Origin of the sequence: Paenibacillus sp. FSL E2-0190 (assembly GCF_037992965.1) — a bacterium.
Classification (GTDB): domain Bacteria; phylum Bacillota; class Bacilli; order Paenibacillales; family Paenibacillaceae; genus Paenibacillus_AQ; species Paenibacillus_AQ odorifer.
The window spans coordinates 6112680-6228022 of sequence record NZ_CP150306.1 but is presented as its reverse complement, the minus strand read 5'-3'; the positions used below and the strand labels follow the sequence as shown (position 1 = coordinate 6228022).

97 protein-coding genes, 16 tRNA genes, 2 rRNA genes and 1 riboswitch (2 of these 116 cut by a window edge) are annotated in these 115343 nt (G+C 46.1%); of the genes, 95 read left to right on the top strand and 20 right to left on the bottom strand.

The features are described from left to right. A protein-coding gene (locus tag NST25_RS27325) for an S-layer homology domain-containing protein (protein ID WP_340392895.1) crosses the window boundary here: on the bottom strand, positions 1–1705 show its 5' portion. 1463 nt of this gene lie to the left of the window's left edge; the window shows 1705 of its 3168 coding nt (coding positions 1–1705); it begins with the start codon at positions 1703–1705; its stop codon lies beyond the left edge, outside the window. Between the two features lie 326 nt (positions 1706–2031). Between NST25_RS27325 and NST25_RS27320 the strand changes: the two genes are divergently transcribed. From NST25_RS27320 to NST25_RS27285, 8 genes are all read left to right on the top strand, one after another. Beyond that, positions 2032–2808 (top strand): ABC transporter ATP-binding protein, encoded by a 777-nt coding sequence (locus NST25_RS27320; RefSeq protein ID WP_036680296.1) that lies wholly within the window; start codon positions 2032–2034, stop codon positions 2806–2808. A gap of 106 nt (positions 2809–2914) precedes the next feature. Continuing rightward, the gene (locus tag NST25_RS27315; protein ID WP_076128755.1) at positions 2915–3718 is read left to right on the top strand and encodes an ABC transporter permease; all 804 of its coding nucleotides are present in this window, start codon (positions 2915–2917) and stop codon (positions 3716–3718) included. A gap of 35 nt (positions 3719–3753) precedes the next feature. Continuing rightward, positions 3754–4641, top strand: a complete 888-nt coding sequence (locus NST25_RS27310; RefSeq protein ID WP_076128753.1) for an ABC transporter permease — start codon at positions 3754–3756, stop codon at positions 4639–4641. A gap of 24 nt (positions 4642–4665) precedes the next feature. Beyond that, positions 4666–6273, top strand: coding sequence for an FAD-binding protein (locus tag NST25_RS27305; RefSeq protein ID WP_076128751.1), 1608 nt, complete (start codon positions 4666–4668; stop codon positions 6271–6273). Continuing rightward, positions 6270–6602 carry a ferredoxin family protein gene (locus NST25_RS27300; protein WP_036680289.1) on the top strand — a complete coding sequence of 111 codons (333 nt, stop codon included), beginning with the start codon at positions 6270–6272 and terminating at the stop codon, positions 6600–6602. Before NST25_RS27305 ends, NST25_RS27300 begins: the two co-directional genes overlap by 4 nt. A gap of 47 nt (positions 6603–6649) precedes the next feature. Next, the gene (locus tag NST25_RS27295; RefSeq protein ID WP_076282670.1) at positions 6650–7714 is read left to right on the top strand and encodes an ABC transporter substrate-binding protein; all 1065 of its coding nucleotides are present in this window, start codon (positions 6650–6652) and stop codon (positions 7712–7714) included. Between the two features lie 159 nt (positions 7715–7873). Beyond that, entirely contained in the window at positions 7874–9484 is a 1611-nt protein-coding gene (locus tag NST25_RS27290; protein WP_076185452.1) for an FAD-binding protein, read from the top strand. Beyond that, on the top strand, positions 9481–9822 hold the full coding sequence (locus NST25_RS27285; RefSeq protein ID WP_076128745.1) for a 4Fe-4S binding protein: 342 nt from the start codon (positions 9481–9483) through the stop codon (positions 9820–9822). Before NST25_RS27290 ends, NST25_RS27285 begins: the two co-directional genes overlap by 4 nt. Before the next feature lie 66 nt (positions 9823–9888). Here NST25_RS27285 and NST25_RS27280 read toward each other — a convergent pair whose 3' ends face one another. Further along, the gene (locus NST25_RS27280; protein WP_340392894.1) at positions 9889–10434 is read right to left on the bottom strand and encodes a glutathione peroxidase; all 546 of its coding nucleotides are present in this window, start codon (positions 10432–10434) and stop codon (positions 9889–9891) included. Positions 10435–11058: 624 nt separating this feature from the next. Here NST25_RS27280 and NST25_RS27275 point away from each other — a divergent pair. The 6 genes from NST25_RS27275 (at position 11059) to NST25_RS27250 (ending at position 17369) form a co-directional block, all read left to right on the top strand. After that, positions 11059–12135, top strand: coding sequence for a bifunctional 3-deoxy-7-phosphoheptulonate synthase/chorismate mutase (locus NST25_RS27275; protein WP_076277139.1), 1077 nt, complete (start codon positions 11059–11061; stop codon positions 12133–12135). 261 nt (positions 12136–12396) lie between these two features. Continuing rightward, the gene (locus NST25_RS27270; protein ID WP_254847764.1) at positions 12397–13773 is read left to right on the top strand and encodes a SulP family inorganic anion transporter; all 1377 of its coding nucleotides are present in this window, start codon (positions 12397–12399) and stop codon (positions 13771–13773) included. 188 nt (positions 13774–13961) lie between these two features. Further along, positions 13962–14444 (top strand): Rrf2 family transcriptional regulator, encoded by a 483-nt coding sequence (locus tag NST25_RS27265; RefSeq protein ID WP_076137019.1) that lies wholly within the window; start codon positions 13962–13964, stop codon positions 14442–14444. A gap of 21 nt (positions 14445–14465) precedes the next feature. Beyond that, positions 14466–15464: an LLM class flavin-dependent oxidoreductase gene (locus NST25_RS27260; protein WP_076128737.1), complete on the top strand. Its 999-nt coding sequence runs from the start codon at positions 14466–14468 to the stop codon at positions 15462–15464. 192 nt (positions 15465–15656) lie between these two features. Further along, entirely contained in the window at positions 15657–16430 is a 774-nt protein-coding gene (locus NST25_RS27255) for a hypothetical protein (RefSeq protein ID WP_312151744.1), read from the top strand. A gap of 105 nt (positions 16431–16535) precedes the next feature. Beyond that, the gene (locus tag NST25_RS27250) at positions 16536–17369 is read left to right on the top strand and encodes a prohibitin family protein (RefSeq protein ID WP_076128733.1); all 834 of its coding nucleotides are present in this window, start codon (positions 16536–16538) and stop codon (positions 17367–17369) included. 75 nt (positions 17370–17444) lie between these two features. On the opposite strand, the gene NST25_RS27245 is transcribed toward NST25_RS27250, so the two are convergent. Both NST25_RS27245 and NST25_RS27240 read right to left on the bottom strand, forming a co-directional pair. Further along, a complete protein-coding gene (locus NST25_RS27245; RefSeq protein WP_076277142.1) occupies positions 17445–18437 on the bottom strand; it encodes a ketoacyl-ACP synthase III in 993 nt (330 codons plus the stop codon). A 10-nt stretch (positions 18438–18447) separates the two neighbouring features. Then, the gene (locus NST25_RS27240; RefSeq protein WP_076099934.1) at positions 18448–18789 is read right to left on the bottom strand and encodes a hypothetical protein; all 342 of its coding nucleotides are present in this window, start codon (positions 18787–18789) and stop codon (positions 18448–18450) included. A 297-nt stretch (positions 18790–19086) separates the two neighbouring features. On the opposite strand from NST25_RS27240, the gene deoC reads away from it, so the two are divergent. From deoC to NST25_RS27205, 7 genes are all read left to right on the top strand, one after another. Beyond that, entirely contained in the window at positions 19087–19764 is a 678-nt protein-coding gene (gene deoC, locus NST25_RS27235; RefSeq protein WP_036680262.1) for a deoxyribose-phosphate aldolase, read from the top strand. 311 nt (positions 19765–20075) lie between these two features. Beyond that, the gene (locus tag NST25_RS27230; RefSeq protein ID WP_036680260.1) at positions 20076–21368 is read left to right on the top strand and encodes a homocysteine synthase; all 1293 of its coding nucleotides are present in this window, start codon (positions 20076–20078) and stop codon (positions 21366–21368) included. Between the two features lie 529 nt (positions 21369–21897). Further along, entirely contained in the window at positions 21898–22650 is a 753-nt protein-coding gene (locus tag NST25_RS27225) for a hypothetical protein (protein WP_339169835.1), read from the top strand. 1245 nt (positions 22651–23895) lie between these two features. Then, positions 23896–25035 (top strand): 3-dehydroquinate synthase, encoded by a 1140-nt coding sequence (aroB, locus tag NST25_RS27220; protein WP_340392892.1) that lies wholly within the window; start codon positions 23896–23898, stop codon positions 25033–25035. A gap of 324 nt (positions 25036–25359) precedes the next feature. Then, a complete protein-coding gene (locus NST25_RS27215) occupies positions 25360–27324 on the top strand; it encodes a heavy metal translocating P-type ATPase (protein ID WP_340392891.1) in 1965 nt (654 codons plus the stop codon). Between the two features lie 183 nt (positions 27325–27507). Next, a complete protein-coding gene (gene trxB, locus NST25_RS27210; protein ID WP_076128718.1) occupies positions 27508–28449 on the top strand; it encodes a thioredoxin-disulfide reductase in 942 nt (313 codons plus the stop codon). A 32-nt stretch (positions 28450–28481) separates the two neighbouring features. Further along, positions 28482–28715 carry a glutaredoxin family protein gene (locus tag NST25_RS27205; RefSeq protein WP_076128716.1) on the top strand — a complete coding sequence of 78 codons (234 nt, stop codon included), beginning with the start codon at positions 28482–28484 and terminating at the stop codon, positions 28713–28715. Positions 28716–28853: 138 nt separating this feature from the next. Here NST25_RS27205 and NST25_RS27200 read toward each other — a convergent pair whose 3' ends face one another. Together NST25_RS27200 and NST25_RS27195 are read right to left on the bottom strand one after the other, a co-directional pair. Then, positions 28854–29054, bottom strand: a complete 201-nt coding sequence (locus NST25_RS27200) for a hypothetical protein (protein ID WP_036680251.1) — start codon at positions 29052–29054, stop codon at positions 28854–28856. A 192-nt stretch (positions 29055–29246) separates the two neighbouring features. Beyond that, positions 29247–30407: an ROK family transcriptional regulator gene (locus tag NST25_RS27195; protein WP_076128714.1), complete on the bottom strand. Its 1161-nt coding sequence runs from the start codon at positions 30405–30407 to the stop codon at positions 29247–29249. Positions 30408–30675: 268 nt separating this feature from the next. Between NST25_RS27195 and xylA the strand changes: the two genes are divergently transcribed. The 4 genes from xylA to NST25_RS27175 all read left to right on the top strand — a co-directional run bounded on the left by xylA (position 30676) and on the right by NST25_RS27175 (position 37218). Then, positions 30676–31992, top strand: coding sequence for a xylose isomerase (gene xylA, locus NST25_RS27190; protein WP_076128712.1), 1317 nt, complete (start codon positions 30676–30678; stop codon positions 31990–31992). Between the two features lie 187 nt (positions 31993–32179). Beyond that, on the top strand, positions 32180–33676 hold the full coding sequence (gene xylB / locus NST25_RS27185) for a xylulokinase (RefSeq protein ID WP_340392889.1): 1497 nt from the start codon (positions 32180–32182) through the stop codon (positions 33674–33676). Positions 33677–33883: 207 nt separating this feature from the next. Then, positions 33884–35671: a sensor histidine kinase gene (locus NST25_RS27180; RefSeq protein ID WP_340392888.1), complete on the top strand. Its 1788-nt coding sequence runs from the start codon at positions 33884–33886 to the stop codon at positions 35669–35671. Next, a complete protein-coding gene (locus tag NST25_RS27175; protein ID WP_340392887.1) occupies positions 35668–37218 on the top strand; it encodes a response regulator transcription factor in 1551 nt (516 codons plus the stop codon). Before NST25_RS27180 ends, NST25_RS27175 begins: the two co-directional genes overlap by 4 nt. A gap of 78 nt (positions 37219–37296) precedes the next feature. Here NST25_RS27175 and NST25_RS27170 read toward each other — a convergent pair whose 3' ends face one another. Continuing rightward, positions 37297–37698, bottom strand: coding sequence for a hypothetical protein (locus NST25_RS27170; protein WP_340392885.1), 402 nt, complete (start codon positions 37696–37698; stop codon positions 37297–37299). 742 nt (positions 37699–38440) lie between these two features. Between NST25_RS27170 and NST25_RS27165 the strand changes: the two genes are divergently transcribed. The 5 genes from NST25_RS27165 to NST25_RS27145 all read left to right on the top strand — a co-directional run bounded on the left by NST25_RS27165 (position 38441) and on the right by NST25_RS27145 (position 46058). Further along, positions 38441–39421, top strand: a complete 981-nt coding sequence (locus NST25_RS27165; RefSeq protein WP_076100584.1) for an ABC transporter permease subunit — start codon at positions 38441–38443, stop codon at positions 39419–39421. A 65-nt stretch (positions 39422–39486) separates the two neighbouring features. After that, the gene (locus tag NST25_RS27160) at positions 39487–40392 is read left to right on the top strand and encodes a carbohydrate ABC transporter permease (protein ID WP_076128700.1); all 906 of its coding nucleotides are present in this window, start codon (positions 39487–39489) and stop codon (positions 40390–40392) included. Between the two features lie 141 nt (positions 40393–40533). Next, the gene (locus NST25_RS27155) at positions 40534–42291 is read left to right on the top strand and encodes an ABC transporter substrate-binding protein (protein WP_080742630.1); all 1758 of its coding nucleotides are present in this window, start codon (positions 40534–40536) and stop codon (positions 42289–42291) included. A 115-nt stretch (positions 42292–42406) separates the two neighbouring features. Continuing rightward, a complete protein-coding gene (locus NST25_RS27150) occupies positions 42407–44779 on the top strand; it encodes a glycoside hydrolase family 95 protein (RefSeq protein WP_340392884.1) in 2373 nt (790 codons plus the stop codon). A 139-nt stretch (positions 44780–44918) separates the two neighbouring features. Continuing rightward, on the top strand, positions 44919–46058 hold the full coding sequence (locus NST25_RS27145) for a transglutaminase domain-containing protein (protein WP_076185435.1): 1140 nt from the start codon (positions 44919–44921) through the stop codon (positions 46056–46058). 108 nt (positions 46059–46166) lie between these two features. Here the strand turns inward: NST25_RS27145 and NST25_RS27140 are convergent, their stop codons facing one another. Together NST25_RS27140 and NST25_RS27135 are read right to left on the bottom strand one after the other, a co-directional pair. Further along, positions 46167–47648, bottom strand: coding sequence for an amino acid permease (locus tag NST25_RS27140; protein WP_076179353.1), 1482 nt, complete (start codon positions 47646–47648; stop codon positions 46167–46169). Positions 47649–47847: 199 nt separating this feature from the next. Beyond that, positions 47848–48052: riboswitch (Lysine riboswitch) on the bottom strand. A 101-nt stretch (positions 48053–48153) separates the two neighbouring features. Further along, positions 48154–49290: a virulence factor gene (locus tag NST25_RS27135; RefSeq protein WP_076128692.1), complete on the bottom strand. Its 1137-nt coding sequence runs from the start codon at positions 49288–49290 to the stop codon at positions 48154–48156. Between the two features lie 223 nt (positions 49291–49513). Between NST25_RS27135 and NST25_RS27130 the strand changes: the two genes are divergently transcribed. Continuing rightward, positions 49514–50479 carry an MBL fold metallo-hydrolase gene (locus tag NST25_RS27130; RefSeq protein ID WP_076185434.1) on the top strand — a complete coding sequence of 322 codons (966 nt, stop codon included), beginning with the start codon at positions 49514–49516 and terminating at the stop codon, positions 50477–50479. A 155-nt stretch (positions 50480–50634) separates the two neighbouring features. Further along, positions 50635–52260 carry an ATP-binding cassette domain-containing protein gene (locus tag NST25_RS27125; protein WP_036680232.1) on the top strand — a complete coding sequence of 542 codons (1626 nt, stop codon included), beginning with the start codon at positions 50635–50637 and terminating at the stop codon, positions 52258–52260. A 328-nt stretch (positions 52261–52588) separates the two neighbouring features. On the opposite strand, the gene NST25_RS27120 is transcribed toward NST25_RS27125, so the two are convergent. Further along, the gene (locus tag NST25_RS27120) at positions 52589–52774 is read right to left on the bottom strand and encodes a hypothetical protein (RefSeq protein ID WP_036680230.1); all 186 of its coding nucleotides are present in this window, start codon (positions 52772–52774) and stop codon (positions 52589–52591) included. 134 nt (positions 52775–52908) lie between these two features. On the opposite strand from NST25_RS27120, the gene NST25_RS27115 reads away from it, so the two are divergent. Next, entirely contained in the window at positions 52909–53778 is an 870-nt protein-coding gene (locus NST25_RS27115) for a cation diffusion facilitator family transporter (RefSeq protein ID WP_076128688.1), read from the top strand. Positions 53779–53982: 204 nt separating this feature from the next. After that, positions 53983–55056: an SH3 domain-containing C40 family peptidase gene (locus NST25_RS27110; protein WP_340392882.1), complete on the top strand. Its 1074-nt coding sequence runs from the start codon at positions 53983–53985 to the stop codon at positions 55054–55056. A gap of 220 nt (positions 55057–55276) precedes the next feature. On the opposite strand, the gene NST25_RS27105 is transcribed toward NST25_RS27110, so the two are convergent. Together NST25_RS27105 and NST25_RS27100 are read right to left on the bottom strand one after the other, a co-directional pair. Beyond that, a complete protein-coding gene (locus tag NST25_RS27105) occupies positions 55277–55654 on the bottom strand; it encodes a hypothetical protein (RefSeq protein WP_076128684.1) in 378 nt (125 codons plus the stop codon). 219 nt (positions 55655–55873) lie between these two features. Further along, on the bottom strand, positions 55874–56041 hold the full coding sequence (locus tag NST25_RS27100; protein WP_036680225.1) for a DUF1328 domain-containing protein: 168 nt from the start codon (positions 56039–56041) through the stop codon (positions 55874–55876). Between the two features lie 189 nt (positions 56042–56230). Between NST25_RS27100 and NST25_RS27095 the strand changes: the two genes are divergently transcribed. From NST25_RS27095 to NST25_RS27055, 9 genes are all read left to right on the top strand, one after another. Next, the gene (locus tag NST25_RS27095) at positions 56231–56737 is read left to right on the top strand and encodes a DUF948 domain-containing protein (RefSeq protein WP_036680224.1); all 507 of its coding nucleotides are present in this window, start codon (positions 56231–56233) and stop codon (positions 56735–56737) included. 59 nt (positions 56738–56796) lie between these two features. Then, positions 56797–57321, top strand: a complete 525-nt coding sequence (locus NST25_RS27090; protein WP_248549630.1) for a hypothetical protein — start codon at positions 56797–56799, stop codon at positions 57319–57321. 237 nt (positions 57322–57558) lie between these two features. Next, complete coding sequence (locus NST25_RS27085; RefSeq protein WP_248549631.1) at positions 57559–58725, top strand: fused response regulator/phosphatase; 1167 nt, start codon at positions 57559–57561, stop codon at positions 58723–58725. A gap of 2 nt (positions 58726–58727) precedes the next feature. Then, positions 58728–62396, top strand: coding sequence for a response regulator (locus NST25_RS27080; RefSeq protein ID WP_248549643.1), 3669 nt, complete (start codon positions 58728–58730; stop codon positions 62394–62396). Positions 62397–62475: 79 nt separating this feature from the next. Continuing rightward, complete coding sequence (locus NST25_RS27075) at positions 62476–63342, top strand: protein-glutamate O-methyltransferase CheR (RefSeq protein ID WP_051491113.1); 867 nt, start codon at positions 62476–62478, stop codon at positions 63340–63342. Positions 63343–63363: 21 nt separating this feature from the next. Then, on the top strand, positions 63364–65034 hold the full coding sequence (locus NST25_RS27070) for a response regulator (RefSeq protein ID WP_076128677.1): 1671 nt from the start codon (positions 63364–63366) through the stop codon (positions 65032–65034). A gap of 96 nt (positions 65035–65130) precedes the next feature. Continuing rightward, positions 65131–65469 (top strand): STAS domain-containing protein, encoded by a 339-nt coding sequence (locus tag NST25_RS27065; RefSeq protein ID WP_076128675.1) that lies wholly within the window; start codon positions 65131–65133, stop codon positions 65467–65469. An 18-nt stretch (positions 65470–65487) separates the two neighbouring features. Continuing rightward, entirely contained in the window at positions 65488–65943 is a 456-nt protein-coding gene (gene rsbW / locus NST25_RS27060; RefSeq protein WP_036680217.1) for an anti-sigma B factor RsbW, read from the top strand. Continuing rightward, positions 65940–66710, top strand: coding sequence for a sigma-70 family RNA polymerase sigma factor (locus NST25_RS27055; protein WP_076128673.1), 771 nt, complete (start codon positions 65940–65942; stop codon positions 66708–66710). The genes rsbW and NST25_RS27055 overlap by 4 nt, the downstream gene beginning before the upstream one ends. A 189-nt stretch (positions 66711–66899) precedes the next feature. Here the strand turns inward: NST25_RS27055 and NST25_RS27050 are convergent, their stop codons facing one another. From NST25_RS27050 to NST25_RS27040, 3 genes are all read right to left on the bottom strand, one after another. Then, a complete protein-coding gene (locus NST25_RS27050; RefSeq protein WP_036680215.1) occupies positions 66900–67232 on the bottom strand; it encodes a DUF5665 domain-containing protein in 333 nt (110 codons plus the stop codon). 148 nt (positions 67233–67380) lie between these two features. Beyond that, a complete protein-coding gene (locus NST25_RS27045; protein WP_076128671.1) occupies positions 67381–67878 on the bottom strand; it encodes a YtxH domain-containing protein in 498 nt (165 codons plus the stop codon). 252 nt (positions 67879–68130) lie between these two features. Beyond that, on the bottom strand, positions 68131–69897 hold the full coding sequence (locus NST25_RS27040; RefSeq protein ID WP_305953968.1) for a glycoside hydrolase family 13 protein: 1767 nt from the start codon (positions 69895–69897) through the stop codon (positions 68131–68133). A 446-nt stretch (positions 69898–70343) separates the two neighbouring features. On the opposite strand from NST25_RS27040, the gene NST25_RS27035 reads away from it, so the two are divergent. The 4 genes from NST25_RS27035 (at position 70344) to NST25_RS27020 (ending at position 75165) form a co-directional block, all read left to right on the top strand. Continuing rightward, entirely contained in the window at positions 70344–71693 is a 1350-nt protein-coding gene (locus NST25_RS27035; protein WP_339188527.1) for a maltose ABC transporter substrate-binding protein, read from the top strand. Between the two features lie 18 nt (positions 71694–71711). Continuing rightward, complete coding sequence (locus tag NST25_RS27030) at positions 71712–73019, top strand: sugar ABC transporter permease (RefSeq protein WP_076128669.1); 1308 nt, start codon at positions 71712–71714, stop codon at positions 73017–73019. Continuing rightward, positions 73016–73852 (top strand): sugar ABC transporter permease, encoded by an 837-nt coding sequence (locus NST25_RS27025; protein WP_076128667.1) that lies wholly within the window; start codon positions 73016–73018, stop codon positions 73850–73852. The genes NST25_RS27030 and NST25_RS27025 overlap by 4 nt, the downstream gene beginning before the upstream one ends. A gap of 308 nt (positions 73853–74160) precedes the next feature. Continuing rightward, positions 74161–75165: an asparaginase gene (locus NST25_RS27020; RefSeq protein ID WP_076128665.1), complete on the top strand. Its 1005-nt coding sequence runs from the start codon at positions 74161–74163 to the stop codon at positions 75163–75165. 131 nt (positions 75166–75296) lie between these two features. Here the strand turns inward: NST25_RS27020 and NST25_RS27015 are convergent, their stop codons facing one another. After that, positions 75297–75521 carry a DUF1128 domain-containing protein gene (locus NST25_RS27015; RefSeq protein ID WP_036680203.1) on the bottom strand — a complete coding sequence of 75 codons (225 nt, stop codon included), beginning with the start codon at positions 75519–75521 and terminating at the stop codon, positions 75297–75299. 143 nt (positions 75522–75664) lie between these two features. Here NST25_RS27015 and yyaC point away from each other — a divergent pair, with 143 nt between their 5' ends. The 6 genes from yyaC (at position 75665) to NST25_RS26985 (ending at position 83575) form a co-directional block, all read left to right on the top strand. Beyond that, complete coding sequence (yyaC, locus tag NST25_RS27010) at positions 75665–76189, top strand: spore protease YyaC (protein ID WP_248549634.1); 525 nt, start codon at positions 75665–75667, stop codon at positions 76187–76189. A gap of 108 nt (positions 76190–76297) precedes the next feature. Next, positions 76298–77104: an alpha/beta hydrolase gene (locus NST25_RS27005; protein WP_076128663.1), complete on the top strand. Its 807-nt coding sequence runs from the start codon at positions 76298–76300 to the stop codon at positions 77102–77104. Positions 77105–77298: 194 nt separating this feature from the next. Then, positions 77299–77970 (top strand): DUF6483 family protein, encoded by a 672-nt coding sequence (locus tag NST25_RS27000; protein WP_248549635.1) that lies wholly within the window; start codon positions 77299–77301, stop codon positions 77968–77970. Beyond that, the gene (locus tag NST25_RS26995) at positions 77928–78788 is read left to right on the top strand and encodes a PhzF family phenazine biosynthesis protein (RefSeq protein WP_248549636.1); all 861 of its coding nucleotides are present in this window, start codon (positions 77928–77930) and stop codon (positions 78786–78788) included. The genes NST25_RS27000 and NST25_RS26995 overlap by 43 nt, the downstream gene beginning before the upstream one ends. An 88-nt stretch (positions 78789–78876) precedes the next feature. Beyond that, positions 78877–80067 (top strand): SAM-dependent methyltransferase, encoded by a 1191-nt coding sequence (locus tag NST25_RS26990; protein WP_076303094.1) that lies wholly within the window; start codon positions 78877–78879, stop codon positions 80065–80067. 859 nt (positions 80068–80926) lie between these two features. After that, positions 80927–83575, top strand: coding sequence for an O-antigen ligase family protein (locus NST25_RS26985; RefSeq protein ID WP_339188523.1), 2649 nt, complete (start codon positions 80927–80929; stop codon positions 83573–83575). Here the strand turns inward: NST25_RS26985 and NST25_RS26980 are convergent. Together NST25_RS26980 and NST25_RS26975 are read right to left on the bottom strand one after the other, a co-directional pair. Beyond that, a complete protein-coding gene (locus NST25_RS26980) occupies positions 83564–84220 on the bottom strand; it encodes an SdpI family protein (RefSeq protein ID WP_076185429.1) in 657 nt (218 codons plus the stop codon). The genes NST25_RS26985 and NST25_RS26980 overlap by 12 nt on opposite strands. Continuing rightward, positions 84220–84558, bottom strand: a complete 339-nt coding sequence (locus tag NST25_RS26975; protein WP_051491108.1) for an autorepressor SdpR family transcription factor — start codon at positions 84556–84558, stop codon at positions 84220–84222. Before NST25_RS26975 ends, NST25_RS26980 begins: the two co-directional genes overlap by 1 nt. Before the next feature lie 216 nt (positions 84559–84774). Between NST25_RS26975 and NST25_RS26970 the strand changes: the two genes are divergently transcribed. From NST25_RS26970 to NST25_RS26885, 18 genes are all read left to right on the top strand, one after another. After that, a complete protein-coding gene (locus tag NST25_RS26970) occupies positions 84775–85533 on the top strand; it encodes a glucose 1-dehydrogenase (RefSeq protein ID WP_339188520.1) in 759 nt (252 codons plus the stop codon). A 350-nt stretch (positions 85534–85883) separates the two neighbouring features. Next, on the top strand, positions 85884–86498 hold the full coding sequence (locus tag NST25_RS26965; RefSeq protein ID WP_036680184.1) for a DedA family protein: 615 nt from the start codon (positions 85884–85886) through the stop codon (positions 86496–86498). Further along, entirely contained in the window at positions 86495–87061 is a 567-nt protein-coding gene (locus tag NST25_RS26960) for a thioredoxin family protein (RefSeq protein WP_076128653.1), read from the top strand. The genes NST25_RS26965 and NST25_RS26960 overlap by 4 nt, the downstream gene beginning before the upstream one ends. Before the next feature lie 4 nt (positions 87062–87065). Then, positions 87066–87695 carry an MBL fold metallo-hydrolase gene (locus tag NST25_RS26955; RefSeq protein ID WP_076128651.1) on the top strand — a complete coding sequence of 210 codons (630 nt, stop codon included), beginning with the start codon at positions 87066–87068 and terminating at the stop codon, positions 87693–87695. A gap of 545 nt (positions 87696–88240) precedes the next feature. After that, positions 88241–88786 carry an RNA polymerase sigma factor SigY gene (sigY, locus tag NST25_RS26950; RefSeq protein ID WP_076179762.1) on the top strand — a complete coding sequence of 182 codons (546 nt, stop codon included), beginning with the start codon at positions 88241–88243 and terminating at the stop codon, positions 88784–88786. Then, positions 88773–89102 carry a YxlC family protein gene (locus NST25_RS26945; RefSeq protein WP_339188518.1) on the top strand — a complete coding sequence of 110 codons (330 nt, stop codon included), beginning with the start codon at positions 88773–88775 and terminating at the stop codon, positions 89100–89102. The genes sigY and NST25_RS26945 overlap by 14 nt, the downstream gene beginning before the upstream one ends. Beyond that, positions 89099–89314, top strand: coding sequence for a hypothetical protein (locus tag NST25_RS26940; protein WP_076128644.1), 216 nt, complete (start codon positions 89099–89101; stop codon positions 89312–89314). The genes NST25_RS26945 and NST25_RS26940 overlap by 4 nt, the downstream gene beginning before the upstream one ends. A 52-nt stretch (positions 89315–89366) precedes the next feature. Next, positions 89367–89558: a PLDc N-terminal domain-containing protein gene (locus NST25_RS26935; protein WP_036680175.1), complete on the top strand. Its 192-nt coding sequence runs from the start codon at positions 89367–89369 to the stop codon at positions 89556–89558. After that, positions 89558–90472, top strand: a complete 915-nt coding sequence (locus NST25_RS26930; RefSeq protein WP_076128642.1) for an ABC transporter ATP-binding protein — start codon at positions 89558–89560, stop codon at positions 90470–90472. The genes NST25_RS26935 and NST25_RS26930 overlap by 1 nt, the downstream gene beginning before the upstream one ends. After that, complete coding sequence (locus NST25_RS26925; protein ID WP_340392877.1) at positions 90469–91239, top strand: ABC transporter permease subunit; 771 nt, start codon at positions 90469–90471, stop codon at positions 91237–91239. Before NST25_RS26930 ends, NST25_RS26925 begins: the two co-directional genes overlap by 4 nt. A gap of 147 nt (positions 91240–91386) precedes the next feature. Then, positions 91387–91770 (top strand): hypothetical protein, encoded by a 384-nt coding sequence (locus NST25_RS26920; RefSeq protein WP_036680170.1) that lies wholly within the window; start codon positions 91387–91389, stop codon positions 91768–91770. A 250-nt stretch (positions 91771–92020) separates the two neighbouring features. Next, a complete protein-coding gene (gene gatC / locus NST25_RS26915; protein WP_036680166.1) occupies positions 92021–92308 on the top strand; it encodes an Asp-tRNA(Asn)/Glu-tRNA(Gln) amidotransferase subunit GatC in 288 nt (95 codons plus the stop codon). Between the two features lie 27 nt (positions 92309–92335). Then, a complete protein-coding gene (gene gatA / locus NST25_RS26910) occupies positions 92336–93793 on the top strand; it encodes an Asp-tRNA(Asn)/Glu-tRNA(Gln) amidotransferase subunit GatA (protein ID WP_076193675.1) in 1458 nt (485 codons plus the stop codon). A 23-nt stretch (positions 93794–93816) separates the two neighbouring features. Next, complete coding sequence (gene gatB, locus NST25_RS26905) at positions 93817–95250, top strand: Asp-tRNA(Asn)/Glu-tRNA(Gln) amidotransferase subunit GatB (protein WP_172628862.1); 1434 nt, start codon at positions 93817–93819, stop codon at positions 95248–95250. 122 nt (positions 95251–95372) lie between these two features. After that, positions 95373–95843 (top strand): GNAT family N-acetyltransferase, encoded by a 471-nt coding sequence (locus NST25_RS26900; RefSeq protein WP_076280551.1) that lies wholly within the window; start codon positions 95373–95375, stop codon positions 95841–95843. A 45-nt stretch (positions 95844–95888) separates the two neighbouring features. Beyond that, positions 95889–97790, top strand: coding sequence for a DUF4097 family beta strand repeat-containing protein (locus tag NST25_RS26895; RefSeq protein ID WP_254849011.1), 1902 nt, complete (start codon positions 95889–95891; stop codon positions 97788–97790). Between the two features lie 126 nt (positions 97791–97916). Beyond that, positions 97917–98348: a peroxide-responsive transcriptional repressor PerR gene (gene perR, locus NST25_RS26890; protein WP_036680160.1), complete on the top strand. Its 432-nt coding sequence runs from the start codon at positions 97917–97919 to the stop codon at positions 98346–98348. Between the two features lie 210 nt (positions 98349–98558). After that, entirely contained in the window at positions 98559–100280 is a 1722-nt protein-coding gene (locus tag NST25_RS26885) for a glycosyl hydrolase family 18 protein (RefSeq protein ID WP_339188514.1), read from the top strand. Between the two features lie 117 nt (positions 100281–100397). Here NST25_RS26885 and NST25_RS26880 read toward each other — a convergent pair whose 3' ends face one another. Further along, positions 100398–100763, bottom strand: coding sequence for a DUF2614 family zinc ribbon-containing protein (locus tag NST25_RS26880; protein WP_036680151.1), 366 nt, complete (start codon positions 100761–100763; stop codon positions 100398–100400). 127 nt (positions 100764–100890) lie between these two features. Between NST25_RS26880 and NST25_RS26875 the strand changes: the two genes are divergently transcribed. The 19 genes from NST25_RS26875 to NST25_RS26785 all read left to right on the top strand — a co-directional run bounded on the left by NST25_RS26875 (position 100891) and on the right by NST25_RS26785 (position 108523). Continuing rightward, the gene (locus NST25_RS26875; RefSeq protein ID WP_280753539.1) at positions 100891–101769 is read left to right on the top strand and encodes a nucleotidyltransferase-like protein; all 879 of its coding nucleotides are present in this window, start codon (positions 100891–100893) and stop codon (positions 101767–101769) included. A gap of 425 nt (positions 101770–102194) precedes the next feature. After that, a 16S ribosomal RNA gene (locus NST25_RS26870) occupies positions 102195–103752 on the top strand. A gap of 262 nt (positions 103753–104014) precedes the next feature. After that, a 23S ribosomal RNA gene (locus NST25_RS26865) occupies positions 104015–106940 on the top strand. The 16S and 23S rRNA genes sit together here with 16 tRNA genes alongside, the layout of an rRNA operon. A 60-nt stretch (positions 106941–107000) precedes the next feature. Further along, positions 107001–107076, top strand: a tRNA-Asn gene (locus NST25_RS26860). Positions 107077–107079: 3 nt separating this feature from the next. Then, positions 107080–107172: transfer RNA gene (locus NST25_RS26855), tRNA-Ser, on the top strand. Between the two features lie 18 nt (positions 107173–107190). Continuing rightward, positions 107191–107265, top strand: a tRNA-Glu gene (locus NST25_RS26850). 55 nt (positions 107266–107320) lie between these two features. Then, a tRNA-Val gene (locus tag NST25_RS26845) sits at positions 107321–107396 on the top strand. A 17-nt stretch (positions 107397–107413) separates the two neighbouring features. Further along, positions 107414–107490: transfer RNA gene (locus NST25_RS26840), tRNA-Met, on the top strand. A 25-nt stretch (positions 107491–107515) separates the two neighbouring features. After that, positions 107516–107593: transfer RNA gene (locus NST25_RS26835), tRNA-Asp, on the top strand. A 10-nt stretch (positions 107594–107603) separates the two neighbouring features. Then, positions 107604–107679, top strand: a tRNA-Phe gene (locus tag NST25_RS26830). Between the two features lie 28 nt (positions 107680–107707). After that, positions 107708–107783 (top strand) — tRNA-Thr (locus NST25_RS26825). 5 nt (positions 107784–107788) lie between these two features. Continuing rightward, positions 107789–107874, top strand: a tRNA-Tyr gene (locus NST25_RS26820). A gap of 6 nt (positions 107875–107880) precedes the next feature. After that, positions 107881–107954, top strand: a tRNA-Trp gene (locus NST25_RS26815). Between the two features lie 23 nt (positions 107955–107977). Beyond that, positions 107978–108053 (top strand) — tRNA-His (locus NST25_RS26810). Positions 108054–108096: 43 nt separating this feature from the next. Continuing rightward, positions 108097–108172: transfer RNA gene (locus NST25_RS26805), tRNA-His, on the top strand. 19 nt (positions 108173–108191) lie between these two features. Next, a tRNA-Gln gene (locus NST25_RS26800) sits at positions 108192–108266 on the top strand. A gap of 6 nt (positions 108267–108272) precedes the next feature. Next, a tRNA-Gly gene (locus NST25_RS26795) sits at positions 108273–108347 on the top strand. Between the two features lie 9 nt (positions 108348–108356). Then, positions 108357–108430, top strand: a tRNA-Cys gene (locus NST25_RS26790). A 14-nt stretch (positions 108431–108444) separates the two neighbouring features. After that, positions 108445–108523 (top strand) — tRNA-Leu (locus NST25_RS26785). A gap of 135 nt (positions 108524–108658) precedes the next feature. Here the strand turns inward: NST25_RS26785 and NST25_RS26780 are convergent. After that, positions 108659–109414 (bottom strand): AraC family transcriptional regulator, encoded by a 756-nt coding sequence (locus tag NST25_RS26780; RefSeq protein WP_076130295.1) that lies wholly within the window; start codon positions 109412–109414, stop codon positions 108659–108661. Between the two features lie 327 nt (positions 109415–109741). Between NST25_RS26780 and NST25_RS26775 the strand changes: the two genes are divergently transcribed. From NST25_RS26775 to NST25_RS26755, 5 genes are all read left to right on the top strand, one after another. Further along, complete coding sequence (locus NST25_RS26775; RefSeq protein WP_076308848.1) at positions 109742–110881, top strand: BMP family ABC transporter substrate-binding protein; 1140 nt, start codon at positions 109742–109744, stop codon at positions 110879–110881. Positions 110882–110998: 117 nt separating this feature from the next. Continuing rightward, positions 110999–112561: an ABC transporter ATP-binding protein gene (locus tag NST25_RS26770; RefSeq protein WP_076308849.1), complete on the top strand. Its 1563-nt coding sequence runs from the start codon at positions 110999–111001 to the stop codon at positions 112559–112561. After that, positions 112554–113600 (top strand): ABC transporter permease, encoded by a 1047-nt coding sequence (locus NST25_RS26765; protein WP_036685569.1) that lies wholly within the window; start codon positions 112554–112556, stop codon positions 113598–113600. Before NST25_RS26770 ends, NST25_RS26765 begins: the two co-directional genes overlap by 8 nt. Next, positions 113597–114535, top strand: coding sequence for an ABC transporter permease (locus NST25_RS26760; protein ID WP_036685567.1), 939 nt, complete (start codon positions 113597–113599; stop codon positions 114533–114535). The genes NST25_RS26765 and NST25_RS26760 overlap by 4 nt, the downstream gene beginning before the upstream one ends. Before the next feature lie 40 nt (positions 114536–114575). Then, positions 114576–115343 carry the 5' portion of a nucleoside hydrolase gene (locus NST25_RS26755; protein WP_076184827.1) on the top strand. The gene runs 189 nt beyond the window's last position, so the window shows 768 of its 957 coding nt (coding positions 1–768); its start codon is at positions 114576–114578; its stop codon lies off the right edge, out of view.

Sequence of the window (115343 nt, the reverse complement as noted above, 5' to 3'; positions counted from 1 at the left end):
GAGTAGGCTCAGGAGTCGTCACCGGAGTAGGGCTAGGAGTCGTCACCGGAGTAGGGCTAGGAGTCGCGACCGGAGTAGGACTAGGAGTCGTCACCGGAGTAGGACTAGGAGTCGCTACGGGAGTAGGCTCAGGAGTCGTCACCGGAGTAGGACTAGGAGTCGGCGCCGGAGTAGGACTAGGAGTCGCGACTGGAGTAGGCTCAGGAGTCGTCACCGGAGTAGGACTAGGAGTCGCGACCGGAGTAGGACTAGGAGTCGCCACTGGAGTAGGACTAGGAGTCGCTACGGGAGTAGGGCTAGGAGTCGTCACCGGAGTAGGGCTAGGAGTCGTCACCGGAGTAGGACTAGGAGTCGTCACCGGAGTAGGCTCAGGAGTCGCGACCGGAGTAGGACTAGGAGTCGCTACGGGAGTAGGCTCAGGAGTCGCCACTGGAGTAGGACTAGGAGTCGCTATCGGAGTAGGCTCAGGAGTCGGATCGCTCACGGCGTTAGCAGACGTGGACGAAGTATATGCAGGAGCAACGGCTCCAGATGCATTTTGAACCGTTTGGATATTATTTTGAATGGCTGTGTAATTTGTTATGAAATGTGAAGGCAGACTCATGCCAGGCAACTGCAGATTTTGAATAGACAAGGAGGGATCGATGGTGATCCTAGCGCCACCTTCAACTATTTTTAAGGTTTGCAGGGAACCGCTGCCATGAATAGTAACTGGAGTTATAGAATCCACAATGATCTGCCCAACTTGGCCCTGAAAAGTTATACTCGAAACGCCATTTTTAATCTTCAAATCACCGGTAACATTGCCTTTAATAACAACATCATTTCCAGAAATATTGAGCAAAGAACCGGAGGGTAAGCCGGAGGTATTTAGTTGAACCCCTTTTTGTACAATTTCAAGCTCTTGCAAACCATCTACATGACGATTCAAGGAATTGAACTTAAGGACAGCTCCTCTTAAAGCATCATGGTTGCTATCACCCATTAATTCTTTGAGTGTACCTTCAATGAGGTAAGGCGTGCCATTGATCGTTACGAAATCTCCATCTATATTGTCGATCGTTGCAGTTTGTTGTTCTTCTTTAAAAATATTCAGCAGAAAAGAAGCCATATCCTGCCGCTGAACAGTACCTTTGGGGCTGAACATATCTTCAGGAGAGTCTATAAGTTTAAGACGTAGTGCGACATCAGTATACTCTTTTGCCCAATTGCTGATTGTGGATTCGTCATTAACCTTGTTGGCTTGTCCGCCTTGTGCTCCAGTTCCGCGGATGGCACGTACAAATATAACTGCAAGCTCTTCTCTAGTTACAGGTCTGGATGGATTAAAATTACCTGTAAGATCACCCTCCATAAATCCTGCCTTTTTAACAGCCTCAATAGCGGAGACACTCCAACTGGAATCAGATACGTCTCTAAAGGAAGAAGCGGAATTCACTGAGGAATCTAGCTTTAAGGTCTTCGCTAAAATGGCTGCCAGCTCTTGGCGAGTCATAGTCGCAGTGGGTCTGAATTGTCCATTGGGATCGCCTTTAAGCAATCCTAGACGAGCAGCCTCGAGGATTGCGGCACTTTTCGTCTGTTGTATTTCGGTTAAATCGGAGAACGGTGGAGTGATTTCAGCTGCAGATGCATAGAGAGTACCACCGAACAAGGTGTTAAGGGCAACAAGTGTTGCTCCCCATTTTAATGATATGCTTTTCAAGCAAAAGCCCCTTCCTTAGAACCAATTTGTCATAAGCTTACTTCATTATATCGACGCAAAAGCAAAGTTTTTTAATACTTTCATCCTACTAAAAGTGATTAAATTCATTGCTTTTCTAACTTATGAACTAGAAATAACTCCACTTCTGTTCCATAAAAGGGCTTGTTTTTTGTTGACAGCTTATAAAATCGATGATATTTTAAATATTATAATTCCAATTGATTTACTTTGAATAATGATTGCCGACTGTTCCTACAGAGGTATTGCGAATGTAAAAACGCAATGCCTCTGTTTTTTTGTCCATACAGATTAAAGGAGGGGTCAAGGTGGGAGAAGCGTTGCTGTCTATTTCGAACCTAAATAAACGTTTTGAGTCTGCCGGTGGTCATGTTCAAGCACTCCATAATGTAGATCTCCATGTACAGGAGGGCGAATTTATTACAGTCATCGGCCCCAGCGGCTGTGGAAAAAGTACACTATTACGCATCGTAGCCGGTCTGGATAGCGGGTACACTGGCAGTGTCACCCTGGAAGGGGCGGAGATTGGGGGTCCTGGGATCGATAAGGGTTTTATTTTTCAGGAGCATCGCCTCTTTCCCTGGCTTACCGTTGAGAAGAATATTGCCTCTGATTTACCGCTAGGGAACAAGGAGGTTAGGCGGAAGGTCGATGAATTGATTGATCTGGTGAAGTTAAATGGATTTGAGAAATCTTATCCCCGCGAGTTGTCGGGAGGGATGGCCCAGCGGGTGGCAATAGCTCGTGCACTTCTGCGCAATCCGAAAATACTGCTGCTGGACGAACCGTTTGGTGCACTGGATGCATTCACTCGGGCTCATATGCAGACGGTATTGCTGGACATTTGGCGGGCTAACCAAACAACCATGATTTTTGTGACACATGATATTGATGAGGCTGTGTTCTTGGGGAATCGGGTAGTGATTCTAGAGCCGCGTCCCGGGAAAATACGTAAAATTGTACCGATAGATTTACCGTATCCACGGAAAAAAACAACGACATCCTTTCAAGAGCTGCGTTTGAAGGTGTTGAATTATTTTGAAAAGGTAGATGAGTTAGAGCTTACAGACGGAGCCGGAATATAAAATAGGTCGACCATACCCATGGAGACTTTCGAAGGCATTAACATTCGAGGGTCTCTTTCTGTTTATTTAAAGTGATTGTAAAGCTGAAAAAAGGTGGGTTCAAAGTATGACAAATCGGGCTGTAGTCATAAGAACTTCCGGAAGACCCGGAAAGGTGGCAACACTAGGACTTGGTCTTTTGCTGCCGGGCAGTGTGCTAATTCTGTGGCAGACGCTCGGGCATTATGGAATGATCTCGGAGATGCTGTTCCCTACGCCGTATACGATTGCGGAATCTTTTGTAACTTTAGCGGCTTCAGGCGATCTGTGGCCGAACTTTAGAATCAGCTTGGTCAGAGCCTTTTCTGGATTCCTGCTAGGTGGTGGACTGGGTCTGCTGTTAGGACTTCTCGTAGGCCTGTTCCGCAGATCGGAGAAGCTGTTAGATCCTTCCCTGCAAATGATCCGCATGATTCCCAGTCTGGCGGTAGTACCGCTGTTCATTTTATGGTTCGGGATCGGTGAGGAGTCGAAGGTGCTATTGATTGCTAAGGGAGCTTTTTTCCCACTTTATATCAATACGTTCATGGGAATTCGCGGCGTGGATAACAAGCTGTTCGAAGTTTCCCGGGTACTTGGCTTCAGCCGATTGAAGCAGATTGGCAGGTTAGTACTTCCAGCAGCGCTGCCGAACATTATTCTTGGAGTGCGTCTCTCTCTAGGGCTTTCTTGGCTGGGGTTAGTAGTGGCAGAGCTTATTGCATCTACCTCAGGCATTGGATACATGATGTCCGACGCGCGTCAATTCGCGGACACACCAGTGGTGTTCGTGGGAATTATTATTTTTGCCGTAGCTGGATTGTTGAGTGATTCCATTGTTCGTTACATTGAACGACGGTTGTTGAGATGGCAAGACAGTTATCGCGGATAACCTTGAACGCTCATTAAACAAAAGGGGGATGCACCATGAGCGATGGAGTAGAAGCTATTATCAAAAATACTAAAAGAGCCAGAGAAACGCTGGATAGCAGCGGCACAGCTCCTTTATCCAAGAAGACACCGAAGAAACCTGCAATACAAGTTGCATGGAAACCCCTGCTCTCTGATTGGGGAATGGGTGCAATTATCCCGGTGGTGACGTTAGTCCTTTGGCAGCTGGCAGGGAGTACGGGGCTGGTCTCCGCAACCTTTTTGCCGACTCCGCTTTCGATTGCAAGAGCTTTTACCGACTTGTTGGTTACTGGAGAGTTAACTCATCATCTGGGTGTCAGCATGGGTAGGGCGGGCATCGGATTTCTTATTGGAGGTGTGTTGGGTCTTCTATTCGGCGTACTGACTGGCTTGTTTCGCAGTGTAGAATATGTGCTCGATCCTAGCGTACAAGTGCTTAGGCTTGTTCCCCATTTAGCTATAGCGCCGCTCATTATTCTCTGGTTCGGGTTTGGAGAGATGTCAAAAGTTGTGATCATTATGACAGGCTCATTTTTTCCGCTCTATATTAATACGTTTATGGGCATCCGCAATGTGGACAATAAATTGTTCGAAGTAGCTCGTGTATTGGGATTCAGTCCATATCAGAAGCTGCGCAGGCTTATACTCCCGGCGGCGCTGCCTGGAATTTTGTTAGGGCTAAGGTTGTCGCTGGCTGTAGCTTGGATTGGTTTGGTTGTAGCAGAGCTTATTGGATCACAGTCAGGTATTGGGTTTCTTATCAATGAAGCGAAGCAGAACTCTAATACAGAGGTTGTATTCGTAGGCATTATTATTTTCGCAATTGTCGGTAAGCTGATCGATTCCTTGTTCCGGATTATTGAACGAAAGTTCCTGTTCTGGCGAGATAGTTACGAAGGCTAAACAAACTGAGGAGGTCTTAAACATATGAGTGGATCGGTGAAAAAAGGATCGGTGAATTTGGTGGCAGACGTGCTCGTTATCGGAGGAGGTCCGGCAGGAACGTGGGCAGCCCTTACTGCATCAGCGAAGGGAGCCAAAGTAATCCTTGCAGATAAAGGGTACTGCGGTTCAAGTGGGGCAACGGCACCGTCGGGAACGGGAGTCTGGTATGTGAAGCCGGATGAGAAGCTCCGGAAAGAGGCAAAAGCAAGTCGTTATGCGCTTGGCGGGCAGCTGGCTGAATCTCGCTGGATGGACCGGGTGCTGGATCAAACCTATGCCAATATGAACAAGCTGGGTGTTTCCGGTTATCCATTCCCTGTAGATGAGCAGGGCAATCAATTCCGAAGAAGTCTGCAAGGACCGGAATATATGAAATTAATGCGTAGGCTGGTGAAAAAGGCAGGCGTTAAAATTCTAGATCACAGCCCAGCCTTGGAACTCCTGGCAGATGAGCATGGCGTAGCTGGAGCGGCTGGAGTTCATACCCAGAGTGGAGAAACCTGGACTGTTCAGGCAGGAGCAGTCGTCATTGCTACCGGAGGCTGCGCCTTCCTAAGCAAGGCACTTGGCTGCAACGTGTTGACCGGAGATGGCTATCTCTTCGCTGCTGAGGCTGGGGCGAATCTGTCCGGCATGGAATTCTCCAATGCCTATGCGATCTGCCCTACGTTCTCTTCGGTGACCAAGACGGCGTATTACAGCTATGCCAGCTTTTATTATGAGGATGGAAGCGTTGTGGAGGGAGCCGGTTCCAAGAAGGGCCGTTCTGTAATTGCCCGGAATCTGTTGGCAGGTAATCAGGTGTACGCCAAGCTGGATGGGGCACCAGAGGATTTGAGACCGCTGCTGCGGGTGGCGCAGACGAACTTTTTCCTTCCTTTTGACCGCCAGGGAATTGATCCGTTCAAGGATGCGTTTCCGGTTACTTTGCGGCTCGAAGGCACGGTTCGGGGGACGGGTGGCATCCATATTACAGATGAAAGCTGCGGCACAGGTGTTCCCGGACTTTACGCGGCAGGAGATGCGGCTACCCGCGAGCTGATTTGCGGAGGTTTTACTGGCGGTGGCAGCCATAATGCGGCGTGGGCGATGTCTTCAGGTTCTTTTGCTGGTGAAGGAGCTGCTGTCTATGCACAGAGTCTGGGGTCGCACGCTGCGCAGCGTAGTCCAGTCGGCTTATCGTCATCACCACTGGTGCATCAGGAAGTGAAGCCGGGAGTGGCAGCCCAAACAGCAGAGTATGTGTCTGCTGTACAGGCTGAGGTGAAGCCGTATGACATCAATTTGTTCCGGACAGAACAAGGGCTGACGTCTGCACTAGATCGTCTGGATGGATTGTGGAAAGAGCAACGAAGCCGCGAAATTCAGCGTACGCCAGAAGGGGTCAAGGCACGGGAAGCCGAAGCCATGACCGCAACAGCCCGCTGGATGTACAATTCTGCACTTGCTCGTACAGAGACGAGAGGCATGCATAAGCGTGAGGATTTCAAAGCTACAGATCATGGCCAGCATCACCGCTTGATCAGTGGCGGATTAGATCAGGTATGGGTGAAGACGGAAGCCGTGGCTAAGGAGGGTGTTCTATCGTGATTGAGGTGATCAGCGCTGCCAGATGTGTAGAGTGCAACCAATGTGTATCTGTCTGCCCGACTAATGTTTTCGAACGGGTAGAGGATGGCATTCCTGTTATTGCCCGGCAGAGTGATTGCCAGACTTGCTTTATGTGTGAGCTGTATTGTCCTGTCGATGCTCTCTACGTTGCACCAGACTCTGAGAATATTATCGGTGTGACAGAAGCGGAACTTCAGGAGCAGGGACTACTTGGCGGTTATCGTGAAAAAGTAGGCTGGGGTAAGGGCAGGCAGCCTGTAGCAAGCCATGACTTTATGTATAAATTGGCGTCGAGGGCAGGGTTCTGAGCTGGATCAAGATTTAAATAAATAGCATAAACCTAGGGGGAGAAACAATGAAACAAGCGTACAGAGAGATTCAAGGGAAACGTTCTAGGAAGATTCGGTTTGCACTTTTAACTACAATTATGATGGCCATGCTGGTGCTTCAGGCTTGCGGAAATAATACGGGCGGCAATGGAGCATCTGCCTCCGGGGGATCAAATACGGAGAAGGCGGGAGAAGGGGCCACGAGCACGAGCAATGTTCCAGCGGTATTGAACTTTGGGTTTATCGGTTCCAACAAATTGAATGTGCCCGGCGGTGCAGAGGGTTGGGGCTTTTATAAAGGGATTATTCAAGAAGAGTTGAAGAAATACGGCATTACTGAAGTGAAGCTTACTGGCTTTCCAAACGGTCCGGATCAGACAGAATCCTTGATTAGTGGTCGGCTGGATATCGGCAGCCTTGGAGATACACCTGCTATTATTGCCTACGCTTCTGGAGCCAAGACCCGTCTGATTTCACAATCTTCCGCGAACACGATTGGTTATTTGATCGGCAAGAAGGATGGGCCCAAGACGGTGAAAGATCTGCAAGGTAAAACTATCGCGATTCAAAAAGGCTCCTTCATGCACCGTTATGTAGTTGGATTACTACAGGAAGAAGGCGTGACCGACTACAAACTCGTGCATATGCTCATTCCTGATGCTACTGCAGCTTTAGCCCGTGGAGATGTAGATGCTACAACAAATCTAGGTGTTCCTGCGCTGAAGCTGATTGACCAAGGTTACACTCACTTGGATGATGCTTCGAAGCACCCGAACCTGCTTGGTTCTAGCGCAACAGTTGTGTCTGAGGATTATCTGGCGAAATTCCCTGATTTTCCGAAGGTATGGAACGAAGCTAGAGAGAAAGCCTTGGCAGACTTGAAGCAGCATGAAGATGAGTATTATCAATTTCTGGCTGAAATCGGAGATACAACGCCTGAGCTGGCGAAGCAAGTGAATCCGATTAGTGATATCAAGGATACTGCGTTCACTGATGAAGGAACAAAGCTGCTGGACGGTACCAAAAACTTCCTCGTAGAAGAGAAGTTAGCGAAAAAAGACTTCAATATTAGCGATTGGCAGCTGAAATAAAGTTGCTTAAAAGCTGCTTTAATTGAACTTAAGATTCTTCTGTAAAGGTAATTGAGTGACTGCGGTGAATGTTTGGACTTTCGGCCGCCTCTCCGCCACTCCTCCCTTTAGTGATTTTTAAGTTCAACTAACTCAGCTAATGGTGTAGGAGGAAAAAATATGTCGCAGCTTAAGAAGGAAATGACAGTGGATGTCCTCGTGCTTGGCGGAGGTCCTGCTGGGGCGTGGTCGGCATGGAGTGCAGCCTCGCAAGGTGCAAAGGTAGTCCTGGCGGATAAGGGCTACTTGGGCACTAGTGGCGCAACTGCACCTGGAGGAACAACGTTGCTCGTTATCCCTCCCATTGCCGAGCTGCGGGAGCAGGCAGTGCAGGCCAGACTTAAGGCCGGCGGATATTTGTCGGAGAATGCTTGGATTCACCGGGTGTTGGATCAGGTCGAACAGAACCTGGCTCAAGTGGAGCAGTGGGGGTATCCCTTTCCGAAGGATGGAGAAGGAAACTCACTGCGCACTCACCTCCATGGACCAGAATATATGCGGATTATGCGAAAAGTTGTGCGCAAAGCAGGGGTCACAATCCTCGATCAGTCACCAGCGCTGGAACTTCTTCACGATGAACACGGTGTTGGTGGAGCGCGTGGGATCAACCGCCTGACAGGAGAGTCCTGGGAAGTGAAGGCAAATGCCGTTGTGATGGCTACCGGCGGCTGTGCTTTTCTCAGCAAAGGTCTTGGTTGCAACGTGCTGACAGGGGAAGGATTGTTGATGTCCGCAGAGGTGGGAGCTGATCTCTCGGGCATGGAATTCAGCCGCCAATATGCGCCAAGCTTTGCGGACGGAACCGTAACACGTGGCCGTATGCTGGCTTGGGCCACTCTCTATGACGCGGACGGTCATCCGTTGCATAGAGGGGATCGGACCTTTGGCAGCATTCCTGAGCTGATGCTGAAGGGTCCGGTTTACGCTTCGCTGGATCTGGCAGACACCGCGGAGAAACAGGATTTCCTGCGCAAAGCGCATCCGATTTTCTTTATGCCGCTGGAGCGGGCGGGAATTGATGCGTTTAAGCAGAAATTCCCGCTCACCCTGCGCTATGAGGGCACGATGCGCGGGACTGGGGGTCTGCGCTTGAGCGGTACGGATTGCCAGACGACCGTGCCCGGACTCTATGCGGCCGGTGATGCCGCATCTCGCGAGAAAGTGACCGGCGCCATCTCCGGCGGCGGGGCTTATAACGCTTCCTGGGCCATGTGCAGCGGAAGCTGGGCTGGACAGGGAGCCGCGCAGCATGCGCTGTCCTGCCGAGGACAGGCGAACAGCCGCAAGCTGACCGCAGCGGGACGCTACGGGCTGGCGGCTGGCGCCGATGCCTCGGAAACGCTGGAGGTGAAGCCGCTAATCGCGGCAATCCAGCGTGAAATCTTGCCGCTGCAGATCAATTATTTCCGCAGCGAGCCGGGCATTTCTTCAGCCTTGAAGCGGCTGAATGCCTTGATGCCCTATTTGAACGGGCAGGCTCCTGCCAGCGTTCAGGGCATCGTGCAATCACGTGAAGCCGCGGCTATGCTCGCGGTCGGCAGGTGGATGTACACCGCGGCACTCGCCCGGAAAGAGACCCGCGGACTGCAAAAGCTAGCGGAATATCCGGAGCTTGATCCGCGCCAGACTCACCGGCTGATCTTATCCGGTATTCAACATATAAGCGTCAGTACAGAGGCTGTGCCCCATGCTCATGAACTGAATGCGCTGAAGGAGGGGCAAGCGATATGATCGAATTAATCAGCTTGGAGCGTTGTGTTGGTTGTAAGCTGTGTACGAAAGTATGTCCGACGAACGTATTCGAAATGCAGGGGAAGATTCCGGTCATTGCCCGTCAGGAAGATTGCCAGACCTGTTTCATGTGTGAAGCTTATTGTCCTGTAGATGCTTTATACGTGGCACCACAGGCGGATCAGCTGATCGGTGTAAATGAGGAGGTGCTGATTCAGTCAGGTGTGTTGGGAAGCTGGCGTGCTGAAATCGGCTGGGGACCTGGTGCGAATGGTTCGATGGCGGAGAGGGACACGACTCCTTATTTTGAAGTGTTTACCGAGCAGTACCGAACATGATTAAGCAGATGCTTAAACCCAAAAAATCCGCCCGAAAGCTGGGCGGATATTTCATATATTAGAAACTTATAGCAGGGCTTCGATAGCTGGTTCAATATCCAGCGGGTCCACCGTAGATTCGAATCTAGTGACCACATTGCCTTCGCGATCAATCAGGAATTTAGTGAAGTTCCACTTGATTTCGTCATTGTTCAGAGCCTCTGGATCTTTGTCTTCAAGCATGCTTTGCAGCAGCTTTCCTGAAGAATGGTTGATGTCGAACCCTTCAAATCCAGCCTGTTCTGTTAGGTAGGTGAAAAGAGGGTGTTTAGCTTCGCCTTTTACGTCAACCTTTTCAAAGAGTGGGAAGGTTACCCCGTAATTGATTTGGCAAAATACATTAACCTCTTCATTGCTGCCGGGTTCTTGCTCTCCAAATTGATTGGAAGGAAAGCCGAGAATTTGGAGGCCGCGTTCCTCGTACCGATCATAAAGCTTTTGCAGATCTGAATATTGGTGGGTAAATCCGCACTTACTTGCTGTATTCACTATCAGTAGCACTTTACCTTTGTATTGCTCTAGCTCGATATCTTTTCCCCGAATACTGCGTGCTGAATATTGATAAATGCTCATGGCTGCTACATCCCTTCAGTTATCTATGCTTTTTGAAAAAGAACAGGAAATATTTATAATAATTAAATTGTAAACAATTCAATTATCGCTGTCAAACAATACAGCTTGAAGGAATTGGAACCGTAATTGCCAGGTTGGAATAGGATAGATAATGGGTATGGATCAGTCAAAAAAATTTATTGCGTTAAAGCTACTCTGCGTTCCATTATTATCTTGCATCGGGGACGTTTTTTGATTAAGATAGCAGAAACCAGCGCAAAAGCCGCGCTGACATAGATAAGGACTATGACGAAGAGAGTAAGCATTATAGCGGATCTTAACAGGGAAGGCGTGCCGGAGACTGAGAGCACCCTCATGAGACGATTAATGCCGAAGTTCACTTCCGAGTCGGCCCCTGAAGTAGTTTGTCACAGGTTGTGGCAGGTATGAGTAGGGAGGCCCGCGCCCCGCGTTACCGGGTGAAAGACAGAATTAATTCTTAGTCAGGGGAACATGAGATTCTATTCCTTTTGTGCTAGTATTCGGGTTAATTCTAAATAAGGGTGGTACCACGGCTCCTCGTCCCTTGCGACGGGGGGTCTTTTTGTGTTCCAAATTATAACAAAAAGAGGGAGTGGAAGGGTAATGAGTAACGTGGAATTGGATGTTCTTAGAGGTCGTCTGGATGAAATTAATGGGCAATTGCTGGAGCTGATCTCCGAGCGGGCTAAGATTGTTCAGGAGATTGGAGGAGTAAAAGAAAAACAAGGTGTCCCTAAATTTGATCCAGAACGGGAAAAACAGATGCTGGATAAGCTCGTAGCGAGCAACAATGGCCCTTTCACTAACGGGACGATCCGTAGCCTCTTCAAACAAATTTTCTCAGCTTCTCTGGACTTACAAACAGATGATCATAAAAAAACTTTACTGGTAGCCCGCAAGAGCCACAAAGAGGATACAGTGATTGTTCTGCCGGGAGATGTAACGGTTGGCGGTCCTTCTTCACTGATGGTAGCCGGACCTTGCTCTGTGGAAAGTGAACTGCAGACTCGCACCGTAGCTGCCGCCCTGCAAAAAGCCGGAGTACGTGTAATGCGTGGTGGTGCCTTCAAGCCTCGGACTTCACCTTATGATTTCCAAGGGCTGGGAATGGACGGTTTAAGAATATTACGAGAAGCAGCAAATGAATATGGACTGCTGACCATCAGCGAAATTGTAGATCCAAGACATATTGAAGAGTCACTTGATTATGTGGATATCATCCAGATCGGTGCACGTAATATGCATAATTTCGAGCTGCTAAAAGCGGTCGGAGAAGTCGACAAGCCGGTACTGCTGAAACGTGGATTGGCTGCCACACTCGATGAATTCATCCATGCAGCGGAATATATCATGTCTCGTGGAAACACACAGATCATGCTGATTGAACGTGGAATTCGTACCTATGAAAAAGCGACCCGCAACACGCTTGATATCTCAGCAGTGCCAATTCTCAAACAGGAATGTCATTTGCCAGTATTGGTTGATGTAACTCACTCGACAGGCCGCAAAGACATCCTTATTCCATGTGCGAAAGCCGCACTCGCAGCTGGAGCTGACGGTATTATGGTGGAAGTGCATCCTGATCCTGCAACGGCATTGTCTGATGCCGCTCAGCAGCTGAACATTGATGAATTCAACACCTTCTTTAATGAAGTGAAGGCTTCCGGATTGTACCGGTAATCTAGAAATATAGAATTTGCTTGATATTTTAAGGATTCGCTAGAAAATGAGGTGTATAAGCGCTTACAAGTCTAACTAATCTTTTTGTGAAGGTGAAGGTGGGTCGAGTACAATAAGCAACATTAGCGTTGCACCGGCCCCGGGTCTTTTCTGACAAAAGATCCACACATTTTAATAGTCACAGGAGGAAAATAGATTTTGAAGCAGCTTACCTTAAATAATGGGTGGTTTTCTAACACTCGAACCGATATTTTATCGGGGATGACCGTAGCCGTTGCGCTGATTCCTGAAGCGATCGCTTTTTCGATCCTGGCGGGAGTAAGTCCGATGGTTGGTTTATATGCCTCTTTTTGCATTGCGATTGTAACGGCACTTGCCGGAGGCAGACCCGGAATGATCTCGGCGGCTACGGGAGCTATGGCTCTGTTAGTCGGAAGTCTCGTACTGGAACACGGAATAGAGTATCTGTTCGCGGCAACTGTATTGGCTGGCGTGTTTCAGATATTGATGGGGATGCTAAAGCTGGGGCGGTTTATCACGTTTTTGCCACAGCCGGTCATGACGGGTTTTGTCAACGCGCTGGCGATATTGATTTTTATGGCACAGCTTACCCATTTTAAAGGACAAGGCTGGGTGATGTACGGACTGGTAGCTCTGACCTTGCTTATTATCTACACGGTTCCTCGGTTTACCAAAGCCGTACCTTCAGCACTTGTAGCGATTGTTATTGTTTCTGTTCTTAGCATCGCTCTTCATCTGGACGTAAGAACCGTAGGCGATATGGGGAATATTACAGCAACTTTGCCACTATTCCATCTCCCGCAAATCCCGTTCACGCTGGATACGCTGCTTATTATTTTGCCATATTCACTTTCGCTGGCCGTAGTTGGGCTATTGGAATCCCTGATGACTGCCACCTTAATAGATGATATTACGGGCACAGGTAGTGATAAGAACAGAGAGGCGAAGGGACAGGGGCTTGCGAATGTAGTCACTGGTTTTTTCGGAGGGATGGCAGGCTGTGCGATGATTGGCCAATCGATGGTTAACATGAAGTCAGGAGGACGCACGCGTCTGTCCACGTTTGTATCAGGGATCTTTTTATTATTCTTAATTATCGTACTTGGCGATGTGGTGAAGCAGATCCCGATGGGCGCGCTCGTCGGCGTAATGATAATGGTCTGTATCAGCACCTTTGAATGGGGCTCACTCAAAACTTTAACCCGTGTTCCGCTAAGCGATGCGCTGGTTATGATTGTGACGGTGGTCACTGTGGTGGTTACGGACAACCTTTCTATTGGGGTTTTGTTTGGAGTTCTGCTAAGTGCTTTAACGTTTGCTTGGAAAATAGCTTCGATCCGCCTAACTGTTCAGGAAGCAACCTCTTCCAAAACATATGCGGTATCCGGCCAGTTGTTCTTCGGCACGACCAGCCACTTCATTCATGAATTCGCCTACGATAGCGATCCGGATCATATTATTATCGATTTTTCACACTCCCATGTGTGGGACCAATCCGCTGTCCATGCCATAGCGAAGACGATGAGCAAATACGCCGAGCATGGTAAAAAAGTCACCATTACCGGACTTAATGACCAGAGCTCACAGCTGGTTCAGCGGGTGGGATTATCCATATGAAAAAAGATTGCGCTATATGCGCGATCTTTTTTTTATAGCAGATATTAACTGAAAGAAAGGCCAGCAAGGTTTTACTTTTGGTGCAAACTGATATAAAGTATAAAGTGGATAATGTTTATCCGCTTTATACGCGGATGGTATTATCTACAGTTTGAATCAAGCTATTTACGTAAATCGAGGTGCTGTACATGCATATGAAAACAGGGGTAGAACAGTCGGTATATGCACTGGTTCTACTCAACATGCTGCCGGATAAGGCGGTGTTGTCTGGGGAAGCGATTAGCCAGCAGCTCGGAGCATCGGCGACCTATTTTCAGAAACTGTTAAGAAAGCTGGTAACCGCAGACATCATCACGTCTGTTCCCGGCATTAAAGGCGGTTTTAAATTAAAGAAAAGCCCTGAAGATATTCGTGTATATGACGTTTACCTCGCGGTGGAAGGCCAGCAGTCGCTGTATTCATCGAATGGTATTCTGGTAGATATGTTGGATTTAGAAAAAGAAGACAGCTGCTGCCTGTTATCGAATCTGATGGAAGAAGCTGAATCCTCTTGGAAAGCCGTATTAAAGCGGGAGACTATTGCTTCGTTGTCGGAGGAAATGCGTGGTGAACGCTTTAAAGATAAGATTGCAGCCCTAGAGGAATGGGTCAGTAATAAAATGGTCATCTAACCAAAGAAGGGATGTATTCGCATGAGATTAAGCATATTGGATCAGGCACCCGTGACAAGCGGCAACACTGCGGAAGGTGCCCTGAATAAAGCAGAAGAACTCGCTATTTTAGCAGATGAGCTGGGATATAGCAGAATGTGGATGGCAGAGCACCATGGCGGAAATACATTTGCTAGCTCAGCTCCGGAAGTAACGGCTGCCCGTTTAGCCGCCAAGACCAACCGTATTCGAATCGGCACCGGCGGTGTAATGATGATGCATTATTCTCCGCTTAAGCTGGCTGAAGTATTTAAAACGTTAAGTGCTTTTTCCCCGGGGAGAATTGATTTTGGTGTGGGACGAGCTCCTGGTGGCGATACAAGCGCCATGTACGCTTTATCTGAAGGCCGTGAGTTAATGCTGCATAATATGTATGACAAGCTTGGCATTACCATGCAGCTGCTTAGTGATCAGATTCCGGAAGATGAGCTATATGCCAAAAATCTCGCTGCTCCAACGAAGGTGGCGCTCCCAGAAGTATGGTTGTTAGGCTCGAGCGGCAATAGCGCGCGAAAAGCTGCACAAATGGGAGTCGGATACTCCTTCGCACAATTTTTTAATGGTGCGATGAGTAATGAAATCTTGGACCATTACCGGAATAACTACCAGCCTTCTATCTTTATGGACAAACCAGAGATCAGTGTATCCTATATGGTGACCACAGCAGAAACGAAGGAAGAAGCTGAGTATGAAGCATTACCGCAGGATATTTTTCGGTTGATGATGAGTAAGGGCCGGATTACTCAGGTGCTGACACCAGAAGAAGCTCAGAACATTTCGCTATCGGAAATTGACCGGATGTCAATCAAGGAAGGGCGCAAGATTCATTTAGTTGGTGCGGTTAAAGACATCGCCGTACGTTTGCAAGAAGAACAAGCACAATATGGATTCCAAGAAGCAATGATATGCAGCATCCCACATTCGCAGGAGAAACGGCTAGAGGTTTACCGACTACTGGCGCGTGAACTGCTAGGCTCTTGATTCTGGATAGCTAACCTTAACCCGCATTTGATGCGGGTTTTTTGTATGCCAATTTAGCTTTTTGATCGGCGCATACCCTCAAAAGACAATAAATTAACCCTCCCGCCTCCTAAAAGTAACATTTGAATGCCTAACTTCATCTATGATTAATGAAAGATTTATTTTTAAAAAGAGGTTAGGAAGTGATCAAGGATGTTTCCTTTACATAAATCCGTTACGCTGACAGCCTTGCTTCTAATGAATCTACTGGCAGGTTGCCAACATCAGGTGGACCCATCCCCCGCTCAATCGGCTAACGACTACCACACCTCAAGACCGAAGCCAACAAACACCGCTTCTAACCTCATTAAGCTGGAGTGGAACCTGGTGGATACAATGCCCATAGTCTCTCAACTAAGTGCTCCACCCACAGGCGCTACTTTGATTACAGAGAAGAAGCTGGAGGATTTTGGAGGAGTCAAAGTGAGTGTGTATACGATGGCTAGTGACGAAGACTATGTGTATGCCAGAACTTCTACTTCCAAAGGACAATACAGTCTAGGGGCGATAGGAACTTATAATTATCGTCAACCGGAGGATATTAAGGTAGAAGTAGTGCGGCTGTTTAGCGAAAAGGTGTTGAAAATCACCGGGGGACTAGGAGCAAATAACTCGCTCAGTAACTATTATTTAATCGACGAGAGCGGTAACCCCTCGGGTTTGCTGCAAATTGATACCGGACATTCCAAAGAGCTGGATGTTGATCAGGATGGATCTTTTGAGGGTGTAGCCGCACATGGAAATCCGATGAGTGCCTATATTTACCGCTGGAATGTTGATCACGCTGAGATAACTTTCGTTAATGATGCTTTAAAGGCGGACTCCGTGGTGCTAACGGATGAAGGAATATATGAAGCTTCTAATATCGGGGACAAGCAGAGCAAGAAATTCCGGTTGACCGTAGAAGGACTGATCCCAGAGCGGTAACGCCATGACCACTGCTGTTGAAATATTTCCTGCGACCATTTACCCTAAACCTCCGTATAGACGGTTAAGCTTGAATGATTATCCATAATCTAGGAGGGGTATTGGATGAATATGCAAATGAATCCGAAATTGAAACAGCTGCGTCCGGGAAAAATAGTCACCGGTATTGCAGCGGTGCTTATTGTATTGTTGATCGGCGCGAACTCTTTTGTATCAGTGGAATATGGGCATGTAGGTTTATACAAAACCTTTGGTAAATTAAATGACAATACATTGTCACCCGGCATTCATTTTAAAATTCCATTTATTCAGACGGTGATTCAGGTCAATACACAGGTAACGAAGGCGGAGACCGATACTTCAGCCTCTTCAAAAGATCTTCAGCCCGTGTCCACACATGTGGCGGTGAACTATTCCGTAAATAAGGCTTCCGCCTTTAATCTGATGAACAATATCGGAGGTAATTTTGATAGTGTAATTATCAATCCGGCCATTCAAGAAATCGTTAAAGAAGTGACAGCCAAATATCCAGCAGAGGATTTGATTACGCGTCGTGATGTAGTGTCGAGTGAGATTAGTGAGCACTTAACCGCTAGGCTGGCAAAATATGACCTGATCGTCAACGATATTAACATCGTTAACTTTAAATTCTCGGAGGCGTTTAACCAGTCGATTGAAGCAAAGCAGGTCGCCCAGCAGCAGGCATTGAAGGCCGAAAATGATCTCCGGCGGATTGAAATTGAAGCGAAGCAAAAAATCGCCCAGGCGCAAGCAGAGGCTGAATCTTTAAGACTTAAGAAGCAAGAGGTTACACCTGAGCTGGTGCAGCTGAAGCAAATTGAGGTTCAGGAGAAAGCGCTGGAAAAATGGAACGGCGTGTTGCCATCTGTAACAGGGGGAGCCACACCTTTTGTGGATGTTCAATCTCTGACTAAATAATTCATTATTGGGTTTCTGATTTATTTCCTCTGATGAAAAAGCCCTACTTCTATAGAAGTAGGGCTTTTTATGCTATTAATATTGATAAAGCATCGTAGGAATTTGCCAGCCAGCGCCAACTGACCAAAAGAAGACATAATCGCCACGTTTGATTCGTCCGTCCTCGACTCCGCGTTGAAAGGCGATAAAAGGACTGCTTGTGGCTGTGTAGCCGAACTCGTCGCCTACATAAATGAACTTTTCTGCGGTTAGCCCAAGTCCGATTTGGATGAGCTCGATATTTTTCAGTGAGAATTGTGAAAGGCAGAATGCAGAGATATCATCCGTAGTCAGACCGTTGCGTGAGAGAAGCTCCTTCATATCCGCTATAGCCGCATCCACACACACTGTACCGTCAAAAGGGGTCCACCGTATCCGAATCTGCTCTGGGGTCATACCCTCTTGATAAATATTCGACAGGCCGCAGGCCGGGAACATAATATTTTCGGAGCCTTCAGAATCGGTGTAATAAAGGGAATCTATGAAGCCTGCATGCTCACTGCTGCGCTCTAGAATCACTGCTGCTGCGGCGTCCCCAAAGTTAGGGTAAGTAATTTCATCATCTGTATTGCAGTTTACTGAGCTGTAGTCGCTTCCTACAACGAGTGCGTACCTGATGCTGGGATTGGCTTGCATATAACGACTTGTCTGCTCCACGGCGGAGACCATTCCTGCGCAGTTAGCATTGGAATCCTGCGTAATGGTCCGGTGTTTACCTTGAAGCATACGGTGTAGGAGAAGTGCATTGGTAGGATAGGTGTACTCTGGCGTCTGTGAAGCGAACATGATCATGTCCATATCCTCACCTTGCAAATTCGCTTCGCTAAGCACTTTTTGGGCAGCCTTTAATCCCATCGTCAGAGCATTTTCACCCTGTTCTTTTACGATGTATCTCCGGTCGCGACCCATGACTTCTAGGAATCGTTTGATGTCCTTGCCCATACTCTGAAAATGCTTCAGATAATATTCGTTATCTACGATATGCTCTGGGTGGTAATAAGCAGCTTGGCGAATCGCTATATGTCCCAAGTGGCGCCTCCTATGCTTCAATAATTTCGTAATTTTCTAATTTCGTTGCCCGTGCCACTCGGCTTAACTGCATTTTTAGGACAGGGCTTTTGGCAATAATAAAGGTTACTTTTTTAAATCCGGATTGTTTGTACAGTATGTAGCATTGCTCAAGCATGGGAAGTGTGTCCTTTGAGGATACATTCAATGTCTTGCAATCTAGGATGATCTCATATTGTTTCGGGTCGAATGCACTTATGATTTGGTTGTACTCATTAATGAAACGTCCTGCATCTTCTGGCGACATAGTTCCTTCCACTTGTACATTCAGTTTTTGATCGGCAGCATTTGTGGCGAAATTGAAGTTTCCCATTTTTGATTAATCTCCTCCTAAGTTTTATCTAAGAAAAATTTTGATGAATAGGATAAAAAAACCTATTTATCTAAGACTATTATCGTATTTTTAATTGGGAAAGTTTAGGGGATTAAACCTTTATTTTTTTAAAAAGATAATTTAGGGAATGATAGACTACTTAAAATCCATAAAATCTGCACAAATTAAGGTTTGAGGTAGGCATGCCCACCCTGTTTGCTTTGCAAAGCACAGTTCTATTGGTATGATTACAGAGATGAAAAAAACTACTATCCAAATCATGGAGGAATAATAAAAATGAGCGAAATTACACTATCGGGGATCATTGATCATACACTGCTTAAAGCAGATGCACGGAAAGAAGACATTATTAAATTGGCGGAGGAAGCTAAAACTTATAAGTTTGCTTCTGTTTGCGTAAACCCTGCTTGGGTAGCTACTGCCCATGAAGTGCTGAAAGATACGCCTGAGGTTAAAGTATGTACAGTAATCGGCTTTCCGCTGGGGTCATCGACAACAGAGAGCAAAGCATTCGAGACTACCGATGCTATCGCTAAAGGTGCAGGCGAGGTGGATATGGTCATCAATATCGGAGCATTAAAAGATGGCAACGATGAGCTGGTTAAACGTGATATTGCAGCTGTTGTAGATGCAGCGCGCGGCAAAGCCCTGACAAAAGTCATCATTGAGGCTTGTCTGTTAACGGAAGAAGAAAAAGTTCGTGCCTGCAAGCTATCTGTTGAGGCCGGAGCAGATTACGTAAAAACATCCACTGGATTCTCTACAGGCGGGGCAACGAAAGAAGATATCGCGCTTATGCGTGCTACAGTTGGACCTAATATCGGTGTAAAAGCTTCCGGTGGTGTACGTAGTGCAGAAGATGCACATGTAATGGTACAAGCAGGTGCAAGCCGTATTGGAACTAGTGGTGGTGTAGCGATTGCTAAAGGCGAAACAAGCCAAAGCAATTACTAAGCCGAAGGGCTGAATCGGAAGCGGCGAGTGAGGAGGACAAGCTCATTCGCCGCTGTCCTGATTCAAACTATTAACCGATCAGTTTGATTAGCGATTGTGTTTTATACATAAGGTTGAGGTTTTTATTAATTTATATTGAAAGCGTTATCCAGTAGGTAGAGGACACTAGCAGAAGCATTTGACCAAAGTACAATAATTCACACCGGAATAATGAGATTTTTTTCTTTTCAAATGACGTGGTTTGTGAGAGAATGGGTACAATTCAAAATTGTTAATCATTTCTATACTTAATTATAGGGGAGGAAATACCTATGTCAGAAGATCGCAAGCTGTCGTTTGAAACTTTGGCTGTCCATGCAGGCCAGGAAATTGATCCAACTACTTTCTCACGTGCTGTACCGCTTTATCAGACCACTTCTTACGGGTTCCGTGATGCTGATCATGCAGCGGATCTGTTCGCGCTTAAAGAATTCGGTAATATTTATACTCGGCTGATGAACCCAACTACGGATGTATTTGAACAGCGTGTGGCAGCACTTGAGGGCGGGGCAGGTGCGCTTGCTACAGCTTCCGGGGCAGCGGCTATTTCCTTTTCCATTCTAAATATTGCGGGCGCTGGGGATGAAATTGTATCTGCAGCAAGCCTATATGGCGGGACTTATAATCTATTTTCGACAACACTGCCTAAGCTTGGTATTAAGGTACATTTCGTAGATTCGGATAATCCTGAGAACTTCCGTGCTGCGATTACAGATAAGACCAAAGCCTTGTATGCAGAAACAATCGGCAACCCACAGGGGAATGTTCTGGATATTGCGGCAGTTGCAGCGATCGCCCATGAACATGGGATTCCTCTCATCGTAGACAATACGTTCCCAAGTCCATATTTATTGCGTCCGATTGAGCATGGCGCGGACATTGTTGTCCATTCGGCAACCAAATTCATCGGTGGACATGGTACATCCATTGGCGGGATTATTGTTGACGGCGGTAAATTTGATTGGAAGGCAAGCGGTAAATTCCCAGGTCTTACGGAGCCAGATCCAAGCTATCATGGAGTGGTTTATACGGAAGCGGTGGGCCCGATTGCTTATATTATTAAAGCCCGCGTTCAATTGCTTCGCGATTTAGGGGCGGCGATTTCACCGTTCAACTCTTGGATGCTGCTGCAAGGTCTGGAGACTCTTCATTTGCGGATGGAACGTCATAGCCAGAATGCGCTGAAGGTAGCGCAATATTTGGAGGCACATTCAGATGTGGAATGGGTAAGTTATTCGGGACTTCCTACGCATCCATCTCATGAATTAGCGCAAAAGTATTTGCCTAAAGGCCAAGGTGCGATCCTTACTTTTGGTATTAAAGGTGGAAGTGCTGCGGGACGTAAGCTGATTGAGAATGTGAAGCTGTTCTCTCATTTAGCGAATGTTGGGGATTCCAAGTCATTGATCATCCACCCAGCGAGCACAACTCATGCACAGCTGTCGGATGAGGAGCAAATCACAGCCGGAGTAACGCCGGAATTGCTGCGTTTGTCGATCGGGACGGAGTCCATTGATGATATTATCTATGATCTGGAGCAAGCTATTGCTGCCAGTCAACAATAGAAGTTTATATTTCGAAAAGCATTACCGCTCTGCGGTAATGCTTTTTTTTGTTGCCTAAAAAAGTTGGAATATTCATCGGATTTGGCAACGCTTGCATATTTCAGGTGTGGCTCCCGTATTTATAAGTGAGGTAGGTAATGAAATGTCGGTCGCTTATGTTATATAGCTTGGCATACCGGCAGCAATCCAAAGATAAAGGGTGGGTGCGAGGATGAAGGGTGAACGTCAGCAGGATGGTTTGCGGAGTAGTGAAGAGCGCCCGTTCAAGTTCATGTATAAGGCTGGTGATCGGACTGTGGGAATGGAAATGAGCCAAGCTGGATCCGTAGCCTCCGCTGCCGCAGAATTTATCGCTGGAGTAGAGCAGAGGGATGTCATTGAGCCTTTGAAGCGGTCTTATTTTAAGCGGCCGGGGGAACCATCGACATTCCTAGTGCTGCGTGAAGGAAGAGAAGAACGTCTTGCTGGACGGGAAGGAACAAGGACTGTTCAAGCGGGACCTTGTTTGATACGGAGTGAGGAATGGCTGTTGGAACCAGAGCTGTTCTGTCTTTATGAGAACTGGTTATCTAGTGAGGATGAACTGCAAACATCGCGCTTTCTACAGCGAATCTCTTATCGTCTGCGCGCAGCTGTTGCCGAGCTGCTCGAATCGCCGGATGGCGAATGGGCGGCAGTCACCCTGCTGCATCCAGAGTCACTTGCGGTGGCGCAGCCCGCCAAGCTTGCCGCGCTTCAGGACGCGCAGCTCGAAGCGCTGTTCGCTGCGGTGGCGGAGAGCCAGCGGCAAGGCGGCGATTGCCGCCTTGACCTGCTGGTCGCCTACACCGCAAGCGCAGCCGAATTCGCTGCAAAGCGCGAATTCATCGAAGACGTGGCCGATCAGACACTCGGCCACGCTTATGCGGCGGCATGCCGCATCGGGGCGCTGATCGCGCCCGATGTGGAGCCTGCCGCCGCTGCGGAAATCGCGCGTATCGCCGATTTCCTAGTGCTGGACGGCGCGGCGGGCGAACACGCGCCGGAAGAGACCGCCGCGGAGGAATTCGCCCTGGCGGCAGGGAAGATCTTTGCCGCCGTGACGAGCGTGAAGCCGGCGGCGGTGGTGCTCGCCGCGGGGACACCGGCGGCGTCGGCTTTGGCCGATCTGTATCAGATCGGGCTCAGCGGGATCTTTTGCAGCGCCGGTCAGCGGACCGAAGCGCTGCTGAGAGCGGCCTGCCTGATCTGGATCGCCAGGCAGCGAGAAACGCTGGATACTGCCGCCGGGGGAAGGCAGTAAGCTTTTTCTGATGAACGATACGGTGCAGTTCATATAAGAATCGAAAAAAGACTTCAGAGCAGCGATTATCCGGTTATCGGGGAATCGTTGCTTTGTTTTTTTGGTCGTTAGCTGCCTGCTTCAACAGCGTACATATATCCCTTTACTCAATCACTATACTCAACCTCCGTGCTCAATACTGTGCTCAACCTCCGTGCTCAATACTGTACTCAACCTCCGTGCTCAATACTGTACTCAACCTCCGTGCTCAATACTGTACTCAACCACCGCACTTAAACTAATCGTGCACCTCTGCACTTAAACTAATCAACACTCAAAGTCTGCACTTAACCTCCGCCCCCTGATGCTTAAGGACCCAGATGACGCTATTTGCCTGATTTTAGCTTTTTAAGCATGGTTTCGGACACCAGAGACACTATTCGTTAGGAAGAGGTACATATTTGGTGCTTTTCAGGTCAATAGCTGCAATGGAGTCCGTTAGAATACCAAATGTGTTTAAAATCAGCGATTAGGGTCAGCTGAGTCCGATAATAGCAACATACGCGAGCAACTTGCATCATACGCTCATCAATCGTGTCGTACTCATACTTTGAACTCAACCTCCGTACTCAACCTCTGCACCAACCTCCGTACTCCCACCCTGTGCCCAACCTCCGTTCTTAAACTAATCTGGCACTCATGCTTTTGGATGCAACCTCCGCACTCCCACCCTGTGCCCAACCACCGCACTTAAACTAATCGTGCACCTCTGCACTTAAACTAATCAACACTCAAAGTCTGCACTTAACCTCCGCCCCCTGATGCTTAAGGACCCAGATGACGCTATTTGCCTGATTTTAGCTTTTTAAGCATGGTTTCGGACACCAGAGACACTATTCGTTAGGAAGAGGTACATATTTGGTGCTTTTCAGGTCAATAGCTGCAATGGAGTCCGTTAGAATACCAAATGTGTTTAAAATCAGCGATTAGGGTCAGCTGAGTCCGATAGTAGCTACATTCGCGAGCAACTTGCATCATACGTTCATCACTCGTGTCGTATTCATACTTTGCGCTCAATCTCCGTACTCAACCCCGCACTCAAACTAATCTGCACCGATCCTTTCTACTATCACCAGTAGCTACAGACAACATTAGTTTTAGGACATCCACATACGTTTCCAGCTTCTCCTTACATTTTACATAAACAGGATAATGACAGTGAAGGCTCGAATTTTATTAGCATCTTGCTGAATAGGGGTGCTGTAGATGTCTACAAATTTTAGAGTTGGCCTGCGAAAGGTCGTAGATCATTCTTACGATATTGAGATTGGGGAAGGTCTTTTTGGCGCTCTGATCGAGGATTTGAAACATGGAATTGTCGAGAATGTAAGCAAATTCGCGATTATTACAGATTCAAAAGTTGAAGCCCTGTATGGACAAGCCTTGCTGGAACAACTGCATCAGAATGATTTTCAAGCGGAGTTATTTTCTTTCCCTGCTGGAGAGAAGTCTAAAACCCGAGAAACGAAGGCACAGCTGGAGGACCGGCTATTAAGCCGTTCTTACGGACGAGATTGCTGTATCCTTGCCATAGGAGGTGGAGCGGTAACGGATTTGGCAGGTTTTTTGGCTGGAACATTTGGTCGGGGAGTGCCAAGTTTGAACTATGCAACTACCCTTTTAGCAGCAGCGGATGCTTCTATTGGTGGTAAAACGGGCGTGAATACACCGGTTGCAACCAATCTAATTGGTGTTTTTCATCAGCCTAAAAAGGTCTACATTGACCTAGCCACTTGGAGAACGCTTCCGGTACGTGAGCTTCGTAGTGGGTTGGCTGAAACAATCAAACATGCCTGCATCGCGGATGCTGATTTTTTTGAGTTTCTTGAACAGAATATGGAGCGAGTGGTTTCCTCAGAAGGCGATCTTGTATTAGATCGAGAGGTTTGCGAACGGATTGCTTTTCATAATTGTGAGATCAAGTATAGCGTGGTGGAAAAGGATGAACTGGAGAGCAACCTGCGCCAAATTCTAAATCTGGGGCATACTGCTGGCCGGGCGTTAGAGGCATTAAGTGGTTATGAATTATTACATGGTGAGGCTATTGCGATTGGACTCGCGGTTCAGGTGCAGCTGGCAGAGCAGTTGGGGTATGTAACGGCTGACCAAACTCAGCGTGTGATTGCTTTGTTGAAGAAGGCGGGACTTCCGACTGAAATACCAGCAACCATTACAAATAGAATGCTGATTGATAAGATGTATACGGATAAAAAGGTTCGCAAAGGGCGTATACGGTTTGTGTTCCAAGCTGGAATTGGAGCGATGAAGTCTTTTGAAGGTGGAGCTTATTCGACGCCAGTCGAAGAGCAAGTCCTATCCGAGCTTTTAAATAAAATACGCAGCTAAGATAGGAAAAAGTTATTCTAAATTTATGACGAATAGCCCAGAAGGTAGGGTTTACTTTTTCATTCAAGGTGGTATTATTAAAATATAAGTTGCACTAAGGAAATATAGTTGTACTGTTGCAACAATGATTATCATTCTCACTACTCATAGTTATCATTCATGCTGTCCCGGCTAAGCCGGGGCAGCATGTGTCATTTTAGGGGTCTTAAGAATGGCTCTCATTATCATTTAGACAAAACAAAACGTATGCTCCCGAAGCAAGTTTTGTTGCAAAGAGAAGTCAATGAAGTAATCCTACACAAAACTTTCAGGATGGTGATTATTATGCAAGCAACATCAAAACATTTACCCCAGCAAACCTCAATCTCCGGCAGCATGAAGAAACCAGGCGCTCCAAAACGCCGGTTCGATCTGAGAGCCATGCTCAGCAACTCCGAGATGCAGGCTGCGCTTGGCAGCGGAGTGCTTATGCTTTTTGCTTGGGTTATGGGCAGCTGGTCAGAAGTTTTCTCTATAGTACTTTATGTTATTTCGTATACCATTGGTGGCTGGAACAAAGCCAAAGAAGGCGTTGAGACGCTCGTCAAAGAACGTGATCTCGATGTGAACCTGCTGATGATTGCGGCTGCACTAGGCGCAGCTACCATTGGGTACTGGAATGAAGGTGCTATGCTCATCTTTATTTTTGCGCTTAGTGGAGCTTTAGAGAGCTATACGATGGAACGGAGTAAGAAGGATATTTCCTCACTTATGGCCTTGAAACCTGCCACAGCCATGCGGATTGAGAAAGGAAGCATGAACGAGGTAGCTATCGATCAGTTAGTAATTGGAGATCTGTTGCTTGTACGTCCAGGGGATCTTATTCCTGCAGATGGTAAGGTGTACAGAGGAGAATCGGCAGTAGATCAGGCTTCCATTACAGGAGAGTCAGTGCCTGTTGAAAAATGTGCCGGCAGCGAAGTATTCGCAGGTACGGTCAATGGAGAAGGTCCACTTTATATTGAAGTAACGAAATCAGCAGAGAACACACTTTTTTCCAAGATCATTAAGATGGTAGAAGAAGCAGAGACGGATGTTCCAAACTCACAGCGATTCATTAAAAGACTGGAAGCCATCTATGCACGGGTAGTCGTTGCCTCGACTGTGGCTCTTATTTTCCTTCCACCCTTTTTGCTGGACTGGAGCTGGAGCGCAACCTTTTATAAAGCGATGGTTTTTCTTGTAGTAGCCTCGCCTTGTGCGTTGGTCTCATCGATTATGCCTGCGATGCTGTCGGCCATTTCCAAAAGTGCGCGAAAAGGGATTTTATTTAAAGGAGGGGTCCACCTCGAAAATATGGCCCGGACCTCTGTTGTAGCTTTTGATAAGACAGGGACCCTTACAGAGGGAACTCCGCAGGTGACAGACTTTATTGCAGCTGAAGGCTACAACCGGGAAGAATTACTGGCGATTAGCGCATCCATTGAGCATATGTCACGCCATCCATTGGCGGAAGCCATTGTGCGTAAAGCTGAGGAAGAATATCTGGAGCTGCGGGGAGTGCAGGAAAGTAAAACCATCACTGGCTGGGGAATTGAAGGTCAAGTTGACGGGCATCTCTGGAAAATTGGAAAGTCCAATTTACTGGATGAGCTGATTTCATCTGCGATGAACTCTGAGCTTGCATTCTGGAGAACTAAACGGCAGCAGTTGGCGGAAGAGGGGAAGACTGTCTCCATTATTTTGGACGGTGAGCATATTGCAGGTATGATTGCATTGCAGGATACAGTTCGCCCACAAGCAGAAGCCGCAGTGCGGAAGCTGCAGGAGCTGGGGATTAAAGTGGCTATGCTTACGGGTGACCGGGAAGCTACAGCAAAAGTTATTGCGGCTTCAACCGGAGTAGATTTAGTATTTGCCGACCTTTTACCAGAGGATAAAGTAAAGCATATTAAGGCGCTTCGTGAAAAGCACGGTAATGTTGTGATGGTGGGTGACGGTGTGAATGATGCGCCTGCTCTGGCTACAGCGACTGTTGGCATGGGTATGGGCATGAAAGGCAGTGGTGCAGCGCTTGAGATCGCCGATGTAGTGCTTATGAATGATAATATTGAAGAGATCGCCTCGACCATTTCATTGGCACGGCGCTCACAGCGTATTGTGAAGCAAAATATGATTTTTGCTGTAACAGTAATCGCGGTTCTGATGATCAGTAACTTTGTGCAGGGCATCGCCCTTCCTTTTGGCGTGATCGGTCATGAAGGCAGTACGATATTGGTTATTCTTAATGGGCTGCGATTGTTGCGGTAAGAGGTCAGTGATGTTACTGTGTATTATTTATTGCCAAAAATTAAATTGTTCACAAATGATTTTTCCCTGAGGGAGTCTGGCTTATTGACATTTTTGCTTTCAGTTAGCATAATTAAGACTACATTATAATTATTTTAAATAAGAAGCGACGTCACTGCCGTCTAACTCAAGGAGGATATAGATATGTATAAATCAATAATTGTTGGAACCGGACCGGCGGGGTTGACTGCTGCTATCTACTTGGCTCGTGCCAATTTGAACCCACTAGTAATCGAAGGGCCTCAGCCTGGCGGACAATTGACCACCACTACAGAAGTGGAGAATTTCCCGGGATTTCCTGATGGAATTATGGGTCCAGACTTAATGGATAATATGCGTAAACAAGCTGAACGTTTTGGTGCGGAATTCCGTACGGGTTGGGTGAACAGTGTAGAACTTGGAGAGCGTCCTTTTAAGCTTAATGTTGAAGGATTGGGTGTTCTTACGACGGATACCCTGATCATTTCGACTGGCGCTACGGCAAAATACCTCGGTATCCCAGGCGAGCAGGATAATGTGGGACGCGGTGTGAGCACCTGTGCTACCTGTGATGGATTCTTCTTCCGTAATAAAGAGATCGTGGTTGTTGGCGGTGGAGATTCTGCGCTTGAGGAAGCGGGTTTCTTGACTCGTTTTGCCTCCAAAGTAACGCTGGTACACCGTCGTGAAGAGCTACGTGCTTCCAAGATCATGCAGGATCGCGTTCGCGATAATGTTAAAGTAGCTTGGAGCCTGAATCGTACTCCTCTGGAAGTAACTTCTGGAGACAAAGGCGTGAGTGGACTAAAAGTGCTGAACAATGAGACCGGACAAGAAGAAATCATTGAAGCAAGCGGAGTGTTTGTGGCGATTGGCCACCATCCTAACACTGCATTTTTGGGTGGACAAATCACAACTAATACTGAAGGTTATATCATGACTAACCCAGGTACTTCTGAAACTAATATCCCAGGCGTATTCGCTTGTGGTGATGTGCAGGATACCCGTTATAGACAAGCAATTACAGCAGCAGGCAGTGGATGTATGGCAGCTATGGATGCTGAGAAATACATTGAAAGTCTGGAACATAGCGCGGTTATTCTGTAACATAACTGTAATCTTCCATAGGAGGTCTAATGATGGAAAATGTAATTGTATATACATCAACAAATTGTCCACATTGCCGTCAGGTGAAGAGCTTTTTGAGTGAAAAAGGCGTAGCCTATGAAGAGCGTAATATTGAGCAGAATGATGATTACGCGCAGCAGGTTTGGGATATGGGAATGAGAGCTGTTCCTGTAACTGTAATTGGTGAGCACAAAATCGTGGGGATGAATAAAACTCAGTTCGACAAAGCATTGGCGACTGTTTAATTAAATATATTTCTGTGAGGAAATTGCAAAAGGTCGCTTCCATTTTGGAGGTGATCTTTTTGTGGTCTAAGTATACAAAAATAGCCTGACGCTAATATGCGCAGGCTATTTTTTATGATGTAAATCGCAAAGTTCAATTTAAGCTTGAGTGAAAGAGGTAATGATCTGAAATAGGACGTATACAGCAACACCGCTGCCGATCAGAATGAACCCTGATTTCTTTTTGGCTTGAAAAAAACGGAGCACACCGAGACTGATCAAAGGGGCAATAATGAGCAGAAAAAGCAACACAGTGATGAACATCTGTGCCGAGATATCAGACGTATCAACATAGGTCATGGACTCGCTCTCCATTTCAAAAAAGGGGTTGTAGTGATAAATGTCACACTAACTTATCCTTTATTATATAGGATTTAAGTTGCTTTTACTGCACTTTTGATCCACCTAAATGCGGCAATTTTACGTCAATTCTATCCGCTCTTGAATTTCACCCGTGAAACTGTCCCGCAAAACGTTGTCCATTAGACTACATTAAACGGTCACCCGAATATCGCCTAGAAAATGCATAACTGCAGAGAACCCCGCGCCTATCATCGTGCCTCGGCTGCCCAGCTTGGAGAAGGTAATCTCGAGCTGCTGCTTATGATAAGGAAGTGTACGCTCGGCTACAACCCGGCGAAGGGGCTCCCCTAACCAGGCTTCTGCTTCGGATAAGGCTCCACCGATGACAATCAGCTCTGGATTAAAGCTATTGATTAGATTCGTTACTCCGATGCCGAGATATTCACCTATAGATGAGAAGTGGTGCAAGGCGTCTTCTTGTCCAGCGGCTGCATAACGGACCAGTTCTTGTGTGGTATGAGCAGGGAGGGAGAACTCGGAATGGTCATAGGTTTTCTCCGAGGCATATAGCTCCCAACAGCCACGGCTCCCACAACTGCACGGCTTGCCTTGTGCTTCAATCGTCATATGTCCGGTCTCGCCGGCATATCCTCTTGCACCTTTGTACAGCTCTCCGCCAATAATAATACCGGATCCGATCCCTGAACCCGCACTGATATAGAGCAGATGTCTAACATCTTTTGCCGCCCCAAAGTTCAGTTCACCTTGTGCACCTGCGTTAGCTTCGTTATCAATAGTGACTGGAACCGCGAATTCCGCCTCCAAAATACCCCGCAGGTCGACCATTTCCCAGCCAAGGTTGGGAGCAAAAAGAACAACCCCGTTCTCATCCACCATCCCGGGGACACCTACTCCGATGCCGACGATACCGTATGGGGATTCAGGTGCTTTATCAATCAAGTCTGAAATTGTTTTTTTCATCCGTTCCAGTACATAAGGCAGAGCATGATTGTCCAGGGAGAAATCGCTTTCGAAAAGAATGCCACCACTTAAATCACATAAGACGGCTGTCAGTTGCTTCACCCGTAGCTCTATACCGATTACACTGCCGGCCATGCTGTTAAAATGCAGCATTAGCGGCTTACGTCCGCCACTGGATTGACCTGGTCCAACTTCAGTCACTAATTCTTGAGCGCATAGCTCAGCCACCAGATTGGATACGGTAGCTTTATTCAGTCCGGTCATCTCTGAAACCTTGGCGCGCGAGAGCGGAGAGTTCCTTCGAATAGTATGTAGTACGATCGATTTATTGATTTTTTTGACCAGCGCCTGATCTCCGGTAACCTTCACGAATCACACATCCTTTTTAGCATAGTTCCCTTTTGTTGTATGCCACTTAGTCTAGAGTGATGTGCTGGAAATTGCAATACATCGGCAGAAAAGAGGAAATCTATGTTTGTTGGATTTTTTGAATATTAAACGGATAGGCAAGGGAGACTTAAAGAGGCGGAAATTTTATAAAAAAACTTTGTTTAACCAATATACAAAGTCAAAAAGATGTGTTAAGATGATGCTGTAAACGCTTGCTAGCGTAGCACAATATGAGGAGGATTACACAATGGCTTATTTTGAGACAGTGAACAAAATCTCTTACGAGGGAAGCCGTTCCACCAACCCTTATGCATTTAAATTCTACAATCCTAAAGAAGTCGTAGCCGGCAAAACTATGGAGGAACATCTGAAATTTGCAATGGCTTATTGGCATACATTAACTGCTGGCGGTTCTGATCCGTTTGGCGCTGAAACTGCAATTCGCAGCTGGGACAAATTGAGTGGTCTTGATAAAGCTAAAGCTCGCGCTGAAGCAGCATTCGAATTTATGGACAAGATGGATCTGCCTTACTTCTGCTTCCATGATGTAGATATCGCACCAGAAGGCGCATCTTTGCGTGAGTTCTACAGCAACATCGACACTATTGTTGATATCCTTGAACAAGGCATGAAGACTTCCGGCAAGAAATTGCTGTGGAATACAGCTAATATGTTCACTAACCCGCGTTATATGCACGGTGCAGGTTCTACACCTAACGCTGATGTTTTCGCACATGCAGCAGCACAAGTGAAGAAAGGTCTGGAAGTTGGTAAACGTCTGGGCGCAAGCAACTATGTATTCTGGGGCGGCCGTGAAGGTTACGAAGAATTGCTGAATACAGATATGGGTCTTGAACAAGATAACATTGCACGTCTGTTCAGCATGGCCGTAGATTACGCTAAGGAAATTGGCTTTGATGGTCAATTCCTGATCGAACCTAAACCAAAAGAGCCTACTAAACATCAATATGATTTCGATGCAGCAACAACAATTTCGTTCTTGCAAAAATACAACCTCGACAAGCACTTCAAGCTGAACCTTGAAGCTAACCACGCTACGCTTGCAGGTCATACTTTTGAACATGAACTTCGTGTAGCTCGTATTAATGGCATGCTTGGATCACTTGACGCTAACCAAGGGGATACACTGCTTGGTTGGGATACTGATGAATTCCCAGTAAACATCTACGATGCAACACTTACTCTTTATGAAGTATTGAAGAATGACGGTCTTGGCAAAGGCGGAATTAACTTCGACGCTAAAGTACGTCGTCCTTCCTTCGAGCCACAAGATCTGTTCTTGGCACACATCGCTGGTATGGATACTTACGCAAAAGGCTTGAAAGTTGCTGCTAAATTGATCGAAGATCGCGTATTCGAAGATTTCATTGACAAACGCTACAGCAGCTTCACAGAAGGCGTTGGTGCAGACATCGTTTCCGGTAAAGCAACATTGGCTTCTTTGGCTGAATATGCTTTGAACAATGAGAACCCACGTCCTAACCAATCCGGACGTCAAGAATACCTGAGAGCTACCCTTAACCAATACATCTTGGCTGAGTAGTCCTTATAGGGAGCTTGAAGCTTAGGCTTTGAGTCGAGTTTGAACAAATGCAACGGGGGTTGCTGAAGAGAGCATTCTTCGGCAGCCCCCTTTTTGTAGTAAAAACTAAGCAAGATGCTTACGAAGTAAGTTTTGCTCGAAGTAATTCAATGAAGTCTATGCTAACAAAACTTTTAGGAGGTCAAAAATGAAATACGTTATAGGTGTTGATTTGGGGACTAGTTCAGTCAAGACTGTTCTAGTGGACCCGCAGGGGAAGGTGGCTTTTGAGCATTCCGAGTCCTACCCGCTAAGCAGACCCCAACCGAACTGGAGTGAGCAAAATCCTGAAGATTGGGTAAAGGGCACGCTGGTCAGCCTGCGCCGTCTGATTGAAGTATCAGGCATAGACCCTTCTCAAGTAGACGGTCTAAGTTTCTCCGGACAAATGCACGGATTGGTACTGGTAGATAAAGAAGGGCAAGTGCTGCGTCCAGCTATTCTTTGGAATGATACCCGTACTACTGCACAATGCCGTAAGATTGAGAAGACGCTTGGAACGAAGTTGATCGATATCGCCAGAAACAAAGCATTGGAAGGTTTTACACTGCCTAAGATTCTGTGGGTTCAAGAGAATGAACCAGAAGTATTATCACAGGCGCATCAGTTCCTGCTGCCAAAAGATTATGTTCGTTATCGGTTGACGGGTGATTATGCAATGGATTACTCCGATGCTGCCGGAACGTTGCTATTGGATGTAGGTTCTAAAGAATGGAGTGCAGAAATCGCAGAGGCTTTTGAACTTCCGCTTTCTCTTTGTCCTAGATTGGTAGAATCCTTTGAACAGACTGGAACTTTATTGCCGGACATTGCTGAAGCGTCAGGTCTTTTATCTTCAACGAAGGTATTTGCTGGTGGTGCAGATAATGCTTGTGGCGCGCTCGGAGCGGGTGTATTGGGAGAAGGCCGGACCATGTGCAGTATTGGTACATCTGGTGTAGTTCTTTCTTATGAGAGCAATAAAGATTTGAATCTCGAAGGCAAAGTCCATTTCTTTAACCATGGTGAAAAAGATGCCTACTATATTATGGGGGTTACACTAGCTGCTGGTCATAGCCTTACGTGGTTCAAAGAAACCTTTGCGGCGGACAAAAGCTTTGATGAGCTGTTAAGCGGAGTTTCCTCTATTCCAGCTGGCAGCGGAGGCCTGTTATTCACACCTTATATTGTAGGAGAACGTACACCACATCCAGATGCGAATATTCGAGGAAGCTTTATTGGTATGGATTCAGGGCATACGTTGACGCATTTTACACGTGCAGTATTAGAAGGCATTACCTTCTCACTGCGTGAATCCATTGAGATTGTACGTGAGTCAGGCAAAGAGATTACAGAGATCATTGCAATTGGTGGTGGAGCTAAAAATGAGGCTTGGCTGCAAATGCAGGCTGATATTTTCAATGCATCCATCGTGAAGCTGGAAAGTGAACAGGGTCCGGCAATGGGAGCAGCTATGCTGGCGGCTTATGGAAGCGGATGGTTCACATCCCTTGCGGAATGTGCAGAAGCGTTTATCCGTCCTGCTGATGTTTATAAACCAGATCCGAAACAAACGGCAATCTATGATGGTCTATTCAACCTCTATCAGGAAGTTTACGGCCAGACCCGCGAATTGAATAACAAGCTGGCTGCATATCGCCAATAAAATGCCATTTATCAATCTGTCTGATATAAAAAAGGTCTTTCGCATCTGGCGGAAGGCCTTTTTAAAGACCATCTTCTTTATAGAGGTGATGAACGGCAATATTCAAAAATGTTGCCGTTTTCATTTTTCTTCTGTAAAGTATGGAATATCTCCAAGGTAGTGGCAGCCTGTACATGAGATAGTGAAGGTTTCGGGGGGCGAAAGGCCATGTTTCAATGGTTTGTTAAGGTGCTGAATGACATCAAAATCCGCAATAAGCTGCTGCTTGCTTTTTTACTGACTACACTTTTACCGGTATTACTGGTAGGTGGTTATCTTACGATTGAGATGAGGACCATGGCGTTTGAGAACGCACTGGAGCAAGCTTCAATTAACGTAGATCGGGTAAAAAAAAGAACAGAAGAAGTCATCGGTGTATCGCAAGATATAGCGTATCGATTGTCCAATGATGCCCGGCTGAAAAAACTCGCCATACGCCAGTATGTAAGCACTTATGATGTGGTTGAGGCTTATCGGGATTACACTGATATGCGTGAATACCTAAGATTATATAAAGACATATCCAACATACGTTTATACACTGATAATGCTACGCTGCTTAACAACTGGGAGCTGATCAATCCTTCGTCTGCCATTAAGGAGAGCCAGTGGTATCAGAGAGCACAGCGGTACGATAGCCTCGTCGGTTGGGAATATATAGAGGATGAGCGTGATCAGCGGAATTATTTAAGTCTTGTCCGCAAAATCGAGCTGGAGGGCTCCAGTAAAATTGGCGTGCTCGTTATTAATGTAAACAGTCACCAGCTAACCTCAATTCTGAGCCAGGAATCATTTGATACCATGATCGTGGATGATCAGGATAATATCATTGCTGCGAACCGGAGCGATCGGACAGGAAAGAAACTGGCAGATGTTTCTTTTGATACAAAGCTTTTGGGGCAAGGAAGCGGGAGCTATGAGGCAGAAGTAGATGGTGAAGCCTCCAAAATAGTGATAGAAGAACTTAAACCACAAGCCAGCCGTAACGCCCTGCGAATTATTTCTGTTTTTTCTATTGATAGTATAGTCAAAGAACCTAATCGGGTGATTAAGCTTTCGATTACCGTGATTGCCGTAAGCGTTTTATTGGCCTTTTTAATCATATATAGTTTCTCTTCATTATTTTCACGTCGATTATTGCAGTTAAGCAGACATATTAACCGCGTTAGTACGGGTGATTTTGACACTTCATTAAAAATTGATGGCAAAGATGAAATTGCCCTGTTAGCTCGTCAGTTCAATTCTATGGTACGGAGTATTAACGATTTGATGTACGAGGTACAGGAATCTAATGACCAGAACAGCCTGCTGGAACAGAAACAGAATGATATCCGTTTTAAAATGCTGGCAAGCCAGATCAATCCTCATTTCTTGTTCAATGCGCTGGAATCTATTCGTATGGAGGCCCATATGAAAGGGCAAGTGGAGATTGCACGGGTAGTGCGTCTTCTTGGCAAAATGATGCGCAGTAATCTGGAGGTAGGCCGAAGTAAAATTTTGCTTAGCCAGGAGCTTGAAGTGGTTCGTTGTTATTTGGATATTCAGCAATTCCGTTATGAGGATCGTTTGAAATATCAATTTATTGTAGACCCTGCCGTCGAATCACTCTACATCCCGCCGCTGATTGTGCAGCCGCTTGTGGAAAATGCGGTGATTCATGGGTTAGACAACACGATGGATGGAGCAATGGTTACGGTGAATATCAAGCGTGAGCAGAATCATGCGGTCTTTACCATTACCGATAATGGAGCCGGGATCACTCCGGACAAGCTGGAGCAGATCCGTTATACCCTTGAGGTTCTTGATGAGCAGGAAGAGGCACGGATCGGGCTGCGCAATGTACACGACCGTTTGAAGTTATCCTACGGTGTTGAATATGGACTGAATATCGAAAGCCGGATGAATGAAGGAACATCTATTACGTTTCGTATTCCAATGGAGGACATAAATCTATGATCAAAGTATTGATTGTTGATGATGAGCCAAAGCTGCGGGAAGGCCTTCGGGCTCTAATCCCTTGGGAAGAGCTAGGGTATACGGTGGTGGCTACGGCCGCTAACGGCTTGCAAGCTCAGGAGAAATATCATATTTTTTATCCGGAACTGATTGTGGTGGATATCCGCATGCCTGGTATGGACGGGCTGGAGTTAATCGGTGAGCTGCGCGAGGAAGGCTCGACCAGCCATGTGCTAATTTTAAGTGGTCATGCGGATTTTGAGTATGCCAAACGAGCCATTTCTTACCGCATTGACGGCTATTTACTGAAGCCGGTGGATGAGGAAGAGCTAATCAACTATTTGGAGGAACTCAGAGTCACGATCGCTCAGGAAGATCGCTTTAGCCGCTGGAATGAAGAGGAGCCTGCCCGTAATCGCGAAAGCCTGCTGCGTACATTGCTGCAGCCTTCAACTGCGGAGGAGGGGGAGAATGATCCTGCTAAGCAGGCGGCAGCACTGGGTCTTAAATCAGACCGTGTCGAAGTGATCCTACTCGAATTACTCGCGCCTGCGGGCGGCAGTGAGGAAGGGGAGCGGGCCGTTAAGGCCGCGGTAGAACAGTATTTTGGCAGCAGTGAAGAGCGGATGTTTTTCACGATGCCGCCATATATTGGATTTCTGCTGCAAGAGCCGCTGCCAGGAAAGCAGGAACAGGAGCGGCTGATGGAAGAGCTTGCTTCCTTAATTTGCCGCGAGGGATACGACTTCAGCGCAGCAACGGGAGGCCCTGTAGCTGGACCAGAAGAGGCGGCACAGTCTTTTCAAGTGGCGCGTGAACTGCTGCGCCGGGCATTCTTTTACCGCAAAGGGATTCTGATCAGCGCCGATCTCTCCGGTATGTTGTTTCCTGGAGTGGCGGAGGCGTACACTGAAGAAGGGCAGGATGCGGAGAGCCGCCTAATGCTTGCTGTTGAAACTGGAAGCCGCGCGGCCATTGAACCGCTGGTGGATACGATCTGTGCAGAGCTACTGGCTGCGGGCAGTGAGGAGCAGCAGATCAAAGATACATTTGTGCGGATTCTCAGTACGGTGTTGGCCCGTCTCGAACCGGTCTATCCAGAGATTCGCAGCAATGCCGCTAAGCATTCCCCGCCGATCGGTGAGCTCTACCATAGTCATTATCTGGCAGACCTGCAAGAGCAGGCCGTCAATTTCATGGCGGAGATCGCCGATCAAATGTCCAGTGGCAGCAAAGGGAATGAGATCAAAAAAATTACGGAGCTAATCAACCGCCGTTACAATGAGAACCTTAAGCTTGAGACCTTATCCGAGTTATTTAATTACAACAGCGCATATCTAGGTAAAATGTTCAAGAACACTACCGGGGAATACTTCAATACGTATGTGGACAAAGTGCGGATTGAGAAGGCGAAGCAATTCCTAGCGCAAGGCATGAAAGTATATGAGGTGGCCGAGAAAGTTGGGTACATGAACCCCGATTACTTCAACGCCAAGTTCCGTAAATATGTAGGACTCTCCCCAAGTTCTTTTCGCAAAAACATCTAAAATAGAAGCCCAAAAAGCCACAGTTGCAGTTCAGGTATAACCTGAGCTTTAGCTGTGGCTTTTTTTCTTACATTAAAGCTACTTCACTAATAATAAATCTAATCTTTGTTGCAATTCTTGATTTGCAGGGTCCTTTAGAAGGGCCAGAAGTAACTCTTGAATTTGATCCATCTCTTTAAAAGGTTCATTTTGTACATATTTGTCATGTATTCTGGTTTCCAAGGTATATCCATAATCGAACCCTAATGTTGAATACGTCGAAAGGGCAGCAATTTTACTCGCTTGCTCTACAGCAAGAATGCTTGGTGTTGAGGATCTTTCTAATTCCACTCTTAGACCGTCGAGTTCTGATGTCAGATTCAGGTCCAGCCTATTCATTAATCTGTTATGGCTTACGTTGTTATTGAATTGAAATAAATTTAGTGTCAATAATACTGCGGCGATAATCAATAATAATGTCTTGATGTTTTTGTTTTTCATTGCTCTCCTATTACCCACCTTTAGGAAAAGAAATTGCAGGTACAACAGATAATGTCGACTCGGCATGTGCGTATAAGGAATATGTATCTGAAATAGTTGAAGTACTGATGTATCAGGTAATATTTTCTAGCTAAGATGATATTAAAGTAATTAATTTTAATTGAACCATACGGAGGTTTTCGTTGAGGAGCAGGGCAGGGGTTACGGGTATACTTGTTACGCCTCATCTGAGAGCACATTATAGTTTTCATTCGCGGGTATGACGGACTCCAGAGTCGTTATTTGGGCTATTTCGAGTCCAATTTCGATTTATCGGACTCCATGTACGTTATTAGCTGCAAATGTTCTCCAAAAGGTGGTTTTTTAAGTGAATAAGGTCTTTATAGTCCGCCTAACCCAATAAGATGTGCAATTTGCTTAAATAGGGTCATTTCAGTCCGCGCCTTCGCTTCCGGCCACGTTCACTTATAGAACGTTAGCTCGGGGCGTTTTTTAATTATGGGGTGAAGTATTAATTGTGTGAAATAGACAGGGGATTAAGTATCGTATTGATTTATGAAATCAAATAATTTCACTTAATTTTATTTTCAGTAAATTCATGTTTGTTTTCAGTGTTTTCAACGATGTATCCGCTTTATTTGGGCTCTAAATCTCTAATTTTCACCTGATTTTAGGTCGAATTTATAGGGTACTGCAATCGCTTACAGAGATTTAGAATATAGACATAGAGAGGAGGGGCTTTATGAAAGCGGACACAGTAACTTCTCAAATCCCGCCGGATACCCGAACACGCAACAAAAAGCCTGCTTCAGGAGGACGGTTTTGGAGAAGCTTTAAGAATCAAAAGTACTTATGGATGATGTCGATACCTTTTGTGATCTGGGCATTCGTCTTCAGTTATCTCCCGTTATGGGGCTGGACGATGGCTTTTCAAAAGTACAAGCCCGCACGTGGCTTTTTTGAACAAGAATGGGTAGGTTTTGAACACTTTAAGACACTGTTCAGTGACTCGCAATTCCTTCTGGCGCTGCGTAATACGCTGGCGATGAGTGGAATGGGCTTAGTCGCAGGATTTATCTTTCCAATAACGTTTGCAATATTGCTCAATGAAGTGCGTCTTGGCTTCTTTAAAAGATTTGCTCAAACAGTCTCGTATTTGCCCCACTTTGTATCATGGGTGGTTGCAGCGGGGATTGTAACTAAAATGTTATCTGGTGAAAATGGTCTTGTAAACGATATCTTGTTAGGAATAGGATTCATAGACGCACCTATCCAGTTTATGGCCCAGGGCCATCTCTTCTGGGGAATCGTTACCTTATCGGATGTCTGGAAAGAGACCGGATGGAACGCCATCATCTACCTTGCAGCTATCGCAGGTATTGGGCCTGAATTGTACGAAGCGGCCCGGGTAGACGGTGCCAGCAGGCTTCGTCAGGTATGGCATATTACACTTCCGGGTATTCGCCCAACAATTACTGTACTACTCATTATGTCGGTGGGTAATTTGCTCAATATCGGCTTTGAGAAGCAATTCTTGCTCGGAAACAACCTCGTTACCGACTATTCTCAAGTGCTAGACTTGTATTCACTGAAATACGGACTGGGCATGGCGAGATATTCCTACGGTACTGCGATCAATATATTCAACTCAGTGATCAGTGTAATTCTACTGTTTACGATTAATGGAATCTTCAAACGTACAACAAAAGAGAGCCTTCTGTAGCACAGAAGGCCCTTCTACCCAATCGTGGCAGTAAATTGCCCTTTTCATGAAAGGAGAGCGTTACAGTGGGAAATTCAGCTATCACCGGAAAGTCATGGTCAGACCGGATCTTTGATTTCTTTGTATATTTTGTAGTACTGTTCGTGGTTGTAATCACGATTTATCCGTTTTTGAACGTGCTTGCCATCTCACTGAATGATTCAGTGGACAGTGTGCGCGGTGGAGTGACCATCTATCCCCGGGATTTTACTTGGGACAATTACCTAAAGATCTTCACTTTCTCCGGATTAATCACCGGGTTTAAAATATCCGCTTTGCGGACAATTATCGGTACTTTGTTCGGACTGATCAGTGCCTCGATGCTGGCGTTTACGATCAGCCGCCCTGACTTTGCAGGTCGCAAGTTTGTCTCCACATTCTTGGCAATGACCATGTATATCTCAGGAGGAATGATTCCAATCTATATGCTGATCAAGGATCTGCATATGATGAACAGCTTTGCAGTCTATGTATTGCCTGGACTGGTTAGTGCCTTTAACGTCTTCGTAATCCGCTCCTTCATCGACGGCCTGCCGTATGCGCTGCAGGAATCGGCGAAGCTGGATGGAGCCAATGACTTTACTATCTACTTCCGCGTTATTCTGCCATTGATGAAGCCAGCGCTAGCAACGATCGCGCTGTTCCTAGCAGTAGGTCAATGGAATGCTTGGTTTGATACTTATCTGTACAATGGTTCAAGCCCTAACTTGACCACATTGCAATATGAATTGATGAAGGTTCTACAGACCACAACAAGTGGTAACGGAGGCGACTACCGCTCCAACATTGCTTCGCTGGCTTCCAATCAGGTCTCGCCGGAGTCGCTCAAAATGGCGATTACGATTGTCGTAACCGTACCGATCCTGTTGGTTTATCCGTTCATTCAGAAGTATTTTGTTAAAGGTATGACACTTGGTGCTGTGAAGAGTTAATCACAGTTTAACGGGGGAGCTTAGTCTCCCCTATGCTTAAAACCTATTGTGTATCCGTTTTCTTTTGGCAAGCTGGGTAAAGTATTAACAGGTCTTCACCTGTGATACGATAGATAAACAATTTTAAGGAGGGTTTATTTAATGGGAAGTAATAGAAAGATAAAAGCCAAAGCTACGGCATTAACGCTCACTTCTATTATGCTGCTCGGTGTGCTTGCAGGCTGCGGCGGTAACAATGGCAACAATGGTAATGCTGCAGCTGGAAATACAGGCGGCAATGCAACTAATGCTGGAAATGCGACCAATGCGGCTGAGGATATTTCCCCGCTCACGATGACCTTCTTCAGTGCAGACCCTAACCCGAACTGGACAGGTATGCAAGATGAAGTTGGTAAAGTGATTACGGAAAAAACGGGAGTAACCCTAAATGCTGAATATGCAGTTGGTGATCCTCAACAAAAAGTAGCCTTGATCGCAGCGAGCGGCGAATATCCGGATTTGATCAGTGCTAAGACTGATGTCAGTAAGCTGGTGGATGCAGGCGCAATGCTTGATCTAACAGACCTGATTGAAAAATATGCTCCGAATATCAAAAAAGTATTGGGCGAAGAAGGCATGAAACGTTCACGTTACAGTGACGATGATCACGCGATTTATGCCATCCCTACCTATGCAGGTGTGGACAACAAATATTTTGATGCTGGTGGGGGATTTGAACTACAGCACCGTGCTGTTAAAGAAGCTGGATATCCTGCAATCAAAACTGTTCAAGATTATGAGAACGTAATCAAGGCTTACCTGGAAAAACATCCTACCGATGAAAATGGTAACAAAAACATCGGCCTGACTCTGAATGCAGACGATTGGTACATGTACATTACAGTAACTAACCCAGCATTTATTACTACTGGTTCTCCTGACGATGGTGAATATGCGATTGATATCGACACCCAAGAAGTAACTTATCACTTCCGTCGTCCGGCTGAAAAAGAATATTTCCGCTGGCTCAACCACATGAACGATATCGGATTGCTTGATCCAGAAAGTTTCGTTCAAAAGTATGATCAGTACAAAGCTAAAATTGCTACCGGCCGCGTTATTGGTTTGATTGACCAAGACTGGGGTTATGGCGATGGAGAAAGAGCATTGAAAGCTGAAGGCAAGCTGGATCAAGGCTATGGACACTATCCTGTAACCTTGTCTGAGGAGTACAAAGAAACTTCCTTCTGGCCTACAGGCTTCATGGGTGGTAACGGAATTGGGATCAGCGTAGATGCTAAAGATCCAGTTCGTGCAATTAAATTCCTGGACTACCTAGCTTCCGACGAAGGTCAAGTATTGGTTAACTGGGGTATTGAAGGCAAACACTACAATGTTGTTGATGGCAAACGTGTCATTCCTGAAGATGTGAACGACCGTAAATATAATGACACTACCAACTTCCAAAAAGAAACTGGTTTGGGTAATGTCGGATCAAACTATGCATTGCTGAGCGCTCACTATGGCGACGGTGTATTGGATCCATCTGGTAACTACTACACAACTCGTTTCCCTGAGCAAGTAACTGTAGGTTACAATGCGGTTGAAAAAGAAACACTTGCTGCTTACAAAGCAACAACTTGGAAAGACCTCTTCCCAAGTGAAGATGAGTTCAAAGTTAAACCTTGGGGCGCGGCATGGAATATCACGATTCCTGGGGATAGCGAAATTGTCGTTCTTGACAACAAGCTGAAGGATATCAGTTGGAAACGGATCCCAGAAGCAATCTTGTCTAAACCAGCTGATTTCGATAAAGTTTGGGATGCTTACATGGCTGAGCTTGATAAAGCTGGTGTAACGAAAGCTGAAGATTTGCGTGAAGAGCTGGTTAAACAACGCGTGAAACTTTGGAATGATTAATTATTAAATTTCGTCTAATCCAATAAAAGCATGAAGATGGCGGGAAGTCCGAACGAAAGTCCGGGCCTCCCGCTGATTGCTTTTCACCGGTAATAACAGGACAGGAGGAATATACATGGGAGAGAGCAAGAACTCCGGACGGCATGAGTTATGGTACAAGCAGCCGGCGGCTGTATGGGAAGAGGCGCTGCCCGTAGGTAACGGCAGGCTGGGCGGCATGGTCTTTGGTGGAATCGAAGAAGAACGGATTCAATTAAATGAAGACACTCTATGGTCAGGTTTCCCGCGGGATAAAGCCAACTATGAGGCACTGCGGCATTTGGCTCCAGCTAAACAGCTAGTTGCAGAGGGGAAATACAAGGAAGCAGAAGCACTGGTGGACGCCAAAATGTTAGGCAGCCGGACGGAATCCTATCAACCGCTTGGAGATTTGCGATTGAAGTTTAATTTTGCAGGTCCTGTAGAGGATTACCGGAGAGAGCTTGATCTGGATCAGGCGTTGGCTACGGTATCCTATACTGCCGGTGGTGTAAGGATCGTACGTGAAGTATTGGCCAGCAGACCGGATGACATTATAGCTCTTCATATCCGTGCTGAGGGGGGGGAGGGCCAAGCTACTCTGCCAGATTTCTGGGCGGATCTGGCATCACCACATCCTTTCAACTCGGAGATTACTCCGGATGGCATGCTGATTATGACTGGCCGTGCCCCGTCGCATGTGGCTGATAACTACGTAGGGGATCACCCGCGTGCCGTATTATATGAAGAGGGGCTTGGCATAAGTTTTGCTGCGGTTATGGAGATCCAGACGGAAGGTGGGACTTGTGTAGCGGAGAACGGCTCGCTGTTGATTTCTGGCGCGCACTCCATTACCCTTCGTCTGGCTGCGGCAACCGATTATGCCGGGTATGACCGGATGCCGGGAAGCGGTGGCAAGCTGCCAGCGGAGTTGTGCCTAGTGCAGTTAGCTTCAGCCTCTAAAGGATACGCAGAGCTTAAGCAGCGCCACTTAGAGGATCATCAATCCTTGTTCCACCGTGTGGAATTGACGCTTGCATCTGCTGCTTCCCGAGGAGAGCTTCCTACTGATGAGCGCCTGGCACAATACCGCGAAGGACAGGCAGATCCTGAACTGGAAGCGTTGCTGTTCCAGTATGGCCGCTACCTGATGATTGCTGGCTCACGGCCGGGGACGCAAGCCCTGAATCTGCAGGGCATTTGGAATCCCTATATTCAGCCACCATGGAACAGCAATTATACGACAAATATCAACACCGAAATGAATTATTGGCCAGCCGAGTTATGCGGATTGGGCGAATGCCATGAACCTTTGATAGATTTTATCACGGAGCTTAGCGTGGCTGGCAGCCGTACAGCGAATATTCATTATGCCGCACGTGGCTGGACAGTACACCATAATACCGATTTGTGGCGGATGACTTCTCCATCAGACGGTAAGGCGATGTGGGCTTTTTGGCCGATGGGCGGGGTATGGCTCTCTCGCCATCTATGGGAGCGTTACGCTTTTCGTCCAGATGAGGACTATTTGCGCACAGCTTATCCCATACTAAAGGGAGCCGCATTGTTTTGTCTGGATTGGCTAGTAGAGCTGCCTGATGGAAGATGGACGACAGGTTTGTCTACCTCGCCAGAGAATGTATTTCTGACTGCTGACGGCACACCATGCAGTGTCTCGGCTGGCTCAGCTATGGATTTATCGCTTATCGCTGAGTTGTTCAAGCACTGCATTCAGGCTGCTGATATTTTAAATACCGATGTAGAGCTGCGTCAGGAGCTTATGCAGAAACAGAAACAGCTTGTCCACCAAGGGATCGCACCGGACGGAACTGTCCGCGAATGGAATGAGGATTTTGCTGAACAAGAGCCTGGGCATCGTCATGTTTCTCATTTGTATGACCTGTACCCTGGGAACGTAATTAGCCCTTCCTCCACACCAGAGCTAGCGGAGGCGGCAGCCTTAACACTGAAGAAACGTATAGAACATGGAGGTGGCCATACAGGCTGGAGCGCAGCATGGTTGCTTAATCTTTATGCGCGTCTGAAGGATGGCGAGAGTGCGGTTAGCTGTCTACGTCGCATTTTGCAAGATTCCAGTTTGCCGAACCTGTTCGGAAATCATCCTCCGTTTCAGATTGATGGAAACTTCGGCACTACAGCCGGAATAGCAGAAATGCTTTTGCAGAGTCATCAGGAGGGTCTGGAACTATTACCTGCTCTTCCAGAGGAATGGTCTGAAGGCAGCGTGAAAGGGTTGGTGGCACGTGGTGGCTTTGTCATGACTATAGAATGGAGCGGGGGCTGTTTAACTAGGGCAGAGGTTACCTCGACTCATGGCCGATCCTGCAGAATTGTTCAACACCAGCCTTTGCTCATTCAAAAACCGGATGGTACACAGATTGAAGGAGCGGGGCTGGAATTTGAAACAGTAATAGGAGAGACCTATCTCATTACACCCCTAAAGAAATAATTCATATTGATCTGGCTTAGAGGCTGTTCTCAGAGTAGAATTATTCTACAGAGAACAGTCTTTTTTTGCCCAAGTCTTCATTATCTATTAAATGGAGGGTTTTGAATAAGTCTGTAGGAGCCGGAGGATCAGAATAATTATGTGGAAAAAACGCTTCACGTTGGCAAAAGTCATTCTTGGAGGAGTGATTATTTGCGCAGCCATTCCCCCGACATTGTATTGGACCTGGGGGCATGCTTATGCGGCCACGACTTCACCGACCGTTCGTTCTGTGAGTGAAATTGCCCAGAAGCTAACCGGTGCGATGAATAATCGTAGAGAGACTATCACTTTTACTTATGAGGGGAAAACCTCGAATTTAAAAACACAGATACAAACGGGTCTAGATCAAGCGATGAATAGCGATCCCTATTTGTATTACATCATAGACAGCTACGGATACACTTATCGAGGGAGCAAAAGTTCTGTAAAGGTTACGGTAGAAGTGAAATACTTGGAAACGCTGGAGCAGACCGCTTTTGTGAACAAAGAAGTAAAGGCAACGCTCAAGAAGATCATTACACCGGGCATGAATAATCATCAGAAGGTTAAGGCTATCCACGACTGGGTGGTGCTGCGTCTGAAGTATGATACCTCTTATCGTAAATATACGGCTTATGAAGGCCTGAAGAGTGGCAGTGCCGTTTGCCAAGGGTATTCGCTGTTGACCTATAAGCTGCTCAAGGAAGCGGGATTCAGTAATAAAATCGTCGAGGGCACTGCAAAACAGCCGGGAGGACGCAGCCAGTCTCATGCTTGGAATCTAGTGCTGCTCGAAGGGAGATGGTATCATCTCGACACAACTTGGGATGACCCGACACCTGATAAAGCCGGCGTGGTAAGCACCGCGTATTACTTGAAGACGGATGCACAAATGCGTCAGGACCATAGCTGGACGAAGTCTTATCCGGCAGCTTCGGTTGCCTATTATAAGACCTTGTCAGCACTTGTAGAGCGTGGAGGACAGAGCGCCGGGGTGTATAAGCAGCTTCAGAAGGACCTTAATTATGAGCTGTATGCCGAGGAACGGATTGTACGTTCAGCAGCAGATTTAATTCAGCTGGCGAATAAGGCTGTCGCTTCAGGAGAGGGATCTTTATTATTCCGCTATGACGGTAGTGGAACCCAGCTGAAGAATGATCTACAGGAGTTATATAAACTTGGACTAGAGGAAGTGTCTTATTCTAGCACTTCTTTTGATAATACGGGTGATCTAAAAGTGTATGTGACTTGGGAATAGGCAAAGGGCTAAGTAAAATGAGGAGTTGAATATACTAGATTGATTTATATAAAAAGGGATATCCCGCAGCCTTTCAGGCTTCTGGATATCCCTTTTTGAGGAGTCTATTTATTCTGGGTGAGTACTAAGATCGCATTTATCCAAAGGAATAATATTACTCTTGCGGAAGAAGCGATAGCCGGCCCAAATCAAGACGAATAATGGCAGGCTGATATAGGAAACGGCAATACCGTACCAGTCGATGTTTCCACCTGAGAAGGCACCCATATTCTGGCCAAGGATGGCTACCGTACAAAGTACTAAGGCAAATATAGGCCCAAACGGGAACCATCTAGCCCGGTAAGGCAGCTCATCAAGGGAATGACCTTGAGCTATAAAGGCGCGTCTGAAACGATAATGGCAGACAGCGATGCCGAGCCAGTTAATAAATCCACACATACCGGAAGCATTAAGCAACCAGTTGTATACAGCACCGTCACCAAAGAATGATGCTAAAAAGGCTAACATACCAACGGCTGTGGTCACGAGCAAAGCGCCAACAGGAACACCGCGGCGATTAAGCTTGCCTAGAGCACGTGGAGCCATTCCATCCTTAGCCATAGCGTACAGGACGCGGGTGGAGGCGTACATTCCCGAGTTCCCGGCTGACAATACGGAGCTGAGAATGACAGCATTCATGACGGATGCGGCAATAGCAAGTCCTGCTTTATTAAATACGATCGTAAACGGACTGACTCCGATATCATCAATACCACCGCGCAGCAGATCTGGATTCGTGTAAGGAATCAGCATTCCGATTACTAGTATAGCGAGGATATAAAAGATTAATATACGCCAGAAGACTTGGCGAATAGCAATAGGTACGTTACGGCGAGGGTTCTCACTCTCACCTGCTGCAACACCGATTAGCTCGGTGCCTTGGAAGGAGAATCCCGCAGCCATAAAGACACCGACGAAAGCGAAGAAGCCACCGTGGAACGAGCTGCCCCCGATCTGGAAATTGCTGAAGCCTACGGCTTTTCCGCCCATGATTCCGAAAATCATCAAAACTCCGACAATAAGGAAGGCGATAACAGTAATAATTTTGATAATGGCAAACCAATATTCTGATTCTCCGTATCCACGAGCAGATAGGAAATTAAGACCGAACATCAGCAGCAGGAACACGAGACTCCAGAGAAAGGAGGGACTGTCCGGGAACCAATATTTAATAATGACGGTGGCGGCAGACAATTCTGCTGCAATCGTAACCGCCCAGTTATACCAGAAGTTCCAGCCGATGGCGAACCCAAAAGCGGGGCTGACGAAACGCGTGCCATAAGTGCTGAATGAGCCCGAATCCGGCAAATAGGTAGCGAGCTCTCCCAGACTGGTCATGAGGAAATAAACCATAACACCAACAGCCGTATAGGCTAGAAGTGCTCCACCGGGTCCGGCTGAAGCGATAGCGCCACCACTGGCCAGGAAGAGTCCAGTACCAATAGATCCTCCAAGCGCAATCATGGTCAAATGCCTTGCTTTAAATGATTTTTTTAGCTCAGGCGGGTTACTTACGTTGCCTTGTGCTAGATTTTGCTGCTTGCCCTGCATGATTTGACACTCCTTATGATCTAATCTTTCAATTCATGAACGGGGAGTGCTGAGCTGCTTCCTCCCGCAGAGCGGGAGAGTGTATTTGGTGGTCTCCATAAGGTTATGGACAAACACTAAATATACAAATTCTGTAAACGCAAAGAAACCGCAGACTATATCTGCGGTTTCCATCTATACAGCTCCGCATCATACTCCCTGTGAAGATAGCGCAACACATTATGACCTGCTGCTATGCAGGTTATACAATGTGACAGTTCCGTGCCTTTCGGCAACGGCCCCAGCCTGCACCGCTGTAAGAGCGACAGTGCAGACTTCGGCAGATATTCCTTTCGACGCGATTCATAGACGGCTCTAACGTCTCCACGCGCGTACTCTTTATATCCGCGACCTCTACCTCATCTTAGTATGACGAGGCTATCTTTACTTCATTCATTTATAAACAACAGGAATTAGTATAAAGCAAGTTCGCAAGTCAAGCAATGACAAAATCCGGTAGGGAATGTTAGCTGCGACGACGCTCTGACATTTGCTGCCAAACGGTACCCGCCGCTGCTTCACCGGAAGCGATACGTTCCAAAGCCATTTTGGCCTGAAGTCCAACCTCGAATTCCGGATCTTCCGCCGCAACTGACAGCGCTTCTTGGGCATCGGATGTGCCCACCTCATAGAGGAAACGAGCTGCGCGCCAGCGGACAAGCTTGCTCTTATCTGTCAGTGCTGCCGTCATCACTGGCGTGGCGGCAGGATCGCCGATGTCGGACAGCGTATCGCCTGCCGTACGTCTCACGGCTGGCGCGCTGTCTGCCATCGCCTCATAGAGCAGCTCCATCGCTTCAGGCGTGCGAAGGTCGCCTAGATACACGACCGCAAGCCTGCGAATATGCAGCTTGGGATCGTGCAGCGCCGCCTTAAGCTCCGGCAGGAGCTCCGCCGTCGGCGTAAGATCCTCCAGCGCGGCGTAACGCACGCGCCAATCCTCATGCTTCAGGTCTCGCAGCAGCTCATCCTGACTGCGGGTTCGTCTCTGCTCGACGAACTCGCCTTCGGCGCCGTGCGCAATGGCTTGCTGCACGAGAGAGTCGAGGCGTTCCTGCGGATACGCCGCTTCGACCTCTTGCTCCACCTCGCGTGCAATCTCCGCGGGCTCGCCATAACGCACGCCGTAATCAGTGAGCTTACGCTCTTTAATCATCACGGCGCTAGCCACATCCATAACCGCCTTCGTGAAGCGGTTTGCTAAGGAGATGCGCTCTTCATTCGCGCCGGTCTTAACGCGGATTTGCAGCGGAATTCCGCGGAACATCTGGACGAAGACTTGAGCTTCGCCGAAATGAGCGCCAGCGTTCTCATCGGCAAGATTCCAATCGTCATTTAAGCCTTCGCTGTTGCCGAAGCGGTTCTGAACTTCTCTTAGAATCGCTGCCCAATCCGCATTGCCCTTGCGTTCGAGCGCTGCAAAGTCAGCAGCGTGATAGATGCTAATAACGCCCGGTATCGTTAACATTTCGCGTGCCCAGGCCGGTGCGGAACGTTCACTTTCTGGTGTATAGGTTCTGCGAATTCCAGGTTCCAGACTTTCGTCCAAATGAAGCTTCATCGTATTTGGACTTGGAGTCGGTTCAATAAAAGTAATCTTCATACGTAGCTCCCCCTTGAACGGTATATGCACCGCCATACTTTATACACATATTATCTCATTTCTGGCGTGAAACACAAAAGGGTACTTAGATATTTTGCAGAAAAAGGGCGCACCATTACCAAGTAACTTGTATATTTTGCAAAATACTCTGCCGTTCAATATAGTTGTATTATATTCGCTAAAGTAAAGCATGCTCTGCAAACTTCTAAAGATGAGGTGCTCTATGGCTAAATTTCGCTACAATAACCTCGACAATGTGAGTACCGATAAAACACTTAAAGAGTTTCGTAAGTGGCGGGAGGAACGTCGACGGAAGAAAAAAGATTATTCATATGTAGTGCCAAGTACGCCGCCGAGGTTAGCTTATCTGGCGGAGAATCGCCTGGAGACCACCATTACGTGGATTGGGCATTCAACGTTTTTCCTTCAATATGAAGGGATGAATATCATTACTGATCCAATCTGGGCGAGAAGACTGGGCTTTGAGAAAAGATTGGGGCAACCCGGGATTCCGCTCAGCGAAGTGCCTCCCATTGACCTGATTCTGATCTCGCACTCTCATTATGACCACTTGCATATGGCTTCTATCCGTAAATTATATAGAGCAGGGACAACCCTTGTTGTTCCTATAGGCTTGAAACGAAAGATGCTCCGCAAAGGATTTCATAACTGCATAGAAATGGAATGGTGGCAGGAAAATACGCTAGGTAAAATTAAGCTTACCTTCGTGCCGACTCAGCACTGGACGCGGAGAACGCCTTGGGACACGAATACTTCTCATTGGGGAGGATACATTCTGCAGCCGATCGAATCGGATAGCGACAAGCTGCCCCCTAACCTGTATTTCGCAGGAGATAGCGGTTATTTTCCGGGTTTTAAGGAGATTGGGAGCCGCTATAAGCTTCATGTTGCACTCATGCCGATTGGAGCTTATGAACCGGAGTGGTTCATGACCTCGCAGCATGTAACCCCTGAAGAGGCTATACAAGCATTTGTAGATGTTGGAGCGGAGACCATGATTCCGATGCATTACGGCACCTATAGACTTGCTGATGATACGGCCCGGGAAGCGCTGGATCGGATGGAAAGTGCCCGGCTTAAACAGGGTATTTCTGAAGAACGAATCCGTACGCTCAGCTATGGCGAAACGCTTATTATACAACCCGAGAATCGCATAACTGGACAATAATTGAAAAAATTCCTCCTAACTGGCGACCTCTGTACAGCAGCTGGAATAACTTTAGTATTGGAGAGAACAGCTGAAAAGGCTATTTTACGGGCTTTTTGCTCTCTATTTATGCTATAATGAGCCGAAACCCTAAGTGAAAAGGATGGTAATGCGTAATGATTAGCACAAGCGGCGTAACACTCCGCTACGGAAAACGCGCTCTCTTTGAAGATGTAAACATAAAATTCACCCCTGGTAACTGCTACGGTTTGATTGGTGCCAATGGTGCCGGTAAATCAACCTTTCTGAAAATTCTGTCTGGTGAGATCGAAGCAAATACCGGTGAGGTACATGTTACACCGGGCGAACGTCTCGCAGTACTCAAACAGAACCATTTTGAGTATGATGAATTCCCGGTACTTGAGACCGTAATTATGGGTCATACACGTCTTTATGAAATTATGAAAGAAAAGGACGCGCTTTATGCGAAGTCCGATTTCACAGAAGCGGATGGCCTGCGTGCAGGGGAGCTTGAAGGTGAGTTCGCTGAGCTTAACGGCTGGGATGCTGAGCCAGATGCAGCTGCCATGCTGATTGGTCTCGGAATTATGCGTGAACTGCATGACAAAAAAATGGCCGAACTGAGCGGCAATGAAAAGGTACGGGTACTCTTGGCGCAAGCCTTGTTTGGCCGTCCGAATAACCTGCTGCTAGATGAGCCTACCAACCACTTGGATCTCGAATCTATTGGCTGGTTAGAGAATTTCCTCATGGACTATGAAGGTACTGTTATCGTCGTATCCCATGACCGTCACTTCCTGAATAAAGTATGTACGCATATTGCGGATATTGATTTTGGCAAAATCCAGATGTACGTCGGCAACTACGACTTCTGGTATGAGTCCAGTCAGCTTGCGCAAGCTTTGCAGCGTGATTCGAACAAGAAGAAGGAAGATAAAATCAAGGAATTGCAGGCATTTATCCAGCGTTTCTCGGCCAATGCTTCCAAGTCTAAACAAGCGACATCACGTAAGAAGCAACTTGAGAAAATTACCCTGGACGATATTCGTCCGTCCAACCGTAAATATCCGTTCCTAAACTTCAAACCTGAACGTGAAGCGGGTAAACAATTGCTGACAGTCAGCGGTTTGTCCAAAGCGGTGGAAGGTGAAAAGCTTCTTGATGAAATCAGTTTTGTAGTAAACAAAGGGGATAAGATTGCTTTTGTAGGCCCATACTCCCAGCCTAAATCCCTTCTGTTTGATGTGATTATGGGAGAGCAAGAAGCGGATGCGGGAGAATATACATGGGGAGTAACTACAACTCAAGCGTATTTCCCGAAAGACAACTCCAGCTATTTCGATGGTGTGGAAATGAATCTTGTAGAATGGCTACGCCAGTATTCTAAAGATCAGGACGAAACTTTCCTGCGTGGATTCTTGGGCCGTATGTTGTTCGCCGGAGAAGAAGCACTGAAGAAAGCAAGTGTGCTGTCCGGGGGCGAGAAGGTTCGCTGTATGCTGGCCAAAATGATGCTCAACGGCGCGAACGTGCTTGTGTTCGATGAACCAACCAATCACTTGGATCTGGAATCCATCACAGCACTGAATAACGGGCTGATCGATTTCGATGGCACGATTCTATTCACTTCCCATGACCATCAGTTCATCCAAACCATTGCTAACCGCATCATCGAGATTACACCTACAGGTGTAATTGATCGCTCCATGAGCTACGATGAATATTTGGAGAATCCAGAAATTAAGGAAATGCGCCAGCGCATGTATCCTGTAGAAGTATAATATTTAAATTCCGCTATGCGGAAGGAACCCCATGAAGCAGCTACTCTAATCCTTTTTAGGATCAGGGTAGCTGTCTTTATAATTTCGATTTTGAAAAGTTATTAACAAGTAGAATTCTACGGGGAGTATACGCGGGGCTTCCAAGACAGGAGTCTTTAGCCCTTGAGGGTTCCCAAAGCGCATGTTTTCAGCTGGCTAATCGTACATTAAAGAGAAGCAATTATGAATTTGAAGAGTTCTAATCCATCCTATCAGGCAGGACGAACGTATAAACGGCTGCGTTTCCCCGAGGGATTCGCAGCCGTTTATGTTTAAGTATAAGTAAATACTAAGATCCGCCAGTACGACGGCGTTGGTTGTTAGGCTTTTTGTTATTTTGGCTTTTTAGCGGTTTGGCGGAACCGGCCTGAAATGTGGATCCAGGCTTGGAGGAAGATTGTTGCTTCTTCTGTTCCAGTTTTTTACGGATAGCTTCCGCTAAGTTGATTTTACCTTTATCGTTGCTTTCGCTCATTATGATAACCTCCTTCGAAGCAAGTCCTTACACTTTATTCTAATTGTTTTTAAATGCTGCCACAAGGGCAAGAATAATTGAAAGAATTCTTTTCCGTATTTTAAATAATCGGGGGAAAAGAGGGGGAGCCAAGAATGACTGATATTTACGAAGATATACGTAAAGGCGAACGAGGAGCTTGGGTAAGCATAGCGGCTTACCTCATCCTATCATCATTTAAGCTGGTTTGTGGTTATTTATTTGCATCTAGCGCACTCGTAGCGGACGGGGTCAACAATTTAACAGATATCGTGGCATCCATAGCTGTGCTGGTGGGGTTACGGATTTCGCGGAAGCCACCTGACTCTGACCACGCTTACGGGCATTTCCGCGCAGAGACCGTAGCGGCGTTGTTGGCTTCTTTTATCATGGCGGTAGTGGGCCTTCAAGTGATTGTGGAGGCGGTGCGGTCCTTTTTCGATCGTACAAAAGAAACGCCACAGCTCTGGTCGGCAGGGGTGGCTATTGTATGTGCAGTAGCTATGATGGGGGTATACATATATAACAAAAGACTGGCCAAACAAATTAACAGTGGGGCACTTATGGCAGCGGCTAAGGATAATTTTTCTGATGCAATGGTCAGTGTTGGAGCCGCAGTTGGGATTGTGGGTGCACAGTTTGGTTTGCCATGGATTGATTCCGCAGCAGCTGTTCTTGTCGGACTCATTATCTCCAAGACCGCTTGGGATATTTTTCGTGATTCGACCTATCGGCTTACCGATGGCTTTGATCAAGATAAATTGATGGATCTACGCAGTACGATTGCTCGAACGCCGGGAGTAGAAGAGATTAAAGATGTGAAGGCACGGGTTCATGGTAATCATGTGCATGTGGATGTTGTAGTGGAAGTGGATGCGAATATTTCTGTGACGGAAGGTCATGAAATAAGTGATTCCATCGAAGAAAGAATGAGCAAAATGCATAATATTATGAATGTGCAGGTGCACGTGGAACCTAAAAAATAAATCGCGAAATGCTATATTAAGGAAAAATAACACATATTCAAGGAGAAATCGAGACTTTAGACCTGTGTGTTACCATAAAGTGGCATGATTATATGTGAAATTTGGAGCATGTTCCAAATCCCGGGCAAGCCTATAATGAGGGCATAAAGGAATAATGTAGTACAATCCTTTATTGAAATCTCATCATGGAATTTGGGGGAACGTATGATCAAATCACATAAGCAAATTACAGCATCTTTGTTAGTATCTGCTGCAATTGTTGCAGGTTTAGGAGTATCTGCTCCTGGACAAGCAGCGGCAGCCTCAAGTTCATCTAATTCAGTTACAGCAGCTTCAGCCGTTCAAACAGGTGTGATCGAGGCTAGTGTTCGCCTTCGCAGCACCCCTTCTACTGACGGAGAAATAGTGAAGTACTTGCAAAAGGGAGATCAAGTGCAGATCCTTTCGCAGCCTAACAGCTATTGGTATCAAGTAAAAACGGCTGATGGTTCAGTGGGTTATACAAGTGCAGGAGATAAATATATCAGTGTATCCTCTGCTTCAGTAACGACACCATCGGCACAAACTGGCACCATTAAGTATGGTGTGAATCTTCGAGTTTCACCTTCAACAAGCGGGAAAATAATGAAGCTTTTGAATAAGGGAGAAAAAGTAGAAGTTCTGGCGCAGCCTAACAGTTACTGGTATCAAGTTAAAGCGGCGGATGGTAGCATCGGATATATAAGTTCAAGTGAACAATATAGTACACTTTCAGGAAACGGTGGGGGATCTGGAACGGTAACACCAACGCCTACACCAACGCCTACACCCAAACCACCTGTAACAACACCGGGGGCTTCAGCCCAAATCGAACGGGTGATTGCTGCAGGTATGGGATATCTAGGAACGCCTTATGAGTATGGCTCCAGCAGAAATGATACAAGCACCTTTGATTGCTCGGACTTCATCCGGCAAATTTTTATGGATGCAGCCAATCTCAAACTGCCGGCGGATTCCCGTCAACAGGGAGATTGGGTGAAGTCGAATAGTACGGTGGTTACGTCTATTTCCAATTTGAAGCGCGGCGACTTAATGTTCTTTATGGATTATAAGGGGAATTCTGCTTCTGCTTATGAGGGAATCGACAAATCTACAGCTAGAATATCGCATGTTGCAATGTATCTAGGAGATGGACAAGTTCTACAAACTTATTCCGTAGCTTCAGGCGGGGTAAGAGTAGATAAACTAAGCGCTTCTTGGATGAATCGTTTTCTCTACGGAGGTTCGGTCATTCGCTAAATATATGAAAATGCAGGAAGCGACAGCATCGCATGTTTGTGACGGGTGAACGATGGCGGGCGTACGCGCAAGAGGGCTATCCTTTTAGTAGAATTCTCTACTGAAGGGGTAGCTCTTCCTGTTTATCTGTTCAGAATATGTACTCTCCACATAAAAAAAGGGCAGTACCATCGGCCATTTTCTTGGCTCTTGGGACACCCCTTCTTCGCTTATTGATTAATTATGGCAAAATCACATTGGCTGATACAGGAACCTTAACCCATGCTTTTCCTAGCCAAGTGTAAATTTCTCTCCATTCATTACCCCAAGTATCCGAAATGACTTCACCTGTTGTATCAAGAGTCTGAACGCCAAGCCAGCCTGCTGGAATTATACCTCCGACTGAAAAGTAGAAAGGTGTTTTCTCAGTCAGCACTATTTGCGGTGTAGCTGGACTCATATCCGCTGGAGTTATAATGGTTTCAAAAGAATTGCTGTAAGTGCTTCCAGTTACGGTTGCAGGAGCCGTAGTAGTTCCTGTTACTTCAGCTGCTGAAGCTGTAGCTGCAATGGAAGCCATAAGTCCTAAGGCTACTGTAAGGCTGGCGATTTTTTTCATGTTTGGTTCCTCCTGTGGGGGTTGGATGTATTTTTTTCCAAAAGCGCTGTTTGTTAATAAGCTAGTAAACGTAATTGATGCGTGATGAACCACCCATTCAACATTTCTTATTTTCTCAAGTGACATCTGTGCAGGAATGACCTATACTTTCTGCATGATGAATAAGATATATGGATAGATATGGGAGGGATACAACAGTCACACCATTAATAAGAGGGGCTACATAGATCTGCCTCTGCGTCCCGTGAAGAGAGAAATTACAAACAGAACCAGGAAGACGAAGAACAGGATCTTAGCAAGACCAGCAGCGGCAGCTACTAGGTTGAAGAAACCAAAGATTCCGGCGATTACTGCGACTACAAGTAGTATTGCGGACCATTTTAACATTACATATCACCTATCCTTTTTTGATTAATGTAGTCATTGTATAAACGGGGACTTTGATTTTGAAACAAAAGGGAAGAGGGACTCTTGACAACGCTCGACAAGATGTTTCGGCTTATGGGACCAGGGGTAACTATGCAGTATACAAGGCTGATTAGCCGATATTTATGAGATATGGAAGGGGTTATGAATATGATCATTGAACTTAGTGTAGCACTCGTCGCAATTGCATTCGCAGTACTTGTTTTCTTTTTAATTAAAACTTTAAAGTCGGCAAAGGATTCACTCGACAAAGTCAGCCAAACCTTGGTGGAAGTACAGAAGACGATGGATGAGCTTACTTATGAAGTGAAAACGACGGTCAGACACGCAAATGAAATCACTGCCGATGTACAGCATAAGATTCAGAAGATTGACCCAGTCATCGATTCTGTCAAGAATCTGGGTGATGTTATGAATGAGCTAACCTTAACGGTCAAACAAGTGTCAGTCACAGTGATTGAGAAATATCGTAAATCGCGTGAGCTGAAGGAGAAGAGTAAGGAAGTCTCTATAAAAGAAGCTCCGTTAACTCCTGCTGAAGAACGTACTGTTAACTCCTATGATGCCATTTATGCTGAGAAGTCACCGGGAAAAATAGCTACAGTGCTAAAAGGTGTAGACGTAGCTGCAACTCTTTGGAAAAAATTTCGTCATTAAGCATAAGATAGTAAGGCTTCTGTAATCGGTGGCTGCAGATAAGAAAGGTGGGACACAACATGAACATGATGATCCTTTTATTTGGTCTTCTTTTCCCATACTTTGATGCGTCTCCACAGTTGGCGCCTATCTCTACTTTTATTGAACAACCTAAGTCGGTTCTCGCATTTGAACATGCTTCAGCATCCAGCCCATATATAAATCACTTTGATTCTCTGCAAGGTGTTGCTTTATACACCACAAAGGAAGAACTGCTTCTGACCAAAGGCAATCCGCTTGCGGTGACAAATGATCCATTGCTAGAGACAGTGGAGTACCACTACGCAGATGTGACAGTGGGTGTGGGCGAGGGTGTTGTACTTTATGTACATGTTGCACCTCCGCAAGCACAGCAGTTCGGTTTACATGTAGATGGCGTAGAAATCGATCCTTTAACAGATAATCTGCAAGATACTTTGGGCAAACCGTATTTTATAGCCGAAGATGGGGATGTATACCTGAGAGGGAATAATGCACTCAAAATATATCGAAATTTGGCGGGTGAATTTGAAGGAATTGATTTATTTGATAGTATTTCTTCCTAATGTGTTTCATATTTGAGCAAATTGGTTAATAAACATAGGCTGTCTTTAGAATAGAGTAACCTCCAGCCCCACTAGGTATAGTGGGGCTGGAGGTTACTTTGCTGAATACGTAAATTGATCCTATGACTATATTTACATATTATGAAAATAGAAATAACACTGTAAAATAGCGTATGATATAGTTAATAGGTTTGCAGAATTTTACGGTCGTAATACTACTCGTGTGAGGTGAAGATGATGAGAATCTTAATCGTGGATGACAATCCGACTAATGTTATCATTATCCGTGAAATCCTGAAAAAAGAAGATTACCGAAATTTCGTAACCGCATCCTCTGCCAAAGAGATGCTGGAACGGCTTGGAATCGGTTCGGGGAGTGAAGATGGACGTCCCCGGATGTCAGATATTGATCTGATTTTACTGGATATGATGATGCCAGAAATGGATGGGATCGAAGCATGTCGTGTTGTGCAGCAATACGAACATCTTAAGGATATTCCAATAATAATGGTTACAGCTGTAGGCGATTCTAAGAAATTGGCCGAAGCGCTGGATGCAGGTGCAGTAGATTATGTTACGAAACCTATTAATAAAGTGGAGCTAATGGCCCGGATTCGGCTTGCTCTGCGGTTGAAACGTGAGAAAGATTGGCATAAGGAACGGGATCAGCGGATTCAGGAGGAATTGAGACTGGCTGCACTCGTGCAGAATGCTGTACTCAGCCTACCCCTGCAGGAAGAGAATTTCGAGGTGCATGCTATCTATCAGCCTTCCTCTGAATTGGCGGGTGATTTATATGCTTGGTATCCCCTAGGGGATGGCCGATATGGCGTAATCCTCCTGGACATTATGGGACACGGTATATCGTCCTCTCTTTTTTGCATGTTCCTTGCGTCAGTATTAAAGGATACGGTAACTACCTATGTAGAGCCGGAAAAGGTAATTCAGGAACTCAATCGAAGGTTTAACCAACTTTATATTGAGAAAAAGCTGATTCAATATTATTTTACGACGATTTATCTTGTGATCGACACTCGTATAAAGCGTATTGACTACGTTAACGCCGGGCATCCACCTGCGCTATTTTTTGAGGGCGCAGCTATGACTCCGGTCTTGCTGGAAAGTAATTGTCACCCTGTAGGCCTGTTTGAACGGATTGATATTCAGCCTCAGAGCTTGACCTACGAAGATGAAGGGCATTTGGTTCTCTATACAGATGGTCTGCTGGAGCTGGTTGAGGGTGAACAGGAAGAGCAGCTGAAGTTTATGATTAAGCATTTAAATGTTGAGCATGAATGGAAGGAAGAAACTATACGGGCTGCTTTTTTCAATGCTGATGTTCCTAAAGAGCGTGACGATGACAAATGTATAGTGTGGATCTCACTGAAGAAGGGAACAGAATGAGGATGAAAATAAAGGCTAAACTCTTAATTGGTTTTAGTGCGATGCTGGCGATTATGCTGGCACTTACTATGATTGGATACGATCGTTTGGATTATATGAATGGTCAGCTTGAGGGTTACCAGGATAGATATATGAAGGGGCGCTCTTCTTCAGGTATGCGTGGAGAAGTGAATGATATGGCGCGCATATTAACGACGACCATGTTAAGTGCGGATACATCAACGGTAGAATCACAAAAAAAAGAGATTGATAAAAAAATAGCTAAGGCGAATGAGCACTACGACAAAATAAAAGAATCAATGACTAGCGCTGAAGAGATGCAGATCGTTAATCAAATTGATGATTCTTATACGATCTATCTAAATTATCAGGAAAAAATATTGAAGCTGCTATCAGCTGGTTATTTCCAGAATGCCAGTACGTATTCTAACACAGAGGGACAAGCGATTCAGAATGCCGTGTTAAATGCTCTGAACAGTCTCTCTGATTATAATGCCTTTATTATGAATGAAGAGAGCGCAAAAGCTAAAGATGCCTATCAAAGCTCTACTCAGATGGTCATCTTGATGATGATTGTAGGTCTATTACTTGGACTTGGAGTTGTTCTATGGATCATTCCAAGCATTACGCGGGGACTTAATGTCGTTTCGATGATGATTACCAGCTTTGGCAACGGCAGAATCCGGGCCATAAGGCGCATAAAGGTTACTTCGAAAGATGAGATTGGTGAGGTTGCCCTTGTCTTTAAGAAAATGGCGTTAGATCTTGAAGAGAAACAGCAAATGGAACAGGCTTATGCACAGGCACAGAATGATCAATCCTGGCTGAATGCAAATGTTGCTCAGGTGACAGAACTTCTCCGGGGGGTTAGCTCATTGGATCAGGTCTCACAGACCTTTATCAACGAGTTCACCCCTGTGCTCGGAGCCCAGTTTGGAGCTGTGTATTTGAAGGATGCTAATCGTCCCGATTTTTTACGAAGCAGTGGTTATTATGCAGTAGATAACGATAAGAAACCAAAGGAAGGTTTTTTGATTGGAGAAGGGCTTGTAGGACAAAGTGCGCTTGATATGCACCCAATCAGATTGGAGCGGGCTCCTGAAGATTATATCTCCGTGAAATCCGGCTTTGTGGATTCACAGCCAGGATATATTTCCATTCATCCGCTTATTTTTGAAGACGAGCTGCTCGGTGTAGTAGAATTCGCTTCATTCCAGCCATTTAGCAGTCTGAAAAATGATTTGCTGCAACAACTTGCGAATAATTTAAGCATTATTTTCAATAATATTAGTCGTCGTCTGATTGTAGAGAAATTACTGCGTGAGTCACAAGCACTTACGGAAGAACTGCAATGTCAGTCAGAGGAGCTGCAGACTCAGCAAGAAGAACTGCGTCGTTCCAATGAGAACTTGGAAGAGCAGACGGACGCACTTAAGCGTTCAGAAGAACTGCTGCAACGTCAACAGGAGGAATTGGAACATTACAATACGGAACTCGTCGCCAAGACTCGTGCACTAGAGGAACAAGTGCAGGAGGTCGAGGAGAAAAAAGATGAAATTGAGCATGCTAAGGTTCAGCTAGAGAAACAGGCTATGCAATTATCCGTGACTAGTAAGTATAAATCGGAATTTATGGCGAACATGTCCCATGAATTGCGGACGCCGCTCAACAGTCTGCTGATCTTGTCCCAGCTGCTTACCGAGAACAAGGATGGTAATTTAACGGAGAAGCAGGTTGAATTTGCCCATACGATTTATATGTCAGGTGCTGACCTGCTTAAGATGATTGATGAAATTTTAGACCTGTCCAAGGTTGATGCAGGAAAAATGGAACTGAATCATGAAGAAATTAAACTGACTGAGCTGAAAAGCTTTGTGAAGCAGAATTTTGCTCCGCAGGCGATCAAAAAAGGACTCTCCTTACGGATAGCCTTTAACGAGCCGCTGCCAGATAGCGTAATTGCCGATAGTCATCGGTTGAAGCAGGTTTTAAGAAACCTGCTTTCCAATGCCTTTAAATTTACAACCGAAGGTTTTATCGAGTTTTCAGTTAGCCCGGCAGATAGTAATCTCTTGCCACTAAATCTGCCGAGTGATAATGAATATATTGCTATTGCTGTGAAGGACAGTGGCATTGGTATTCCGGCTGACAAAACAGATATTGTATTCGAAGCCTTCCAGCAAGTAGATGGAACTACCAGCCGTAAATATGGAGGCACGGGCCTGGGATTGTCGATCAGCCGTGAATTGGTTCGTATAATGGGTGGAGCTATTGTGCTCGAATCCCGTGAGGGACAAGGCAGTACCTTCACTTTGTATTTGCCGGTGAAGGCAAATTACAGTAAACAACCTGCAGAAATAGAAGCTGCTGTGTCCAAAGAGGATTCAACATATGATGAATATATTGGAGACATGCTTCCAACCTTAGTGCCAGCAGCCGTTAATGTACCCCTTCCACAACTGACGATTGAGGATGACCGTGACAATTTGACGGCGAATGACAAAGTCCTGCTTATTATTGAAGATGATGAAAGCTTTGCGAAAATCTTGCTAGACATGGCTCGTGGGCGCAGATTTAAAGGTTTAGTAGCGCTTCAAGGCGATATAGGACTGCAGATGGCAAAAACTTATTTGCCAGATGCGATCATTCTCGATATACAGCTGCCTGTAATGGACGGCTGGACCATCCTTAGAGAGCTGAAAAGTGCATCTCAGACCCGTCACATTCCTGTTCATGTTATCTCAGTGAACGATGAAGTGAAGCAAGGATTAATGATGGGAGCTATGGCGTATCTTAGAAAACCATCTTCAAGAGAAGCATTGGAGCGGGCTTTCTCACAAATTGAGAACTATACGTCCAGCACAGTGAAGTACCTTCTGATTGTTGAAGATGATGAGATTCAACGTCGTTCCATTATGGAATTGATCGGTCACGATGATGTAGCTATCACCGCGGTATCAACCGGCAATGAGGCACTGATGGAGCTGCGCAAGCAGAGATATGATTGTATGGTTCTGGATCTTATGCTTGGGGATATGAACGGCTTTGAATTGCTGGATCAGATTCGTGATGATGAAGAATTAAATGATCTTCCTATTATTATTTATACAGGTAAGGATTTAGATAGCAAAGAGGAGACACAGCTCCGCAAGTATGCTGAATCCATAATTATTAAGGATGTTCGTTCTCCGGAACGACTACTGGATGAGACAACGTTGTTCTTGCACCGGGTAGAAGCCAATCTTCCGGAAGATAAACGTAAAATTTTGCAGAAGCTGCATAACAAAGAAGAGTTATTCGAAGGGAAGAAAATACTGCTCGTCGATGATGATATTCGTAATGTTTTTGCACTCTCTAGTGTACTGGAAGAATACCACATGGAAGTGAAGTTTGCGGAGAATGGACGTGAAGCGCTGGAAATGCTGGTAGAGCAAGAAGATTTTGATCTCGTGCTTATGGATATGATGATGCCGGAAATGGACGGATATGAAGCTATGCGCCGAATCCGTGAAATGCCGCAATATCAGAAACTGCCTATTATTGCGCTTACCGCCAAAGCAATGAAAGAGGATCGCGCCAAATGTATTGAAGCGGGAGCTTCTGATTATATGAAGAAACCGATCGCAACAGGTCAACTTCTTTCGTTAATGCGTGTCTGGTTGTATTCGTAAACTCAAATTTGGGGTAATACCTTTTTAAGAACTAACATGACTAGAATTACGGTGTGTTAATAAGGGAGTCGGGATAACAATGAAAGCGATAGAACACGGATATGAGGAGCAGCCCGTTATGGTAGGAAGTGACGAGTTGGAGCAAATTGAGATCGAGCTGCTCCTTGATGGAGTACACCGTTTATATGGATATGATTTCCGGAATTATGCGTTGCCTTCTTTGAAGCGACGTATCTGGCATCATGTGCATGCGGAGAATGTACACAGCATATCCGCGCTGCAAGAAAAGGTGCTGCATGATCGTGCCTGTTTTGAACGATTTGTCTATAGTCTCTCCATTCCGGTTACCGAAATGTTTAGGGACCCGGGGTTATTTTTAACGTTTCGCCAGAAGGTAGTTCCGTTGTTGAGGACTTATCCCTATATTCGTATCTGGCATGCTGGATGCTCCACTGGTGAAGAAGTATACTCTATGGCCATCCTGCTTCATGAAGAAGGGCTTTACGATAAGGCTCGGATTTATGCCACAGATATGAATGAGCGTTCTTTACAGCAGGCTAAGGAAGGCGTCTATGATATTAGCAGAATGAAGCAATACACTAAGAATTATTTGGAGGCGGGAGGTACCCGGGCATTCTCTGAATACTATACAGCGAAGTATAACTCGGTTATTTTACAGCCATATTTACGCAAAAACATTATATTCGCTGAGCATAACTTGGCTACAGATACTTCTTTTAATGAGTTTAATGTTATTTTCTGCCGCAATGTGATGATCTATTTCAATGATGAGCTGCGGGATCATGTTCACGGCTTGTTTCATGAAAGTTTAAGTCGTTTTGGAATACTTGTTCTAGGCTCTAAAGAATCCATTCACTTTACGAAGTACAGCGATTGTTATGAGTCTTTGGACAGAGTAGAAAAAATATACCGTAACATAAAATAACGCATGAAGGAGGGTGGTCCTATGGGGTTTCAAGAACCAATTCATATACTACTAGTAGATGACCGTCCTGAAAATCTGCTGGCGCTGGAGGCGGTACTTGAAAGCCAGCATTATGAGCTAGTCAAAGCCACCTCCGGCGAAGAAGCGCTGCGGTGTTTGTTAAGGTATGATTTTGCTGTCATCGTACTGGACGTGCAGATGCCAGGTATGGATGGGATCGAGACCGCAAAGTTGATTAAAGCCAGAGAAAAAACAAAGGAAATTCCGATTATCTTTATCTCTGCGAATAGTAAGGAAGCGGAGCATTTATTCGCGGGCTATTCTGCAGGGGCTATTGATTATATGGTCAAGCCCTTCATTCCACAAATTCTGAAGTCTAAGATACAAGGTTTTGTCGAGATGTATATTACGAGCAAGAAGCATCAGACTCAGACCATGCTGCTGCAGCAAAAGACGAAAGAACTGGAAATCATAAATAGTGAGCTCGTAAAGGCTAAGGAAGAGGCGGAGATCGCCTCCAAAGCGAAGTCGGAATTTCTGGCTATGATGAGTCATGAGATTCGTACACCAATGAATGGCGTAGTGGGTATGATTGATTTATTAATGGAGACTGACCTTGCTCCTGAGCAGAAGGAGTATTCAGAGATCATTCGGAAAAGTGCAGACACGTTGATTACGGTGATAAACGATATTCTTGATTTCACCAAAATGGAATCCGGTAAAATGGAAATCGAAGAGCAGCTGTTCGAACTTCGCACATGTATTCAAGAGGTGTTCAGCCTCTTTTCGGTGGAAGCGGGAAAAAAGAACCTGGAGCTCGCTTATTTTATCGATCAGAAGTTGCCTAGACTTTTATATGGAGATATGGCCCGTTTACGCCAAGTATTAATTAATCTGATTGCTAACGCAGTTAAATTTACGAATCAAGGCGGTGTCTATTTAGTCGCTTCCATCAAAGAAACATCTGGGAACAAGGTAGAAGTCGAGTTCACGATCATGGATACTGGAATTGGTATTTCTCCAGAGAAATGCGACCGATTGTTCCAACCGTTCTCACAGCTGGATTCTTCAATGACACGGAAATACGGGGGGACAGGGCTTGGTTTAGCCATATGTAAATCCCTTGTAGGCATGATGGGCGGAGAAATACGGGTAGAATCCATGGAGCAAAAAGGAGCTACCTTTATTTTTACGATACAAGCATCCGTACCTGGAGAAGATTTGACAGGAGGTTATCAAGAAGAGGAATCGCCTCATCTTCTTCTTAATCAGGAGAGCAGAAGCCGAATCCTTGTTGTAGATGACCATCCTATCAATCAGCGTCTGATGGTTAGCATGCTAGATAAGCTCGGCTATGAAGCTGATATGGCTGAGGACGGGAAACAGGCTGTGCAAATGGCGCTTAAGCAGCCCTATGATTTTATCTTTATGGATCTCCAAATGCCAGTAATGGATGGCCTGGAGGCAACCGCTCAAATCCGTCGAGAAGGCGGTCCGGCGGCTGAGAAGACTATTATTATTGCAATGACTGCGAATGTCATGGATGGCATCCAGAATCGCTGTAAAGCCTCAGGAATGGATGACTATATCAGCAAGCCACTTAAGATGAGTAGTATTAAGCAGATTATCTCTCGGTATTCTAGCAGCGATAATCGGATGGTTGAAACAGATACCTCTATTTTTCAGGCGTAACCCAAGATTTACTAGTTTATATTTTAATGTTATTTGTTTCAAAGGTAGGACTATGAGGTTATTAATATAGAAAATATTTATCAGGAGAGATCGTCTATGAACACGCATAAAAGTAATAAGTTTCACGCTAAGACAGAGACAAAAGAAAGTGTATGTACGGTTTTCCTGAATGGTGAACTTGATCTATCCGTCGCTTCCGATTTCCGTTTGGTAATGGAGCCGCTTGTAGGTGATACGAAGCATGATTTAGTAATAAATCTTAAAGAATTAAAATACATCGATAGCACGGGTATTGGTATTCTACTTTCGATCCTGAAATCAAGACAAGGTATGGACGTTAAGTTTATGGTTGAGGATGTTCCTCCCCAAATTCAGAAGCTGTTTGACATGACTGGTATTACCAAGTTTTTTGCCTCCCAAGAGAATTCCCACTAGGAAAGGATAGAACAAAGAATGAGTGATGATGTGCAAAAAGTAATTCTTCAGCTGCCGGCTAGCGCAGAGTATGTGGATATTGTTAGGTTGAATTTATATGGTATTGCTTCAAAAATGGGCTTCACCTACGAAGATATTGAAGATATGAAGGTAGCTGTATCAGAGGCGTGTAACAACTCAGTATTGTACGCCTATGGACAACAAGACGGAATGGTTGATGTAATCTTTGAGGTGGGTGAAAGTGCCCTATCCATTACAGTCAAAGACGAGGGGGAGAGCTTTGACGGTTTGGAAGACTCGTCCAGTGAGCGTATGACACTGCATGATAAAGAGTTAAGTGACGTTCAGGTCGGCGGTTTAGGGTTCTACTTAATGCAAGCGTTGATGGATGACGTGAGCGTCGTAAGTGAGGCCGGAAGAGGGACGGTAGTAACTTTGAAGAAGCACCTTAACTTTAGCGAGGAAAAGGTATGAGTGATAAGGTGACTCCCCCCGAGTCCATGAATGAAGCAGTCACCCAAATTTGGGAATATCAGCAGACTAAGGATAATGAACGCGCAACAGTGCTGATTAAGAAATATGAGCCTATGGTAAAAATGGCTGCTGGAAAAATTTCTCGCAACCGCCCCGACTTGTATGAGGATTTATATCAGGTCGGGCAAATGGCGCTCATCCGGTTATTACAGCAATATGATATTAGCCTTGGAATCCCTTTTGAGCCCTATGCGATGAAAAGCATGATTGGACATATGAAGAATTTCCTACGTGATAAATCTTGGTACATACAGGTACCTAGACGGATTAAAGAAAAGGGAGCACTTGTTCAACACGCGATTGACGAACTAACAGTGAAGCTGGAACGTTCGCCTGCGGTGGATGAGATTGCTCATTATCTTGATTTGTCTGTTGAAGAAACTGTAGAAGTACTGGCGGGCAGAGAATGTTATCATTACGTCTCCCTAGACTCGCCCCTTTCTCAAGAGGAGACAGGAGCCACACTAGGCGAGCTGATCAGCTCTGACGCAAATGATTACGAGACCGTAGAGAAACGTATGGATTTGCAACAAGCACTAGGTCAATTGAAGGAACAGGAGCAGCAGGTGCTGCTGTTAGCGTTCCAAGATGGACAATCCCAGCGGGCGATCGCCCAGAAGCTGGGGGTATCACAGATGAGCGTTTCACGCATACAGAAGCGGGCCACTGAGAAGTTAAAGCAGATTATGGCCAACTCTTCCTATTGAGTTCCTGTATGGGTAATATACATTTTCGACGATAAGGACATGCCTCTCTCCGCTGACTGGAGACCCGCATGTCCTTTATTTGTATACTGTTGTAGACTTATTCCCCCGCTTGTCCGTCCAACCTAGAGGATTAGACGGACAAGCGGGGGAAGCGGTCGATAGTTGGGGAATAGATTGATAGTCTTGCGGTTAGCTATTAGCATCAATGTATTTTTTAATTTCGCCAAGATACTCTCCGATTACTGGAACATTAAGAAAAAGACTAAGAATGTAGCCTAATAAACCAAGGACTACAAATGTTCCGAGAGATAGTCCAAGTCCCCGAGATATACCGGCCATCAGGTTTGTGATGATTCTTTTTTTCGGATCTGAATAGTTGTCGAGAATGTCTTTGAATTCTGATTTTTCCAGTGAGTGAGCGATCTTATCAAGACGACTGTTTAAGCGTTTCACTTCATGTCGCAACTCGAAAGGATGTTCATCAATTTCATAAGGTTTTGTTTGGTTATTTGAATCTGCCATGCGCCATCCCTGCTTTCTATAGCCCGAACGGGCATTAATTAAATGTCTAGTTGTATCTGCTGATGTGAATAAAGGTGTAACTAAACAACAGCCAGCTGCGGTCAGCTGGCTGTTGTTTGTTAAAGTGATAGCTGTATGATGCCGCAGATTAGTAATTGGATTTATAGGAGGATTTTACATCCTCTTTCGCATCCTTAGCCTGATTGGCAACCTCTTTAGAGGATGCTTTAGCTTCATCAGCTACGTCTTTAGAGGCGTCTTTAACATCCGAGCTTACATTGCTTGAGGCTTCACTTACAGTGTCACCAATTTTACTTCCAGCCTCTTGAAGAGTGGCGGCAATTTGTTGTTTGCTGTCACTGACAGTGGTATAGATATCAGAAGCTTTATCTGACACCGTACTAGCCAAATCGGTTGCTTTTTCGCCAACTGTTGTCGCAATAGCTTTGGTTTTGTCAGTTACGGCACCAGCAACTTCTTTGGTCTTGTCTGTAGCTTGAGAAAGTTTATCTGACAGATCACTGCGCATTTCACGACCAGGCTTTGGTGCAAATAGCAGGGCTGCTGCGGCACCAATTAAGCTACCAATAAAGATACCTTTTAATAAGCTGCTTCCGTTCTCTACTTCATGTTCTACGTTACTCATCACCAATCACTCCTTATAATTTATCTTACTTCGTATATAAACTTTGGCGTATGGGCTGAAACAGTTGAAGAGCAAGGGAGAGATTACGGGAGTTTAAGGGAGGATACGGTAACCTAGAGGGCTTTAGGTCATATAAACCGCGTTTTTAAGGCTTTATCAACATTTGTTTATGCGCAAAAAGAAGGCGAAGACAGGCTGTGATATGCAGCATATGTCTCCATCCTTCCACGATTGAATTTATAATGTTACGGATTAATCATTAACGGCTTGGAGTACCGCATAGCCGAATTCAGGCAGATTCAGATGCAGCTGGGATGTGGAGGTTTCAGTCCGCTTCTGCGTCTTTAGATTTACCCATATCGTGTCTGCTCCGGTTACAGGAATGATGACTTCGGCCATAACATCTTCATTGTTCAATACGATTATGAACCGGCTTTGTTTGTCCCACCGCTCATATACAAGCAGCTTTGGATAACCCGGAATCTCCAGCGCTTTAAATCCACTGCTCCGGAATGCGGGATGAGATTTACGAAGGCTGATCGTCCAGCGATAGTATTCGAACAATTCTTGATTCTGTTTCTGGGAGTCCCACTCCATACATTTTCGGTTGTCCGGATCGTATCCGCCATCCATGCCGATTTCATCGCCATAATAAACACAGGGTGCTCCTTGAAAGGTCATCTGGAACAAAACGGCCAGCTTTAACTTCCTGATGTCACCGCCACAAAGTGTCAGGAAACGAACTGTATCATGGCTGTCTAGCAGATTAAAGGCGGCTTCCGTAATTTGCTGCGGATAATTCGCTAGCATAGTAGCAACCGACTGAGAGAATTGTGCAGCATTGATCTGTCCGTGAGCGAAAAAATTAATTTGAATATTCGTTAGCGGGTAATTCATAACGGCGTCAAATTGATCGCCAAGCAGCCACGGCAAGGAATCATGCATGATTTCTCCTACGAGATAGGCTTCTGGATTAATGCTTTTGATCGTACTGCAGAATTGCCGCCAGAACGAATGGGAGACTTCATTTGCGACATCAAGCCGCCAGCCGTCTATACCGATTTCCTCGATCCAATAGCGGCCTGCATTCAGTAGATATTCTATGACTTCAGGATTCTCAGTGTTGAACTTAGGCATGATAGGCTCAAATGCAAAGGTGTCATAGGTGGGAATTCCGTCGATGACCTGTGGCGGCCACTCGCGTACATGGAACCAATCCGCATAACGTGAAGATTGCCCGTTCGCGAGCAGATCAACAAATGGCGGGAAGGTATGACCGCAATGATTAAAGACACCGTCCAGGATGACACGGATGCCTTTGGAGTGACAGGAGTCCACAAGCTCTTTCAGCAATGTATTGGTGCCAAAATGAGGATCGACCAAATAATAATCTTTTGTATCGTATTTATGATTGGTGGTTGCCGCAAATAAAGGATTAAAATATATAGCATTGATGCCCAATTCACAGAGATAATCCAAATGATCTAGTACACCCTGTAAGTCCCCTCCGAAGAAATTCCGAGGACTCGGCGTGCCGCCCCATTCCAATACATCTGTCGGATCATTGGTGGGATCCCCATTCGCGAAACGCTCCGGGAATATTTGATAAAATACTGCATCTTTCACCCACGATGGAGGGGAGTGCACATCTTCACGATTCAAAAATGGAAAGTCGAACAAGCCCTCATATACCACAGCAGGTGGCTCTGGATAAAAACCTTTTTCCAAAAAATAAAGAACTTCGTCTTTGTCATAAAGCGCAAAGTAATACGCGAGTCTGCGGTAAACGGGACGGACGGAGGCTTGCCAGTAATCGAACAAGCCGTCAGAAGCGAGGCGCTGCATTGGAATGACCTCATGCGTTTTGTCCCAGCCAAATTTATCTCCACAGAAAAGATCGATCTGTGATACGTTGTCCCGCTTAGTTCTTATGCGAATATGAAGTGTAGACTCATCGTAGGCATATGACCAATTTTGTCCCATACGGTGATAAACGGCTTCCGGTTGAATCATACTCATTTTCCATCCCTTCGGGCATGTAAACGCAAAAAAGGGCCAACCTCATGATTTTCAGAGGTTGAACCCTTGGCGGTTTCATTGCCTTTAAATTTGTCTGCATCTTACCATAACCCTCAAGAGCAAAGCAAGAGGTTATTTCACAAGAATTTACAATATGGAATTTTTAGTATGTGGTAGGGATAAAGAGAAAATAAAAGAAAAGAAAAGATAAACTTTGTTAAACCGTCTTTTTTGGACTTATACTCTGATTGCAATCAAAATTATGGATATTATAGAATGAGGGCGAACGAACTTGATTTTTCATAACACGCATTCAAATTAAAGGCACTGTTACCTGGAAAGGTACAACCTCGGCACTTTGTGCAAATGAGGTTGTACCTTTTTTATATGCTTTTTTTCAATGCGGGTTAGGTTTAATCACTCATGAACGAAGGGGAGATGAGCAAATGAAGAAGAGTAAACGTTCCAAAATGCAAGCGGTAACATTTAGTTTAGTCCTATGCCTGCTGTTAACTTTGACGGTCACCGCATGCGGTTCAGGCAATGGGAACTCCGCATCAAAGCCGAATTCGAGTCCGAATTCCGCAGTGAACGAGCCGGGGGGAACCACAAATGAGACAAATACTTCCGGAGAGAATACCACCGATGAGGAAATGAAACCAGAAGCAGGGGCCAAACTGATGGTCTGGGAAGCCAAGGAGCAGCTTGAGTACATGAAGCAGATTGCTGCTGATTTCGAAAAAGAATATGATGTTCCCGTCACAGTTGAGGAAATGGCAGGTGGTGATCAAGGCGCAAGACTGGCGACGGATGGTCCGTCTAAACTTGCTGCAGATGTGTTGACTCTGCCCCATGACCAGATCGGGCAAGCCGTAAAAGCAGGGCTGCTTTTGCCAAATGATGTTTTTGAGGAAGAAACCAAATCAACGATGGTGGCAACAGCCGTTCAGGCATCGTCTTATGATGGCATTCTTTACGGTTATCCTAAATCGGTAGAAACCTATGCGCTGTTCTACAACAAGGACCTGATTCCTGATGCTCCTAAAACGTGGGATGATGTGATTGCTTTTGCAGATACGTATAACAATCCGAAGGAAAACAAATTTGCAATCATGTGGGAATTCGTCGGATATTACAGCTATCCGTTTATTGGCAGCTTCGGCGGATATATTTACGGAGACAACAATACGAATTTCAAGGATATTGGATTGAACAATGAAGGCACTATCAAAGGGTTTACGTTTCTGCAGAGCCTCAAAAAAATTCTGCCTTTGAATGCAGGAGATATCACTTATGACGTGAAAACACAGTTGTTCCAAGAAGGTAAGCTGGCGATGAATATCGACGGGCCGTGGTCCATAGCGGCGTTTAAGGAAAATGTTAACCTGGGTGTGGCGCCTCTTCCAAAGGGACCTGACGGTCAAGACAGTCTTTCTTTCTCCGGGGTCAAATCGTATTATGTCAACTCATATACGGAATATCCGGTCGCAGGCCGTTTGTTCGCACATTTTGCAAGCAATAAGGAGAATCAGCTTAAGAATTTTGAGATGACGGGAGCGATTCCTGCGAGTATAGAGGCTGGAGAAGCGCCGGAAATCAAAGATGACCCTATTATTGGCGGATTCTTCGAGCAATTCCAAAATTCCGTTCCAATGCCTTCCGTTTCAGAAATTAAATCGGTCTGGGAACCCCTAAAAGCAGCGTTTGTGTCCCTGTGGAACGACTCAAATCTTGATGTTAAACAGACGCTGGATCAGACTGTAACCACGATTCAGGCCGATCTGGAGTCGAAGTAAAGGGCAGGTGATTTAACCATGAGGAAGAAAACAGGCGCAGCGCTACTCTCGGCTATTATTCCGGGACTGGGCCAGTTCTACAACCGGCAGTGGCTGAAAGGATTGGTATTCCTGCTGGTGGGGTCTGCTGGAATCTACTATATTGCTCATGATCTGATGGGACATTTGCATGGCTTAATTACGCTTGGTGAATTTCCAAGCCGTATGGTCAAGGTAGGCAAATTAACCCGGATGGTGGAAGGCGACCACTCCATTTTTATGATGATCAATGGTCTAATGGCATTGCTGGCGCTGCTCTTTTATACAGCTTTTCATTTACTGAACATCAGAGATGCATTCCTAGTTGGAGCTGCACGGGACCGGAAAGAGCCCATTCATTCATTCGCTGAATCGCTCAGAGCTATGGGGCGGAGGAATTTTGCCTATCTTGTCCTCGCGATTCCCTTTGTGGCCGTGGTTTTTCTGACGATATTACCACTTGTTTTTTCGGTGCTACTGGCGTTTACAAACTATGCCGACCCGATTTTACCGCCAGCACATCTGGTAGACTGGGTGGGTTTCGGTAATTTTAATAAAATGCTTAGTCTGGATGTCTGGAGTTCCACCTTCGGTGGAGTGCTGACTTGGACCTTGATCTGGGCGGTTATTGCTACTGCGACGACTTACATTGGAGGTGTGCTCATTGCAGTACTTATTCACCAGCCCCGTGTCCGCTGCAAAAAGCTTTGGCGCACACTTCTGATCGTTCCTTTCGCTATTCCCAATATGATTTCTCTGCTCGTCATGCGCAATATGTTCAATAATCAATTCGGACCGATCAATAGTTATTTAAGAGCCTTGGGACTGGAGGGTGTGGCCTGGCTAACCAATCCTTTCTGGGCTAAGGTCACTGTAATTCTGGCTAATATGTGGATCGGCATTCCGGTGACCATGATTCTGGCCTTCGGGGTGCTGACAACAATTCCGAAGGATATGTATGAAGCGGCAGAAGTAGACGGTGCTGGGTCATTTTATAAATTCCGCATGATTACGCTGCCCATGGTATTGTTCGCAACCGCACCTATCCTGATTATGCAGTTTGCCGGCAACATTAACAGCTTTAATGTCATTTATCTAATGACTAACGGAGAACCGGTTAATCCTAACTACCAGTACGCGGGCCACACTGACCTGCTGGTGACTTGGCTTTATAAACTGGCGCTGAACCAGTCACAGTACAGCTTTGCTTCTGTCATCGGGATTGTCATCTTCCTGATGGTCGCGACATTCTCCATCTGGAGCTACCGGCGGACGCGATCCTTTAAAGAGGAGGATATGATTGCATGAAGCTAAGACTGACGGAAGCGTTAAAAACGTTTGGAAGCCATTTATTGCTGATTGTGCTCAGTTTTATTAGTCTTTTCCCAGCCTTCTGGATTATTATGTCTTCGTTCAAAACAGGAAACAGTTTGTTCAGTGACTCATTGATTCCTAAGAATTTCACCTTTGTTCATTACAAGGAACTGTTTGAGCAAACTAAATATTTGTTATGGTTCATGAATACGCTAAAGATTGCGGCGTTGTCTACGCTGCTCGGCACCTTTTTGCTGCTGCTGACTTCGTACGCCATTTCTCGTTATCGATTTACGGGCAGAAAAACTACACTAACCACGCTCCTAGTTCTGCAGATGTTTCCGGGATTTATGGCTATGATTGCAGTATACGTGCTGCTGAACACACTTGGGCTACTGAATTCTCATTGGGCACTTGTGCTCGTGTACAGCAGCGGTGCTATTATCACGAATGTTTTTGTGGCTAAAGGTTTTTTTGATACGATCCCTAAAAGCTTGGAAGATGCTGCGCGAATGGATGGGGCGAGCCATATGAAAGTATTTCTTTCTATCATGATCCCGTTATCTAAGCCGATGCTCACCTATGCCAGCCTTATGATTTTCAACGGCTGCTTTGTGGATTTTATATTCGCCGACCTTGTATTGCGCACGGAGGATACAAGAACGCTCGCCGTTGGGCTTTACCGGATGGTGAACCAAAGCAACTCAACCGAATTTACGTTGTTCGCTGCCGGAGCGGTATTGGTCGCTCTCCCAGTCACGCTGCTGTTCATTTTCCTACAGCGTTTCTTGGTGGATGGCCTCACCGCAGGTGCAAGCAAAGGATAAGACGAACTGTGCTACCCTTGTGAGGCTACGCCGAATTCCATAAAAACCGCTTTCTACTCAGAGATCAAGGTTCTGAGAAGGAAGCGGTTTTTTATATTTTATCCGGTTTCTAAAATCTTCTTGGTGTGGACAGGATTGAAGAATAATGAAAATAGGAGTAGAATTCCTCATGGAACCAACACTTAAGGGAGTTTGTGGAGTACTCAAAAATCCCCGGAGCACGGGGTTATTTTCTAGCATTTATTAAATGTGAATACTAATAAGTCCTTGTGAGTTATAGAGCATCTAGTTAAAAGAGGAGAGAAATCATGGAAACCGTATTAGTACGAGAGTATCGGGCGGATTTGCTGGAATGTGTCCATAGTGGGCATATTGCCATCGTAGGAGAGAACGGAAATTTAAAGGGGTATGCAGGTGATCCGGAATTTGTATCGTTCACCCGTTCAGCTGCTAAACCCCTTCAGGCTATTCCAGGCGTACGTGGGGGGATTGTGGAGCATTACGGCTTTACACCCGCAGAGGTTGCCCTGATGACCGCCTCTCATCGGGGAGAGAGCTACCATGTAGCTGCGCTAGAGAGCATATCCTCCAAGATTGGCATCGATGAGCAACAAATGATCTGTGCAACGAGTTACCCGCTGGATTATTCCAGCAGGGAGAACGCCATTCGTGGTGCGGGCAAAAGAAAGTTCTATCATAACTGTGCGGGCAAGCACATGGGTATCTTATCTTACAGTAAGCTCAAAGGTTTGCCGCTTGAAGAATACTCACAGCCGGAGCAAACGGTGCAGCGTGAGATTATCGACACCATTGCTTATATGGCCGGTGTGGCCCCAGACAGTATCGGTTTAGGTACGGACGGATGCGGGCTGCCGGTATTTGCTCTGCCTCTGACCGCCTTGGCGACGGCCTATTTGAAATTAGCCAATCCGGATTTGATTGCAGATGAAGCTACTCGCAAAGCGGTTACTACTATTACAACGGCAATGAATGCTTATCCGGAGATGGTTTCTGGATCTGGTCGCCTTGATTCTATTCTTTTGGAAGATGATAATATTATTGCTAAGGGTGGATTTAAGGGTGTGTATTGCTTCGGCTTACGCCGTGAGCGACTGGGGATTGCCTTCAAGATTCTGGATGGGTCGGAAGAAGAGTGGGGACTTATTGTACAGGGAATTTTAAATCAAATTGGTTATAGTCAGAAAAATACCTTGGAAAAGCTGCGCAATGCATTTTCAGGCGTGATTTACAATGACGGGGGTACACGAGTAGGCCATGCGGATACTGAGTTCAAGCTTAATTTCATAAAGTAGGATCATATAAAAAGAGCCCTTCGACTACGAATCCATCTTCTGGATACGCAGCGAAGGGCTTTTTTCTACGAGAAGCGGTGGTCATCTTTAAAGGACGGCAACATTGGTTCTTCTTGTAATAAGGAGAACTATTATTTATGACGTAGACGGCCGAGTTCGGAGACGAGTGCTTCCACCTGAGAAATACTCAGTCTGTCGCTGCCCATGGCTACCTCATATACATCATAGATATCTTCATAATGATCTACTGAAAAAGCGGAGGCTTGCATCGCCGCGGCACTGGCCATTTTTAATTTGTTTTTGATAGCCTCGATCATATACTCAACATTTTCCTGACTAGGCTTTGTTAAATCCATTAGGTTAAAACATCCTCTCTGTATACTGATTCATGTATTTTACCATGTTTGGCAGCTTGACCACCATTTTTTTGTCGGGTTCCCTGAAATCATGTTAAATTAAAGGCATGAGATCAAAAATATCATCGAAGGGAGGAAATGTATTGGCAATCAGAGAACAGGGAAGCGGAAAACGCATTAAAATGGACGATGCTGGATTAGTGTCCTTTTTCATGGAAATAGCTGCTCTGCATTCCGCCGAGGAAGTCACGTTCCTGTGCATTGGAACAGATCGGTCTACAGGAGATGCACTCGGTCCGCTGACGGGCAGCAAACTTGTGGAACATGGCTTCCGACATGTAATCGGTACGTTGCCGTCTCCTTGCGATGCAGATAACTTGGTGGCCAGAGTGGCTGAGATTCCCTCCGGGCATATTGTAGTTGCGGTAGATGCTTGTCTGGGTCCTCCGATCGCGCTTGGATATTACTTCGTTTCGAGTGAGCCACTACAGCCTGCACAATCGGTGGGGGCAAATCTTCCAGCCGTAGGTCACTATAGTTTGGCGGCCGTTGTAGATATGAATGGCCCGAAACCCTATAGAACGTTGCAGACCACTCCACTGCATAGAGTGATGGTTATGGCAGAACATATCGCTATAGCGGCAGCAAAAGGATTCGGACTCCAGTAGTACCCATTGGGCACTTAAAAATAAGTTGTCCGTTTCAAGGCGGGCTGTTTTGCTTAATAATAGATATTAGACACATTATCTTAGTATTCTAGAAAGAGGGAAGCAGCCATGGAAAGAGTTCGTTGTGACGGAAGCAATATATGCTACAGTGATCAGGGGAAAGGCGAAGTTATTGTATTGCTGCATGGCTTTTGTGGAAGCGCTGAATATTGGGAACAAGTCATTCCTGTCTTAAGCAGCGGCTACCGAGTGATTGCTCCCGATTTACGTGGTCACGGAGCTTCGGAAGCTCCATTAGGACCTTATAGTATTGAACAAATGGCAGATGATGTTCTGGGTCTGTTAGATTCGCTGGAGATTGCTGAATGCATCATGCTTGGTCATTCGCTTGGCGGATATATTACGCTATCGTTTGCTCAGCGTTATGCTTCTCGATTGAAAGGCTTTGGATTAATTCATTCTACTGCTTATCCAGATAGTGAAGAAGCTAAGGAAAAACGACTGAAGAGTGTCAGCGCGATTCAAAATGAAGGGATTACTCCTTTCGTAGACAGCTTCGTACCAGGATTGTTTGCTGAAGCAACCGCTTCTGCATCTCCACAGCTGCTGGAGCGCGCTAAAGAAATCGGCTACAAAACGCCTCCACAAGGAGCGGCAGGAGCTGCACTGGCGATGCGTGAGCGTCCAGATCGACGGGATGTAATTACGGCCACTACGTTGCCGGTATTGCTTGTTGCTGGCGAGCAGGATGGATTGATTCCTGCTGAACGAACCTTTACTGCGGATAAACCGAATATAACGCAAGCAACGATATCGGGTGCAGGCCACATGAGTCTTTTTGAAGCTCCTGAACGATTAGCCGAGATCATAAAGGATTTTGTTCAGGCTTCCGTTTTAGACAATAGCCGCGTATAAAAAATCATCTACAAAGAGGCAGCACGGCGCCATTATGGCGTGTGCTGCCTCTTTTTTTAAGGGCTATCTAATGATCTGGTATTCTCCTTAACTGGCATAGAATTCGGCAATGGTTTAAGATAAATCAATAGAATAACTTAAGTGGTCTGAGTCCTGAATTTTTTGCTACCACAGTACGGAAAAGGAGGAATTGCATGTTTCGAAGAGACTATATTGTCCGGATGATCGAAGATATGACGGCGATGGTTGCCAAGGTATTTTCTCTGAAGCAGGAACGGAAGACGACAGAAGCTTTATGGGAAATCGATGAGCTGTTGAACCGGCATTTTCCGCTGAATTCACGTCTTTTAAATTCACTATCTGTAGAAGATATCATAGATATGTTTCGTTTTGGCGGTGTGGTTGAGTCCGATAAGCTTCAAGGTCTGGCCAAACTGCTGAAGGAAGAAGGCAGCATTTATGCGGCAAATGGCGATAAGGATGCAGCATTATTTAGAAGTATGAGAGCTTTACATTTATATTTGTACGCGGATCTTCATGGAGCAGACAGGGAGCTGCTGCATATGACTCAGGAAATTGATGAACTCTTGCAGGATGTGCAGGCCTATCGTCTCCCGTCTAAAACGGAGCGGCTACTGTTGGAGTATATGGAGTCGGTAGGACGATATAGTAAAGCGGAGGACAGCCTCTACCGGCTGTGGGAGCAAGGAGAAGATGTTGTAATAGAAGGGGATAAGCTGTACAATCGGCTGCTGCTCAAATCATCTGCAGAATTGGAACAAGGTGCCCTTCCTCTGGAGGAAGTAGAGCAGGGGTTAAAAGAGTGGGGCAGGGTAACAGCGATACGAAAGGAAGCAGGAAGCTGATGAATACGATGAATATCCCTTTATATATTATCGATGCTTTTGCAGAACAGGCTTATTCAGGCAATCCTGCGGCGGTATGTTTACTGGAGCATCCTGTCGATGAAGGTTATATGCAGAAGACAGCGGCGGAAATGAACTTGTCAGAGACAGCTTTTCTCTGGCCAGAGGAAGATGGATACCGCTTGCGATGGTTTACACCTAAAGTTGAGGTCAAGCTATGTGGGCATGGGACTCTAGCAAGTGCGCATGTACTATGGGAGAGCGGATTGCTAGCGCCTGACATGGAAGCAAGGTTCTATACACGCAGTGGGTTGCTCAGAGCTTCTCGTTCAGGAGATTTGATCTCACTGTACTTCCCGCCTTATCAGCTTCAACCCTCTCCTGTAATTTCAGGTCTCGCAGCAGCACTTGGTATTGCAGAAGCCAATGTGGTGGAAACTATGCGATATGCTGACAATGTACTTGTACGACTGGATCAGGAAGCCCGGGTTCGCGAACTCAGCCCTGACTTCGGAGCTTTATCCGGGCTTGAAGGGAGAGGTTTCGCGGTTACCGCAGAAAGCTCTATCGAAGGTATTGATTGTATATCACGTTTTTTTGCGCCGAAGGTAGGAGTGAATGAGGATCCGGTAACAGGCTCAGCGCATACTGCATTGGCACCTTTTTGGGCGGATAGACTCAATCGTACGCAGTTGACCGCTTATCAAGCTTCGAAACGTGGAGGTTTGCTTCAGTTAGAGGTAAGTAAAGACGAGATTAAGATGTCTGGGCGAGCATTAACTATAGTTAGTGGAGAGCTGCATGTTAAGCCCTGCTAGAACAAGGAACGCCCCTTGTTAACACGTGATATAATGAACGATGATGGTTAGGAGACATAGATTCTCCATTTTTAATCCCGAAAGTGAGATGTGCGTTGTGGAATCTTTAACAGCTCTAATTGAACAACTAATTAATGACCGTACTTTGATTACGGCTACCCTAAGTCAAGTACGTTATAAAGGCGAAAATTGTACCAAAGTGCAGGTTAAACCTGTTGAACTAAAGGGGAAGCTGCATTATCAGTTTGCGTCCTATATTGGTACAAAGGTAGAACATCGCAACGTACCCGCAGAGTTAGCGGCGGAAGAAATATCTCTTTTATTTAGAGAAACTTATCGGCAAGGTTTGTTGTGTACAGTAGAAGCCGATTATCAGGTGCTTATTAGTAAGAAATTCAAAGTATCAATCCTAACCAAGTCTCCAAGTAAAAAGGAAGAGCCGGATCTAGCTCACAACCGTCGCAAACGTTATGTGCTGGAGGATGGAGAGCCTGTGCCATTTCTGGTGGAGCTTGGAATCATGAATAAAGAAGGCAAAGTGCTGGCCAAAAGATATGATAAGTTTCGGCAGATCAATCGTTTTCTGGAGATGGTAGAGGACGTGCTTGCCGATCTGCCAACAGGCCGACCGTTGACGATTGTGGATTTTGGCTGTGGAAAATCATATTTGACCTTTGCGCTGTATCACTATCTGACCGTTCGCAAGAAGCGGGAGCTTAATATCATTGGGTTAGATTTAAAAGCAGATGTGATTGAGCATTGTAACGAACTTGCTGCCAAAATCGGTTATGATCACTTGAAGTTCTTCGTGGGTGACATTGCCGAGTATAATGAGCTGGAGCAGGTGGACATGGTGATCACACTTCATGCTTGCGACACAGCTACCGATGCTGCCCTTGAAAAAGCAGTACGTTGGGGAGCGTCTGTTATTTTGTCCGTGCCTTGCTGCCAGCATGAATTATTCGCACAAATCGAAAATGAAGTAATGAGCCCTATGCTTTCGCATGGCATATTGAAAGAGCGTTTTTCCGCCTTGGCTACAGACGCCATTCGCGCCAAATTGCTCGACATGATGGGCTATAGCAGCCAGCTGCTGGAATTCATCGATCTGGAGAATACACCGAAGAACATTTTGATTCGTGCCGTTAAGAGCTCAGCCGGGGACAACTCCGTCAAATGGCGCGAATACACCGCATTCCGCGATTTTCTGGGAGCAAAACCCTACCTCGAACGCGTATGCGCGGATCTGCTTCCTACTGAGAGTTCGGTAGAAGGGTAGAGGATATTAAGGTAGAAAGCGTAGGACGGTAGGACTGTAGCATGGTAGAACGGTGACTGTAGAATGGGCACTTATAGGTGCAGCCTAATTCGATCAGTTGTCTTTTTACAACTATATAGCTTTTTTAATGGGAAATTGGATGGTGCAGCTAGTGTGATCTAATGGTTAGGACGGTGCAGTGAGTGCGATCTAATGGTTAGGACGGTACGGCTAGTGCGATCTAATGGCGACTTGGTTTAGTTGTACTTTGTGCAACTGGATATGCTCAGAAGCTGCGTTTTAGTAATTTAGTTGCACTTTGTACACTTAAAAACGAACAATACTCCGCATATGGCGGGATTCTCGAAAAACAGTTGCACAAAGTACAATTAAAGTGGAAGTCAGCAGCGAAAGCACGGGAATAGCTGCACTTTTTACAACTATATAGCTTTTTTGATGAGAATTCGGATAGTGCAGCAAGTGTGATCTAATGGTTAGGATGTTGCAGTGAGTGCGATCTAATGGTTAGGACGGTACGGCTAGTGCGGTCTAATGGTGAGTTGATTTAGTTGTACTTTGTGCAACTGGATATGCTCAGAAGCTGCGTTTTAGTAATTTAGTTGCACTTTGTACACTTAAAAACGAACAATACCCCGCATATGGCGGGATTCTTGAAAAACAGTTGCACAAAGTACAATTAAAGTGGAAGTAAGCAGCGAGAGCACGGGAATAGCTGCACTTTTTACAATTATATAGCTTTTTATGGGAATTAGGGCGGTGCGGCTCCTTTGTGGAGAGGTATCGTCTTTTTGCGTTCTAGTCTTGTATTAGTGAAATGTGGAAAGGATAGAGATAAATTAACGAATACAGGGGTATCTAAATGTGGCGTTTTAAAAAAGACCGGAGTCTGGAATCATCAATCGCATATATTTGTGGAGCCTTAGTGATAACGGCTGGGGTGGGTGCTTGTTTGTTGCGGGGATTGTTTTTTACTGAGGAGATGTATCCCTTTCTAACTTTATGGTTTGTGTTGTGTTGTACGTGCTCGCTTTATTATCTTGTTGGGGTTGGCGCATGGAGAAAAAGTGGGGGAGGTGCAGTAAGTGGTATTACGGGAGTCAATGGAGTTAGTGAAGGTAGTGAAGGTAGTGAAGTTAGCGGAGAAAATAAAGCGTTAAGAATATTATTAAGCGTCCCTTTAATTATTCTATCGCTTTATGTGATTCATTGGTTGCGCGGGCCGCTTTCCTCCCAGGGAACTATGAATGAAACGCTGCGGTGGGGCTTGTATGCTAGCTTTGCATTATTGGTTTGTTTTTGTGCGGTGAACCGGGTGGGGCGGCGGATTGTAAATGTAACTTGGTCTATGGCGGGTATGTTTTTGAGCATGAGCGCTTTGTTGGCTGTTTGTGGAGTGGTAAAGTTGCCTTTCGCTGTGGCCTACAGCAATTCATCGGAAGTGAGTGCCACAGGGGTTAGGTTAGCAGGATTGATGGAATATCCGAATGCTTTTGGTGCTGTTATGGCTGTTTTTCTGCTGGAACGGCTATTTGCTGTTGCTGTTTATTACGGGGAGCCAAAAAAGAGCGTGAATATGTTGGGAGCAAGAAGTGTTGGGCTGGGGATGGAGTGCGCAGAAGCAGAACGGAGGAGCAAAGGGGCAGGAGGCGTGGAAGCGGAGCAGGGAAAAGCGGGAAGCACGACCGCCGCGCTGCTGCGCTTGCTGCCGCTGTTTCCGTACACCGCCGCGCTGCTCCTCAGCGAGTCGCGCGGCGCATGGCTGACGGCGGCTTGCGCCTGCGCCGCCGTCTTGCTCTGGAAGCGGCAGCTAATCGCGCCGCTTCTTGCTGCTGGCGCCGCGCCCGTGGCCGTCGCGGCGCTACTCTACCGCCAACTAGCCCGTGCCGGGTTGGCGGTAGAGCCTGTGCCCGGCCTGCTGTTGCTGGCCGGGCTTTGGGCCGGCGCGCTGCTAGCCGGCCTGTGGCTGTGCCGCCGCCAGCGCAGCGCGGCGGGCACTGCCCGAGCCGCCATGCTGGCATTGGCGGCGGCGGGTTGGACGGCGGCGGGGATCGCCGTGCTCCTGCACGTGCGCGAGCGGATTACCGGACCGTCATCGACGGTATCCGCGCGCGGGCTGTTCTACCGCGACGCCTGGCGGCTAGCGGCAGAGGCACCTTGGCTGGGACGTGGGGGTGAGACTTGGCGGCATGCCTACCTTGCCGCCCAATCTCGCCCTTATGTAGGCAGCCAGGTGCATAATGGATACCTCGACATCCTGTTGAACTTAGGATTCGTTGGTCTTGCAGCCATACTCCTTATGCTGTTGGCAGCAGGCTGGCTGCTGGCTACCAAATCGCCGCGGTTGCTACCGCCGTTTCTGGTCATCGTCTTACACAGCGTCGTTGATTTTGACTGGAGCTACGGATTATTTTGGCTGCTGCTATTCTGGCTGCCAGCGCTTGCTCTAGCTGAGGGTAAGCAGAAACATCAATCTGCGCCAACCCACCCTCAGTCTGAGACCAAGCTGCCAATTCAATCCACATCTACGAACCCACTCACCAATGTCACTACACCAGCGAATCCGCTAATTGCTCACTCCACATCTACGAACCCACTCACCAATGTCTCTACACCAGCGAATCCGCTAATCGCTCACTCCACATCTACGAACCCACTCACCAATGTCTCTACACCAGCGAATCCGCTAATCGCTCAATCCACATCTACGAATCCGCTCACCGGTGTCTCTACACCAGCGAATCCGCTAATCGCTCACTCCACATCCACGAACCGGCTCCCCAATGTCACTACACTAGCGAATCCGCTAATCGCTCACTCCACATCTACGAACGCGCACATTGATGTTTCTACATCTACGAATCCGCTAATCGCTAACTCTACACCCAAGAAACAGCCCCAAATCCGCCTTCGCCGACTAATCGGAACTGCGGCATGTTGTTTTTCGCTTCTGCTGGGGGTGCTATCTTTTCACGCCGCTCAAGGAGAGAAGTTCTATCGACAAGCGATTATGTCGGTGGATCCTTCGGTGAAGGTAGAGTTGCTACAGCAATCGCTGGGTTGGAATCCCCGGTCACCTCGAACGGTTATAGCATTATCTAGGTTGCTCTCGGGTGAACAGAGCGTGAGTCTGCTTCGGCAGAGTTTGTTGTATTCTCCCGAGAATGCCAGCTTAAGCTGGGAGCTGGCTGAACGATGGATAAGCAGTGGCCGTCCGGGGGCGTCGTTATATTGGATGCGCCAGAGCCTTAGGCTGGATAAGTACAACAATGCCAAGTGGATGAAGGCGATTGAAGGGATGTTTCTTATGGGGCAAAAAAAGCTTGCAGAAGGAAATCGAAAGGAAGGCTTAGTCTGCGTCGCCTCTGGGAATGAACTTCTTCTGGAATATAGAAGGTTGGCAGAAGAGGAGGCTAATAAAGGAGGGCAACATAATGACCGTGAGTTCCAAATGACAGAACAAGCCGACGACTTGAGTCGACGGCTTAGTATGTTGGCTTTACGATTTTAGCGGACGTGAAATCATCCAGGAGTAGAGAATGGGCACGATAATTGCTAGTACGAGTGCCGTAATAATAAGAAGCTGAGACAAGGCTCCGCTCAAAAAGGCTCCTGCAAAAATAAGTAGGCCACCGATCATCCACATTATCCCGGATAGGCGATGTGTTTTTCGCCATACCTCGGGGTTGGCGAGCGTCCAGGCTGTACGAACCCCAAACAAGTAATTATCTTTTACCTGTGGCATGTAGTTGCCAAGAGCAATAAACATTATTCCAACAGCTCCTATGGCGATCTTCCCAACGTTTATATCTTTACCTAGACCGTAAGCAATCGACAGCACCAGCATTAGATTAAAAAGCACCCCAATAGCAAGTCTGCTCATGGCATAGGCATTTTCAAATTTTTTGTAATTATCCCGCTTAGGGTCGATGCTGCGTGTAAACTGCATGATCAGCGGGAGCACAATGCCTAAGATTCCGAACACAAAAATAGCTATATTTTTGTCCCAGTATCTGTTGACCTTACCCGTAATTCCAAATTGTGCCGGTAACTCCTGCGGAAGCTTGCTGTAATTGATCAGAGCGTAGGCTAATGTAGCTAAACCTAATATTACGATGAGGGTATCCTGCCATCTCCATTTGAAATCTTTCATCATTAATCCGCCTCCTTTTTGGAATCGATATCCTGACGTTGCTGCTTTCCGTCCAGCGATTTACTCTCCGTCTCCGTTTGCTTACCTGTCCCAGTGAGCTCCAATAACCAACCGAGAACCTCTTCAAGGACTGTTGTGTTTAGCGAGTACATAATAAATTGTCCTTTTCGCTCATCCTGTACAAGATCGGCATGCTTTAGCGCATTCAGATGGTGAGAAATGCTTGGCTTAGACATGTTGAAAAAATCTGCGATTTCACCTGCGGTTCGATCTTTCTCCCTTAGTAACCGAATGATTTGGCGACGGGTAGGGTCAGCTAGTGCTTTAAAGGATTCATTCATATTCCACCCTGCCTTTCGATATTTAAATAATTATCTAAATATATAATAGCTCTTTGTTTTAATAGCTGTCAATGCAGTATTCACTTAGCAATAGCGTGTGTAAAAGTGTCACCGAATCTTTAAAATTAAGGACCGTCCAAAGCCTCCTCCTGTTCATACTAACGAAGGGCATGCATTCCTTGATGCACCGAACATACGATGCAGAGGAGCGGATATATGATACTAACCAATAAAGTCGCAGTTGTTACGGGTGCAGGATCGGGGATTGGAGAAGCGATTGCTCTGCTTTTTGCCCGACAGGGTGCTAAAGTGATTGCTGCGGACATCCATCTGGCGAATGTAGAAGCGGTAGCCAAAAAGGCGGAAAAGGGTGAGGGACACGGAGTCGTCTACCCTGTAAAGGCCGATGTCTCGAAGGAAGAGGACACACAGCGAATGATTGATGCCGCAACCACACAGTTCGGAGGCCTTCATATCCTTGTTAATAATGCCGGAATTATGGATAAAATGACGCCAGCGCACGAGATCACTGATGACTTGTGGGAACAGGTGCTTGCGGTCAACGTAACCGGTCCGATGAGAGCCATTCGTAAGGTTTTGCCGATTTTTATGGCGCAGGAAAGCGGATGTATCATCAATGTAGCCTCTATTGGCGGCTTAGCGGGCTCGCGGGCGGGAGTGGCTTATACTTCCTCTAAGCATGCTGTAATCGGGATGACCAAAAATATAGGATTTCAATACGCTAAGCTTGGAATTCGCTGTAATGCCATAGCGCCGGGCGGGGTAAAGACAAATATTGATCTGTCTGATCCAAGTCCTTTTGGGAGTCAAAAAACGGGCGAAGGTATGGCGTCGATGCCACGGACAGGGGAGAGCAGTGAGATTGCTTCAGTAGCTTTATTTTTAGCTTCAGATGCTGCAAGCTTTTTGAATGGATCGGTGATAACGGCGGATGCCGGCTGGATGGCTTATTGATTGAGCGCAGATAAAAAGGTGTTCATTTTCCCTTTATTGGTGGAATTTGTTCACCTTTTTTGTTTATGCCTATTACTCAAACTCTTTTTAAGTATGGATTGGAAGATGGAAGCTGCTTGCCGCGTAAGTAGAAGTGATAAGGTTGCTTGTGCTAGAATAGGCTAAGAGAAACTGGAAAATATAGCAGAGCGGCAAAGCTTTTAAAAATATAAGAAAGTATAAGATTAGTATCTATGCTTTTATGTTCTTATATTTCACTCGCTTAAACGCTTAGTGTCTTATAAAGATGCCAAAGGCGATTAGCTTGATACATGTAGCCATATTCTGCGGAAAAGGGAGGAGGAGCACGTTTGCATTTTATTTCTGATCTGATCTCGACATTATTTGAATGGATTCAGAGTCTTGGTTATTTTGGGATTATGATCGGACTGATGATTGAAGTTATTCCTAGTGAAATTGTATTGGCTTTCGGTGGTTTCTTGGTATGGAGTGGAGATATTAATTTTTTCGGCGCAGTATTGTTTGGTACGATAGGCGGAGTGATTGCCCAGATCTTTGTATATTGGATTGGCCGTTATGGGGGCAGGCCTGTACTGGAGAAATACGGGAAATATATTCTTATCCAAAAAAAGCATATTGATCATTCGGAAGAGTGGTTCAATAAATATGGGACAGGCGTAATCTTTACGGCACGCTTTATTCCCGTTGTTCGCCATGCCATTTCCGTTCCAGCGGGGATTTCTCGTATGCCTTTAGGTAAGTTCACTTTATTGACTACACTTGCTGTTATTCCATGGAGTGCTTTGTTCGTATATCTCGGTATGACATTGGGGAATAAGTGGGAAGATATTGACGAGGTAGCAGCTAAGTATACCAACGAAATTATTCTCGTAGCGTTAGCACTAATCATCATTTATTTTGTGTATAAGTGGTTTAAATCCAAGAAGAGGGGGACTGCAAAATGAAACCGAATGTAGCTCATAAATTTGGAAAAGGTCTTACACCGCGCCAATTTGTAGAAAGCATGACGAAGAACCAGCAGGCTTTTGAATCCTGGTATGAGAAGTTTTCTTGGGAAGATGAGAGTGACAAGGAATTTTTTGAAAGCCTGAACCATCGTGATGATTTGCGAGTACTTATCCTTGCCGCTGATTGGTGTGGAGATGTAGTTCGTAATGTCCCTGCGGTATTCCGTATTTTGGAGACTGCCGGAATGAAGACAGAGGTATTCATTTTGGAGGAGAACCAGGAGCTTATGGATGAATTCTTGACCATGGGCGGAAGATCTGTTCCGATTGTGATCTTTGCAGATACCGGCGGATATGTGCTTGGACATTGGGGTCCTCGTCCAGAGCATGTGCAGAGCCTAATGAGAGAGTTCAAACGTGAGAATCCTGATCGCGAGGCCGCTGATTACGACAGCAAAATCGCAGAAGTACGTAAGGCTATGGGGCAAGCTTATGGGGAAGGAACGGAATCACAAGCAGTTATCGCAAAAGAGCTGCGTAGTCTGATTTCCGGATTCTAGACCAATGCTAAATATACGTTCGTTTAATTTAGGTCCTCTTCAGACCAATGCCTACTTGCTGACAGGTGCAGATCCAACGAAGGGTATCATTATTGATCCCGGTATGAATCCTGCGGCATTAGTGCGGAGTATTGAAGGGATGGAGATCGAGGCTATTTTGCTGACGCATGCGCACTTTGACCATATGGGCGGCGTAGACGAAATTCGTAAAGCTAAGAAATGCCCTGTTTATTTACATCCACTAGAGAGTGAATGGCTCAGCAGCCCTAAGCTAAATGGTTCATTGATGTGGCCTGATGTTTCATCTCCTTTAACTACAGATCCTGCAGAATATGATCTGGCAGAAGGACAAGTTCTGCAATTCATCGGACATACCTTCCGCGTGTACCATACACCTGGGCACTCTCCGGGCAGTGTCAGCTTCCTATGCGGGAATGATTTATTCTCTGGAGATGTGCTGTTTAAGATGGGAGTTGGGCGCACCGATTTGCCTGGTGGCAGGGAACGTGATTTGTTCGATTCTATTCGTGGCAAGCTGTACAAAATGGATGATGAAGTGAAGGTTTATCCAGGTCATGGCTCCCGAACAACCATCGGTTTTGAAAAAGTTCGTAACCCTTATATCCCTCAATAAACAATCATTCTAGTAGAACTGACAAGAATCGAGGAATTTTTGATAGACAAAGGGATACAAAAGGACTACAATATTGTTAATTAAATGTAACATTAACCTCGCGAAGCACGCAGACTGCGGAATTAATCCCGGTTTGCGTTCTTTTTTTGTCTACATATAGGTTTAAAAGCATGGGGGGAAATAGATTGGAGAAGAATATATATTACCCGTTGGATTACGGATGGTATGACTCCAAGGAGAAATGGACTAGTTTTTGCAGCAGTAAATGCCGATGTTTTTCAGAATGTTCTGGAAAGGGCGGTTTTTGTACTTCCATCGAACGCAGGGACATACAATCTGAGAATAAGGATGGGAGAATACCAGTGAATTCAGGAGGCGAGCCTAGAAGAACGCCTCTTTTTTGGCATTTCCCTGCTGAAGCAGGATTGCTTCAGCCATGGCGGTGTAAGCTCTGGGAGTTCAAAAAATAAAATTAAAGCGCATTGAACGAATCACTATACATAATCGTATTACAAATAAGAACGAAATCCTGAATGGAGGGGCAGATGAGCGATCAGGCGCTGGAGAAAATCAGACGGGCACAGCAGGGAGATACTTCAGCACTGTCTTCACTGCTGCGAGAACATTATACTTTTCTGTTCAAATATCTACTCAAAGTGACTATGGATCCGTTGCTGGCAGAGGATCTTGTACAGGACACGATGGTCAGATGTATGGAAAAAATCAATACCTATAACGGTTCTTCTTCGTTCTCCTCTTGGTTAATTACGATAGCCACCAGAATATTTATCGATCGAAAGCGGCGCTGGAAACGTGAGGCAGAATGGAAGAAACGGGAACAGCAGGCGCAGGGCACCCGTTCGATTCGTTGGCGGTTTGAGAGCAGGGGGGAAGAATGGAGTGAAGTACTTGATTCCATTTCCAAGCTACCCTCTGCTCAGAGGGTAGCTGTGCTGCTGAAGCATTATTATGGCTATAGCTATGAAGAAATCGGTGTGATCATGCAAATTCCTTCTGGCACGGTCAAATCGCGTGTGTCCCTTGGTCTTAACCAATTGCGAAAGGAGCTGAATGAGGATGGAGAAGGATAAGGAGCCAGAACTGTATTTGCACAAGCTTACTGAAGAGCTTGAACGTTTGGATGCGCAATATGATGACCTCACCCCACCTTCGTTACAGGAACTGGAGTGGTTAATGGCTGATGCAGCTGTGCAGAGAAAGAGAAGGGAACGCAAAGAACTACTGTTATTCTGGGGGGTCTCATTGATCCTGATCTGCGCATTTTTATCCATTCTCACTTCTGCACCCATGATCTATTGGATTATTCAGGCGATCATTCCTATTGTAGGACTGGGTGGCTTAGGGATCGCCAGGATCAGAAGAAATAGAGAAGGTGTACAAAAATGAATGAGCTGCAGGATGTGCCTCTTTGGTTGTGGTTTGGCATAGCAGTAGCGTTAATGCTGCAGGGGACCTTACTGTTCCGGGATGCAAGACGGCGCGGGAAAAAAGCTTGGTTCTGGGGATTGTGGGCGATTACTACAGTTCCGTCACCCGCATTAGTCTACTTACTTGTTGTTATTCTTCCTGAGCGACGTAGACGGAATAAGCAGTTGTGAAGCTTTAGTAAGAAGCTCGTTCCTTTCATCCTATTACAAGGAGTGGTACTTCATGGAAGAGGTAAAATGGGGTTTAATCATGCCGTTAATTATTCTGCAGGCTTTGCTTGCTATTATTGGTCTGATATCTCTGGCCAAAGCGGATAACGTTCGTGGTCCAAAATGGATGTGGATTATTATCATTATTTGCGGAAATATATTAGGCAGCGTAGCTTATTTCACAATAGGAAGGAAAGATGTCTGATGTCACTCCTTCAAGTTAAGAATTTGCGCAAAAGCTATGGGGCGCATATTTCCGTAAATGATATAAGCTTTGAAATTGAGAAAGAACGGTGCGTCGCTTTACTGGGGCCTAACGGTGCTGGGAAAACGACCACACTTCGTATGCTGGCAGGGCTGCTAGAACCCACCTCTGGAATGATTTCATTTGAGGGGAGCCGTCCTGGAGCCGAATATCGCAGAGGATTAGGATATGTGCCACAGTCCCCAGCTTTTTATGGGTGGATGACTGGACATGAATATGTTGTTTTCGCTGCAAAGCTTAGTGGAATGGGAACTAAAGACGCAACCAGCAGGGCATTGGAATCGCTTGAGCGTGTAGGGCTTAAAGGTGATGCTCGTCGCCGGATTGGTGGATACTCCGGTGGGATGAAGCAGCGGCTGGGTCTGGCTCAGGCGCTTGTGCACCGGCCTCGTCTGCTGTTGCTTGATGAGCCTGTATCTGCACTTGATCCGATTGGCCGCAGAGAAGTAATGGGACTGCTGCGGGAGATACGTGAAGAGACAACTGTAGTTTTTTCTACACATGTGCTGCATGATGCAGAAGAAATTTGCGATGATATTATTTTAATGAATCAGGGCTTGATTGCTGAGAAGGGGTCTTTATCACAGCTGCGTACACAATACAGCCTTCCTGTTATTCGTTTACGTACAGAGAAGCAAGAAAAAGCTATTCAGTGGCTGGAGTCTCTTGCTGCCAAACCGTTTGTACTAGAGACTCAGTTGTTCGGAGATCAGGCAATTTTTAATGTGAACGATGTAGACATGGCCCGATGGACGATTCTGCAAGAAGCGGCGCAGCTCGAAATTCCATTACTGCAATTTGAAGCGGGTTCTTCCACGTTAGAGGATTTATTTATGAAGGTGGTGGGAGTATGAGAAGCGCCTGGGTCCTTTATCGCAAAGAAATGCTCGAAATGGCTCGCAGTTATAAGTTAATCTGGATACCTGTCGTTTTTATCCTATTAGGTATTATGCAGCCGTTAACTACTTATTATTTGCCGGAAATATTAAAAGCTTCAGGTGATGTTCCCCCAGGTCTGCTAGAGGGGTATGAAATACCGAGTGCCGCAGCTGTGATGGCGCAATCTCTGGGACAGTACGGAACGATCGGAATGTTAGTATTGGCACTTGGCGCGATGAATGTTTTAGCCGGTGAGCGCTATAGCGGAACTATGGAATTAATTCTGGTAAGGCCGGTTTCTCCAGCCGCAATAGTGTTCGCTAAATGGGCAGCGCAGCTGACCCTGTTGATCGTTGCTCTAGGATTAGGTGCAGCGGGCGCAGCTTACTACACGGAGCAGTTGATTGGTTCACTATCTTGGGGAGATGTCATCGCAGCTTCTGGAGTATATGGATTATGGCTGTTATGTGCTGTCTCAGCTACGTTGTTGTTTAGTGGATTTTTAAAATCTCCAGTTGCCGCCTTTTTAGCATTGGCGCTAATGGCAGGATTATCATTAGGGCAAAGCTTATTACCTTCATGGTTTGAATGGGCACCTGCGGGGCTTTCCGGGTTATCGGCTGGAATTCTTATGGCTGAAGAAGGCTTCAGGGTTGGACCCTATCTTTCAGCAGCTATTTTGATCTTGATTTGTTTAGTGGGTGCTGCACTTTTGACAAGGAAGAATAACTTACCCGCTTGAACCATAAGTTATATTTTTATTAAATATAGTATATTTTCATAGAATTTGTAGGATCGGCCAGCCTTCAACTAGACAGTTCTATCTTTTTTTAGTAGACTGTTGAAACAAGCAAAATCTTGAAAGATTTTGGGGTTAGGAGGTAGGGCGATGCTGCGTTTAGGAGAGAAGATTGTCATTGTTGCGGACGCTTTCGAGCAGAGTCTTCCTATCGGGGAATACGGCTACCTAATTGCTTACGACCGCAATCCCGATAATGCGTTTGACTATGTTATTCGTGTACCAGAGGCTAATAGGAACTTTTATGTTCCGGCTGAGGACATTGAGGCGGAAGAACATTTATTAGTAGCTGAGGCTGAGAGAGCAACGCATGAAGCGTTGATTGATTATGCTTTGTCCACGTACAATGAGAAGCTGTTCCATCATTTGATGAACGGTGAAGATATGGATATAGAAGAGACGGAATCAACGTCAAGCGAAAGCATGTCCCAAGCGGATTTCATCAAACAAGTGAATCTTCGAGCTTGGATTTAAGGAAGGCCGGCGCAAGCCGGCTTTTTTTGTTTTGTCATACCGCTGCTAAATGCTGTGAAATCACTGACTGTCAAAACCCTTCTCTATGAATATACTAACGATACGCTCCTTTAAAATGTGTAGGAATCCCCTTCACTTTGATAAAGGAGCGTTTGTTTTACAGCCCATCATTGAATTGTCCAAGCTTCTACAATATAATTAAAAACGTTATCCGGGCGCTTTAGCCCTTTAAACAGGAGGGATTTTTCTTATGAGCATTACCGTTAAAGATGTGCAGCATGTGGCCAAGCTGGCTCGTCTGCAGCTGAGCCCGGAAGAAGAGGCAACCTTTACAGAACAAATGAATGCTATTTTACAATATGCCGAGAAATTAAATGAGCTAGATACGGAGAATGTAAAGCCGACCACGCATGTGCTGCAAGTCAGCAATGTAATGCGGGAGGATGTTGTGAAGGATAGCCTTACGCAAGAGGAAGCACTTCTTAACGCTCCAGATGATGAAGACGGACATTTCAAGGTTCCAGCTGTTTTGGAATAACTACATAATTAGAAAGGGGGAAGAATCTTGAGCCTGTTTCAAAATCGATTGCCTGAAGTACACCGCATGTTAACTGCTAAAGAGGTATCGGTCAGTGAACTGACTGAAGAATCGCTGGCGATTATCGCTGAGCGGGATAAGAACGTAAATGCATTTTTGACCTTGAATGAGGAGGGCGCTCGTAGCACTGCACGCGCTTTGGACGACAAACTGGCATCCGGAGCAGCACGTGGGTTGCTGTTTGGTCTTCCTGCTGGAATCAAGGATAATATTGTAACTAAAGGCCTGCGCACAACTTGTGCCAGCCAATTTTTGAGCGACTTCCAGCCGATTTATAACGCTACTGTAGCTTCTAAACTGAAGCAAGCAGATGCCGTAACGATCGGTAAATTAAATATGGATGAATTCGCAATGGGCGGATCTAATGAGAACTCAAGCTTTGGTCCTGTACGCAATCCTTGGGATTTAGAGCGTGTGCCCGGCGGTTCCAGTGGCGGATCTGCAGCAGCAGTAGCTGCGGGCGAAGTGTTCTTCTCACTAGGTTCGGATACTGGGGGTTCCATCCGCCAGCCAGCTTCCTATTGTGGTGTTGTAGGTCTCAAACCTACTTATGGTCTTGTATCACGTTACGGGCTGGTAGCCTTTGCCTCCTCACTAGATCAGATTGGACCATTAACACGTAATGTAGAGGATTCTGCCTATGTGCTTCAAGCAATTGCTGGTTATGATGCCCAAGACTCTACTTCGGCTAAAGTAGAAATTCCTGATTATTTGAGTTCACTTACTGGTGATGTTTCCGGACTTCGCATTGCTGTTCCTAAGGAATACCTGGGAGCAGGTGTCGATGCTTCTGTGCGTGAGACAGTTTTGTCTGCACTTAAAGTGCTGGAAGGAATGGGTGCTGTCTGGGAGGAAGTTTCATTACCACATACGGAATACGCAGTAGCAGCTTATTATTTGCTGTCCTCTTCGGAAGCTTCATCTAACCTCGCGCGTTTTGACGGTGTGCGTTATGGCGCACGTGTAGATGAAGGCGGAGGATTGCTTGATCTATATCTTAATTCCCGCAGCCGCGGCTTTGGCCCTGAGGTTAAACGTCGTATTATGTTGGGTACTTATGCACTCAGCTCCGGGTATTACGATGCTTACTATTTAAAAGCACAAAAGGTGCGTACTTTGATTAAACAGGACTTTGATGACATCTTTAAAAAATATGATGTGGTCATCGGCCCAACAGCACCAACGACAGCATTCAAATTGGGTTCACAGACTGAAGATCCGCTGACCATGTATCTGAACGATATTCTCACGATTCCTGTAAGCTTGGCGGGTATTCCGGCCGTGAGTGTTCCTTGTGGTTTTGCGGAAGGCATGCCTGTAGGTCTGCAAATTATCGGTAAGGAATTTGACGAGAGCACGATTTTGCGTGTCGCTCATGCTTTTGAACAAAATACAGATCATCACAAGCAGCGTCCACAGCTGTAGTAAAGGAGGGAATGGGATTACTTATGTCTAAATACGAAACGGTCATCGGCTTGGAAGTTCACGTAGAGCTTCATACCAACTCCAAAATCTTTTGCGGATGCTCCACTGAATTTGGAGCCCCACCTAACACTCATACCTGTCCTGTCTGCTTGGGTCACCCCGGCGTATTGCCAGTGCTCAACAAACAAGCGGTAGAATACGCTATGAAAGCAGCGATGGCGCTGAATTGCACCATTGGTGATGTTAGCAAATTCGACCGCAAGAACTATTTTTACCCGGATTCACCAAAAGCTTATCAGATTTCACAATTTGATCAGCCTATCGGCCTGAACGGTTGGATCGACATTGAAGTTAACGGAGAGACCAAACGGATCGGCATTACTCGTCTTCATTTGGAAGAGGATGCAGGTAAGCTTACGCACGTAGATGGCGGTTTTGCCTCGCTTGTCGATTTTAACCGGGTGGGAACACCGCTTATCGAAATCGTATCCGAACCTGATCTGCGCTCCCCTGAGGAAGCTCGTGCTTATCTGGAGAAAATCCGTGCGATTATGCAGTATTGTGACGTATCCGATGTCAAGATGGAAGAAGGATCGATGCGCTGTGACGCGAACATCAGTCTACGCCCAGAAGGACAAGAGGAATTCGGCATTAGAGCAGAGCTTAAGAACATGAACTCCTTCCGCGGTGTATTGCGTGGACTGGAGTATGAACAATATCGTCAGGCTGAGATCCTGGATGATGGTGGAGTTGTTGTGCAGGAGACTCGCCGCTGGGATGAAGCACAAGGGAAAACATTATCGATGCGCGGGAAAGAAGAAGCGCATGATTATCGTTACTTCCCGGACCCGGACTTGATCGTTCTGCATATTGATGATGCTTGGAAAGAATCCATTCGTTCAACGATTCCAGAACTTCCGGATGCTCGGAAAGCACGTTATAGCGAGGAACTGGGCCTGACAGCTTATGATGCAGGCGTCATTACATCCTCTAAATTGTTAGCGGACTTTTTCGAAGGATGTCTTGCCTATACGCAGGATGCCAAGGCTGTAGCTAACTGGATTATGGGTGACTTGCTTGCCTATTTGAATGGTAATAATCTGGAGTTGTCGCAGGTACAAATTACACCACAAGGGCTAGGCGAGATGATCGGGCTGATTGCAGCCGGAACCATCAGCAGCAAAATCGCTAAAACAGTATTTAAAGAAATGCTAGAGAGCGGTAAACTGCCAGCTGTTATCGTTGAGGAAAAAGGTCTAGTGCAGATCAGCGATGAAGGTGCCATTAAAGGGATAGTGGAAGCAGTCGTAGCCGCCAATCCGCAATCAGTGGAAGATTATAAAGCGGGTAAACAGAAAGCAATCGGCTTCCTGGTCGGACAAGTCATGAAAGAAAGTAAAGGTAAGGCGAATCCGGGTCTTGCTAATAAACTTCTCATCGAGGTATTGAGCAGCTAAACGCTTGTCGTCTGTAAAAGGACGCCAGAGGCGTTTATAATTGGGGTAATATACTTATGTAATAAGCTAAGGGCTTGTCGGCAACGGCAGGCCCTTAGCGGCATATAAGGGGACTGGTTAGGATGAATACAATTAACAAGCTAAATCTGCAGGATGAAAGCACCGTTAATGAATTATGGAGTCTTCAGCATAAGGCCTATAGACTGGAAGCTGAACTAATAGGCTTTCGTGAAATTCCACCTCTGATGGAGACGAGAGAAATGCTCAGCAGCTCTAAAGAGGATTTTTATGGCTGCTTCGATAAAGATGAGGAACTAATGGGTGCTGTTGCTGTAGAGGAAGAATCTCCTGGCAAATTGACGATTACACGAATGATGGTGGGGCCGGACTTTTTTCGTAGAGGTATCGCTAGCCATCTTTTGGAATATGTATTTGAGCATTTTGCAGGGATGGAGCAATTCATTGTGTCGACAGGCAAAAAGAATACACCTGCCGTTTCGTTGTACAGTAAACATGGTTTTCTGCCTACCGGTGTGGAGGAAGTCGCTCCAGGAGTTGAATTGATTGAATTTCATCGGAGTGGTTCGCTTTGAAAAAAGATATTCATAGACAACTATTTACGAAAGGAGGAGTCCAAAATGAAACATGACTCTGCAATGCTCCCAGAGCAGGAAGAACTGCAAGGTTCTGTTGATATAGAGACTAAGGAAAATGAGATACAGAAGAGGATTATTCCTCCGCGTCCGAAGCGGCGCCACCGCAAACGTAAATTTATTGCTGGACTGCTGGCAGCACTCATCCCTGGGACGGGGCATTTGTATTTTGGACTTCTCCGAAAAGGGATCACCTTCATCTTTCTAATTCTTTTGGATATCTCAGCTTTATTGTATTTCTCATCCATCGGGATGCAGATCAATGTTCCACTGCTTATTTTACTTGCGCTCATTATTCCAGTGATCTATTTTTATAACGTGTATGACGTATTGCAATCAGCGGACAGGCTTCTTCGCTTCCCAGAGGATCATGATCTTGCTATTTCTGTGACCAAAGCAAACGAGGCTCCTAAACGTCGTAGTATCGTTAGCGAGCCTGGGATATCCTTTGGACTCTTATTGCTCTTAGGGGGCGCCCTGCTTATTCTGTTCCGGCAGAAACCAACATGGCTCCAGTTCTTTATTGAACATTATGCCGAAATGGCCGTGTCTGTCATTTTAGTATGCGGTGGCTTATTTATAGGAGCTAGAGAAATTGCCAGAGCAGTTGTGCAGCGTAAAGACAATGAACCTCGCAAGCGGCGCGTGGGAAGATATACAGCTTCTGTATTACTGATAGCTATTTCTGTTCCTTTGTTTTTGGATTGGAGAGAGGGAACTGACTATATGCTCCTGCTCTTGAAGTGGTGGCCAGTCATCCCGGTGTTATGGGGGATTGAGTTCCTACTGATGTTTATCTTCTCTAACCGTTCAGCCAAGGGAACCAGAATCAGATTGGATTTACGTGGGCTTTTATCTGCTATATTACTAGCTGCGAGTGTATTTATTGTTGCAGAGCAAGAACATTATTTATATCTATGGAAAAATGTCAGTCTAAACCTGACGGCAGCAGCAGTGGACTATGGTGAGGCTAAAGGCAGCAAATATCAGAAAGCCCCGCTAATTGTTCCGGTGGAATTAAATACAGCCAAAATATCTATTGATAGTATTAATGGTGATATTTTATTACACCGTGCTCCGGTGGATGATATTCAAATTACGACGACAGTTTGGGTAGATCAGTTAGATGGGCCGATGGCTGAAGCTATATCAGAACAGTCCTTTGTGGACGTTGTTGAAGGGCCCAACATAAAAATCACCTCGAATAGCAAGGCCTATGGAGAATCTGGTAAACGCCAGCCACGCATGGATCTAGACATTTACTTGCCGGAGGATCGCCGCTTTAACCTCGATGTTCGCACTATGAATGGCGGGATCACGTTGCAGAATGTAGAAGCCATTGAAGACATTTCTCTGGAAACGGGGAATGGAGAGCTGATCCTTCATCGTATCTTTGGTAATGTTAAGGGAAAAACACTGAATGGAGCTGTCCGTGCCAGATCTGTTCAAGGCAGCGTTGATTTAACAACGAGCGGAGGCAATATGAATGCTTGGGATGTTACCGGTGCTTTGAAATTATCGACGGCTGTCGGCAATATTAGCGCGATCGGAAATAGCAATGATATCGATATTACTACCAAAAACGGTAATTTAGAGGTGGATGGAGCCAGATCCAAGCTACATGCCGAATCTCTAAATGGTACCATTGATGTTCGCTCTTCTGATGTCGCTGGAGATTGGGACATTTATAGCGCAGTTGGTGACATTCAATTGTATTTACCGATGTTAAGCAACTATACAGTGAATGGTTCCAGTGGATATGGTGATATTACTTCAGATTTGCCTGAACTTACAATTGATAAGAAAAAAGTATCAGGTGAAGTGGGAACCGGCGAGTTCAAGCTTCATGTTGAAGGAAATAGCAATCTAAATGTTAGGAAATATTGAAAAAAGTAATTTTTCTTATATAATAATAAATATAATGTATAGACTTCGTTGACAATATTGAAAAATCGGTCTTACAATCTTAAGAAGTATTTCTTTTATTTTTAAATTCAAAAGGCGGTGACAGTAATGGGGAGTGGAGTACAACATGCACTGGAACAATTAAAGACAACAGGTGTCCGTATAACGCCCCAGCGTCATGCGATTCTTACGTATTTGATGGAAGCAATGAATCATCCTACAGCTGACGATATATACCGGGCGCTAGAGCCGAAATTTCCGAGCATGAGCGTAGCAACTGTATATAATAATCTCAAGATGTTTATGGAAGCCGGCATGGTTCGCGAGTTGACCTACGGGGATAGTTCCAGTCGTTTTGATGCCAATGTATCTGATCATTATCATGTCATCTGTCAGCTATGCGGTAAGATTGAAGATTTTAGTTATCCTTCGCTTCATGATGTAGAGATACATGCAGAGCAGGAAACGGGCTTCAAAATTACGGGTTTGCGTATGGAATTGCATGGAGTTTGCAAATGTTGCAGAGAGAAGCAACAATAAGACAGAATACTACTGTACTTAAGGGCGTATAGCCAAGCTACACAATAAACGTGTGAAATCCGAAAGCGGAGGACTCACGTTTTTATTTTTTTCAAAATAACAAAATATAGTGAAAATGACTAACTTATACTGGTTATCCGGAACCAAGTGGATGTTATAATCGTATTGTTAGACTTAACTTAAAATCATCTAATATTTGGAGGATATATTTTGGACAGAAGATATAGACAGAAACGCGTCAAAAAGCGCGGAGGTCTTTTCCGACGCTTTTTTGGACTTTTGCTCATTGCGGCAGCAGCTTATTGGGTTGTGTTTTTTGTATTGCCAAATCGCCAGCACATCGATCCAGACTGGAAAGGCCTAGAACATCCTATCTTCGTAAAAGGAGAGCTAACAGGATATTTCGCCTCAGGGACCGGTGATAGCATGCTTTTACCTCTACCATTACTGCAGGAACATGTGGACTCATCTATTCGTTATGAAGAAAAGACTAAATCGGTCATCTTATCAACGGAAAGTGAACTTCTATATATGCAAGAGGATAAAACCAATGCTAGTCTGAACAATCGTCCGCTGCAGCTACGGCTGGCACCTGAAGTTAAGGAAAAGATAACTTATCTTCCTGCGGATGTTTTAGAAGACCTGTATGGGTTTGAGATTCAAGAGGATACGACTACCGGGGCTGTGCTGTTAATGACAGCAGGGGAGAGTGTACCGCTGGGGAAAGTGAAAGGTGAAGCAGGTGATAAGACAGTCGCTCTTCGCAGCGAAGCGTCGATTCACGCACCCATCGTGGCCGATATGTCCCCAGGTGCCATCGTGAGTATTTGGAATAAGGAAAATGAGGACTGGCTGTATGTGCAGTTAAGCAGCGGTTATGCGGGTTATGCCAAGGTCAGTGATATTATCTCAGACGGTCAAAAGACAGTGGAACCCAAAAGCACCACTCCCTCACGGGCAGAACGAAGCTGGAAAGGGAAGTCAGTGAATTTATATTGGGAAGCTGTTTATCAACGCAAACCTGACCCAAGTACATTCGGTGAGCTTCCGGGCGTTAACGTGGCTAGCCCGACTTGGTTCAGTATCATAGATGGTGATGGGAATGTGCGCAGTCAGGCTGATAGTGCGTATGTGCAGTGGGCCCATGAGCGCGGTTTGGAAGTATGGGGGCTGCTCAGCAATAGCTTTGAACCAGACATAACCACTGAGGCATTGTCGAGCTATGAGAAGCGGATGAACGCGATCGTACAGATCCTCGAGTATTCAGATTTATACAAGCTGGATGGAATTAATATTGACTTTGAGAATGTATATACGAAAGACGGGGAGAATGTTACACAATTTATGCGAGAGCTAAAACCTATGGCTCAAGCCAAAAACTTAATCGTCTCCATAGACGTAACCCCTAAATCTAACAGTGAGATGTGGTCAGCATTCCTTGATCGTAGAGCTCTTAATTCAGTAGTTGATTATCTTATTGTTATGGCTTATGACGAGCATTGGGCTGCTAGTCCTGTAGCAGGCTCTGTTGCGTCTCTGCCGTGGGTAGAAAGCTCGTTAAGCCGGATCATAGAGGAAGACGATGTGCCGCCTGAGAAGCTGATTCTAGGGATTCCACTGTACACTAGAATCTGGACTGAGGCCCAGGTGGATGGCAAGACCAAAGTAAGCTCTAAATCGGTTAGTATGAATGCCGTTGAAAAAATTATTAAAGAGAAGAAGCTGACCCCAACCTTTGATAAGGCAGCAGGGCAGAATTACGTTGAGTATAAGGAGGATGGCGCTCTTAAAAAAATATGGATCGAAGACAAAGTTTCTTTAGAAGCTAGAGTTGAGCTTGCTAAGTCTTTAGGGCTTGGTGGCATTGGTTCATGGAATCGCAGCTTTAGTAATCCGTCTGCGTGGGAGGCATTACAAGGGATTCATAAGTAATTATTATTTCATTTATAATGAACAAAGGGGCTCCCAATACGGGGGCCCCTTTGTTGTATTAAGCAAATGTTTGATCGCATTATAAATCGCTAGTAATAAGCTTCTGTAAGATGTGTTTTATTGATTAAGCTGCTGACTCTTAAGTTGTTCCGCAGTAATATTGGCCTCAGCTGGATCCATAGTAAGGATGGTATGGCAGAACATACAGCGGTCTGTTTTGCCCAGCATTTTGGTCAGCTTGTGACATTCAGGGCATTCCAGTTGGACTGCGCTAGTTGACAGCATCCCAGCCCAGAAATAGATTGCAAGACTTGCCATCATTGAGATTAAACCGATTACAAGACCGATTCCAGCGAATACTTTTCCAGTTGAGCCCCAAAACACGATGCCCGCTGTACCCAAAACCATAAGTCCCATTCCGAGCATTGTGAGCAGTAATCCCCATGTGCGAAAAGCGTTGATCTTAGCCGTTTTAAACTTCATGAGTGTTTGCTCCTAACTAAATATAGTTGGGTTGTCCAGAAGGAACTGTCTTTCATATGTAGAATAATAATTATAACTGAATTATAACTGACTGGACGCAAAATCGCCAAATTTAATGGAGGGAAGCATGGAACTGTCCAATGTAACTTTGTTGAGTGGAGAAACGTTTGATGAGAATGTTTTAGGAGCGGTCGTTTTGCGGCAGAATGGGGATATTCCGTTTCAAAGCGCACTTCTTCAAGATTTTGATATGGTAGTGTTAGTTTTGCATGAAGAACAGGATAGAGAGCATATTGTTCGCCATACCATTGCCGGTGACCAACGGACCCAGTCAGTCCATATTGGCCTTTTTGCTTTGGAGCAGGCTGTTATGGCAGGGGATAATAACGAACTTCTTATCAGTTTGATGAGGGGGGAAGTGATCTGGGACCCCAAGGGAATACTAGAGGAAATGCGACGTGAGATACTGCAATTTGAAGGACCGATCAAGGAACGGGTCGCATTTATGGAGTTTGCTCGCTTTTTGCATATGTATGTGAAATCCAAGCGCTATATAGAGGCTGGCTTTATTATGGATGCTTACAACTGTGTATTGATAGCCTTATACCATTGGGCAAGAATAGAAGTGAGTGAAGTGGGTGCTTTCCCCGAGCCAGCTATTTGGGAGCAGGTTAAAAGCATGAATACCTCTGTTCATAAACTTTATGAGGAGTTAACGATCAGTACTGAGACCTTAGAGCAACGTGTGGAGCTTGTGCTTCTTGCATGTGAATTTGGGATTATGTCCAAAATGACGGACTGTTGTCTATTGCTCTTTAATATTTTGAATAGCCGTAAGGAAGCATGGAGCATTAAAGAATTACTGCAGCATTCAGGTCTGAGTCAATTAGAGTCTGAACTACCCCTTGTTTTACGAAAGCTGGTTTCTCGTTCGCTAATCCGAGAGATTACATCTTGGGCTGATGTTCACGAGGGAGAAGGGCATGCGATCCGCTATACATTATAGAGATGAATTAGATACAGCAGAAGATGTTTAATTATAGAGAGATGAGCAAGGATAGGGAGAGGCTGAGCACTCTCTTTTTGTTTGTTTACTAATATGAAACGCTCATATTTATCCAGAAAAATTAATGGTTGACTCTTTCCTTGTTCATGTGTTAAATTATAACTCGTCCCTCTGACACAGAGATGTGCTTTCGAAAACTTTCGAAAGACAACCAAAAAAAGAAATTAAAAAAAAGGTTGACTAAAACGAGGACGCTGTGATATATTATAAAGGTCGCTGCTGAACAACACATCGACGAAATAAACAGCTTGATCTTTGAAAACTGAACAACGAGTGAGTAGGAAATCACGTAAGTGAAATCCAAAATTAGAGAATTAATTTTCTCGTCAGATGTTTCAAAATGAGCATATCGCTCTTTTCAATACTAATTGGAGAGTTTGATCCTGGCTCAGGACGAACGCTGGCGGCGTGCCTAATACATGCAAGTCGAGCGGAGTTGTTTTGAAAGCTTGCTTTCAAAACAACTTAGCGGCGGACGGGTGAGTAACACGTAGGCAACCTGCCCTTCAGACTGGGATAACTACCGGAAACGGTAGCTAATACCGGATAATTTCTTTTTTCTCCTGAGAGAAGAATGAAAGACGGAGCAATCTGTCACTGAGGGATGGGCCTGCGGCGCATTAGCTAGTTGGTGGGGTAACGGCCCACCAAGGCGACGATGCGTAGCCGACCTGAGAGGGTGAACGGCCACACTGGGACTGAGACACGGCCCAGACTCCTACGGGAGGCAGCAGTAGGGAATCTTCCGCAATGGGCGAAAGCCTGACGGAGCAACGCCGCGTGAGTGATGAAGGTTTTCGGATCGTAAAGCTCTGTTGCCAGGGAAGAACGTCCGGTAGAGTAACTGCTACCGGAGTGACGGTACCTGAGAAGAAAGCCCCGGCTAACTACGTGCCAGCAGCCGCGGTAATACGTAGGGGGCAAGCGTTGTCCGGAATTATTGGGCGTAAAGCGCGCGCAGGCGGCTATTTAAGTCTGGTGTTTAAACCTTGGGCTCAACCTGAGGTCGCACTGGAAACTGGGTGGCTTGAGTACAGAAGAGGAAAGTGGAATTCCACGTGTAGCGGTGAAATGCGTAGATATGTGGAGGAACACCAGTGGCGAAGGCGACTTTCTGGGCTGTAACTGACGCTGAGGCGCGAAAGCGTGGGGAGCAAACAGGATTAGATACCCTGGTAGTCCACGCCGTAAACGATGAGTGCTAGGTGTTAGGGGTTTCGATACCCTTGGTGCCGAAGTTAACACAGTAAGCACTCCGCCTGGGGAGTACGGTCGCAAGACTGAAACTCAAAGGAATTGACGGGGACCCGCACAAGCAGTGGAGTATGTGGTTTAATTCGAAGCAACGCGAAGAACCTTACCAGGTCTTGACATCCCTCTGAATCTGCTAGAGATAGCAGCGGCCTTCGGGACAGAGGAGACAGGTGGTGCATGGTTGTCGTCAGCTCGTGTCGTGAGATGTTGGGTTAAGTCCCGCAACGAGCGCAACCCTTAACTTTAGTTGCCAGCAGGTAATGCTGGGCACTCTAGAGTGACTGCCGGTGACAAACCGGAGGAAGGTGGGGATGACGTCAAATCATCATGCCCCTTATGACCTGGGCTACACACGTACTACAATGGCCGGTACAACGGGAAGCGAAGCCGCGAGGTGGAGCCAATCCCATCAAAGCCGGTCTCAGTTCGGATTGCAGGCTGCAACTCGCCTGCATGAAGTCGGAATTGCTAGTAATCGCGGATCAGCATGCCGCGGTGAATACGTTCCCGGGTCTTGTACACACCGCCCGTCACACCACGAGAGTTTACAACACCCGAAGTCGGTGGGGTAACCCGCAAGGGAGCCAGCCGCCGAAGGTGGGGTAGATGATTGGGGTGAAGTCGTAACAAGGTAGCCGTATCGGAAGGTGCGGCTGGATCACCTCCTTTCTATGGAGAATCGTTCTCTGCAATGAGGACATTCAAATCGGAAGTTTAACTTCCAAAACTCAGGTTTAGGCCTGTTACTCACTCGTTGCTCAGTTTTGAGAGTTTAAGCTCTCAAGTAAGACTTGATCCTTGAAAACTGGATACCGAAACGAATTTGCGTTTTAGAACATCTTTTAGCAACTTGTGTAAACAAGTAAATGTTATTAGTGAGATGATTCCAAAGAGAATGTCATCGTATGATATTTTCCTGCGGAAAAATCAAGGTTAAGCTAATAAGAGCACACGGAGGATGCCTAGGCGCCAGGAGCCGACGAAGGACGTGGCGAACAACGAAACTGCCTCGGGGAGCTGTAAGCAAGCTTTGATCCGGGGGTGTCCGAATGGGGAAACCCAGCTGTGGTAATTCGCAGTTACTCATTTCTGAATACATAGGAAATGTAGAGGCAGACCAGGGGAACTGAAACATCTAAGTACCCTGAGGAAGAGAAAACAATAGTGATTCCGTCAGTAGCGGCGAGCGAACGCGGAACAGCCTAAACCTAAGAGCTTGCTCTTAGGGGTTGTGGGACGTCTCACATGGAGTTACAAAGGAATATGGTAGGTGAAGAGGTCTGGAAAGGCCCGCGATAGAGGTAAAAGCCCTGTAACCTAAACTGTGTTCTCTCCGAGACGGATCCCGAGTAGTGCGGGGCACGTGAAACCCCGTATGAATCCAGCAGGACCATCTGCTAAGGCTAAATACTACCTGGCGACCGATAGTGAAACAGTACCGTGAGGGAAAGGTGAAAAGCACCCCGGAAGGGGAGTGAAATAGAACCTGAAACCGTGTGCTTACAAAAAGTCAGAGCCCGATCTATGGGTGATGGCGTGCCTTTTGTAGAATGAACCGGCGAGTTACGTTTAACATGCAAGGTTAAGCCGAGAAGGTGGAGCCGCAGCGAAAGCGAGTCTGAATAGGGCGACTTAGTATGTGGACGTAGACCCGAAACCGTGTGATCTACCCCTGTCCAGGGTGAAGGTGCGGTAACACGCACTGGAGGCCCGAACCCACGTACGTTGAAAAGTGCGGGGATGAGGTGGGGGTAGCGGAGAAATTCCAATCGAACTCGGAGATAGCTGGTTCTCCCCGAAATAGCTTTAGGGCTAGCCTCGGTATAAGAGTAGTGGAGGTAGAGCACTGATTGGGTGCGGGGTCCGCAAGGATTACCAAGCTCAGTCAAACTCCGAATGCCATATACTTATTGCCGGGAGTCAGACAGTGAGTGCTAAGATCCATTGTCAAAAGGGAAACAGCCCAGACCATCAGCTAAGGTCCCCAAGTGTGTGTTAAGTGGGAAAGGATGTGGAGTTGCACAGACAACCAGGATGTTGGCTTAGAAGCAGCCACCATTGAAAGAGTGCGTAATAGCTCACTGGTCGAGTGACTCTGCGCCGAAAATGTAACGGGGCTAAACACACCACCGAAGCTATGGCTAGATACTATGTATCTGGGGTAGGGGAGCGTTGTGTAGGGGTTGAAGGTGTACTGAAAAGAGCGCTGGACACTACACAAGTGAGAATGCCGGTATGAGTAACGAAAAGATCAGTGAGAATCTGATCCGCCGAAAGCCCAAGGTTTCCTGAGGAAGGCTCGTCCGCTCAGGGTAAGTCGGGACCTAAGGCGAGGCCGAAAGGCGTAGTCGAAGGACAACAGTTTGAAATTACTGTACCACCGTAATCCGCTATGAGCGATGGGGTGACGCAGGAGGGTAGTGACGCGGACTGATGGATGTCCGTCTAAGCAGTGAGGCTGATGTGTAGGCAAATCCGCACATCATTAAGGCTGGGCTGTGATGGGGAGCGAAAATTATAGTAGCGAAGGTCATGATCTCACACTGCCAAGAAAAGCCTCTAGCCAGGAGAAGGTGCCCGTACCGCAAACCGACACAGGTAGGCGAGAAGAGAATTCTAAGGCGCGCGGAAGAACTCTCGTTAAGGAACTCGGCAAAATGACCCCGTAACTTCGGGAGAAGGGGTGCCCCGGTAGTGTGAATAGCACGAGGGGGCCGCAGTGAAAAGGCCCAAGCGACTGTTTAGCAAAAACACAGGTCTGTGCGAAGCCGCAAGGCGAAGTATACGGGCTGACGCCTGCCCGGTGCTGGAAGGTTAAGGGGAGTGGTTAGGGGTAACCCGAAGCTATGAACCGAAGCCCCAGTAAACGGCGGCCGTAACTATAACGGTCCTAAGGTAGCGAAATTCCTTGTCAGGTAAATTCTGACCCGCACGAATGGCGTAACGACTTGGGCGCTGTCTCAACGAGAGATCCGGTGAAATTTTAATACCTGTGAAGATGCAGGTTACCCGCGACAAGACGGAAAGACCCCATGGAGCTTTACTGCAGCTTGATATTGAATTTGGGTACGATCTGTACAGGATAGGTGGGAGCCGTAGAAATCGGAGCGCAAGCTTCGGTGGAGGCGCCGTTGGGATACCACCCTGATCGTATCTAGGTTCTAACCTAGTACCCTTATCGGGTACGGGGACCGTGTCAGGCGGGCAGTTTGACTGGGGCGGTCGCCTCCTAAAGAGTAACGGAGGCGTTCCAAGGTTCCCTCAGAATGGTTGGAAATCATTCGCAGAGTGCAAAGGCATAAGGGAGCTTGACTGCGAGACCTACAAGTCGAGCAGGGACGAAAGTCGGACTTAGTGATCCGGTGGTACCGCATGGAAGGGCCATCGCTCAACGGATAAAAGCTACCCTGGGGATAACAGGCTTATCTCCCCCAAGAGTCCACATCGACGGGGAGGTTTGGCACCTCGATGTCGGCTCATCGCATCCTGGGGCTGAAGTAGGTCCCAAGGGTTGGGCTGTTCGCCCATTAAAGCGGTACGCGAGCTGGGTTCAGAACGTCGTGAGACAGTTCGGTCCCTATCTGTCGTGGGCGCAGGAAATTTGAGAGGAGCTGTCCTTAGTACGAGAGGACCGGGATGGACGTACCGCTGGTGCACCAGTTGTTCCGCCAGGAGCATGGCTGGGTAGCTACGTACGGACGGGATAAGCGCTGAAAGCATCTAAGCGTGAAGCCCCCCTCAAGATGAGATTTCCCAATTAGTAAGACCCCTTGAAGACGACGAGGTAGATAGGTTGGAGGTGGAAGTGCAGTAATGCATGGAGCTGACCAATACTAATCGGTCGAGGGCTTATCCTATACGTAGAATGCAGATTCGTTTCGGATTCAGTTTTCAGGCATCAAGCCTGGTATGAATATTCCCTGATAGCTCAGTTGGTAGAGCACTCGACTGTTAATCGAGTTGTCACAGGTTCGAGTCCTGTTCGGGGAGCCATATGGAGAGGTGTCCGAGTTTGGCCGAAGGAGCACGATTGGAAATCGTGTAGGCGCCACAAGCGTCTCGAGGGTTCGAATCCCTCTCTCTCCGCCACAAATTTTTAATTAGTATGGCCCGTTGGTCAAGGGGTTAAGACACCTCCCTTTCACGGAGGTAACATGGGTTCGAATCCCATACGGGTCACCAAATTTTCACTTGATTTATCCTAGTGGACTTTGGTACAATAACAATTGTTGTTTATGGAGGCTTAGCTCAGCTGGGAGAGCATCTGCCTTACAAGCAGAGGGTCGGGGGTTCGATCCCCTCAGCCTCCACCATAACACTTTCTTACTGACGCGGGGTGGAGCAGCCCGGTAGCTCGTCGGGCTCATAACCCGAAGGCCGCAGGTTCAAATCCTGCCCCCGCAACCAATTAACTTAAGCAATTATATCTTTTGGAACCGTGGTGTAGTTGGCCTAACATGCCTGCCTGTCACGCAGGAGATCGCGGGTTCGAATCCCGTCGGTTCCGCCATTTTCATCATGGCTCGGTAGCTCAGTCGGTAGAGCAGAGGACTGAAAATCCTCGTGTCGGCGGTTCGATTCCGTCCCGAGCCACCATTTATCATCACAAAAGAATGAGTGCCATGCCGGTGTAGCTCAATTGGTAGAGCAACTGACTTGTAATCAGTAGGTTGGGGGTTCAAGTCCTCTCGCCGGCACCATCCTTGGAGGATTAGCGAAGTGGCCAAACGCATCAGACTGTAAATCTGCTCACGTGAGTGTTCGGTGGTTCGAATCCATCATCCTCCACCAGTTTTTAGGGGCATAGTTTAAAGGTAGAACAACGGTCTCCAAAACCGTTGGTGTGGGTTCAATTCCTGCTGCCCCTGCCAAGTTCTTTCTAAAGTTTAATATGGCGGCCGTGGCGAAGGGGTTAACGCACCGGATTGTGGTTCCGGCATTCGTGGGTTCGAGACCCATCGGCCGCCCCATTTACTTTAAAATGAATAATGGCAACAATATCAACTTAATATGGCGACTGTGGCGAAGGGGTTAACGCACCGGATTGTGGTTCCGGCATTCGTGGGTTCGAGACCCATCAGTCGCCCCATTTTACTTTAAAATGTTATTGGGGATTAGCCAAGCGGTAAGGCAACGGACTTTGACTCCGTCACTCATAGGTTCGAATCCTATATCCCCAGCCATTTTATGCGGACGTGGCTCAGCGGTAGAGCATCGCCTTGCCAAGGCGAGGGTCGCGGGTTCGATTCCCGTCGTCCGCTCCAAGTTTTCATGGCGCCATAGCCAAGTGGTAAGGCAAAGCTCTGCAAAAGCTTTATCCCCAGTTCAAATCTGGGTGGCGCCTCCATTTAGTTCATATGTGCCGGCGTGGCGGAATGGCAGACGCGCTCGACTCAAAATCGAGTGGGAAACCGTGGAGGTTCGAGTCCTCTCGCCGGTATCTTAAAAAGGTTTGTAAGAATGCTTTTATAAGCAATCTTACAAACCTTTTTCTTTATGTCCTTGGGTTTACAGCAGTAAGCCGTTGAATAGAGAGTTTCTCTATTTCAACGGCTTTTTTTAATCTGATTAGTGATTAACCTGATTGATTATTAATGCGGAATGCTCGCGGGGTAAGACCTATTTCTCGTTTGAACATATTGCAGAATTGGGCATCGTTCACAAAACCTGCAGCAGCAGATACTTCAGAGATTTGCATCTGAGTATGACGTAATAGAGATTTTGCATAATCCAGGCGTTTTAACAGCAAATACCGCAGGGGTGAAGACCCGAAACGTTCTTTAAATAGATGGCGAAAACGATCGTAACTATATCCGGACATTTCTGATAGTGTTTCGACGGACAATTTATGGCGATAATGCTCATTCATATAATTAAGGACATATTGTACTCGATCTTCTGTTGGGGATTGATATCCAGAGGCACTAAGAAGCCTCATAAGATGGACGGTAATCTCGCTCATTTGTAGGTTTAGAAGCTCAGAGAATCCGTCTTGCTTGCGTGTAAACTCTGCTTTCATTCGCAGCAGGATTTGAAGAACGGTCTGATCTTTATCATCTTCATATACGCCGAGCAGATTACTCATATTGGGGTGTTCTGAGTGGAAGCCTACAAATAATACATTTGCATCCTCACGGTGGTGCTCGTCATGTTTATGATTGGGTGGCACAAGCGCGAAAGAAGAGGAGCGAAAATGGTAACTTCGTGGGCCAACATTGGTTGTCCCTACCCCCTGTAAATAATAGACTAGTTCGTAGCATTCATGCTGGTGTGGAGGGATATAAGTATTTAGCTCATGTGTGGCACTTACAATATATAGAACACGATCCATGATGATCCTCCAATACTTATGTTTTAGCCGAATCGTACAAAACAATGACCGAAATCATATAATTATTTTTAATAATATTTGTTATGATCGTATCAATAAATCCGAAAGTTCGCAACCTGACTGGCCATCTCGTTCGGAAATAAAGCGGATTATTAATAATAATGGTATTTTTATTGCTATTTTTGAGCCTAAACGTTAAGTTTATTACTTTTAATGATACTTTATTTGGAAAAAAGAGAATTTCCATTTGAACCGTGAATTATACAATGGGTGAAGATGGGATTCTGCGGATTACTAACCAACTAAAATTAGGGGTGGAATAGAGTAATGAATAAAAAAGTTCTTTCTTTGTTGTTATTAATGGTGATGGTTCTGGTCACAGCATGTGGGAATAACACGTCCAATAATGGTTCTTCAACGAATACTGGATCCAAAGCGGACGAAGGCGGAGAAACAGGTGCAGGGGATAAACTCAAGGTTGTATTGCTGATTCCGGGGACACTTGGGGATAAATCATTTTTTGATTCCGCTAATAACGGCTTGCAAAAGGTTAAGGATGAACTTGGTGCAGTAACAAAGGTTGTTGAAATGGGCGTTGATAAAACGAAATGGGAGCCTACATTTAACGATATCGCTTCCGAGGATTGGGATGTAATTATTTCTGGCGGTTCTGAAATTACAGAGATGTTTAATGCAACGGCAGAATTGTATCCAGACAAAAAATTCATTAATTATGATACCGACATCGATGAAGCACCAGATAACATGTACAACATGTCTTATGCGACAAATGAAGTATCTTTCTTGGCAGGTGCCGTAGCAGCATTAGCTACACAATCGGATATGCCGAATGCTACCCCTGAGAATGTGATTGGGTTTGTCGGCGGTATGGATATTCCGGGGATTAATGCTTTCTTGGTCGGTTACATTCAAGGTGCTCAGTACGTTGATCCTGATGTAAAAGTGGCTGTGTCGTACGCTGGTGATTTTGTTAACCCTGCAAAAGGTAAGGAGCTGTCTCTAATTCAATATAACTCCGGTGTGGATGTTATTTTTAACGTGGCTGGGGGTACAGGTCTTGGGATCTTTGACGCAGCTAAAGAGAAGAAAAAATATGCAATTGGTGTAGACTCCGATCAGGCAATGTTGATTAACGATACGGATAGTGAAAAAGCAAATCTAATCGTTACTTCATCTATTAAAAAGATTGATACGGCTATTCTAGGTGCAGTGAAGAGATTGCAAGAGGGTACGCTAGAAATGGGCAAACGTGATGTATTGAGCTTTGTAGATGATGGTGTAGGTATTGCTGAGAATGATATTTATAAAAATGTATTCCCGGCTGATCTTCAGGCCAAGGTTGAAGAAGTGAAGCAAAAGCTGATCAATAAAGAAGTTAAAGTGGATAATGCGATGGGGATGGAAACCGCAGAGGTAGAAGCTATTCGTAACGCAGTTAAGCCTTAAGCTTTAAATCTTAAGATCAGTTCTATAGAGTTAAACCTACAGTTGGAGATTCTTCTAGTCAGGGGAATTCCAGCTGTATATTTTTGCAGACCTCCAAGTTGAAAGGCGTTGAGACCTATGTACACAGCTCTGCTGGAAATGCGGGGAATTACCAAGGTATATCCCAATGGCGTCGTTGCAAATAAAGACGTGCATTTTTCTTTACGTGAGGGAGAAATACATGCGATTGCAGGTGAGAACGGTGCAGGTAAATCGACTTTAATGAAGATTATGTTCGGCATGGAAGAGCCAAGTGAAGGCGAGATCTATATCAAGGGTGAAAAAGTAAAGCTGCAATCCGCTCAGGACGCCATTGATAGAGGCATCGGCATGGTCCACCAGCATTTCATGTTGGTACCTTCTTTTACGGTGGCAGAGAATATGGTGCTGGGTATGGAGCCGCGCAGAGGAGTTGGCATTAATTATGCCGAGGCTGTGCGCATGACGGAAGAGACCGCAAGGAAATACAATCTGGCAGTGGATCCAAAGGCAAAAGTAGAGGATCTTACAGTTGGGATGAAACAAAAGGTTGAGATTCTTAAGGCGCTGCTGCGTGGTGCTAAAATTCTGGTGCTTGATGAGCCAACTGCGGTGTTGACTCCACAGGAAACAGAGGAATTGTTCCGCGAGCTTAAGCAATTAAGGGAACAGGGCCATACGATAGTTTTTATTTCGCACAAATTAAAGGAAGTCAAAGCGATTTGCGACAGAATTACGATTATGCGCAGCGGCCGTAGTGAAGGTGTTTTTCAAACACAGGATGTGACAGAACAGGAAATCTCGCGACTAATGGTCGGCAGAGACGTCGTGCTGAAATATGACAAAGAGATTCTGGCTGTTAGTGAGCCAATACTAACGGTGCAGGGACTCAGTGTGAATGATGCAGATGGCAAAGCATTATTGTCGGATATCAATTTTGCGGTACGTGGTGGGCAGATCGTTGGGATTGCTGGTGTAGAAGGCAACGGGCAGACACAGCTCATTGAAGCTCTTACAGGTAGCTTGAGAGGTGTCTCAAGTCAGGGCTCTGTACTAGTGAAGGGAAAGGATATCCGTGAATCGGATATTTTGGATATTCGTAAGCTAGGCGTTTCCTATATACCGGAGGATCGGATGCGGCAAGGGATCGCTAGTGAAGCAAGCATAGCTGATAATCTGCTATCTACTCAGTATCGTACAAAAGCAATGAATAAAGGTCTTTTTTTGAATGGCTCACGAATTGCCAAGCTAGCAGTATCCCTTGTAGAGGAATTTAAAGTCCGCTGTTCAGGACCTTCTCAGCCCATAGGAATGTTGTCAGGTGGTAACATGCAGAAGGTAGTCGTAGCTAGAGAGTGTTCGACTGAACCGCAGCTGCTTATTGCAGAACAGCCGACACGGGGTGTGGATATAGGCGCAGCCCAGTTCATACATCAAAAGTTGTTGGAATTACGTTCAGACGATTGCGCGATTTTGCTAGTGTCGGCAGATTTGAATGAGATCTTGGAGATCAGCGATAGTCTGTTAGTAATGTACGAGGGTAAGATTGTTGCCTTTTTCGAGGAGCCCTCTAAGGTTAGTGAGGAAGAATTAGGTCTTTATATGCTGGGGATTCATCGACAGGACGAGGAGCACATCGGGAGGGCCGTAAATCATGTTTAAAGTTAAATATTTTGAGTACATTCGGACATCGGCGGTAATCGTTATTGCACTCGCTATTGCCTTTCTGATCATCTCTTTGGTCAGTAATCAGCCTGTGAAGACGATTGGTATATTCCTATTAGAGCCGTTATCCAGTAAAGGTCATATTGGTAATGTGATTGAGATGGCGATTCCGCTCATGTTCACTGGGTTGGCAGTATCCTTGTTGTTTCGAGCCAATATGTTCAACCTGGGAGCTGAAGGGATTTTCTATTTCTCCGGTGTTGTAACTTCCGTATTGGCTATTCATTTAACGCTGGACGGCTGGCTGCATCCGATGGTAGCTATTGCTGCAGGTTCAATTGTAGGAGCGTTGCTCTCGGCAATACCTGGTATTCTGAAGGCAAAATGGAATGCTAATGAGTTGGTTACATCCTTAATGTTCAATAATATTTTGTTCGGAGTAGGGCTATACCTACTGAACTATCATCTGCGTGATGCTAAAGCTTTTGCCAATGTATCCTACAAATTCGAGAAAACGGCACTGCTGAGTAAAATGGTCTCGGGCACCCGTATTCATACCGGTCTTATTATCGTTATCGTGCTTATTATTGCAGCTCATCTATTCCTATACAAAACGAAATGGGGATATGAGCTGCGCATGACAGGCATCAACCGGGACTTTGCCCGTTATTCCGGTATGAAGACAGCCAAGGTTATTATTCTCGTCCACTTGATTGCAGGTTTTATCGCAGGTATGGGGGGCTCCGTAGAAGTGCTGGGGATGTATAACCGTTTCCAATGGACGTCACTGCCTGGTTATGGTTTGGATGGTGCCCTTGTAGCGATGTTAGCCAAAAATAATCCGCTGTCCGTAATCGGCTCTGCATTATTCCTAGCGTACATTCGAATTGGGGCTGACATGATGGCTCGTCTGTCTGATGTACCTTCAGAGATGATCTCAATTATACAGGCAATTATCATTCTTCTGATTTCGGCTGAGCAATTTCTGAAGTTCTGGAAAAATCGGATGCTCTTGAAGGAGGCGAAGGAAGCGTGAACAGTTTGTTTGATGTGATTTTTACAACTGACTTTGCGTTCTCTGTCCTTCGCGTGACGACTCCGATTCTGTTCGCTGCGCTCGGCGCACTTATCTCCAATCGTGCAGGGATCATTAACATTGGGATGGAGGGCATTATGCTTGTTGCCGCTTTAGCGGGTGTCATCATAAGCAGCTATACGCATAGCGCGTGGGTAGGTCTGCTTGGGGCGGTGCTGTCTGGAACATTGATCGCTGGAATATTAGCTTTTTTCACCCTGAAATTCAAAACACATATCATTCTCGGGGGTGTGGCCATTAATATGTTCGCTTCGGGAGGCACTGTGTTTATCCTCTATCTGCTTAGTGGCGACAAGGGTTCTTCCACTTCTCTGGCGAGTAAAGTTCTGCCTAGTGTCCAGATTCCTTTGTTGAAGGATATCCCGGTGCTTGGACCTATTTTATCGGGGCATCACATACTGACGTATGTTTCTATATTGGCTGTGTTTGTTGTCTACTATCTATTAAACCGTACACCGCTTGGACTGCGCATTCGTTCAGTGGGTGAAAATCCACATGCGGCTCAATCCGTGGGTGTAAGTGTTGTAAAAATACAGTATATGGCTTTGCTGCTTAGCGGATTTTTTGCCGGTTTAGGCGGTGCTTATATGTCGATGGGGTATTTGTCACTGTTTACCCGCGATATGATCGCTGGCCGGGGCTGGATTGCCATTGCCGCTGAGTCGATGGGAAGAAGTACGACCGTAGGCACGGCGCTGACCTCTTTATTATTTGGTACTGCAGATGCATTGTCGAATGCGCTACAGGTGTTAAAGATTCCTGCGGAGCTAATCGCCACTCTTCCTTATGTAGCCACAGTAATTGGACTTGTGATCTACGCAGTATCTGAGACACGAAAAAAGAATAAAAAACTTAAAAGTCCGCTAGTTAAATAGCGATTGAAATGATTGATACACAGACAAGGAGTGAGTAACTATGCCAACACCTATTATTATTGACTGCGATCCAGGGCATGATGACGCAATAGCGATACTGCTTGCCATAGCAAATTCGGAGAAGTTAGATCTGCGCGGGATTACAACGGTTGGTGGAAACCAAATTTTAGATAAAATCACGGAAAACGCCCTGAAGGTGATCAGCTTCGTGAATGCTGACATTCCTGTAGCTAAAGGGGCTGCTGGCCCACTGTTCGGCAAGCTTGTTACAGGTGAGGAAGCGCATGGTGAATCGGGCATGGATGGGCCGCTTTTGCCTCCAAGTAAATTCCGCCCTGTAGAGCAGGGTGCTGTGGAGTTTATGCTGAATATCATCCGTTCTTCAGAGGAGAAGATTACGCTCGTGCCGATGGCTCCTTTAACAAATATCGCACTGCTAATCACGGCTTATCCAGAGATTAAAGACAGAATTGAAAAAATCTCACTGATGGGGGGAGGTATCTCTTATGGGAATGTCACCTCTACTGCGGAGTTTAATATCTATGTAGATCCTGAAGCAGCCCGTATTGTGTTTGAGTCGGGGATTCCGATCACAATGAGTGGTCTGGATGTGACCGATAAGGCTGCTATTTTTGAAGATGAGATCCTAGCATTGAAAGAGCGGGGACCAGTGTCTACAATGGTCGGAGAATTGCTGGATTTCTATTCGATTTACGGTAAAAAAATGGGCTATGTCGGCAGTGCGCTGCATGATCCATGTGCTGTTGCCTGGCTGCTGCATCCGGAACTATTTGAATCTGAGCATCTA

Excerpts from the sequence above, each read along its gene's own strand:
- NST25_RS27075 (WP_051491113.1), top strand. The coding sequence starts at position 62,476 with ATGAAAGCGATAGAACACGGATATGAGGAGCAGCCCGTTATGGTAGGA.
- NST25_RS26900 (WP_076280551.1), top strand. The coding sequence starts at position 95,373 with ATGAATACAATTAACAAGCTAAATCTGCAGGATGAAAGCACCGTTAAT.
- NST25_RS27285 (WP_076128745.1), top strand. The coding sequence starts at position 9,481 with ATGATCGAATTAATCAGCTTGGAGCGTTGTGTTGGTTGTAAGCTGTGT.
- NST25_RS27230 (WP_036680260.1), top strand. The coding sequence starts at position 20,076 with ATGTCAGAAGATCGCAAGCTGTCGTTTGAAACTTTGGCTGTCCATGCA.
- NST25_RS27065 (WP_076128675.1), top strand. The coding sequence starts at position 65,131 with ATGAACACGCATAAAAGTAATAAGTTTCACGCTAAGACAGAGACAAAA.
- NST25_RS27205 (WP_076128716.1), top strand. The coding sequence starts at position 28,482 with ATGGAAAATGTAATTGTATATACATCAACAAATTGTCCACATTGCCGT.
- NST25_RS26990 (WP_076303094.1), top strand. The coding sequence starts at position 78,877 with ATGTGCGTTGTGGAATCTTTAACAGCTCTAATTGAACAACTAATTAAT.
- NST25_RS27085 (WP_248549631.1), top strand. The coding sequence starts at position 57,559 with ATGAGAATCTTAATCGTGGATGACAATCCGACTAATGTTATCATTATC.
- NST25_RS27140 (WP_076179353.1), bottom strand. The coding sequence starts at position 47,648 with ATGCAGGGCAAGCAGCAAAATCTAGCACAAGGCAACGTAAGTAACCCG.
- NST25_RS27145 (WP_076185435.1), top strand. The coding sequence starts at position 44,919 with ATGTGGAAAAAACGCTTCACGTTGGCAAAAGTCATTCTTGGAGGAGTG.
- NST25_RS27255 (WP_312151744.1), top strand. The coding sequence starts at position 15,657 with ATGTTTCCTTTACATAAATCCGTTACGCTGACAGCCTTGCTTCTAATG.
- perR (WP_036680160.1), top strand. The coding sequence starts at position 97,917 with ATGGGGAGTGGAGTACAACATGCACTGGAACAATTAAAGACAACAGGT.
- NST25_RS27150 (WP_340392884.1), top strand. The coding sequence starts at position 42,407 with ATGGGAGAGAGCAAGAACTCCGGACGGCATGAGTTATGGTACAAGCAG.
- NST25_RS26780 (WP_076130295.1), bottom strand. The coding sequence starts at position 109,414 with ATGGATCGTGTTCTATATATTGTAAGTGCCACACATGAGCTAAATACT.
- NST25_RS27155 (WP_080742630.1), top strand. The coding sequence starts at position 40,534 with ATGGGAAGTAATAGAAAGATAAAAGCCAAAGCTACGGCATTAACGCTC.
- NST25_RS26895 (WP_254849011.1), top strand. The coding sequence starts at position 95,889 with ATGAAACATGACTCTGCAATGCTCCCAGAGCAGGAAGAACTGCAAGGT.
- NST25_RS26945 (WP_339188518.1), top strand. The coding sequence starts at position 88,773 with ATGGAGAAGGATAAGGAGCCAGAACTGTATTTGCACAAGCTTACTGAA.
- NST25_RS27290 (WP_076185452.1), top strand. The coding sequence starts at position 7,874 with ATGTCGCAGCTTAAGAAGGAAATGACAGTGGATGTCCTCGTGCTTGGC.
- NST25_RS26935 (WP_036680175.1), top strand. The coding sequence starts at position 89,367 with ATGGAAGAGGTAAAATGGGGTTTAATCATGCCGTTAATTATTCTGCAG.
- NST25_RS27025 (WP_076128667.1), top strand. The coding sequence starts at position 73,016 with ATGAAGCTAAGACTGACGGAAGCGTTAAAAACGTTTGGAAGCCATTTA.
- NST25_RS26980 (WP_076185429.1), bottom strand. The coding sequence starts at position 84,220 with ATGATGAAAGATTTCAAATGGAGATGGCAGGATACCCTCATCGTAATA.
- deoC (WP_036680262.1), top strand. The coding sequence starts at position 19,087 with ATGAGCGAAATTACACTATCGGGGATCATTGATCATACACTGCTTAAA.
- NST25_RS27080 (WP_248549643.1), top strand. The coding sequence starts at position 58,728 with ATGAAAATAAAGGCTAAACTCTTAATTGGTTTTAGTGCGATGCTGGCG.
- trxB (WP_076128718.1), top strand. The coding sequence starts at position 27,508 with ATGTATAAATCAATAATTGTTGGAACCGGACCGGCGGGGTTGACTGCT.
- NST25_RS27130 (WP_076185434.1), top strand. The coding sequence starts at position 49,514 with ATGGCTAAATTTCGCTACAATAACCTCGACAATGTGAGTACCGATAAA.
- NST25_RS26765 (WP_036685569.1), top strand. The coding sequence starts at position 112,554 with ATGTTTAAAGTTAAATATTTTGAGTACATTCGGACATCGGCGGTAATC.
- NST25_RS27250 (WP_076128733.1), top strand. The coding sequence starts at position 16,536 with ATGAATATGCAAATGAATCCGAAATTGAAACAGCTGCGTCCGGGAAAA.
- NST25_RS27105 (WP_076128684.1), bottom strand. The coding sequence starts at position 55,654 with ATGAAAAAAATCGCCAGCCTTACAGTAGCCTTAGGACTTATGGCTTCC.
- NST25_RS27000 (WP_248549635.1), top strand. The coding sequence starts at position 77,299 with ATGTTTCGAAGAGACTATATTGTCCGGATGATCGAAGATATGACGGCG.
- NST25_RS27170 (WP_340392885.1), bottom strand. The coding sequence starts at position 37,698 with ATGAAAAACAAAAACATCAAGACATTATTATTGATTATCGCCGCAGTA.
- rsbW (WP_036680217.1), top strand. The coding sequence starts at position 65,488 with ATGAGTGATGATGTGCAAAAAGTAATTCTTCAGCTGCCGGCTAGCGCA.
- xylB (WP_340392889.1), top strand. The coding sequence starts at position 32,180 with ATGAAATACGTTATAGGTGTTGATTTGGGGACTAGTTCAGTCAAGACT.
- NST25_RS26985 (WP_339188523.1), top strand. The coding sequence starts at position 80,927 with ATGTGGCGTTTTAAAAAAGACCGGAGTCTGGAATCATCAATCGCATAT.
- NST25_RS26875 (WP_280753539.1), top strand. The coding sequence starts at position 100,891 with ATGGAACTGTCCAATGTAACTTTGTTGAGTGGAGAAACGTTTGATGAG.
- NST25_RS27055 (WP_076128673.1), top strand. The coding sequence starts at position 65,940 with ATGAGTGATAAGGTGACTCCCCCCGAGTCCATGAATGAAGCAGTCACC.
- NST25_RS27035 (WP_339188527.1), top strand. The coding sequence starts at position 70,344 with ATGAAGAAGAGTAAACGTTCCAAAATGCAAGCGGTAACATTTAGTTTA.
- NST25_RS27260 (WP_076128737.1), top strand. The coding sequence starts at position 14,466 with ATGAGATTAAGCATATTGGATCAGGCACCCGTGACAAGCGGCAACACT.
- NST25_RS26770 (WP_076308849.1), top strand. The coding sequence starts at position 110,999 with ATGTACACAGCTCTGCTGGAAATGCGGGGAATTACCAAGGTATATCCC.
- NST25_RS26955 (WP_076128651.1), top strand. The coding sequence starts at position 87,066 with ATGCTAAATATACGTTCGTTTAATTTAGGTCCTCTTCAGACCAATGCC.
- gatC (WP_036680166.1), top strand. The coding sequence starts at position 92,021 with ATGAGCATTACCGTTAAAGATGTGCAGCATGTGGCCAAGCTGGCTCGT.
- NST25_RS26930 (WP_076128642.1), top strand. The coding sequence starts at position 89,558 with ATGTCACTCCTTCAAGTTAAGAATTTGCGCAAAAGCTATGGGGCGCAT.
- NST25_RS26940 (WP_076128644.1), top strand. The coding sequence starts at position 89,099 with ATGAATGAGCTGCAGGATGTGCCTCTTTGGTTGTGGTTTGGCATAGCA.
- NST25_RS26970 (WP_339188520.1), top strand. The coding sequence starts at position 84,775 with ATGATACTAACCAATAAAGTCGCAGTTGTTACGGGTGCAGGATCGGGG.
- NST25_RS27020 (WP_076128665.1), top strand. The coding sequence starts at position 74,161 with ATGGAAACCGTATTAGTACGAGAGTATCGGGCGGATTTGCTGGAATGT.
- NST25_RS27050 (WP_036680215.1), bottom strand. The coding sequence starts at position 67,232 with ATGGCAGATTCAAATAACCAAACAAAACCTTATGAAATTGATGAACAT.
- NST25_RS27240 (WP_076099934.1), bottom strand. The coding sequence starts at position 18,789 with ATGGGAAACTTCAATTTCGCCACAAATGCTGCCGATCAAAAACTGAAT.
- NST25_RS27070 (WP_076128677.1), top strand. The coding sequence starts at position 63,364 with ATGGGGTTTCAAGAACCAATTCATATACTACTAGTAGATGACCGTCCT.
- NST25_RS27215 (WP_340392891.1), top strand. The coding sequence starts at position 25,360 with ATGCAAGCAACATCAAAACATTTACCCCAGCAAACCTCAATCTCCGGC.
- NST25_RS27310 (WP_076128753.1), top strand. The coding sequence starts at position 3,754 with ATGAGCGATGGAGTAGAAGCTATTATCAAAAATACTAAAAGAGCCAGA.
- NST25_RS27175 (WP_340392887.1), top strand. The coding sequence starts at position 35,668 with ATGATCAAAGTATTGATTGTTGATGATGAGCCAAAGCTGCGGGAAGGC.
- NST25_RS27295 (WP_076282670.1), top strand. The coding sequence starts at position 6,650 with ATGAAACAAGCGTACAGAGAGATTCAAGGGAAACGTTCTAGGAAGATT.
- NST25_RS27265 (WP_076137019.1), top strand. The coding sequence starts at position 13,962 with ATGCATATGAAAACAGGGGTAGAACAGTCGGTATATGCACTGGTTCTA.
- NST25_RS27270 (WP_254847764.1), top strand. The coding sequence starts at position 12,397 with ATGACCGTAGCCGTTGCGCTGATTCCTGAAGCGATCGCTTTTTCGATC.
- NST25_RS26880 (WP_036680151.1), bottom strand. The coding sequence starts at position 100,763 with ATGAAGTTTAAAACGGCTAAGATCAACGCTTTTCGCACATGGGGATTA.
- NST25_RS26960 (WP_076128653.1), top strand. The coding sequence starts at position 86,495 with ATGAAACCGAATGTAGCTCATAAATTTGGAAAAGGTCTTACACCGCGC.
- NST25_RS26775 (WP_076308848.1), top strand. The coding sequence starts at position 109,742 with ATGAATAAAAAAGTTCTTTCTTTGTTGTTATTAATGGTGATGGTTCTG.
- NST25_RS26920 (WP_036680170.1), top strand. The coding sequence starts at position 91,387 with ATGCTGCGTTTAGGAGAGAAGATTGTCATTGTTGCGGACGCTTTCGAG.
- NST25_RS27120 (WP_036680230.1), bottom strand. The coding sequence starts at position 52,774 with ATGAGCGAAAGCAACGATAAAGGTAAAATCAACTTAGCGGAAGCTATC.
- aroB (WP_340392892.1), top strand. The coding sequence starts at position 23,896 with ATGTCTACAAATTTTAGAGTTGGCCTGCGAAAGGTCGTAGATCATTCT.
- NST25_RS27110 (WP_340392882.1), top strand. The coding sequence starts at position 53,983 with ATGATCAAATCACATAAGCAAATTACAGCATCTTTGTTAGTATCTGCT.
- NST25_RS27040 (WP_305953968.1), bottom strand. The coding sequence starts at position 69,897 with ATGAGTATGATTCAACCGGAAGCCGTTTATCACCGTATGGGACAAAAT.
- NST25_RS27180 (WP_340392888.1), top strand. The coding sequence starts at position 33,884 with ATGTTTCAATGGTTTGTTAAGGTGCTGAATGACATCAAAATCCGCAAT.
- NST25_RS27095 (WP_036680224.1), top strand. The coding sequence starts at position 56,231 with ATGATCATTGAACTTAGTGTAGCACTCGTCGCAATTGCATTCGCAGTA.
- NST25_RS27045 (WP_076128671.1), bottom strand. The coding sequence starts at position 67,878 with ATGAGTAACGTAGAACATGAAGTAGAGAACGGAAGCAGCTTATTAAAA.
- NST25_RS27030 (WP_076128669.1), top strand. The coding sequence starts at position 71,712 with ATGAGGAAGAAAACAGGCGCAGCGCTACTCTCGGCTATTATTCCGGGA.
- NST25_RS27165 (WP_076100584.1), top strand. The coding sequence starts at position 38,441 with ATGAAAGCGGACACAGTAACTTCTCAAATCCCGCCGGATACCCGAACA.
- NST25_RS26975 (WP_051491108.1), bottom strand. The coding sequence starts at position 84,558 with ATGAATGAATCCTTTAAAGCACTAGCTGACCCTACCCGTCGCCAAATC.
- NST25_RS27135 (WP_076128692.1), bottom strand. The coding sequence starts at position 49,290 with ATGAAGATTACTTTTATTGAACCGACTCCAAGTCCAAATACGATGAAG.
- NST25_RS27315 (WP_076128755.1), top strand. The coding sequence starts at position 2,915 with ATGACAAATCGGGCTGTAGTCATAAGAACTTCCGGAAGACCCGGAAAG.
- NST25_RS27090 (WP_248549630.1), top strand. The coding sequence starts at position 56,797 with ATGAACATGATGATCCTTTTATTTGGTCTTCTTTTCCCATACTTTGAT.
- NST25_RS27200 (WP_036680251.1), bottom strand. The coding sequence starts at position 29,054 with ATGACCTATGTTGATACGTCTGATATCTCGGCACAGATGTTCATCACT.
- NST25_RS27005 (WP_076128663.1), top strand. The coding sequence starts at position 76,298 with ATGGAAAGAGTTCGTTGTGACGGAAGCAATATATGCTACAGTGATCAG.
- NST25_RS27305 (WP_076128751.1), top strand. The coding sequence starts at position 4,666 with ATGAGTGGATCGGTGAAAAAAGGATCGGTGAATTTGGTGGCAGACGTG.
- NST25_RS27125 (WP_036680232.1), top strand. The coding sequence starts at position 50,635 with ATGATTAGCACAAGCGGCGTAACACTCCGCTACGGAAAACGCGCTCTC.
- xylA (WP_076128712.1), top strand. The coding sequence starts at position 30,676 with ATGGCTTATTTTGAGACAGTGAACAAAATCTCTTACGAGGGAAGCCGT.
- NST25_RS27015 (WP_036680203.1), bottom strand. The coding sequence starts at position 75,521 with ATGGATTTAACAAAGCCTAGTCAGGAAAATGTTGAGTATATGATCGAG.
- NST25_RS27115 (WP_076128688.1), top strand. The coding sequence starts at position 52,909 with ATGACTGATATTTACGAAGATATACGTAAAGGCGAACGAGGAGCTTGG.
- NST25_RS27275 (WP_076277139.1), top strand. The coding sequence starts at position 11,059 with ATGAGTAACGTGGAATTGGATGTTCTTAGAGGTCGTCTGGATGAAATT.
- NST25_RS26925 (WP_340392877.1), top strand. The coding sequence starts at position 90,469 with ATGAGAAGCGCCTGGGTCCTTTATCGCAAAGAAATGCTCGAAATGGCT.
- NST25_RS27100 (WP_036680225.1), bottom strand. The coding sequence starts at position 56,041 with ATGTTAAAATGGTCCGCAATACTACTTGTAGTCGCAGTAATCGCCGGA.
- NST25_RS27280 (WP_340392894.1), bottom strand. The coding sequence starts at position 10,434 with ATGAGCATTTATCAATATTCAGCACGCAGTATTCGGGGAAAAGATATC.
- sigY (WP_076179762.1), top strand. The coding sequence starts at position 88,241 with ATGAGCGATCAGGCGCTGGAGAAAATCAGACGGGCACAGCAGGGAGAT.
- gatB (WP_172628862.1), top strand. The coding sequence starts at position 93,817 with ATGTCTAAATACGAAACGGTCATCGGCTTGGAAGTTCACGTAGAGCTT.